Source organism: Streptomyces syringium (assembly GCF_017876625.1).
Taxonomy (GTDB): Bacteria; Actinomycetota; Actinomycetes; order Streptomycetales; family Streptomycetaceae; genus Streptomyces; species Streptomyces syringius.
This window is the reverse complement of sequence record NZ_JAGIOH010000001.1, coordinates 1,714,790-1,830,132: the sequence shown is the minus strand read 5'-3', so window position 1 is coordinate 1,830,132 and position 115,343 is coordinate 1,714,790. Positions and strand designations below refer to the sequence as shown.

Here is a 115,343-nt window from a genome sequence, read left to right as displayed (position 1 = left end):
GCGAAGATCCAGCCCAGCAGCAGTGCCCCCGCCAGGCTCACCCCCAGTGGCGCGATGTCGATCGCGGTGTACGCGCCGGATGCCTGCAGACCAAAGGCCTCCACATCGCCCGAAGGTGTGACGGATCCCCCCACGGCGAGCACGATCGCGGCCGCCGTCATCGGTCCGAGCGCGCCCGCCCCGTCCGCCCCGAGCAGATGCAGGCCCGCCGCCGCCACCCCCGCCATGGCCAGAAAGGACCAGCTCACCGCCGCTATCGCGGTGAGCAGTACATGTGCGCCGCGCAGGCGGCGGCTGCCGCTGCCGATGGTCATCACGGCCCCCCCGATTCCGACCCCTTGCCCGGAAGCGCACGTTCCGTACGCATCCATGGGCGGTTACTACTCTCCGGGCGACTTTCGGCCGAGTCAACGGTGCCTGTTACACGACTGCGTCAGTCCCCGAGTTTCGGATCGGCGACTGGGCCTGAAATAGTTCCACCCGATGTTCGCCATCCCTAGACTCCCTGTGCAGACTTCCTGCGCGAGGGGTGCATCGGGGGACAAGTAGTGGGGCATGGAGTGCCGGAACTCGTACTGGAATTGAATGGACAGACGTGGACGCTCGATCCGTCCAGGTCCTACAGCCTGGGGCGCGACCCCCAGGGTGACATGGTGCTGGAGGACGCCCGGGTCTCGTGGCGGCACGCCACCGTCCGGTGGGGCGGGCACAGTTGGGTCATCGAGGACCACGGCAGCACCAACGGCACCTATGTACAGGGCCAGCGGATCCAGCAGATGGAGATCGGCCCCGGCCAGGCGGTGAACCTGGGCAACGCGACCGACGGTCCGCGGCTGAATCTCACCGTTGCCGGCGCCTCCGCACCGGTCGCGGACATCTACAACGCGCACACCGCGATGGCCGCGCCCGTGCAGGGCCGTCAGGCGCCGCCGCAGCACCAGCAGCAGCCGGGCATGGGCTGGCAGCAGCCCCAGCAGCCGCAGCAGTATCAGGACCCCGCGCAGCAGCAGGGCGGCTGGCAGCAGCCCCAGCACCAGCAGCACCAGCAGGCGTACGTCCCGCAGCAGCAGTCGCCCGCGCACCAGGCGCCCGGCGGCGGTGCCGGAGCCCCGCCCGCCCACGGTGACCGCAGCCCCACCAGCTTCCACCAGATGGCGCTCGGCCGTGTGATGCGCATCGGTCGTGCCCTGGAGAACGAGCTGGTCGTCTCCGACCTCCAGGTCTCCCGGCACCACGCCGAATTCCGGGCCACGCACGACGGCCGCTTCGAGATCGTCGACCTCGGCAGCCACAACGGCACGTATGTCAACGGTCAGCCGGTCCGCCAGCAGATCATCGGCCCGAACGACATCATCGGTGTCGGTCACTCCACGTTCCGGCTCGTCGGCGACCGCCTCGAGGAGTTCGTCGACACCGGCGACGTCTCCTTCTCCGCCCGTCACCTCACGGTCACCGTCGAGGGCGGCAAGCAGATCCTCAAGGACGTCTCCTTCGGCGTCCCCGAGAAGTCGCTGATCGCGGTCATCGGCCCGTCCGGCTCCGGCAAGTCCACCCTGCTCAAGGCGCTCACCGGATACCGCCCGGCCAACGAGGGCGACGTCCTCTACGACAACCGGAACCTGTACAAGCAGTTCGCCGAGCTGCGTCAGCGCATCGGTCTCGTCCCGCAGGACGACATCCTGCACAAGGAGCTCACCGTCCGGAAGGCGCTGAGGTACGCGGCCAAGCTCCGCTTCCCCGGCGACACCGCGGCGTCCGAGCGCGAGGCCCGTATAACCGAGGTCCTGGGCGAGCTGAAGCTCGACATCCACGCCGACAAGAAGGTCACCTCCCTCTCCGGCGGCCAGCGCAAGCGCGTCTCCGTCGCCCTGGAGCTGCTCACCAAGCCGTCGCTGATCTTCCTGGACGAGCCGACCTCCGGTCTCGACCCGGGCATGGACCGCGACGTCATGCAGCTGCTGCGCGGCCTCGCCGACGACGGCCGTACGGTCCTCGTGGTCACCCACTCCGTCGCCGAGCTGGCGCTCTGCGACAAGCTGCTGGTCATGGCGCCCGGCGGCTCGGTCGCCTACTTCGGCCCGCCGGAGGAGGCGCTCAACTTCTTCGGCTACGAGACGTGGGCCGATGTCTTCTCCGCCTTCGAGAACTACCGGGACTACGACTGGTCGGGCCGCTGGCGCGGCTCGCAGCACTACCAGATGTACGCCGCGGACCTCGACGCCGTGGCCCCGCAGGCCGTACACGTACAGCCCCAGATGGTCCGCCCGCCCAAGCCGCAGAGCTGGGGCTCCCAGCTGTGGACGCTGATGCGCCGGTACGTCTCGGTCATCGCCTCCGACCGCGGCTTCATGGGTCTGATGCTCATCCTGCCCGCCGTGCTCGGCGGCGTCAGCTGCGTGATCCCCTCCGACTTCGGCCTGGCGGCGCCCGGGAAGGGGCACTTCAACCAGGACGCCGGCACGATCATGCTGATCCTCGCGGTCGGCGCGTGCTTCTCCGGTGCGGCCAACTCCGTCCGTGAGTTGATCAAGGAACGGGTGATCTACGAACGGGAGCGCGCCGTCGGCCTCTCCCGGTCGGCGTATCTGATGTCCAAGGTGATCATCCTCGGTCTGATCACCGCGGTGCAGGGCGTGATCATCTCCGCGATCGGCTTCTCGGTCCGCGAGCTGCCGGCGGAGGGGCTGATCCTCAAGGCCCTGCCGGCCGCCGAGCTCTGCCTGGTGATCATCGCGCTCGGCTTCACCTCGATGATGATCGGCCTGGTCATCTCCGCCCTGGTGAAGACCGCCGAGAAGACCATGCCGCTGCTGGTCATGTTCGCGATCGTCCAGGTCGTCTTCACCGGCATCATGTTCAAGATCTACGACTCGCCGGGCATCGAGCAGTTCGCCTGGCTGATGCCGTCCCGCTGGGCCATCGGCGCCGCCGGTGCCACGCTGGACCTCTCGCACATCATGGCCCCGATGGACAAGGGCAACCCGAAGAACCTCGATCCGCTCTGGGAGCACACCGCCGCCCAGTGGGGCATCGACATGACCGTGCTGATCATCCTCGGTGTCATCTGCGGCTTCGCGGTCGCACGCCTGCTGCGCCGCCACGAGCCGGAGGTCATGCGCAACTAGTCCCGTTCGTACCCACGCGTACCAACGCCGAAGGGCGGCACCCGGTCCGGGTGCCGCCCTTCGGCGTATGCGCTGTCCGTCGACTCTTAGTAGGCGGAGTTGACGTTGTCCATCGAGCCGTACTTGTCGGCCGCGTAGTTGCAGGCCGCGGTGATGTTGGCGACCGGGTCGTAGATGTCCCAGGAGGTGCCTTCGACGTGGTACGCCTTGAAGGTCGGGTCGATCACCTGGAGCAGGCCCTTGGAGGGGACGCCGTTGATGGCGTTGATGTCCCAGTTGTTGATCGCGCGGGGGTTGCCGGACGACTCACGCAGGATGTTGCGCTTGATGCCCTCGAAGGAGCCGGGGATGCCCTTGGCGCGCATGACGTCCAGCGCCTCGTTGATCCAGCCGTCGAGGTTGTTCGCGTAGGTCTTCTTCGCCGGGGCGGCGGGGGCGACCGGGGCGGGCTTGCGCGCGGCCGAACGGCTCGCGGCTTCCTTGTCGGCGCGCTCCTTGTCGGCCTTGGCCTTGGCGGCCTCGGCGTCGGCCTTCTTCTTGGCCTCGGCCTGCGACTTCGCCACCTTGGCGGCGTTGTCGGACTGCTTGGTCAGCTCGTTCTGCTGGTGCTCCGTACCGAACTCGGAGGCGCTCCAGGCGACCGGCTTCACGGCGACGGACTGCTTGTCCTCGTCGGCGGCGGCACCGGGGACGACGGCGAAGGCCAGGGAGGCGGCGCCGACTGCGGCGATACCGGCCATGGAGAACTTGTGGGCCTTGGTCAGGCGGCTATAACCAGAGATGGGGGAGCGCATGAGTGAGCTGAACCTCTTCCAATCGCGTGAGTCGCAAGGGCCGGACTGGCGCGGTGAGCGCCGTTTTTCGTTCGACGGCGCCGTGCGACTGGGCAATTGTTAGCGGCTGCAAAATCCTGTGGCAAAGGTGTGACGTACTATCCCGCTTCGTTGCGACGGGGGGTGCGGAGGGCACCGAAAACGCCCCGGCTACCCGCTTACAGCGGTCTTATCCGTCCACTAGCCGAGGTCGTAAGTGATGTGGGTCCTATGCGCGGGGTCACACCGGAAACCCCCCACGGTCGCCCGGTGTGACCGTTCGCGTACGCGGATATGCCCGTTCCGGGGCCTGGTGGAGGCGTCTCAGACCTCGACCAGCACCTGATCGAGGCTCTTGCGCACCAGATCCGGCACCCGGCAGTCCGCCGCCGGGTACCCCACCGGGATCACCGCGAAGGCCTTCTCGTTCGCCGGGCGCCCCAGCACCTCGGACAGGAACCGCATGGGGCTCGGCGTGTGCACCAGCGCCGCCAGCCCCGACAGGTGCAGGGCCGAGAGCAGCATTCCGACCGCGATGCCGACCGACTCGTCCACGTAGTAGTGCTTGCGCTTGTCGCCGTCCTCGCCCAGCCAGTAGCGCTGCTGGAAGACCACGATCAGCGCGGGCGCGTCCGTCAGGTGCGGCTTGACCTCGTCCGTGCCCAGTGGGCGCAGCGCCGCCAGCCACTCCTCGCCCAGCCGGCCGTCGTAGGAGATCCGCTCCTCTTCCTCCGCGGCCGCCCGGATCCGCCGTCGCACCTCGGGGTCCTTCACCAGCGCGAACGTCCACGGCTGCTGATGCGCCCCGGACGGCGCGGTGGCCGCGCACGCGATCGCGTCGCGCACCACCTGCTCGGGCACCGGGTCGGCCGAGAACTGCCGGACGGTCCGGCGCCGGTCCATCCGCTCCCGCAGCTCGGCGGCGCGGGCGAGGGACTCCTCGGCGGGCATCCGCTCGGGGCGGTAGGGCACCGGCCGGTAGGGGTCACCGTGGGTGGGGGTCCACTGCGTCGTTGGTATAGACATATTCCGAGTCTGGTCCCCGGCCGGGCGCGATGAGGGGCACATGCCGGAACTCGTGCCCCGGATACCGGTGACCACACACCCGGGGACGGCCGAGCGGCCACACCCTTCCGTCCCCTTATATAGGCGATGAATCCATATGTCGTTTTTGGGGTGCCGGGGAAGCGGCTCGGCAGGCACTTCGGCCTAGGCCCCGAGACGTACCCCCGGCCGTCGCCGGTCCGATACGCCCCTGACCGCCCGTCGGTACGGTGAGGCCATGACCAATGGCCCACGCTCCGGCCTCACCGCCGTGAGCACCGCGCTCCTCGCCATGAGCCGGCACCTCGAGGTACGCGACGTCCTCAAGACGATCGTCGTCTCCGCCCGCGAGCTGCTGGACGCCGAGTACGCCGCGCTCGGCGTCCCCGACGACCACGGCGGTTTCGCCCAGTTCGTCGTCGACGGCATCAGCGAAGAGGAGTGGAAGGCCATCGGCCCGCTGCCGCGCCAGCACGGCATCCTGGCCGCGATGCTCAAGGAGGCCACCACCCAGCGCCTCGCCGACGTCCGCGAGGACCCCCGCTTCGAGGGCTGGCCCGACGCCCACCCCGAGATGAGCGACTTCCTCGGCATGCCCGTCGCCGACGGCGACGAGATCCTCGGCGCGCTGTTCCTGGCCAACAAGAAGACCACCGCGCAGCGGCCCCCGACGGAGCCCGGCGACTGCGCCTTCACCGCCGAGGACGAGGAACTGCTCGGCGTCCTCGCCCAGCACGCCGCCATAGCCCTCACCAACGCCCGCCTCTACGAGCGCAGCCGTGAGCTGACCATCGCGGGGGAGCGGGCCCGCCTCGCCCATGAGCTGCACGACGCCGTCGCCCAGAAGCTCTTCTCCCTGCGGCTGACCGCCCAGGCCGCCACCGCCCTGGTCGACCGCGACCCCGCCCGCGCCAAGGGCGAGCTGCAGCAGGTCGCCCAGCTCGCCGCCGAGGCGGCCGACGAGCTGCGCGCCGCGGTGGTGGAGCTGCGCCCCGCCGGACTCGACGAGGACGGGCTGATCGCCACCCTGCGCACCCAGGTCAAGGTCCTCGACCGGGCCCACGCCGCCCACGTCACCTTCGCCGTGCACGGCGTACGGGCCCTGCCGGCCGCCCAGGAGGAGGCGATGCTGCGCGTCGCCCAGGAGGCCCTGCACAACGCCCTGCGCCACTCCGGCGCCGAGCGCGTCGAGGTCGTCGTCAGCCGCGTCGGCCCGGTCGTGGCGCTGCGCGTGACCGACGACGGGCAGGGCTTCGACCCCTCGGCCGTCCGCCGGGCCGGCCGCCACCTCGGCCTCGTCTCGATGCGGGACCGGGCGAGCGGCGTCGGCGGCAGGCTGACCGTGACATCGGAGCCCGGCAAGGGCACCACGATCGAGATGGAGGTGCCGGGTGTCTGACCACCGCGTGATCCGGGTGCTGCTGGTCGACGACCACCAGGTCGTGCGCAGGGGGCTGCGGACCTTCCTGGAGGTCCAGGACGACATCGAGGTGGTGGGCGAGGCGGCGGACGGCGCCGAGGGCGTCGCCCGCGCCGAGGAGCTGCGCCCCGATGTCGTCCTCATGGACGTGAAGATGCCCGGCACCGACGGCATCGAGGCGCTGCGCAAGCTGCGGGAGCTGGCCAACCCCGCCCGGGTGCTGATCGTCACCAGCTTCACCGAGCAGCGCACCGTCGTCCCGGCGCTCCGGGCCGGGGCGGCCGGCTACGTCTACAAGGACGTGGACCCCGATGCCCTCGCCGGCGCGATCCGGTCCGTGCACGCCGGGCACGTGCTGTTGCAGCCCGAGGTGGCCGGGGCTCTGCTGGCCCAGGAGGAGACGGGCGGCGGCCACGGGCGGGGCAACGGGCTCACCGAACGGGAGCGCGAAGTGCTCGCGCTGATCGCGGACGGCCGGTCCAACCGGGAGATCGCCCGTGCCCTTGTGCTGTCGGAGAAGACTGTCAAGACCCACGTATCGAACATCCTGATGAAGCTCGACCTCTCCGACCGGACCCAGGCGGCGCTTTGGGCGGTACGCCACGGGATCGGGGCTTGAGTCCGTCATAACGGAACGTCGTCTTCTGATCAGAGATTCATACGGTCGTGTGGTCGTAGGCCCGGCCCCGCATCCAGACCGGCGGTGACCCGTTCTCCATACGTACCGCGGCGGCTGGCCGTGGCAACGTTCAGGAAGGTCATTAAGAAGTGAAGAACATGAAGAAGGCCGCTGCCGTCACGATCGCTGTCGGCGGTCTCGCCTTCGCCGGCGCCGGTGCGGCCTCCGCCCAGGCCGACGGCAACGCGCAGAACTCCCCGGGCATCGCTTCCGGCAACGTCGTCCAGGTGCCCGTCAAGGTCCCGGTCAACCTGTGCGGCAACACCGTCAGCGTGGTCGGTCTGTTCAACCCCGCCGCCGGGAACGTCTGCATCAACAAGTAATTCCGGCGCATTCTGCCCGCCCGGCTCCGTTCCGACGGGGCCGGGCTCCGGGGGCGAGCGATCGTCCGAACGAGGGCAACACCGCCGATGGCCGTGCCATCGGCGGTTCGCTGACGTTCATCAGTACGCGATCCCGCGGTCGGGGTCGCCACAGGGACATCAGCAAAAGGAAGACACCTCATGAACAGTGCCAAAAAGGCCGTCGTCGTTCTGGCCGCGGCAGGCGTCGTCGTCGGTAGCTCTGTGGGCGCCGCGTCCGCGAACGACGACAGGGGGCACGACGGCCGTCACGGCGCCGGTGCCCACGGTGTGACCAAGGGTTCGCCGGGCATCGTCTCGGGCAACGTCATCCAGGTGCCCATCGACATCCCGTTGAACGTCTGCGGCAACACCATCGACATCCTCCTCGGCATCCTCAACCCCACGTTCGGCAACACCTGCGTCAACGCCTGACGCACCCTGCCCCACCCCGAGCGTCGGAGAAGGCCCCGCGGACCGACCGGCCCGCAGGGCCTTCTCGCACGTCGGCACGGATCAGTGCCGCTCCCGCTCCTCCACCATCGCGTTGTACGCGGCCACCTGGGCCCGCCGGGCCGTCCGCTCCACCGGCCGCAGCGCCTCGGTCCGCGCGGCGATCTCCGACGCGCTCACCGCTCCGCCGTGCTCACGGCCCTCGCCGTCGCCCGGCTCGTAGGCGATCGCGATCAGCGCGCCCACCCGCTGCGCCAGCTCCAGGACCCGCACCGCGCGCGGCGGATATCCCGGCGCGAGCACCTCGCGCCCCCGCTCGGCCCGCGCCCGGTAGGCGTCCAGGGCGGCCTGCGCGACCGGGCCCGAACCGGCCACGTCGAGCCGGGAGAGGACTGCCGTCGCGTCCCGCAGGGCCTCGGCCAGCTCCCGCTCGGCCTCCCCGAGCGAGGGGACGTCCGCGGGCGGAGCCTCCCGCACGGGCAGGCAGTGCCACAGCACCTCCACATGCACATCGCCCTCGGGCCCGGCCTCGTACACCTCCGGCACGAGCCCGAGTGCGACACCGGAAGCGACGACCGCCTCCTCGGCCTCCAGCGCGCGGGCATTGAACTCCGGCGGGCCGCTCAGCCCCAGCGGGTGGCCCGGCGCGGGCAGCGCGAGCCGCAGCCCCCTGGCCCCGAGCACGCGCAGCCTGCCGAGCGCGAGCGTGAGGCCGACCGGCCCCGATTCCCCGGGCAGACCGGTGACGCGATGCACAACGTCGTCCCCGGTGATGTGGTGTGCGGCGTCATCCGGCGCGGCAAATCCGGCAATCAGGGCATTTCCCCACGCCGTGAGCCGTCCTGAGCGATGTTCATCGAGCATGGCCACCAGCCTAAGGACTGGCACCGACAGCCGGTGGCGTAGGTTTTCCTTGGGGACTGCGCCGACAGGCGCAAGCGACGACGAGACTGTAATGGGAGACAACGCGCTCATGAGCGATGTGCTGGAACTGGTGGACGTATCCGTGGTCCGCGAGGGCCGGGCTCTGGTGGACCAGGTCTCCTGGTCGGTCAAGGAGGGGGAGCGCTGGGTGATCCTCGGCCCCAACGGGGCCGGCAAGACCACTCTCCTCAATGTCGCCTCCAGCTACCTCTTCCCGACCAAGGGCTCGACCACGGTCCTCGGCGAGAAGCTCGGCAAGGTGGACGTCTTCGAGCTGCGCCCCCGCATCGGCATGGCGGGCATCGCCCTCGCCGACAAGCTGCCGCGCACCCAGACCGTCCTGGAGACGGTGCTGACCGCCGCGTACGGCATGACGGCCACCTGGCAGGAGGACTACGAGGAAGTCGACGAGCGGCGTGCCCGTGCCTTCCTCGACGTGCTCGGCATGACGGACTTCCTGGACCGGAAGTTCGGCACCCTCTCCGAGGGCGAGCGCAAGCGCACCCTCATCGCCCGCGCGATGATGACCGACCCCGAGCTGCTGCTGCTCGACGAGCCCGCCGCGGGCCTCGACCTGGGCGGCCGTGAGGACCTCGTCCGCCGCCTCGGCCGGCTCGCCAAGGACCCGCTCGCGCCCTCGATGGTCATGGTCACCCACCACGTCGAGGAGATCCCGCCCGGCTTCACCCACGTCCTGATGATCCGTCAGGGCAAGGTGCTCGCCGCGGGCCCCGTCGAGCTGGAGCTCACCTCCCGCAACCTCTCCCACTGCTTCGGCCTCCCCCTGATCGTCGAGCGCAACGGGGACCGCTGGACCGCCCAGGGCCTGCCGCTCGCGTAAGCAACACCGCGCCGCCAGGGCGCGTTGCCCCCGGCCCACGCCCGAGGACCGGGGGAGACGCCCCCAACGGCACCCCCCGGCACCCTGTCCCGCCGCCGCCCCCGCGCCTACCATGAACGAGTGGACGCATGGGTGTGGTGGCTCGTCGCCGCCGTCGGGCTGGGTATTCCGCTGGTCGTCACCGCGATGCCCGAATTCGGCATGTTCGCGGTCGGAGCCATCGCCGCCGCCGTCACCTCCGCCCTCGGCGGCGGCACCGTGGCGCAGTTCATCGTCTTCGCCGTCGTCTCCGTCGCCCTGATCGCCGTGGTGCGCCCCATCGCCGCCCGGCACAAGGCGCAGCGCCCCGAGCTGAGGTCGGGAATCGACGCCCTCAAGGGCCGTCAGGCCGTCGTGCTCGAGCGGGTCGACGCCGGCGGTGGCCGCATCAAGCTCGCCGGTGAGATCTGGTCGGCCCGCTCGTACGACACCGAGCGGAGCTTCGAGGCGGGGCAGCAGGTGGACGTCATCGAGATCGACGGCGCGACGGCCATCGTGATGTGAGCGATCCACGCGATGTGGGCCCAACGCCTGCACAGCGACGGGGGGTTCTGAAAGACTTCACGGAGTCGATCAACGTCTGCCCGGACCGACAGCCCGATCGACCACACCCGACATCACGACCAAGGCACGGGGAGCCACGATGGAACCGATCATCATCGTCCTGATCATCCTGGTGGTGCTCGTCTTCATCGCCCTCATGAAGACGGTGCAGGTGATCCCACAGGCCAGCGCCGCCATCGTCGAGCGCTTCGGCCGTTACACCCGCACCCTCAACGCGGGCCTGAACATCGTCGTCCCGTTCATCGACTCCATCCGCAACCGCATCGACCTCCGTGAGCAGGTCGTGCCGTTCCCCCCGCAGCCGGTGATCACCCAGGACAACCTGGTCGTCAACATCGACACCGTCATCTACTACCAGGTCACCGATGCCCGGGCCGCCACCTACGAGGTCTCCAGCTTCATCCAGGCCATCGAGCAGCTCACCGTCACCACCCTGCGCAACATCATCGGTGGCATGGACCTGGAGCGGACCCTCACCTCCCGCGAGGAGATCAACGCGGCCCTGCGCGGCGTCCTCGACGAGGCCACCGGCAAATGGGGCATCCGCGTCAACCGCGTCGAGCTCAAGGCCATCGAGCCGCCGACCTCCATCCAGGACTCGATGGAGAAGCAGATGCGCGCCGACCGGGACAAGCGCGCCGCGATCCTCACCGCCGAAGGCATCCGCCAGTCGCAGATCCTGACCGCCGAGGGCGAGAAGCAGTCCGCGATCCTGCGCGCCGAGGGCGAGGCCAAGGCCGCCGCGCTGCGCGCCGAGGGCGAGGCCCAGGCGATCCGCACGGTCTTCGAGTCCATCCACGCGGGCGACGCCGACGAGAAGCTGCTGTCCTACCAGTACCTCCAGATGCTCCCGAAGATCGCCGAAGGCGACGCCAACAAGCTCTGGATCGTGCCCAGCGAAATCGGCGACGCCCTCAAGGGCCTGAGCGGCGCCGTCGGCAACTTCGGCCCCATGAGCCGGGGTTCGAAGGACGCCAAGGAGCCCCCGCGCCGCGAGCAGCCGCCGATCGACTGAAGCCCCGTCGACTGTTGACGAAGATCCGTCCTGGTGCATGATCAGTGTGGCCCCTCGACCCCTGAACCGGCGGGGAGGCGACACACTGACCAAAGGAGATGGCGTTGTCCATCTGGGAAGCACTCGCGGTCTTCGCGGCCGGCATCGGCGCCGGCACCATCAACACCATCGTCGGCTCCGGCACCCTGATCACCTTTCCGGTGCTCCTCGCCACCGGACTACCGCCCATCACGGCCAACGTCTCCAACACGCTCGGCCTCGTCACCGGCAACATCAGCGGCGCCCTGGGCTACCGCCGCGAACTGCGCGGCCAGCGCCGCCGCATCATCCGCTTCGGCGTCACCGCCCTGATCGGCGGCCTCGCCGGAGCGATCCTGCTGCTCGCACTCCCGTCGAAGGCCTTCGACGCGATCGTGCCCGCCCTCATCGCCATCGCCCTGGTGCTCGTCGTCCTCCAGCCCCGGCTCGCCAAGGCCCTCGCCCGCCGCCGCGAGCGCAACGGCACCGAGGCGGCCGGCGACGGCGGCATCGCCCTGCTCGTCGGCCTGCTGCTGTCCAGCATGTACGGCGGCTACTTCGGCGCGGCCCAAGGCGTCCTCTACCTCTCCCTCATGGGCCTGCTCCTCCGTGACGACCTGCAGCGCATCAACGGCATAAAGAACATCCTCGCCGTCGTCGTCAACGGCGTCGCCGCGCTCTTCTTCCTGTTCGTCGCCGACTTCGACTGGACCGCCGTCGTGCTCATCGCGGTGGGATCCGCCATCGGCGGCCAGATCGGCGCGAAGGTCGGCCGCCGGCTCCCGCCGACCGCCCTGCGCGGCGTCATCGTCGCCGTGGGCATCGTCGCGATCGTCCAGCTCCTGCTCGACTGACGCGGCACCCGTGGGGGCCGTCCCGACGGGACGGCCCCCACGGGCCACCACCCCCGGCGCTTACGCCGGCTGGGCCAGCCACGAGGGAAGGGCGGCCCGGCTGTCCGCCCCCAGGGTGAACAGCAGCGACTCGGACGGCGTCGGCTCGAAGGGCCGGGTCAGCAGGCGCATTCCGGCCTGCTCGGGCGTACGGTCCGCCTTGCGGTGGTTGTCCTCCGCGCACGCCGCGACCGTGTTCAGCCAGCTGTCCGCACCCCCGCGCGAGCGCGGCAGCACGTGGTCCACCGTCGTCGCCCGCCGTCCGCAGTACGCGCACCGGTGCCGGTCGCGCACCAGCACCCCCCGCCGGGTCCACGGCGCCTGTCTTCGGAACGGCACCCGCACGTACCGGGAGAGCCTGATCACCCGGGGCACCGGCATCTCGACGGCCGACGCGCGGATCCGCAGACCGGGATGGGCCTGCTCGACGACGGCCTTGTCCTGCATCACGAGCACCACCGCCCGGCGCAGCGACACCGTCGCCAGCGGCTCGAAGCTCGCATTGAGAACCAACGTCTCCCGCATCCCGTCCACCTCCCGGCCCGTCCCCGCCCCAGCGGCAAAGATGGCTCAACTGTGCCGGTCGGAATGGCTGGGAACAACGCAATTTCCGCAGCACAAAAGGGAGTTGACGGCCCAGCGCGAAAGTGGAAAGGGGGAAACGCTCCGGGCCCTTCCCCCGTACGAACACGGGCCCGGAGCGCACGGCAGCGGACGCGGGCACCCGGCGTGAACCGGGCTCCGGCAGACGACGGGCGCTCTCTCGCGCCCCGCCGCCCCCGCCACTGCGGTATCTGCTGCCCGACGACCGGATGAGAGCCGTCAGCCATGCACCACTGTGCGGTGCACGGCAGCCGGGCGCAACGGAATTTCCGGACGCGGCCCAGGGACCGCGCCCGGACCGTACGGCACTCAGGCCGAGGCGGGAGCCTCGTACTCGCCGATCAACTCGGCGCGCGCCAGCGCGTGGAACCGCAGATGGAAGCCCACCACGGCCGGAGTGGCATCCTCGTCCGGCCCCAGCTTCTCCCGGTCCACTGCGTACACCGTGAACACATAACGGTGCGGCCCGTCCCCGGGCGGCGGAGCGGCCCCGCCGAAGTCCCGCGTCCCGTAGTCGTTGCGCACATGCACCGCACCCTCGGGCAGCCCCTTGAACCCGGCACTCCCCGCACCGGCCGGCAGCTCCGTCACGGACGCCGGGATGTCGAACAGCGACCAGTGCCAGAACCCGCTGCCCGTCGGCGCGTCCGGGTCGAAGCACGTCACGGCGAAGCTCTTCGTGCCCTCGGGAAAGCCCTCCCAGCGCAGCTGCGGCGAGGTGTTGCCCCCGCTCTGCACCTGGGCGTCACTGAGCGTCCCGCCCTGTGCCACGTCATCACTCACCACCGTGAACGAGGGCACCGGCGGGTGGAACTCGTGGGGGAGCGGCCGCCTCTTGTGCTCGGACACCTCAACACCTCCTGTACGCGCGGATCAGTGAAAGTGCCCAGCCTAACGAGGCCACGACGGGCACCGGCTGCGACCATACGGAGTGTGCTTCGACAAAACGGACGACGACACGGACGGCCGCCGGGCAGGCCCTGGCGCGCACTGACCGTGCTGCTGGCCTCGCTCCCCCTGCTCATGCTGCCGGCATGCACCTCCGGTGCCTCCAAGGCCGACAAGACCTCGCCCGCTTCCTCCTCCAGGACCTCCGCCGCGCCCACCGCGATCCCCGCCTGGGCGAAGGGCATGAAGACCGTCACCCCGGACCTGCTGCCGGCCGAGGCCCGCCGTACCCTCGAACTCATCGACAGGGGCGGCCCCTTCCCGTACGACAAGGACGGCACCGTCTTCGGCAACTACGAGAACCGGCTGCCCAAGCAGACCCGCGGGTACTACCACGAGTACACCGTCCCCACCCCGGGCGCCCGCACCCGCGGCGCCCGACGCATCATCACCGGCGACCACGCCGAGCGCTACTACACCGGCGACCACTACCAGACCTTCGAAGCGGTGGTACAACCATGACCGGCCCGCTGCCCGCACCAGGCCTCTCCGCGCTCCTCTACGGCTCCACCCCGCCGGGCGTCTACGACCTGCCCCCCACCGAGGCTCCCGCCCGCGTCCTGGCGCTCGCCGCCGACGCCGACTGGCGGGCCGCGCCGCTGCGCCTGGACGGCGTGACCGACAAGGCGGCCTTCCTCGACCGGTGCGCGGCCGACCTCGACTTCCCCGACTGGTTCGGCCGCAACTGGGACGCCCTCGCCGACTGCCTGATGGATCTCTCCTGGTGGCGCGAGGTCAGCAAGGTCCGTGGCTGTCTGCTGATCGCGGTGGACTGGGACGCCTTCCGCAAGGCGGCCCCCGAAGCCGCCGCCACCGCACAGGCGATCTTCGGCGAAGCCGTCGACCACTGGGCCGACAGCGAGTCCCCCCTGACGGTGCTGCTCGCCTGACGACGCCGGCCGGCAGACACCGCCGGGCGAGGGGCGCGCCGAGCGCGCGCCCCTCGGCCGATCACAGCCAGTTGCGCTGCCCGCCGACCTCCGCGAGCCACTGATTGAGGTAGGCCGCCCAGTCGGTCTGCGCGAACGACTGCAGATCGACGGTGAACGAGCGGTACGAGTCGCTGCCCTCGGTGAAGAGCCCCGGCTTCTTGTCCATCTCCAGCACGACGTCCATCTCGCGGTCGTCCGCGACGAACGACAGCTCGACCTGGTTCAGCCCCCGGTACTGCGGCGGGGCGAAGAACTCGATCTCCTGGTAGAAGGGCAGCCGCTGCCGTGTCCCACGGATCTGGCCACGCTCGAGGTCCGCGCTCTTGAAGGAGAAGCCGAGCTGACCGAAGGCGTCGAGGATGGCCTGCTGGGCCGGCATCGGGTGGACGTTCACCGGATCGAGGTCGCCGGAGTCCACCGCGCGGGCGATCGCCAGCTCCGTCGTCACGCCCACGTCCATCCCGGTCAGGTGCCGGCCCATGAACGTGGTGACCGGCGTCTCCCACGGGATCTCCAGCGCGAACGGCACCGAGTGCACCGCCCCGGCCTGCACCTCGAAGGCACCACCCAGCTGAAGACGCGCGAACTCGACGTCCTGCTTGTACTCGCTGTCCCCGCCCTCCACCTCCACGCGCGCCTGGAGGCCCACGCTCAGCCCCTCGATCCGCTGCGCGACGGAGCCGCCCTGGATCCGCACCTCACCCTGCACGACCCCGCCAGGGACGACGTTCTCCTCGAACAACACCGTCTCGACGGAAGCGCCTCCGGCACCCAGGCTCGCCAGCAGCTTCTTGAAACCCATGCTCTTCCTCCCCGGGCCCCGTTTTCCGGGCCCTTCCGTTACGCTCGATCGGCATGATCGACGCGCCTGACCGTATGCCACTCGCCCGGGAGTTCTTCGACCGTCCCGTCCTGGAGGTCGCACCGGACCTCCTCGGACGGACCCTCGTCCGCAGGACACCGGACGGGCCGATCGAGGTCCGCCTGACGGAGGTCGAGGCCTACGCGGGCGAGGCGGACCCCGGCTCGCACGCCTACCGCGGCCGTACCCAGCGGAACGCCTCGATGTTCGGACCGCCCGGGCACGCGTACGTCTACTTCATCTACGGCATGTGGTTCAGCCTCAACCTGGTCTGCGGCCCCGAAGGCACCGCGAGCGGTGTTCTCCTGCGCGGGGCTGAGGTGACCAAGGGCGCCGATCTCGCCCGCGAGCGACGCCCCAAGGCGCGCAAGGACCGCGAGCTGGCCCAGGGCCCGGCCCGGCTCGCCACCGCGCTCGACATCGACCGCACCCTGAACGGCATCGACATCTGCGCCGGCCCGGAGGCCCCTCTCTCGGTCCTCTTCGGCACCCCGGTCCCCGCCTCCCGCATCCGCAGCGGCCCCCGCACGGGCGTCGGCGGCGAGGGCGCGGCCCACCCCTGGCGCTTCTGGGCGGACGGGGATCCGACCGTCAGTCCCTACCGGGCTCATGTGCCGCGTCACCGGGGCAAGCAGGAGTAACGTGGAGGGTGCTTGACTCTGAAGCACCGAGCGCCTAACGTGGCCCGAGCCGCTTGAGATGGACAGCGCCATGTGCGTGGGCCGCTGGGTGGCACAACCACTACTACAAGGACGCACCCCGGATCGGGGTCTGTTTCGCTACCCCGAAATCAGATCGCGATCGGCTCGATTAGGAGCCACCAGGGAAATCCGCTAACGTAGTGGACACGCCGAAAGGCGCGAAACAAACCCCCTTCGACGGGGATCGGAAACGAAATTCGAGCCGGGAACGGCACGGAAAAGGATCTGATAGAGTCGGAACACGAAATACCGAAGGGAAGCGCCCGGAGGAAAGCCCGAGAGGGTGAGTACAAAGGAAGCGTCCGTTCCTTGAGAACTCAACAGCGTGCCAAAAGTCAACGCCAGACTATAAAATACCCCGTCTCCGGTCGCTCTGCGATCGGGACGCGGTTCCTTTGAAAGTCCTGCCGGTCCCTTTGGGGTCTGGTGGGCAACAACACAGCGAGGACGCTGTGCACGACCGGACTTATTCCGTCTGGTTGTGCCGCTCAACGCGAGTGTCACCGGATAACCGGTAAACATTCACGGAGAGTTTGATCCTGGCTCAGGACGAACGCTGGCGGCGTGCTTAACACATGCAAGTCGAACGATGAAGCCTTTCGGGGTGGATTAGTGGCGAACGGGTGAGTAACACGTGGGCAATCTGCCCTTCACTCTGGGACAAGCCCTGGAAACGGGGTCTAATACCGGATACGACCTGCCTCCGCATGGGGGTGGGTGGAAAGCTCCGGCGGTGAAGGATGAGCCCGCGGCCTATCAGCTTGTTGGTGGGGTAATGGCCTACCAAGGCGACGACGGGTAGCCGGCCTGAGAGGGCGACCGGCCACACTGGGACTGAGACACGGCCCAGACTCCTACGGGAGGCAGCAGTGGGGAATATTGCACAATGGGCGAAAGCCTGATGCAGCGACGCCGCGTGAGGGATGACGGCCTTCGGGTTGTAAACCTCTTTCAGCAGGGAAGAAGCGAGAGTGACGGTACCTGCAGAAGAAGCGCCGGCTAACTACGTGCCAGCAGCCGCGGTAATACGTAGGGCGCAAGCGTTGTCCGGAATTATTGGGCGTAAAGAGCTCGTAGGCGGCTTGTTGCGTCGGATGTGAAAGCCCGGGGCTTAACCCCGGGTCTGCATTCGATACGGGCAGGCTAGAGTGTGGTAGGGGAGATCGGAATTCCTGGTGTAGCGGTGAAATGCGCAGATATCAGGAGGAACACCGGTGGCGAAGGCGGATCTCTGGGCCATTACTGACGCTGAGGAGCGAAAGCGTGGGGAGCGAACAGGATTAGATACCCTGGTAGTCCACGCCGTAAACGTTGGGAACTAGGTGTTGGCGACATTCCACGTCGTCGGTGCCGCAGCTAACGCATTAAGTTCCCCGCCTGGGGAGTACGGCCGCAAGGCTAAAACTCAAAGGAATTGACGGGGGCCCGCACAAGCAGCGGAGCATGTGGCTTAATTCGACGCAACGCGAAGAACCTTACCAAGGCTTGACATATACCGGAAACGGCCAGAGATGGTCGCCCCCTTGTGGTCGGTATACAGGTGGTGCATGGCTGTCGTCAGCTCGTGTCGTGAGATGTTGGGTTAAGTCCCGCAACGAGCGCAACCCTTGTTCTGTGTTGCCAGCATGCCTTTCGGGGTGATGGGGACTCACAGGAGACTGCCGGGGTCAACTCGGAGGAAGGTGGGGACGACGTCAAGTCATCATGCCCCTTATGTCTTGGGCTGCACACGTGCTACAATGGCCGGTACAATGAGCTGCGATACCGTGAGGTGGAGCGAATCTCAAAAAGCCGGTCTCAGTTCGGATTGGGGTCTGCAACTCGACCCCATGAAGTTGGAGTTGCTAGTAATCGCAGATCAGCATTGCTGCGGTGAATACGTTCCCGGGCCTTGTACACACCGCCCGTCACGTCACGAAAGTCGGTAACACCCGAAGCCGGTGGCCCAACCCTTGTGGAGGGAGCCGTCGAAGGTGGGACTGGCGATTGGGACGAAGTCGTAACAAGGTAGCCGTACCGGAAGGTGCGGCTGGATCACCTCCTTTCTAAGGAGCACATAGCCGACTGCAGACAAACGTTCTGCACGGTTGCTCATGGGTGGAACGTTGACTATTCGGCACGATCGGTTTGGTTCACTAGTACTGCTTCGGCGTGGAACGTGATACTGGATGGGTCGGGTCGGGCACGCTGTTGGGTATCTGAGGGTACGGAACGTAAGTTTCGAGCCTTCGCGATGCCGGCCCCAGTGAACTCGACACTTTGGTGTTGGGGTGGTGGGTGGCTGGTCGTTGCTTGAGAACTGCACAGTGGACGCGAGCATCTGTGGCCAAGTTTTTAAGGGCGCACGGTGGATGCCTTGGCACCAGGAACCGATGAAGGACGTGGGAGGCCACGATAGGCCCCGGGGAGCTGTCAACCGAGCTTTGATCCGGGGGTGTCCGAATGGGGAAACCCGGCAGTCGTCATGGGCTGTCACCCGCTGCTGAACACATAGGCAGTGTGGAGGGAACGCGGGGAAGTGAAACATCTCAGTACCCGCAGGAAGAGAAAACAACCGTGATTCCGGGAGTAGTGGCGAGCGAAACCGGATGAGGCCAAACCGTATGCGTGTGATACCCGGCAGGGGTTGCGTGTGCGGGGTTGTGGGAGTTCTCTTGATCAGTCTGCCGGCTGGTCGGCGAGTCAGAAACCGTACAGGTAGGCGAAGGACATGCGAAAGGTCCGGCGTAGAGGGTAAGACCCCCGTAGCTGAAATCTGTACGGCTCGCTTGAGAACCACCCAAGTAGCACGGGGCCCGAGAAATCCCGTGTGAATCTGGCGGGACCACCCGTTAAGCCTAAATATTCCCTGGTGACCGATAGCGGATAGTACCGTGAGGGAATGGTGAAAAGTACCGCGGGAGCGGAGTGAAATAGTACCTGAAACCGTGTGCCTACAAGCCGTGGGAGCGTCGCTGTATGTGCTTGCACATGCAGTCGTGACTGCGTGCCTTTTGAAGAATGAGCCTGCGAGTTTGCGGTGTGTTGCGAGGTTAACCCGTGTGGGGAAGCCGTAGCGAAAGCGAGTCCGAATAGGGCGATTGAGTAGCGCGCCCAAGACCCGAAGCGGAGTGATCTAGCCATGGGCAGGTTGAAGCGGAGGTAAGACTTCGTGGAGGACCGAACCCACCAGGGTTGAAAACCTGGGGGATGACCTGTGGTTAGGGGTGAAAGGCCAATCAAACTCCGTGATAGCTGGTTCTCCCCGAAATGCATTTAGGTGCAGCGTCGTGTGTTTCTTGCCGGAGGTAGAGCACTGGATAGGCGATGGGCCCTACCGGGTTACTGACCTTAGCCAAACTCCGAATGCCGGTAAGTGAGAGCGCGGCAGTGAGACTGTGGGGGATAAGCTCCATGGTCGAGAGGGAAACAGCCCAGAGCATCGACTAAGGCCCCTAAGCGTACGCTAAGTGGGAAAGGATGTGGAGTCGCAGAGACAACCAGGAGGTTGGCTTAGAAGCAGCCACCCTTGAAAGAGTGCGTAATAGCTCACTGGTCAAGTGATTCCGCGCCGACAATGTAGCGGGGCTCAAGCGTACCGCCGAAGTCGTGTCATTCACACAATAGGTCCAACGGCCGTGTGGATGGGTAGGGGAGCGTCGTGTGCCGGGTGAAGCAGCCGCGGAAGCGAGTTGTGGACGGTTCACGAGTGAGAATGCAGGCATGAGTAGCGATACACACGTGGGAAACGTGTGCGCCGATTGACTAAGGGTTCCTGGGTCAAGCTGATCTGCCCAGGGTAAGTCGGGACCTAAGGCGAGGCCGACAGGCGTAGTCGATGGACAACCGGTTGATATTCCGGTACCCGCTTTGAAACGCCCAATATCGAATCAGACGATGCTAAGCCCGTGAAGCCGTCCTGGATCCTTCGGGTGAAGGGAAGTGGTGGAGCCGGTGACCCGGATCTGTAGTAGGTAAGCGATGGGGTGACGCAGGAAGGTAGTCCAGCCCGGGCGGTGGTAGTCCCGGGGTAAGGGTGTAGGCCGTGTGATAGGCAAATCCGTCACACATTAAGGCTGAGACCTGATGCCGAGCCGATTGTGGTGAAGTGGATGATCCTATGCTGTCGAGAAAAGCCTCTAGCGAGTTTCATGGCGGCCCGTACCCTAAACCGACTCAGGTGGTCAGGTAGAGAATACCGAGGCGTTCGGGTGAACTATGGTTAAGGAACTCGGCAAAATGCCCCCGTAACTTCGGGAGAAGGGGGGCCATGTCCGGTGATGGAACTTGCTTCCTGAGCTGGGTGTGGCCGCAGAGACCAGCGAGAAGCGACTGTTTACTAAAAACACAGGTCCGTGCGAAGCCGTAAGGCGATGTATACGGACTGACGCCTGCCCGGTGCTGGAACGTTAAGGGGACCGGTTAGCTCTGTTTCGACAGGGCGAAGCTGAGAACTTAAGCGCCAGTAAACGGCGGTGGTAACTATAACCATCCTAAGGTAGCGAAATTCCTTGTCGGGTAAGTTCCGACCTGCACGAATGGCGTAACGACTTCTCGACTGTCTCAACCATAGGCCCGGTGAAATTGCACTACGAGTAAAGATGCTCGTTTCGCGCAGCAGGACGGAAAGACCCCGGGACCTTTACTATAGCTTGATATTGGTGTTCGGTTCGGCTTGTGTAGGATAGGTGGGAGACTGTGAAGCATGCACGCCAGTGTGTGTGGAGTCGTCGTTGAAATACCACTCTGGTCGTGCTGGATGTCTAACCTGGGTCCGTGATCCGGATCAGGGACAGTGTCTGGTGGGTAGTTTAACTGGGGCGGTTGCCTCCTAAAGAGTAACGGAGGCGCCCAAAGGTTCCCTCAGCCTGGTTGGCAATCAGGTGTTGAGTGTAAGTGCACAAGGGAGCTTGACTGTGAGACCGACGGGTCGAGCAGGGACGAAAGTCGGGACTAGTGATCCGGCGGTGGCTTGTGGAAGCGCCGTCGCTCAACGGATAAAAGGTACCCCGGGGATAACAGGCTGATCTTCCCCAAGAGTCCATATCGACGGGATGGTTTGGCACCTCGATGTCGGCTCGTCGCATCCTGGGGCTGGAGTCGGTCCCAAGGGTTGGGCTGTTCGCCCATTAAAGCGGTACGCGAGCTGGGTTTAGAACGTCGTGAGACAGTTCGGTCCCTATCCGCTGTGCGCGTAGGAATATTGAGAAGGGCTGTCCCTAGTACGAGAGGACCGGGACGGACGAACCTCTGGTGTGCCAGTTGTCCTGCCAAGGGCATGGCTGGTTGGCTACGTTCGGGAGGGATAACCGCTGAAAGCATCTAAGCGGGAAGCCTGCTTCGAGATGAGTATTCCCACCCCCTTTGAGGGGTTAAGGCTCCCAGTAGACGACTGGGTTGATAGGCCAGGTGTGGAAGACCGGTAACGGTTGGAGCTGACTGGTACTAATAGGCCGAGGGCTTGTCCTCAGTTGCTCGCGTCCACTGTGTGGTTCCCGGGTTGCGAACAGTCGCACCGGTTGAACCAGTATCACCTTAATTAAAGAGTGTGCTTGTTCGCTTGGAACACCCGAAGGTGTTTCGGTGGTCATTGCGTTAGGGAAACGCCCGGTTACATTCCGAACCCGGAAGCTAAGCCTTTCAGCGCCGATGGTACTGCATGGGGGACCGTGTGGGAGAGTAGGACGCCGCCGAACAATATTTCAAGGACCCTTGGTCCCAGCGTTCAACGCTGGGACCAAGGGTCCTTTTTGTTTTTGCCGAAGCGCGCCGGGCAGCCGGGTGCGCGAGAATGACTGCGGTACCCGAAGACTAGGAGTCACGTCGATGTCCACCAACTCTCCCGACGATCGATCGGGCAGCGAGCCGAGGCGTGGTGCCCCTCGCGGGCCTCGACGCGACGACACGCGCGGCGGCTTCCGTCGCGACGACCGCCGCGATGACCGTCCTGCCTTCCGTCGTGACGACCGTGGGGACGACCGTCCCCGTGGCCCGCGCCGCGAAGACGACCGTGGCGGCCGGCCGTCCGGCGGTGGCTACGGCCAGCGTCGCGATGACGACCGCGGTGGTCGCCCCACCGGTGGCGGCTACGGCGGCCCCCGCCGTGACGACCGTGGCGGCCGTCCCTCCGGCAGCGGCGGCTACGGCGGCCCGCGTCGCGACGACGACCGTGGCGGCTTCCGTCGTGACGACCGTCGTGATGACCGTGGTCCCCGTCGTGATGACGACCGTGGTGGCCGTCCCGGTGGTTTCGACCGCCGCGACGACCGCGGCGGCCGCCCCTCCGGTGGTGGCTACGGTGGCCCGCGTCGCGATGACCGTGGCGGCGACCGCCCGGCCTTCCGCCGTGACGACCGTCGCGACGACCGCGGCCCGCGCCGCGATGACGACCGTGGCGGTCGCCCCACCGGTGGTGGCTACGGCGGCCCCCGTCGCGACGACGACCGCGGTGGCTTCCGTGGTGGCCGCGACGACCGCGGCGGTGACCGCCCCGGTTTCCGTCGTGATGACCGTCGTGATGACCGTGGTCCCCGTCGTGATGACGACCGTGGTGGCCGTCCCGGTGGTTTCGACCGCCGCGACGACCGCGGCGGCCGCCCCTCCGGCGGTGGCTACGGCGGCCCGCGCCGTGATGACGACCGCGGTGGCCGTCCCTCCGGTGGTGGCTACAGTGGCCCGCGTCGTGATGACGACCGTGGCGGCTTCCGTCGCGATGACCGTCGTGACGACCGTGGCGGCGACCGTCCGACCTTCCGTCGCGACGACCGTGCCCCGCGCCGTGAGGACGACCGTGGCGGCTTCCGCCGGGACGACCGTGGCGGCGACCGCCCGACGACCTTCCGCCGTGACGAGCGTGCCCCCCGCCGTGAGGACGACCGTGGTGGCCGTCCCTCCGGCGGCGGCTACGGCGGTCCCCGCCGTGACGACGACCGCGGTGGCTTCCGTGGCGGCCGCGACGACCGTGGTCCGCGCCGTGATGACGACCGCGGTGGTTACCGTGGCGGCCGCGATGACCGTGGCTCGCGTCCGTCGTACCGCGACGACCGGCAGGGTGGCGGCGGCTACCGAGGCCGCGACGACCGTTCCGGTGGGTACGGGCGTCGTGACGACCGCCGTGATGACCGGCGCGACGACCGCGAGCCGGTGAAGCGCCTGCCCATCCCCGATGACGTGACCGGCGACGAGATCGACAAGGACGTCCGGCAGGAGCTCATGAGCCTGCCCAAGGGCCTTGCCGAGGAGGTCGCGCGCAACCTCGTCATGGTGGCCAACCTGCTCGACGAGGACCCGGAGCAGGCCTACGCCTACTCCCGCATCGCGCTGCGCCTCGCCTCCCGTGTCGCCGCCGTGCGTGAGGCCGCCGGCTTCGCCGCGTACGCGACCGGCAAGTACACCGAGGCGCTCGCCGAGTTCCGTGCCGCCCGCCGCATGACGGGTTCCGTCGAGCTGTGGCCCGTCATGGCGGACTGCGAGCGCGGCATGGGCCGTCCGGAGCGCGCGCTGGCCATGGCCGGCGAGCCCGAGGTGGCGAAGCTGGACAAGGCCGGCCAGGTCGAGATGCGCCTGGTCGCCGCCGGTGCCCGTAAGGACATGGGCCAGGCCGACGCGGCCGTCGTGACGCTGCAGGGCCCCGAGCTGGCGTCGAACTCGATCCAGCCGTGGACCGCCCGACTGCGCTACGCCTACGCCGACGCGCTGCTCGCGGTGGACCGCGAGGCCGAGGCGCGCGAGTGGTTCGCCAAGGCCCTCGAAGCCGACCAGGGCGGCATGACCGACGCGTCCGACCGGCTCGCCGAGCTCGACGGTGTGGAGTTCACCGACGCCATGGGCGACGAGGACACCGCCGAGGTCACCGAGCCCCCCGCCGCTGTCGAGGTCGACGCGGACGAGGAGCCGGCCCCGGCTGCCACCGAGGTCGAGAGCGTCTCTGTCGAGGACGTCAAGGACGACAAGGCCGCTGACGACAAGGCCTCCGACGACCAGGGCTCCGACGACAAGAGCTGATCGCTGAACGTGGAGGGCGGTACCCCGGGATCCCGGGGTACCGCCCTCCACGCATATCCGGACGACGCCCGTGGCGGCGGGCGTGTGCCCTCAGTTCAGCGCGAGGCTGCGCAGGACCAGGCCGGTGGCCGGCTTGGGGCCGAAGGACGTCGACTTGCGCGGCATGGTCACGCCCTGCGCGGCGAGTTCCCGTACGACGTCCTCGTGGACCGGGTGCATCAGCACGGCCGTGCCGCCGTGCCGCTCGGCCTGGGTGACGGCCGCCGCCGTCTCGTGGATGTAGCCGATGTGTTCCGGATCGTCCGCCACGCGCCAGACGTGCTCCAGCAGCACGGAGTGCAGGACCGTCGCGTCCAGCGTGCGCCACGCCTCCGGGCGGTCGGCGGGGACCGTACGGGCCAGGAGATCCGGGTCCGGGCGGTCGAGGAGGTGGAAGCGGCCGTCACCGGCGAGCACGAAGGCATTGCCCCCGTCGGCCACCGCCTCGGCCAGGGCCTCCAGCGCGCTCGACAGCGGGCCCTCGATGGTGCGTACCCGGAAGAGGCCCTCCACGGCGGCCAGGGCCTTGGCGACCGGGAGACGGTGCAGGAGGCGGTGGATGGCCCGCACCCGCAGCGGATAGCGGGAGGTGTCCACCAGGAGGACCAGACCGAAGTCCCAGGGACCGGGGGCGGGCTGCTCGGCGCGCAGCCGCAGGTACGTGGCCCAGCGGTGGTGGCCGTCCGCGATCAGGGCCTGCTGCCGGGAGAGATCCTCGTCGATCCTGGCCAGGTCGTCCGCGTCGGTGATCGACCACAGGCGGTGGGCGTAGCCGTCCTCCGTGGTCGTCGACAGCAGCGGCTCGCAGCGGATGACACGCTCGATGACGTCCGCCGTGCCGTTCTCGCCGCCCCGGTAGGAGAAGAGCAGCGGCTCGAGGTTGGCCGCGGTGTCGCGCATCAGGGCGGCGCGGTCCTCGACGATGTGCGGCATGACGTCCTCATGGGGGAGGACGACGCCTTCCTCGCGGGGGCTGAGACGCAGGGCGCCGATCAGACCGCGCTGCAGTATGCCGTCACCGCGCTGCTCGTAGACGTACAGGGCGGGCTCGGGGTCGGCGGCGAGGATCCGCTCCTCCTGCCACTGCCGCAGCGTGTCCGCGGCCTGCCGGTGCCGGTCGGCGGCGGTGGCGGCCTGCGGGAGGATCAGCCGCACGATGTTGTGCGGGTCGGCGGTCTCCAGGTGGCGCAGACCGTCCGGCCGCACGACGACGTCATAAGGGGGCGAAGTGACAGCGGCGAGACTGCCCACTCGCTCGGGGACGTAGCGCAGCCCTCGGAAGGGGGCGAGTTGAAGACCCTGCCCTGCGTGACCTGGAGTGCTCATTGGGAAATGTTATGTCCCATGGGCGGATGAGCAATGATCTGTGAAGAGACGTACAGCACAAGGAGAGATCACACGATGAACCAGACCGTCCGGACCGGCCCCGACGGCAGCGGGAAGCGGCTCAGCGAGGCCTATGACACCGCGCTGCTGGACCTCGACGGCGTGGTCTACGCGGGCGGCGAGGCCATCGCGCACGCCGTCGAGTCGCTCGGCACGGCCCGGGACGGGGGCATGCATCTCGCCTACGTGACGAACAACGCCGCCCGTACCCCGGAGACGGTGGCCGGGCATCTGACCGAGCTGGGGGTGCCGGCCGAGCCGAGCGATGTGATCACCTCGGCGCAGGCGGTGGCGCGGCTGATCGCCGATCAGCTTCCCGCCGGCTCCCGGGTGTTGGTGATCGGCGCGGAGGGTCTGCGGGTCGCGCTGCGCGAGCGCGGGCTGGTGCCGGTGGACTCGGCGGACGACGACCCGGCCGCCGTGGCGCAGGGCTACGGCGGCCCTGACATGCCGTGGTCGCGGCTCGCGGAGGCGTCGTACGCGGTGGCGCGCGGGCTGCCGTGGTTCGCCTCGAACACGGATCTGACGATTCCGAGCGCGCGGGGCATCGCGCCGGGCAATGGCGCGGCGGTGCAGGTCGTCCGGATAGCCACGGGCGCGGAGCCGCAGGTGGCGGGCAAGCCGCTGCCGCCGATGCACCGGGAGACGGTGCTGCGGACGGGCGCTGAGCGGCCGCTGGTGGTCGGGGACCGGCTCGACACGGACATCGAGGGCGCGTACGTGGGCGGGGTGGACTCGCTGCTGGTCCTCACCGGGGTGACGACGGCGGCGCAGCTGCTCGCGGCCCCGCCCGAGCACCGGCCGACGTATGTCGCCGAGGACCTGCGGGGCCTGCTGGAGCCGCAGCCGTCGGTGGAGGCCGTGGGTGACGGTTTCCGGTGCGGTGGCTGGACGGCTTCGGCCGACGGTGAGGCGCTGGTGCTGGACGGGGACGGCGACCGCATCGACGCCCTGCGCGCGCTGAGCGCGGCGGCGTGGACGGCGGCGGGGGAGGGCTCCTGCGGCCTGGACGCGGTGCGGGCGCTGGCGCGGGGCGGCTGGTAGCCGGGGTCTTCGGCTGCGGGGCGCCCTGCCGCCTGCGGCGGCGAGCGCCTCTTGCCTGTCCGGCGGATCGTCGGCTGCGGGCCGTCGTTGCCGCCTGCGGCGGTGGGCGCCCTGCGGGCGCGTCCTCAATCGCCGGACGGGCTTAAATCAGCCCGTCCGGCGATTGAGGACACAGCACAGCAGCCCGTCCGGCGATTGAGGACAGAGCACAGCAGCCCGTCCGGCGATTGAGGCTGTTACGCCAGTTCGGCGAGGAGGTCCTCCTCGGTGGCGCCGCGGCGCCAGTAGCCCGTGAAGGTCACCGCCCGGCGGTCGAAGCCGCGGTCGCCGACGAGGTGGCGGCGGAGGGCGCGGACGGTGCCGGCCTCGCCGGCTATCCAGGCGTAGGGGGTGCCGGTGGGCAGTTCCGCGGCGCGGAGGGCGTTCAGCACCGGCTCCCGGTCGGTGCCGCGGACCAGCCAGGTGATGTCGGCGTCGGCGTCGGTGGGGAGGTCCTGGACGTCGTCGGCGTGCGCGACCTCGATCCAGACCTTGGCCTTGGTGCCCTCCGGGAGCCAGGCGAGGATGCCGGCCGTGGCGGGCAGGGCCGTCTCGTCGGCGGTGACGAGGACCCAGTCGGTGCCGACCGGGGGCTGGAAGTCCGCGCCGCCGTTCTCCGTGGCGACCGGGGCGAGGAGCACGGCGCGGTCGCCGGGGCGGGCGGCGTGGGCCCAGGTCGAGGCCGGGCCCGCGTGGCCGCCCGACGCGTCGTCCCCGACACCGTGCAGCACGAAGTCGACGTCCATCTCGTCCGGCCCGTAGCGCATCTCCCGGACGGTGTAGGTGCGCATGACGGCCCGTTCGGACGCGTCCTGGGCCCGCCACTCGCCGAACCAGCTCTCGTCGCGGGCGGGCAGGACCGGCGCCTCCTGCCCCGGCTGGGGCAGGAACAGCTTGAAGCGCTGGTCGCGGCCGTCGACGACGACGTCACCGAGGTCGTCGCCGCCGAAGGTGACACGGGCCATGGCGGGGCTGATCCGCTCGGTCCGTACGACGTGCGCGTCGAAGAAGCGGTAGGGCGGGGCGTCGGACATGCGGTGGGGTCCTTTCGGGCGGCGTCAGGAGGCGGGGCGGGCGGTGGGCGCCGGTGAGGAGGGGGCCTCAGCAGGGCCTCAGCTGACCTTCTTGGCCTTCTCGAGCGCGGCGGCGAGGCCCTCGACGAGGGGGGCGCAGCCGGCGTAGGAGTAGCGCGGCTCGCTGAGCCAGGGGGTGATCTGGCCGGCCTTGACGGCGGGGAGCTGGGCCCAGGTGGGCTTGGACTCGAGGTCCTTGGGCTGCAGGGCGGAGGTGCGGTTGTCGAGCAGGATCAGGTCGGCGGCGTACTTGCCGGCGTTCTCCCAGCTGAGGCTCTCGAAGAAGCCGCCGGTGACCTTGTCGGGGACGATGAACTCGACGCCGAGCTGCTTGAAGTAGGTGAGGTCGGCGTAGACGCTCGGCTCGGAGACGTAGAGCAGGTCGGCGGAGCCGGACGCGCAGAGGACCTTGAGGCCCTTCTTGGCCTTGGCGGCCTGGCGGAGGGTCTCGGACGCCTTCTCGAAGCGTGCCTTCGCGTCCGTGACCTTCTTGGCCTCGAGGTCGGCGCCGAGCGACCCGGCCAGCTCGGCGTAGCGTCCGATGACCTGGGTCAGCGAGACCTTGGTGACGCCCAGGCCGACGCTGGGGGCGAGGCCGAGGATCTTCTTCTTGCTGTCGTCCGGCACGTACCAGAGTTCCTGCGCCTGGAGCATGTTGGTGACGAGCAGTTCGGGGCTCATGGCGGCGTACTTCTCGACGTTGAACTCGCCCCAGGCGTTGCCGAGGATCGTCACCTTGTCGACGTCGAGGTCGCCGGCCTGCGGGTCGGGCTTGCCGTCCTTGAGCTTCGTCGGGCCGAAGACGCCCGCGCACTCGAAGCCGAAGTCGTACAGGGCGGCGGCGGTACCGGTGAAGGCGACGACCTTCTTCGGGGTCTTGTCGGCCTTGACCGTGGTGCCCCGGTCGTCCTTGAAGGTCCAGGGGCCGGAGTCCGAACCCGAGCCGCTCCCGCCCGAGTCCTTCGAGCCGCCACCCCCGCAAGCGGTGAGGAAGGCGCCGATGCCGAGGGCGCCACCGGCGGCGAGGAGGCCGCGACGGGACGGGGAGTGGGTGCGGGAGGTGCTCATGGAGACGTTCTTCTCTCGGGGTTGCGTTCGAACGAACCACGTTCGATGGGGTGGCGTCAGGGTAGGCTAACCTAACCACGTGTTGGTCGAGAGTCCCCCCCAAACCTCAGCGGAACCGCCGAAATCGGCGGCGTCCCGCGGCCGGAGCACGACACGTGCCGCCGGGCTGCTCGCCGCGGTCGCGCTGCTCGCGCTGGTCGTCGTCGCGAGCATCGCCGTCGGCGCCAAGCCCATCCCCCTCGACCAGGTCTGGCACGGGCTCTTCCACGCCACGGGCAGCGACACCGACGTGGTCGTGCGGGACGTACGCGTGCCCCGCACCCTGCTCGGACTGCTCGTCGGCGCGGGACTCGGACTCGCCGGCGTGGTGATGCAGGCGCTCACCCGCAACCCGCTCGCCGACCCCGGACTGCTCGGCGTCAACGCCGGAGCCTCGGCCGCGGTCGTCTCCTCCGTCACCTTCTTCGGCGTCACCTCGATCCGCGGATACGTGTGGTTCGCCTTCCTCGGCGCCGCCGTCGTCGCGGTCGTGGTCTACGCGCTCGGCGGCACCCGGGGCGCGACCCCCGTACGGCTCGCGCTCGCGGGCACCGCGGTGACGTACGCGCTCTACGGGTACGTCAACTCCGTCCAGCTCCTCGACTCCGCCGCGCTCGACAAGATGCGCTTCTGGACGGCCGGTTCGCTCGCCGTCGCCGACATGGACATCGTGCGGCAGATCGCGCCGTTCATCGCGGCCGGTGTGCTGATCGCCCTCGCGCTCGCCCGCCCCCTGAACGCGGTCGCGCTGGGCGACGACACCGCGCGGGCGCTCGGCGCCCGGCTCACCCGGACCCGCGTCCTCGCGATGGCCGCCGTCACGCTGCTGTGCGGCGCGGCCACCGCCGCCTGCGGCCCCATCGTCTTCATCGGCCTGATGGTCCCGCACATCGTCCGCAGCATCACCGGCCCGGACCTGCGCTGGGTCATGCCGTACGCGGCCGTGCTGTCGCCCGTGCTGCTGCTCGGCGCGGACGTGATCGGCCGCATCGTCGCCCGGCCCGGCGAACTCCAGGCCGGCATCGTCACCGCGCTCATCGGCGGGCCCGTCTTCATCCATCTCGTACGTCGCCGGAGGATGGCCCAGCTGTGACCGCCAAAACGATCCGCACCCGTGGCGGGCTGTCCCTGCGCGTGGCTCCCCGGTCGGCGCTCGTCGTGGCCGGGCTCCTGGCCCTCGCGCTCACCGCCTCGGTCGTCCTCATCGGCACCGGCGACTTCCCCATGACGCCCGCCGAGGTCCTGACGACCCTGACCGGTGGCGGCACCCCTGCCCAGGAGTTCATCGTGCAGGACCTGCGGCTGCCGCGCGTCCTGGTCGGGCTGCTCGTCGGGGCGGCCCTCGGGCTCGCCGGCGCGGTCTTCCAGTCCGTCTCCCGCAACCCGCTGGGCAGCCCCGACGTGATCGGTTTCGGCCAGGGTTCGGCGGCAGGCGCCCTCACCGTCATCGTCCTCTTCCACGGCGACACGTTCGCCGTGGCGGGCGGCGCCGTCGTCGGCGGCGTGCTCACCGGCCTCGCCGTCTATCTGCTCTCGTGGCAGAAGGGCATCCACGGCTACCGCCTCGTCCTCGTCGGCATCGGCGCGACCGCCGTGCTCACCGCCGCCCGGGACTACCTCATGACCAAGGCCGACATCGTCGACGCCACCCGGTCGATGGTGTGGATGGTCGGCTCGCTCAACGGCCGCGACTGGGCCCAGGTGTGGCCGCTGCTCGTCGTGTGCGGAGTGGTCTTCCCCGTAGTTTTCGGCCAGGGACGGTCGCTGCGGATGCTGGAGATGGGCGACGACGCCGCGTACGCGCTCGGTGTACGGGTCGAGCGGTGCCGGCTCGTGCTGGTGGTGGCCGCCGTGCTGCTGACCGCCGTCGCGACCGCCGCCGCCGGGCCCGTCGCCTTCGTCGCGCTGGCCGCGCCGCAGCTCGCCCGGCGCCTCACCCGCGCCCCCGGCCCCAACCTGGCCGCCGCCACCTGCATGGGCGCGGCCCTGCTGGTCGGCGCCGACTGGGCGTCCCAGCGGGTCTTCGGGGCGGACCAACTGCCCGTCGGTGCCGTGACCGGCATGCTCGGCGGCTGCTATCTGCTGTGGCTGCTGATCACCGAGCGCAGGGCGGGCCGGATATGAGCGGGCCGGACATGAGCGGACCGCCCACCGACCGCCGGCCGGCTGCCGATCAGCCGCACAGCGCCCAGGATTCCAGGAGAGACCCCATGAGCCGACTGGCGGCCGAATCCGTCACCCTCGCCTACGACCGGCGGGTCATCGCCGAGGACCTCACGGTCGCGGTGCCCGACCACTCCTTCACGGTCATCGTCGGCCCCAACGCCTGCGGCAAGTCCACGCTGCTGCGCGCCCTGTCGCGGATGCTCAAGCCGACCGCCGGAGCCGTCCTCCTGGACGGCTCCGCCATCGACTCCTACCCCGCCAAGCAGGTGGCCCGCACCCTCGGGCTGCTGCCGCAGTCCTCGGTCGCCCCCGACGGGATCACCGTCGGCGACCTCGTCGCCCGCGGCCGCCACCCCCACCAGGGACTCCTGCGGCAGTGGTCGCGGGAGGACGAGCGGATCGTGGCCGAGTCCATGGCGGCGACCGGCGTCGAAGCGCTCGCCGACCGGTACGTCGACGAACTCTCCGGCGGACAGCGCCAGCGGGTCTGGATCGCGATGGCCCTCGCCCAGCAGACCCCGCTGCTGCTCCTCGACGAGCCGACCACCTACCTCGACATCCAGCACCAGATCGAGGTCCTCGACCTCTGCGCGGAACTGCACGAGGAGCAGGGCCGCACCCTGGTCGCCGTGCTGCACGACCTCAACCACGCCGCGCGCTACGCCACGCACCTGATCGCGATGCGCGACGGGCGGGTCGTCGCCGAGGGGGCACCGGCGGACGTGGTGACGGCCGAGCTGGTGGAACGAGTGTTCGGGCTGCGGTGTCAGGTCATCGAGGACCCGGAGACCGGGACGCCCCTGGTCGTACCGGCCGCCCGGCGGTCCCGGACCGCTACAGCAGCGACCGCAGGCGCAGCACGTCCCGCAGGCTCGCCTGCACCCTGACCCGGCCGGCGGCCCAGGCCTTCGCGAACTTCAGCCTGCCGTCCACCAGCGCCACCAGATCGTCACCGGACATCGTCAGGGCGATCTCCGCCCGTCGCTCGGGGGTGCCCGGCAGGGTCCGCACGTCCTGGATGTGGCCGCCCGCGAGATGACCCACGAAGGTGACGTCGAGGTCGGTGATGTGGCAGCTGAGCGAGCGGTCGGGCGCGGCGGCGTCGCGGAGGTCACCGCTCGCCCCCGCGAGGTTCTCCGCCAGCCGGTCGAGTGCGCTGCGGCACTCCTCGATGGTCGCCATCGGTAGGGACGGTACCCCAGCGGACCGCGTACGCCGCTCAGGCACCGTTTGGAGGTAGCGTCGGAGCCATGACCGATCCGATGACCGGTGCGCGGGAGCTGCCGGTGCCCGCGCCGGAGAGCCCCGCCCCGGACGCCGGTGCCGACGCCGGCCGGCCGCTGCCGCTGGGCGTCGACCGCACCCCCACCGGCGACGCCGCCGTGGACGCCCAGCTGGCCAGGCTGGCCGATGCCGACCACCTCGCGGCGAGCGGTCACCTGGAGGTGTACGAGGATGTACACCGGGGCCTGCGCGACGCGCTCACCGCGCTCGACCGGCGCCCCGGCCCGTCCGCACCGTCCGTGCCCATCGGGTCCCCCGCTTCGTACGACAACAGGAGCTGAACCACTCGTGGCAGTGACCCGCCCGCGCCGCAGCCGACTCGACGCCGAGCTGGTGCGCCGGAAACTCGCCCGCTCCCGCGAGCACGCGAGCCAGCTGATCGCGGCGGGCCGGGTGACCGTCGGCGGCACGACCGCGACCAAGGCCGCCACCCAGGTGGAGATCAGCGCCGCCGTCGTCGTCACCCAGGACGAGAACGACCCGGACTACGTCTCCCGCGGCGGCCACAAGCTCGCGGGCGCCTTCGCCGCGTTCGTTCCGCTCGGGCTGAAGGTCGAGGGCCGCCGCGCCCTCGACGCCGGCGCCTCCACGGGCGGCTTCACGGACGTCCTGCTGCGCGCGGGCGCGGCCCACGTCGTCGCCGTGGACGTGGGCTACGGACAGCTCGCCTGGTCGCTCCAGAGCGACGAGCGGGTCACCGTGAAGGACCGTACGAACGTCCGCGAGCTGACGCTGGAGCAGATCGACGACGAACCCGTCGACCTGATCGTGGGCGATCTGTCCTTCATCCCGCTCGGCCTGGTGCTGCCCGCCCTCGTGCGCTGTGCCGCGCCCGACGCCGACCTGGTGCTGATGGTGAAGCCGCAGTTCGAGGTGGGCAAGGAGCGGCTCGGTACCGGTGGCGTGGTGCGCAGCACCCAGCTGCGGGCCGAGGCGGTCCGCGCGGTCGCCGCCCGGGCGGCGGGGCTCGGGCTCGGTGTGCTGGGTGTGACGGCGAGCCCGCTGCCCGGACCCTCCGGCAACGTCGAGTACTTTCTGTGGCTGCGCGCCGGAGCGCCCGAACTGGACCCGGCGGACGTTGACCGTGCAGTGGCGGAGGGGCCCCGTTGACCACTTCAGAAGCAGCATCAGCAGCATCGCAGGAGCAGAACCCGGCAGGGGAGGAGGCCGGCGGACGCACGGTCTTCCTCCTTGCCCACACCGGCCGCCCGGCGGCCATCCGCAGCGCCGAGCTGGTCGTCCAAGGGCTGCTGCGCTGCGGAATCGGCGTGCGGGTGCTCGCCGAGGAGGCCGCCGACCTGCCGCTGCCGCCCTCGGCCGAGCTGGTGGAGGCCGGCCCGGGCAAGCCGGACGTCCTGGAGGGGTGCGAGCTCCTGGTGGTGCTCGGCGGGGACGGCACGCTGCTGCGGGGCGCCGAGTTCGCCCGGCGCTCCGGGGTGCCGATGCTGGGCGTGAACCTCGGCCGGGTCGGCTTCCTCGCCGAGGCCGAGCGGGACGACCTCGACAAGGTCGTGGACCGGGTCGTGACGCGGGCCTACGAGGTCGAGGAGCGGATGACCCTCGACGTCCTGGTGCGCAACGACGGGCATGTGGTGCACACCGACTGGGCGCTGAACGAGGCGTCGGTGGAGAAGGCCGCGCGGGAGCGGCTGCTGGAGGTCGTCACCGAGGTCGACGGCAGGCCGGTCTCGCGGTTCGGCGGCGACGGCGTCGTCTGCGCCACCCCGACCGGCTCCACCGCCTACGCCTTCTCGGCGGGCGGCCCGGTGGTCTGGCCGGAGGTCGAGGCGCTGCTGATGGTGCCCATCAGCGCGCACGCGCTCTTCGCCAAGCCCCTGGTCACCGCGCCGGACTCGGTGCTCGCGGTGGAGGTGCAGCCGCAGACGCCCAACGGTGTTCTGTGGTGCGACGGCAGACGGACCGTCGAACTTCCGGCGGGCGCGCGGGTGGAGGTACGGCGGGGCGCGGTGCCGGTGCGTCTCGCGCGCCTGCACCACGCGTCGTTCACGGACCGGCTGGTCGCGAAGTTCGCCCTGCCCGTCGCCGGGTGGCGGGGCGCGCCGCATTAGCCGTCCGGCGGGGGTCGTGTGCACCACCGCTGCGCGGCGGTGTCCGCAGGGCGCCCGCCGCCGCGGGCGGCAAGGATGACGGCTAGGACAGTCGCCTGCGGGCCTCGGCGAGAGCCGAGTCGCGGCCTTCCGTCAGCTCCTTCTCCGTGAAGACGTCCGTGCGGACGTGCGGCGGTATGCCCGCGCCGTCGTACGTCGTCCGGCCGTCCTTCGCGCTCAGGAACTCCTCGTTCGGGAGCCAGAACTTCCAGCCGTTGGGCAGCGTGCGCTCCAGCTTGTCGGAGAACAGCCCCTGGGTGTTCTCACCGATCAGCGTGGGCTTCGGCCCACGGCCCAGCAGGGCCTGGGTGAGGGTCTCGCCCGCGCTCATCGTCAGCCGCCCGGTGAGGACGGCCAGGGGCCCGGTGTAGACCGGTCCCCGGTGCGGGCGGAGGAGGACCGGCTCGGCGGGCGTGAACTCACGGGGGTCGCGGGCGTCGTTCCGCGCGTGCTTGAGATAGGCCGGGTAGGGCCGGTCGGTCAGCCGCTCGGCCACGTCCAGGGCGAGACGGTCGGAGCCGCCGCCGTTGAGCCGCAGATCGAGGATCAGGCCGCGCAGGGCCTTCGGGCCGCGCGTCCGGGCGGCGGTGAAGACCTCGTCGAGGGCCTTGCCCAGCACGGCCTTGTCGGCCTCGTAGCCGTCGCCCTGCCCGTAGTTCTGGAAACCGGTGATGCGCAGGAAGCCGATCCGGTCGGCGCCCTCGGAGTAGGTGATCTGCCCGTTGGCCCGGGAGACCCGGAGGTCCCCGACGGGGCCCGCGAGGACCGCCTGGTCGATGCGCTTGCGCGCCTTCTCGTCGGGCAGGACGGTGTCCTCGCGGATCCCGGAGAAGTACTCCTCGGGCCGGGTGAGGTCGACCAGTCCGGTGTGCCCGTCGTGCAGCGGCCGGATCATCTCCACCAGGACCGCGTACAGCTCGGCCGGCTTCGTCGTGCGGGTGATCCGGGGCCGGAAGCGGTCCCGCACGGCGTTCCAGTCGACGTTCCGGGCGGCGAAGAAGGGGTAGTTCTCGGCGTAGGTCTGCCAGTAGACGTCGAAGACGTCCCGCGGGTCCGCCGCGGTCCCCGGGGCGGGAGGGGTCTTTCCCTGGCAGTTCGCGGGCAGCGCCGCCGTGCGGCGCAGCGTGCGGTGGCCCACATTGTCGGCGAAGGCGAACTCCGCCCGGTCCGGACCCGTGGCGTTCACCGTGAGCACGTCGCCGTCCTGCCGGAAGGGTCCCGTGGCGGTCGGCCGGGTGGCGGTCAGCTCGCCGGGAACGCAGCTGACGGCCGTGGTCTCGTACGTTCGCAGCAGCCGCCCGCCGTTCTCGACGGAGACGACCGTGCCGTAGCCGTCCATGCGCCACGTGCCCTCCAGCCCCGCCGGGCGGGGGCTGTGGGCCACCGCGTCCCCGGTGCCGACGGCGGTGGTCAGGGCGACCGCGGCGGCGAGCAGGAGCGCGGTGGTGCGGGGAGTACGGGATCGAACGGTCATGCGGACCTCATGAGGTGTGGTGTCGGACCGGCGGGAACTGCTACGACAAGCCTTGCCGAAAGGGGGGATCCGGGGCCATGGAGTGATCACCCGGACCGGTGGTGGGGGTAGCCACAGGGCGGTCCGTGGGGGTGGCCGTCGCGAGGCGCCCTCAGAACCTCGTATGGTCGTATCCGTGTTGGAGGAGATGCGGATCCGGTCCTTGGGCGTCATTGATGACGCGGTGGTCGAGCTGTCACCCGGTTTCACCGCGGTGACCGGCGAGACCGGCGCGGGCAAGACCATGGTCGTCACCAGCCTCGGTCTGCTGCTCGGCGGGCGCGCCGACCCCGCCCTGGTGCGGGTGGGGGCCAAGGCCGCCGTGGTCGAGGGGAGGATCACCGTCGACCACACCTCGCCCGCGGCCCTGCGGGCCGAGGAGGCCGGCGCCGAACTCGACGACGGCACGCTGCTCATCAGCCGCACCCTCTCCGCCGAGGGACGCTCGCGCGCCCACCTCGGCGGCCGGAGCGTGCCCGTGGGGCTGCTGGCCGAGCTGGCGGACGACCTCGTCGCCGTGCACGGCCAGACCGACCAGCAGGGGCTGCTGCGCCCGGCCCGGCAGCGGCAGGCACTCGACCGGTACGCGGGCGACGCGGTGTCCGTGCCGCTCGCCAAGTACGGCGGCGCCTACCGCAGGCTGCGGGCCGTCGTCGCCGAGCTGGAGGAGCTGACCACGCGCGCCCGCGAGCGCGCCCAGGAGGCCGATCTGCTGCGCTTCGGCCTGGACGAGATCGCCGCCACCGCGCCCCTGCCGGGGGAGGACGCCGAACTCGCCGCCGAGGCCGAGCGGCTCGGCCACGCCGAGGCCCTCGCCTCCGCGGCCACCGCCGCGCACGCCGCCCTCGCCGGGAACCCCGAGGACCCCGAGGCGTTCGACGCCACCAGCCTCGTCGCGGGCGCGCACCGCACCCTGGAGTCCGTGCGCTCCCACGACCCCGCCCTCGCCTCGCTCGCCGAGCGGCTCGGGGAGCTCGGCATCCTGCTCGCGGACGTCGCCGGGGAGCTCGCCGGCTACGCCTCCGACCTCGACGCCGACCCCCGCCGGCTCGCGGCGGTGGAGGAGCGGCGCGCCGCCCTGACCCATCTGACCCGCAAGTACGGGGCGGACATCGCCGCCGTGCTGGCCTGGGCCGAGGAGAGCGCGGCCCGGCTCGGCGAACTGGAGGGCGACGACGACCGCATCGGTGAACTCACCACCGAGCGGGACGCGCTCCGCGCCGAGCTGGGCGAGCTGGCACAGGCACTGACCGACGCCCGGACGGAGGCGGCGAAGCGATTCGCCGACGCGGTCACCGCCGAACTCGCCTCGCTCGCCATGCCGCACGCACGCGTCACCTTCTCCGTCCGGCAGACCGAGGTGGACCGGCCGGAGACCGGCATCGAGGTCGCCGGCCGGGCCGTCGCGTACGGCCCGCACGGCGCCGACGACGTCGAGCTGCTGCTGGCCCCGCACCCCGGCGCCCAGCCCCGGCCCATCGCGAAGGGGGCGTCCGGGGGTGAGCTGTCCCGCGTCATGCTCGCCGTCGAGGTGGTCTTCGCGGGCTCCGACCCCGTGCCGACGTACCTCTTCGACGAGGTCGACGCCGGTGTCGGCGGAAAGGCCGCCGTCGAGGTCGGGCGCCGGCTGGCCAAGCTGGCCCGGACCGCGCAGGTCGTGGTCGTCACCCACCTCCCGCAGGTCGCGGCCTTCGCCGACCGCCATTTGGTGGTGGAGAAGACCCATGAGGGCTCGGTGACCCGAAGCGGCGTGCAGGCCATGGAGGGCGAGGACCGGGTGCGCGAACTCTCCCGCATGCTGGCGGGCCAGGAGGACTCCCAGCTGGCCCGCGCCCACGCCGAGGAACTCCTGGCGGCGGCGCGCGACACGGGGCGCTGAGCGGGCCTCTGACTGGCACTGACCGGGCTGTGACCGGGCCGGCGGCGGGCGGGTGGCGTCCGCTCGTGGGCGATGGTCCGGCCTGGTCTTGGTTACGGACGCCCTGGTCACTCATGTGAGTGAATCCGTGGATGCGTGGGCGAGGTAAGGCCGACAAATCACGCAATGCTGGTGCAGGGAGGGCGTAGGGGGCTGGCATCCTGGGCTCAGCACCGTGTCGTACGACTCTGCCCGACTCCGCCGACGTCGAATCAGGAGCTCCGCCCGCGTGAGCAGTACACCCGGCCCGTCGCACACGCGGCCGTCCCTGCACGCCGTACAGGTCCTGGGCAGCGGGAGCGCGGGCAGCGGCGCGCACGTGCGGTCGCTCGCGGCCGGGCTCGTGGCGCGCGGACTGCGGGTGACGGTGTGCGCCCCGCGCGGGACGGGGGAGGGGTACGCCTTCGCGGGCTCGGGCGCCTCGTTCGCCCCGCTGCCGACGTGCGCGGACGCGTCGGCGGTCGCCGGCATCCGGGCCGCCAGCCTCAGTGCCGACGTCGTGCACGCGCACGGACTGCGCTCGGGGGTGCTGGCGGCGCTGGCGCTGCGCGGCCGGCCCACCCCACTGGTCGTCACCTGGCACACGAAGGTGCGCGCGCAGGGCGCGCGGGCCCACGTCGTGCGGCTGATGGAGCGGCGCGCGGCCCGGGCGGCGGCCGTCCTGCTCGGCGCCTCCTCGGACCTCGTGGACCGGGCCCGGCGGCGCGGCGCGCGCGACGCCCGGCTGGCGCCGGTGGCGGTGCCCGCGCCGCGCCCCGCACCGCCGGAGGACGACCACCTGCGGCACAAGGCGCGCGCCGAACTCGGCGCGGTGGCCCGGCCCTTGCTGGTCGCCGTCGGCCGTCTGGAGCCGGGCCGGGGCTACGGCCCGCTCCTCGACGCCGCCCGGGCCTGGCGCGAGCTGGACCCCGAGCCGCTGCTGATCGTGGCGGGCGAGGGCCCCGAGCGGCCGTGGCTGCAGCACCGGATCGAGACCGAGGCCCTCCCGATCCGCCTGGTCGGCCGCCGCGACGACGTCCCCGAGCTGCTGGCGGCGGCCGACGTGGCGATCCTGCCGAGCCGTTGGGAGGCCCGCTCGCTCCTCGCCCAGGAGGCGCTCCACGCGGGCGTCCCGCTGGTCGCGACCTCGGTCGGCGGCGTCCCCGACCTGGTCGGCGACGCCGCCGAGCTCGTCCCCTACGGCGACCCGGACGCCCTGGCCACCGCCGTCACCCGCCTCCTCGACGACCCCGACCGCCGCACCGAACTCATCGCCGCGGGCCATGCCCAGGCGGCGAGCTGGCCCTCGGAGGACGACACGGTGGCCCACGTCCTGAGCATCTACGACGAGCTGAGCCAGCGGGGTGTCCGACGGCGGGCTTGAAAGAACAAGCCCGTCCGGCGATCGAGGACCGGGGCCCGGGGCGGAGCCCCGGTTACGGGTCACGTCACATGCCGCCGCGCCTGCAGGGCCAGGCTCAGGGCCAGGGACGTCTGCGGGTCCTCCAGGTCCGTGCCCAGCAGGCGGGCGATGCGGGCCAGCCGGTCGTAGAGGGTCTGGCGGTTGAGGTGGAGTTCGCGTGCGGTCTCCGCCTTGCGGCCCGCGTGGGCGAGGTAGGTCTCCAGCGTCGGCAGCAGCGGCGGGCGGGCGGCGCGGTCGTGCGCGAGGAGCGGGCCGATGACCCGCTCGACGAACGCCGACAGATCGCCGTGCGAGCGCAGCCGCCACAGCAGCAGGTCGACGTCCAGCCGCCGCACATCGTGCCAGGGCCGGTCCGGCAGTCCCTGCGCCGCCGTCGCCGCGTCCGCCGCGTGCCGCAGGGCCGCACCCGCCGTGGCCCAGCCGACCGCCGCGCCGACCACCACGACCGGCGGCCGGGAACCCGCCCGCTCCGGCCACGCCCGCTCCACCCCCGCCCGCAGCGCCGCCGCCACCCGCTCGGCGACCGCCACCCGGTCCGTCTCCTCGCGCAGCCCGACCAGCAGCGGCATCCGGCCCTCCGGCAGCCGCACGCCCAGCAGCACCGGCGCGCCCACCGCCGTCAGCTCCTCGCGCACCGCACGGGCCAGTGCCGCCCAGCTGTCCGCCGGCGCCGGACCCGCGTGCCGGGGCTGCGGCCGCAGCACCACCGGCAGCAGCGGCCCCGGGCCGGGCCTGAAGCCCAGCACCCGGGCCTGTGCGGGCGCGTCCGCCGGGTCCAGCCGCTCCTCGGCGAGGTCGGTCAGGAAGTCGCCGCGGCCCCGCGCCGCCAGCTCCTCCTCCTGGCGCTCCTGGAGCAGGACGACCGCCAGCAGCCCCGCCGTGCGGTCCGCGGCGATGCGGTGCACCGGCGCGAGCGGCGCGTTCACCGGCAGGACCGCCAGCCGCGCCCGAACCGCGTCGGGCCCCGGGCCGCTGCTGCCCGGGATGTCGGCGACCACGCTGCCCGCGAGGCCCCCGCCCGGGGCGGCCCCCGCCCGCAGCCCCTCCCAGACCTGGAGCGGATCGGCGGCGCCCGGCTGGGGCTCGGGCCCCGTCGCGTACAGCAGCCGGCCGTCCGGCGTCTCCAGGAAGACCGGGTTGCCCGCGAAGCCCGCGAACAGCCGGAGGATCTCGGGCACCCCGCCCCCGTCCAGCAGCACCCGCGTGCACTGCCGGTGCACCTCCTCGGCGCGGCGCAGCAGGGCGTAGTGCTCATTGACCAGCTCGGTGTGGATCTCCTCGGTCACCGCCACGAACGGCACCTCCCGGTGCAGCTGGACGAGCGGCAGACCGTAGGAGCGGGCCGTGTCGACCACCGCGGCGGGCAGCGTCGCGAAGCGCGCGCCCAGCTCCACCACCAGGGCCGCGATGTCCCGCTCCACCAGGCCGCGGACGAAGGCGCGCTGCTCGGCGGGGCGGGTGCCCACGCCCAGGCCGGTGGTCAGCAGCAGCTCGCCGCCCTTGAGCAGTGCGGCGATGTTCGGCGCCTCCCCGGCGTGCACCCAGCGCACCGGCCGGTCCAGCCGGTCGGCGGCGGCCACGACCTCGGGCAGCCCCCGGCGCAGCGCGGGCAGTTCGAGAGCCCGCGCCACGGTGATCGTCCCTTGCGGGCCTCGCGGTTCCATTCCCCGATCCTCGCAGGGAACCGCCCGTGGCCAGGACGGAAGGCGGCCGCGTCACCCCTCCCGGGGCGCCCCGGCCACGGCGGGCCGGAGCGCCGCCGCGACCGTACGCGTCCCGCCCGGCTCAGCCCCCGAACGCGCTCGACGCCGTCAGCCGCAGCGCCGTGTCGATCAGCGGCACGTGGCTGAAGGCCTGCGGGAAGTTGCCCACCTGCCGCTGCAGGCGCGGGTCCCATTCCTCCGCGAGCAGCCCCAGGTCGTTGCGGAGCGCCAGCAGCCGCTCGAAGAGCTGCCGGGCCTCGTCCACCCGGCCGATCATCGCGAGGTCGTCCGCGAGCCAGAAGGAGCAGGCCAGGAAGGCGCCCTCGTCACCCTCCAGACCGTCCACGCCCGCGTCCTCGCCGGCGGTGGGGTAGCGCAGGACGAAACCGTCCGGCGTCGACAGCTCGCGCTGGATGGCCTCGATGGTGCCGATGACGCGCTTGTCGTCGGGCGGCAGGAAACCCATCTGCGGGATCAGCAGCAGCGAGGCGTCCAGCTCCTTGGAGCCGTACGACTGGGTGAAGGTGTTGCGCTCCTTGTCGTACCCCTTCTCGCAGACGTCCCGGTGGATGTCGTCGCGCAGCTCGCGCCAGCGCTCCAGCGGGCCGTCCACGTCCCCGGACTCCAGGAGCTTGATGGTGCGGTCCACCGCGACCCAGGCCATCACCTTGGAGTGCACGAAGTGGCGGCGGGGGCCGCGCACCTCCCAGATGCCCTCGTCCGGCTCGTTCCAGTGATCCTCGAGATAGCCGATGAGGCGCAGCTGGAGGAGCGAGGCGTAGTCGTTGCGGGCGAGCCCGGTCATGTGCGCGAGGTGCAGCGCCTCGGTGACCTCGCCGTAGACGTCCAGCTGGAGCTGGCCCGCCGCGCCGTTGCCGATCCGGACCGGGCTGGAGTTCTCGTAGCCCGGCAGCCATGGCAGCTCGGCCTCGCCCAGCTCGCGCTCGCCCGCGATGCCGTACATGATCTGGAGGTTCTCCGGGTCGCCGGCGACCGCGCGCAGCAGCCACTCGCGCCAGGCCCGCGCCTCTTCGCGGTAGCCGGTGCGCAGCAGCGAGGAGAGGGTGATCGCGGCGTCCCGCAGCCAGGTGAAGCGGTAGTCCCAGTTCCGGCAGCCGCCGATGTCCTCGGGCAGCGAGGTGGTGGGCGCGGCGACGATGCCGCCCGTCGGGGCGTAGGTGAGCGCCTTGAGGGTGATCAGCGAGCGGACGACGGCGTCCCGGTAGGGGCCGTGGTACGTACAGTGCTCGACCCACTCCCGCCAGAACTCCTCCGTCGCCTCCAGCGACCCCTCCGGGTCGGGCAGCGCCGGTGCCTCGCGGTGCGAGGGCTGCCAGCTGATGGTGAAGGCGACCCGCTCGCCGGGGGAGACGGTGAAGTCGGAGTAGGTGGTGAGGTCCTTGCCGAAGGTCTCGGCCGAGGTGTCCAGCCACACCGAGTCGGGGCCCGCGACGGCCACCGTGCGGTCGCCGACCTTGTGGACCCACGGCACGACCCGGCCGTAGGAGAACCGCATCCGCAGCGAGGAGCGCATCGGCACCCGGCCGCTGACGCCTTCCACGATCCGGATCAGCTGGGGCGCGCCGTCACGCGGCGGCATGAAGTCGATCACCCGCACGGTGCCGCGCGGGGTGTCCCATTCGGATTCGAGCACGAGGGAGTCCCCCCGGTACCGGCGCCGGTCCGCGTGCGGTGGCGCCGCCCCCGAGGGGTGTGCGGGACCGATGCGCCAGAAGCCGTGCTCCTCGGTGCCCAGCAGCCCGGCGAACGTCGCGTGGGAATCAAAGCGGGGGAGGCACAGCCAGTCGGCCGTACCGTCCCGGCAGACAAGGGCGGCGGTCTGCATATCGCCGATGAGTGCGTAATCCTCGATACGCCCGGCCACGTCATCTCCAGTCGAACGGCCACGTGACCCCGAAGGGTCCTCTTGCGGTCAAGCGATCTTTGACGAGCTCTTGTTCCGGGGAGGGGCAGGGATGGTGCCGTGCCGGCCGGCTCGCTGCATGTGTCCGTGCAGGATACGACGCCCAGTTGGTGTGACGCGCGACAGTTGGTGGAGGAAACTGTGCCGAATGGGTGGCCCGTGAGGCCGCGTCGGACAGGCCGGCGGAGGTGTCCGGGAGGGCCCGGGAAGACGGCGGCCAGGTGCCGGTGAGGGGCCGGCGAGGTGCCGCCCGGGGGACACGAAGGAGGCACCCGCGAAGCCCGCGAGGGACCGTCGGGGGGCCGCCACGGCGCCGCCGGACGCGCCCGGGCCCGGGCGCTGATACCCTGGTACCCCGTGGACCGGTGGGCGCAAGACCCCCCAACCGCAGCGACGGCACCCCCGAAGAAATCCGGGTGATCGCCGATACGCACCTCACCTCGCGACCACGGGAGCCCCCCTTTGGCCATTGCCGCAAAGCCCACGACGACCAAGCACCTCTTCGTCACCGGGGGTGTCGCTTCCTCGCTCGGCAAGGGGCTGACCGCCTCCAGCCTGGGTGCGCTGCTCAAGGCGCGGGGTCTGCGGGTCACGATGCAGAAGCTCGACCCGTACCTGAACGTCGACCCCGGCACGATGAACCCGTTCCAGCACGGTGAGGTGTTCGTCACCAACGACGGCGCCGAGACCGACCTCGACATCGGCCACTACGAGCGCTTCCTCGACGTCGACCTCGACGGCTCCGCCAACGTCACCACCGGCCAGGTCTACTCCACCGTGATCGCCAAGGAGCGGCGCGGCGAGTACCTGGGCGACACCGTGCAGGTCATCCCGCACATCACCAACGAGATCAAGCACCGCATCCGCCGCATGGCGACCGACGACGTCGACGTCGTGATCACCGAGGTCGGCGGCACCGTCGGCGACATCGAGTCGCTGCCGTTCCTGGAGACGGTCCGCCAGGTCCGCCACGAGGTCGGCCGCGACAACGTCTTCGTCGTGCACATCTCGCTCCTGCCCTACATCGGCCCCTCGGGCGAGCTCAAGACCAAGCCGACCCAGCACTCGGTCGCCGCCCTGCGCAACATCGGCATCCAGCCCGACGCGATCGTGCTGCGCGCCGACCGCGAGGTGCCGACCGCGATCAAGCGCAAGATCTCGCTGATGTGCGACGTCGACGAGGACGCGGTGGTGGCCGCGATCGACGCCCCGTCGATCTACGACATCCCCAAGGTGCTGCACACCGAGGGCCTGGACGCCTACGTCGTGCGCAAGCTCGACCTGCCGTTCCGCGACGTGAACTGGACCCAGTGGGAGGACCTGCTGGACCGCGTCCACAACCCCGACCACGAGGTCACCGTCGCGCTCGTCGGCAAGTACATCGACCTGCCCGACGCCTACCTCTCGGTCACCGAGGCCATCCGCGCCGGCGGCTTCGCCAACCGCGCCAAGGTCAAGGTCAAGTGGGTCGCCTCGGACGACTGCAAGACGCCCGCGGGCGCCAAGAAGCAGCTCGCCGACGTCGACGCGATCTGCATCCCGGGCGGCTTCGGCGACCGCGGTGTGAACGGCAAGGTCGGCGCGATCACCTACGCCCGCGAGAACAAGGTCCCGCTGCTGGGCCTGTGCCTGGGTCTGCAGTGCGTCGTCATCGAGGCCGCGCGCAACCTCGCCGGCATCGAGGGCGCGAACTCCACCGAGTTCGACCCCGCCACCGCCAACCCGGTCATCTCCACCATGGCCGAGCAGATGGACATCGTCGCCGGTGAGGGCGACATGGGCGGCACCATGCGACTCGGCATGTACCCGGCGAAGCTCGCCGAGGGCTCCATCGTCCGTGAGGTCTACGACAACGAGCCGTACATCGAGGAGCGCCACCGTCACCGCTACGAGGTGAACAACTCCTACCGCGCCGAGCTGGAGAAGAAGGCCGGTCTGGTCTTCTCGGGCACCTCCCCGGACAACAAGCTCGTCGAGTACGTCGAGTACCCGCGTGAGACGCACCCCTACCTGGTCGCCACCCAGGCGCACCCGGAGCTGCGCTCCCGCCCGACCCGCCCGCACCCGCTCTTCGCGGGCCTGGTCAAGGCGGCCGTCGCCCGCCGGCAGTCCGCCCAGCAGGGCTGACCGCGGGCCGACCGGCAGTCGGCCTATACGGTTACCGGGGTGAGGATCTTCCAGGAGACCCTCACCCCGGTTTCTGTTTTTCGGAAGGACGCACATGGGCATCAAGGACAACGCCGAGGAGTGGCGGGTCACCGAGACGAAGACGCCGTTCGTCGGCAACAAGACCAGCGTGGTCACGGACGCGGTGGTGATGCCGGACGGCTCCACCGTCACGCGCGACTACCAGGTGCACCCCGGATCGGTCGCCGTCCTCGCCCTCGACGAGCAGGACCGGGTGCTGGTCCTCAAGCAGTACCGCCACCCGGTGCGCCAGCGGCTGTGGGAGATCCCGGCCGGACTGCTCGACATCCCCGGCGAGAACCCGCTGCGCGCGGCCCAGCGCGAGCTGTACGAGGAGGCGCACGTCAAGGCCGAGGACTGGCGGGTCCTCACCGACGTCTACACCACGCCGGGCGGCTGCGACGAGGCCGTACGGGTCTTCCTGGCCCGCGATCTGTCCGACGTGGAGGGCGAGCGGTTCGAGGTCTCCGAGGAGGAGGCCGACATGGAGCTGGCCCGGGTCCCGCTGGACGAGCTGGTGCGCGGCGTCCTCGCGGGTGACCTGCACAACAACTGCCTGGTCGTGGGCGTCCTCTCGCTCGCCGCGGCGCGGGCCGCGGGTGCCCTCGACGACCTCCGCCCGGCACAGGCGCCGTGGCCTGCCCGCCCGTTCGAGGTGTGACGACCGCGGGGGTCGCCCGCCCGCCACTCGAAGAGGATTCGGTCGGACGATCAGGCCAACCGAATAGGTGATCTTCGGTGAGGCGAATCGGGCTTCCCCCGAGGTGTGCTGGGCGGTGAACTAGGCTCGACGCGTTCCCGCCGCGGCCGCGACGGGCTCGTGCGTGCAGGTGGACGGGAGTGGGCCCCGTGGCGGAGCAGGCGGTGGAGACCGGAGGACTGGCGGCGGCTCCGCCCGAGCGGCGGCTGTCCGCCATGGGTACCGGGGTGAGAGACCGTCAGGTCCGCGGTACGGCGGGCCGGTTCGTCGGCCGGGGCCGTGAGCTCAAGGCGCTGCGCGCCGACATCGTCCGTGCCGGGCTCGACACGCTCTCCGGCCGCAAGACCCCGCGCAGCCGGGTGCTGCTCATCGCCGGACGGCCCGGCTCCGGACGCACGGCGCTGGCCGAGGAGCTGGTGAGACGGCTGGCCGGGGAGTACCCGGACGGGGTGGTGCGCGCCCGTCTCACGGGGGTCGACGGCGAGCCCGTCCCCACCGAGCGGACCGCCCGCGCCCTGCTCACCGCGCTCGGCGCGCCCGTACCGGCCGGCGCCGGGGAGGACGAGCTGACCGAGGCGCTGCGCGGCGCGCTCGACGGCCGCCGGGTGGTGCTGCTCTACGACGACGCGGCGGGCGCCGAGCAGGTGGACCCGCTGCTGCCGGACGAATCGGCGTGCCTGGTCGTCGCTGTCTCCCGGGGCCCGCTGACGGGCGTCCCCGATGTGCGGCCCTGCACCCTCGGCGGCCTCGACGTGGCCGCCGCCGTCGATCTCCTGGAGGGGTACGCGGGCCCCACCCGGATCACCTGCGACCCGGTGGCCGCGGCCTGTGTCGTGGAGGAGTGCGGCGGTCAGCCCGCGGCGCTGGTCCTCGTCGGCGGCTGGCTCGCGGCCCGGCCCAAGATGTCGGTCGTCGACGTGGCCAAGCGGCTGCGGGAACTGGCGCCCGCCGAGGGCCACGAAGGGGTCGGCGGCCGGCCCCTGGGGCGGGCCTTCCGGCTGGCCTACGAATCGCTGCCGCAAACCCCCGCCCGGCTCCTGCGGCTGCTCGCCCTGGCCCCCGCCGGGCTCGTCGACGCCCACACCACCTCCGCACTGGCGGGCTGTTCGGTCTCCGCCGCGCAGGCCGCGCTGGAGGAATTCACCGCCCAGGGCTTCCTGCGCGCCGAACCCGCCGAGGCACCGGCCGGCTCCGCCGGGGCACCGGCCGGGGCCGGCGCCCGGTCCTGCGAGCCCCCGGCACCGCAGTACCGGGTGCCCGGCTGCCTCGCCCCGATGCTGCGTGCCGCGCTGTACGAGCGGGAGCGCCCCGCCGAGGTGGAGCTGGCGCGGGCGCGGATGCTGGAGCGGACCGTACGCCAGCTGCACTCCTGCCGGGCCATCACCGAAACGGGGGACCTCGCCACCCGGAAGAGGATCGCCGAACTGCCGCGCCCGCTGCGCTTTCCCACTCGGCAGGCCGCCGAGGAGTGGCTGCTGGCGCGGCTGCCGGCGCTGCTGGCCGCGGCCCGGCTCGCGGTCGAGGACGGCCGGCTCGACACGCTCGCCCGGCGGCTGGTCTCCGCGCTGACCCGGGCGCTGACGGCCCATCTGGGAGCCGAGCGGGCGGCGCCGGAGCTGTACGGACTGCACCAACTGGTCCTCGACGTCGCGCAGCGCTGCGAGATGCCCCTGGAGAAGGGCGCGGCGCTGCTGAACCTCGGTGACCTCGACGCCCGGGCCGGCCGTACGACGGAGGCGCTGGACCGCTACCGGGAGGCGCTGCGGGCGGCGCGCGAGTCGGGCGACCCGTACGCCACCAGCCGGTCGCTGGAATCCATCGCCGCCGCGCACCAGGAGCTCGGCGACTGGCAGCGCGCCGCCGACTGGTACCGGCGCGGACTGGAGCTGCGGCTGACGCGGGGTGAACTCGCCGACGAGGCACGGCTCTACGGGCGGCTCGGCGCGGTGTACACCTACGCGGGCGAGTGGGGCGACGCGCTGCGCAGCTGGCGCGCGGCGGCGGCGGCGTGCCGCAGGCTGCGGGACCTGCCCGGCCACGCGCGGGCCCTGAGCGAGGCCGCCCGGGTGCAGGAGTACGCGGGCCGGCCGCAGGAGGCGCTGCGCACCTGTCTGGAGGCGGTGGAGTGCGCGCGGCAGGCGGGTGACATACGGCTGCAGGCGGCGGTCCGGCTGCGCCTGGCGGACACCCTGGAGCGCCTGGGCGACCGCCCGGCCGCCGATCTGCACCGTGCCGAGGCCGAGCGGCTGCTGGAGGCGGCTCCCGCCGGCTCCGGCGCCGCCGGGCCGGAAGCGGCCGGTGACCCGCCGCCCGGCGCGGCCGGGGCCCCGATAGCCGGGGGCGGTGGGATCGCCGGCCTCGCCGGGACCACGGATTCGAAGGCGGCCCGGAACCGGAGCCAGGACCGGACCCAGAACCGGAGCCAGGACCGGGCCCAGCACGGCAAGGGCCAGCAGGCCCCGAAGGGCAGCCTACGAAATCAGTAGTGGTTCGCGAAAAGATTGACCCTTTACAAGGCTAGACAGCGCGAGATCCTTCATTAGACTGGTCGGGCCGCGATCGACGCGGTCTGCTCTGGTATGCCCCGGCATATCCGGATTAGCCTGTCATTATCTGATTCAAGGACCGTGATCGACGTGAAGGTCGGCATCCCCCGCGAGGTCAAGAACAACGAGTTCCGCGTGGCCATCACGCCCGCCGGCGTGCATGAGCTGGTGCGTAACGGCCACCAGGTCTACGTGGAGAAGAACGCCGGTGTCGGCTCCTCCATCACCGACGCCGAGTACGTCGCCGCCGGGGCGAACATCCTGGAGACGGCCGACGAGGTGTGGGAGACCGCCGACCTGCTGCTGAAGGTCAAGGAGCCCATCGCCGAGGAGTACCACCGCCTCCGCAAGGAGCAGACGCTCTTCACCTACCTGCACCTCGCCGCCTCCCGCGAGTGCACGGACGCGCTGCTGGAGTCCGGCACCACCGCCATCGCGTACGAGACCGTGGAGACCGCGACCCGCGCGCTGCCGCTGCTCGCCCCCATGTCCGAGGTCGCGGGCCGGCTGGCCCCGCAGGTCGGCGCCTACCACCTGATGCGCTCGGCCGGCGGCCGCGGCGTGCTGCCGGGCGGCGTCCCGGGCACCTCGGCGGGCAAGGCCGTCGTCATCGGCGGTGGCGTCTCCGGCTGGAACGCCGCTCAGATCGCCATCGGCATGGGCTTCCACGTCACGCTGCTCGACCGTGACATCAACAAGCTCCGCGAGGCCGACAAGATCTTCGGCACGAAGATCCAGACGATCGTCTCCAACGCCTTCGAGCTGGAGAAGGCCGTCGTCGAGGCCGACCTCGTCATCGGCGCCGTCCTCATCCCGGGCGCCAAGGCCCCGAAGCTGGTCACCAACGAGCTCGTCGCCAAGATGAAGCCCGGAAGTGTCCTTGTCGACATTGCGATCGACCAGGGCGGCTGCTTCGAGGACTCCCGTCCCACCACCCACGCGGAGCCGACCTTCGAGGTCCACAACTCCGTCTTCTACTGCGTCGCCAACATGCCGGGCGCGGTGCCGCACACCTCCACCTACGCGCTGACCAACGCCACGCTGCCCTACATCGTGGAGCTGGCGAACCGCGGCTGGCAGGAGGCGCTGCGCCGGGACGCCGCTCTCGCCAAGGGTCTCAACACCCACGAGGGACAGGTCGTTTACGGCCCCGTCGCCGAGGCGCACGGTCTGCCGCAGGTCGAACTGAGCGCGCTTCTCGGCTGACTTCTCCGCTGAATCCCGGTGCGTCGTCAACGCGACACACCAAGAGCGCACACCCGGCCGGGCCTTGCTGAGCAAGGCCCGGCCGGGCTGTTTTCGCATCGGCGCGCCCGCCCGTGAAAGTTCCGGGTTATGGGCCGTACACCCTTGACAGAAGGCTGTTCGATTGCCGACACATCGCGCTGTCTCCGGCGGATTGTGTTGCTGCGAACCGCCGACACGCCATAGAGTCGCAGACCGTCGGCATGGTGCCACGCTGACCTATCTAGATGTTTCCTGGTCACCAAGGAGGTAGGACGACTTGTGAATGAGTCGACATTTGCTCCCGGGGGTGGTCACCCAGGAATGTCTGCGCAGGGCCAGAGTCCCGTGGGGCTCGAAGCTGTCGGCTCCGTCGCTGTCCACACCTTCGCAGCCCGCCACCACATCCAGAGCACGACGACGACAGCCCACCAGAGCATGGACGGCCATCACGTGAACGCCATGGCCGGCGACCGCGGCGGCAGAGACTCCGCCCCTCTCGCCGACTACGAGGACGTGCCCGAGGGGCACTTTTACGACCCCGACGCGGAGTACGAGCCCGATCCCGAATACGCGGCCACGCTCGCGCCCGACGCCGCCCGTCAACGTCGCGAGCGGATCGGCCCCACCGGACGGCCGCTGCCCTACTTCCCGATCCCGGGACCGCTGACCGACCACGGCCCCGCGAAGATCATCGCGATGTGCAACCAGAAGGGCGGGGTCGGCAAGACCACCTCGACCATCAACCTGGGCGCCGCGCTCGCGGAGTACGGACGCCGGGTGCTGCTCGTCGACTTCGACCCGCAGGGCGCCCTCTCCGTCGGCCTCGGCGTCAATCCGATGGAGCTGGACCTGACGGTCTACAACCTGCTCATGGAGCGGGGCATGCAGGCCGACGAGGTGCTGCTGAAGACGGCCGTGCCCAACATGGACCTGCTGCCCAGCAACATCGACCTGTCCGCGGCCGAGGTCCAGCTCGTCAGCGAGGTGGCCCGCGAGTCCACCCTGCAGCGGGCGCTCAAGCCGCTGATGGCCGACTACGACTACATCGTCATCGACTGCCAGCCCTCGCTCGGCCTGCTGACCGTCAACGCCCTGACGGCCGCTCACAAGGTGATCGTGCCCCTGGAGTGCGAATTCTTCGCGCTGCGCGGTGTGGCACTGCTCACCGAGACGATCGAGAAGGTCCAGGAGCGGCTCAACCCCGAGCTGGAGCTGGACGGCATCCTCGCCACGATGTACGACTCGCGGACCGTGCACAGCCGCGAGGTCCTCGCGCGCGTCGTCGAGGCGTTCGACGATCACGTCTACCACACCGTCATCGGCCGTACGGTGCGCTTCCCCGAGACCACGGTCGCGGGCGAGCCCATCACCACGTACGCGTCGAACTCCGTCGGTGCCGCCGCCTACCGTCAGCTCGCCAGGGAGGTGCTCGCCCGGTGTCACGCCGAGTGAGTCTGCCCGGCGCCGACGAACTGTTCCGCACCACCGGAGGGATGGGACTCCAGTCCTCCTCCCCCCGTCGGAAGGAGAGCGGCGAGGCGCCCCCGCGGGTCCCCGGCCAGGCCGCCGAATCCGACGCCGCGCCCGAGCAGGGCGCCCAGGCCCAGGGGGACGGACACGAGCGCGGCGGCCGCGGCGGAGCCGGTACCGACCGGGAGCAGCCCGACGGGCGGCGCTCCGCCGCCGCGGACCGGGACCGCCCCACGGGCGCCCGGCCGGCGGCCGCACAGAGCGAGCCCGCCGCCTCCGCCCAGGGCCGACGCCGGGGCCGGGGAGCGGGCCGCCGGCCCAGTGGCCGCGAGCGGCACGACGAGAAGATCACGGTCTATGTCTCCGCCGAGGAGCTGATGGACCTCGAACACGCCCGGCTGGTGCTGCGCGGCGAGCACGGACTCGCCGTCGACCGCGGCCGGATCGTGCGGGAGGCCGTCGCCGTCGTCCTCGCCGACCTGGAGTCGCGCGGCGACGCGAGCATTCTCGTACGGCGGCTGCGCGGGCGCTGAGCGGGCGTGCCCCGATAGCCTGGCCTGCCGCCCCGCACGGGACGGCCCGTACCGGCTCCGGGGGTTCCCGTACCCACGCGTCGTGCCGGGCTCCCGTACCCGGTCCGTCAGGGCCGCCCTCCCCAGCACCATGGACCCCGATCGATGCCGACACACCCGCCCGCCCGCCGAGCCCTCGGCCACGGCGCGGCCCGGCCGCCGCAGGAACCCGGCCAGGCGCCACCACCGGCCGCCGCGGGCGAGGACGGCACAGCCCCCGCCGACGCCCGGTTCACCGTCCGGCTCGACAACTTCGAGGGCCCGTTCGACCTGCTGCTCCAGCTGATCGCCAAACACAAGCTGGACGTCACCGAGGTCGCCCTGTCGAAGGTCACCGACGAGTTCATGGCACACCTGCGGGCCATGGGCCCGGACTGGGACCTGGACCAGACCACCGAGTTCCTCGTCGTCGCGGCGACGCTCCTGGACCTCAAGGCCGCACGGCTGCTGCCCGTCGCCCAGGTCGAGGACGAGGCGGACCTCGCGCTGCTGGAGGCCCGGGACCTGCTGTTCGCCCGGCTCCTGCAGTACCGGGCGTACAAGCGCATCGCGGAGATCTTCAGCGGCCGGCTGGCGGCGGAGTCCCGCCGCCACCCCCGCACCGTCGGCCTGGAGAAACACCACGCCGAGCTGCTCCCCGAGGTCGTCCTCGGCATCGGCGCGCACGGCCTCGCCGAGCTCGCCGCGAACGCGATGCGGCCCAGACCGCGGCCCGAGGTGTACGTCGACCACATCCACGCGCCGCTGGTCAGCGTCCGCGAGCAGGCGGAGGTCGTCGTGGCCCGGCTGCGGGACGCGGGCGAGGCGAGCTTCGGACAGCTCACCGCGGACGCCCCGGACACCCTGACGGTCGTGGCGCGCTTCCTGGCGCTGCTGGAGCTCTACCGCGAGCGGGTGGTCGTCCTGGACCAGGAACAGGCGCTGGGCGCGCTGACGGTCCGCTGGACGGGCGCGGCGGACGCCCGGCCGGTGGTGACGGACGAGTTCGACCGCGAGCCGGGCGAGGACCACGGACACGGCCCGCAGGAGGAGACGGCATGAGCGACGAGGCACACGGACACGAGAACCCGCCCGCGGGACTGCGGACGGTCGCGGACCTGCCCCTGGGCCCCGCCCTGGAGGCGGTCCTCATGGTCGTCGACGAGCCGGCCACCGAGGAGCACCTCGCCAGGATCCTGGAGCGGCCCCGCCGCGAGGTCGCGCAGGCGCTGCGGGAGCTGTCCGAGGAGTACACCGCGCAGGGACGCGGCTTCGATCTGCGGATGGTGGCCGGAGGCTGGCGCTTCTTCACCCGTCCCGCGTACGCCGACGCCGTCGAGTGCTTCGTCCTCGACGGCCAGCAGGCCCGGCTGACGCAGGCCGCGCTGGAGACCCTGGCCGTGGTCGCGTACCGTCAACCGGTCAGCCGATCGAGGGTCTCCGCCGTTCGTGGAGTGAACTGCGACGGCGTGATGCGCACCCTCCTCCAGCGGGGTCTGGTGGAGGAGACGGGGACGGAACCCGAAACAGGTGCGATCCTGTACAGGACGACGAATTACTTTCTGGAGCGAATGGGCCTGCGTGGCCTGGACGAGCTCCCGGAGCTAGCGCCCTTCCTCCCCGAGGCGGAAGCGATCGAGGGCGACACTCAGGAAGGTGTGCCGTCGTTCGATCCGGACGCACCGGACACCGACGCAGACGACAAGACGGAACTTTGATGCGAAGCAGCGGCAGGAACAGCGGAAGCGGCAACCGGGACGACCGGGGCGCACGAGGCGGGTCCCCCCGGCCGGCGTCCGGGGGCGGACGCTCCGGTGGCGGGCGTCCCGAGGGCGGTCGCTCCGGCGGCGGTCGCCCCGAGGGTGGTCGCTCCGGCGGCGGCTACGGCGGTGGCGGTCGTTCCGGCGGCGGTCGCCCCGAGGGTGGCCGCTCGGGCGGCGGCTACGGCGGCGGTCGCCCCGACGGCGGGCGTTCCGAGGGCGGGCGTTTCGACGGCGGCCGCTCCGGGGGCCAGCGGGACGACAGGCCGCAGGAGCGTCCGCGCCGTCCCCGCCCGGAGGAGCGCCGCTACGACGTGGGCCCCGACGCCGAGCGCACCCGCGGCGGCGCCACCAGCGGCCGCACCAGCGGTCCCACCAGCAGCGGCCGGGGCGCGGCGGCCCGCGGCGGCGCCAAGGGCGGCCCCCGCCGGAGCTCCACCGCCGGTGCCGGCGGCCGGACCAGCGGGCCCGCCCGCGGTCACTCCGTCCCGGCCCGCCCGCGCGAGCTCGACGCCAAGATCGAGGAGCGCAACCGGGAGCGGCACAACAAGCCGCAGGTCAAGACCCCCAAGACGTTCCCCGGTGCCGAGCAGGAGGGTGAGCGTCTGCAGAAGGTGCTCGCCCGTGCCGGCATGGGCTCGCGGCGCGCCTGCGAGGAGCTCATCGAGCAGTCCCGCGTCGAGGTCAACGGCGAGATCGTGATCGAGCAGGGCCTGCGCGTGGACCCGGAGAAGGACGAGATCAAGGTCGACGGCCTGACGGTCGCCACCCAGTCCTACCTCTTCTTCGCGCTCAACAAGCCGGCCGGTGTCGTCTCCACCATGGAGGACCCCGACGGCCGCCAGTGCCTCGGCGACTACGTCACCAACCGCGAGACCCGGCTCTTCCACGTCGGCCGTCTCGACACGGAGACCGAGGGCATCATCCTGCTCACCAACCACGGTGAGCTGGCCCACCGCCTCACCCACCCGAAGTACGGCGTCCAGAAGACCTACCTCGCCGCCATCACCGGCCCGCTGCCGCGTGACATCGGCAAGCAGCTCAAGAGCGGCATCCAGCTGGAGGACGGCTGGGCCCGCGCCGACAACTTCCGGGTGATCCAGCAGACCGGCAAGAACTACCTGGTCGAGGTCACCCTCCACGAGGGCCGCAAGCACATCGTGCGCCGCATGCTCGCCGAGGCGGGCTTCCCGGTCGAGAAGCTGGTCCGCACCAGCTTCGGCCCGATCCCGCTCGGCGACCAGAAGTCGGGCTGGCTGCGCCGGCTGACCAACACCGAGGTCGGCATGCTCATGCGCGAGGTCGACCTCTAGGTCGGGCCCTGTGCGGTGTCCTCAATCGCCGGACGGGCTGCACATGCAGCCCGTCCGGCGATTGAGGACGAAACGGCGGGTCAGCCGCCAGCAGGATCAGTCGGCCGGACCACAGGCCCCGGCCGAGGCACGGCGCACGCGAAAGAGGAAGTCCTCGACGCGGGCGCGGTCCGGCTCGGGCGGCAGCGGGGTCCGCTCCGCCGCCGCGTCGGTCTCGGCGCGCAGCCGGTCCATCCACGCCGCGACCTCCGGCCACCCCACCTCCCCCCGTTTGACGGCCAGCAGCCGCTCGCGATCCTCGCCCACATCGAGGGTCAGCACGCCCGTACGCAGCACATCGCGCCCGCTCGTCAACAGCCTGAGCAGATGCATGGCGTGCTTCCAGCGGGGTGTGCCATGGGTGCGCAGATCGGCTTCGAGCTTGCGGCGCTGGGCGGTGGCGTAGCCGGTGAAGGACTGGTGGGCCCGGCGGGAGAGGAACGCCTCCCGCAGCGACAGCAGCTCGCGGCCGGTGTCGTCGATGTGCTCGACGAGCGGCGAGTGCAGGCACTCCAGAACGTTGGGGTTGGCGCGCAGCGCCAGCTCGCAGAACCGCTCCAGCTCCCAGGAGAACTGCTCCTCGGCCGGGCCGTCGACGTGCGTCGGCGGCTTGTCGAAGCGCCAGAAGAGCGGCGCCGGCGCGGCGTACACCCCCCGCCGGTCGGTGTCACTGGCCGCCGTCGCCAGCCCGAAGGCGCGCGAACCCATCACACAGGCGTAGATCGTGTGCCGGGCGACGAGCCCGTGCCCTTCGGAGACGGAGGGGTCGACGGTGGCCGTGGCTTCGGGGGAGTGGCGCATGGCCGCGATTGTTCCCCGGCCCCGCCCGACGTGTCACCGCGATTTCGGCACCGCGAGGCCGCCGGTCCACGACCACACCCCACGGACTACGACCACACCTCCAGGCCCAGCGCCGTGCCCTCCTCGTCGCGCCGGACCTCCATCATCCCCTCGACCGCGTCGCGGCTGATCCGGCCGTAGACATGCGGGAAGAGCGTCTGCGCCGGCACGCCGGGCGGCGGCGCCGGGTCCGCCGCCTCCCAGCGGACCATGACGTCCAGCTTGTGCTCGTCGATCAGCAGCACCATCAGCGGGCCGGTGGTCTCGCGGTAGAAGGCGGACGCCACGGCGAGCGTGGTCTCCTCGTCCGGGGAACAGTGCACGAAACCGTCGGTCGCCAGTGACGCGGGGGAGTACGGACGGTCGGGCACGGCCAGCCAGTCGTCCAGGGGCACCAAGTGGAAGATCATGGACACGTTCTACCCGACGCGGGCGCGGCCGTCCCGGAGGGCGGTCGCCGGGAACGGGCCGCCGTACGGCTGGCTAGGGTGGACGGACACGCATGATCCACGTACGACCCACGCGAACGCACACCACCGCGGCCGCCCTCCGCAAGGACATCGCCCAGTGAGAACCGCCCTCGTCATCGGCACCGGACTGATCGGCACCTCCGCAGCGCTCGCTCTCGCGGGCCGCGGGGTCCAGGTGCACCTCATGGACCACGACCCCGCCCAGGCCCGGACGGCCGCCGCCCTCGGCGCCGGCACGGACGAGGCGCCCGAGGGGGCCGTCGACCTCGTCATCGTGGCCGTACCGCCCGCGTACGTCGCGAACACCCTCGCCGAGGCGATCCGGGGCGGCCTCGCCCGCGGCTACCTCGACGTCGCCAGCGTCAAGGGCGGCCCGCGCCGCGAGCTCGAGGCGCTCGGCTGCGACCTCACCGGCTACCTCGGCACGCACCCGATGGCCGGCCGGGAGCGCTCCGGCCCGCTGGCGGCCACCGCCGATCTCTTCGAGGGCCGCCCCTGGGTGCTCACCCCCACCCGGGACACCGACACCGAGGTCCTCAACCTGGCCCTCGAACTCGTCGCGCTGTGCCGCGCGGTCCCCGTCGTCATGGACGCCGACGCCCACGACCGGGCCGTCGCGCTCGTCTCGCACACCCCGCAGCTGCTCTCCAGCATGGTCGCGGCCCGGCTTCGGGACGCGGACGAGACGGCCGTGCGGCTGTGCGGGCAGGGCATCCGCGATGTGACCCGGATCGCGGCCTCCGACCCCCGGATGTGGATCGACATCCTCTCCGCCAACCCCGGCCCGGTCGCGGACGTCCTCGCGGCCGTCGCCGGTGACCTCGACGAGACGGTGCGGGCCCTGCGCGCCCTGCAGTCCGCCGAGGAGGACAAGCGCGACGAGGGCGCTGCCGGCATCGAGGACGTCCTGCGGCGCGGCAACGCCGGCCGCTCCCGGGTCCCCGGCAAGCACGGCGCGGCCCCGGCCGCGTACGAGACGGTGACGGTGCTCATCGGCGACCAGCCCGGCGAGCTGGCCCGGATCTTCGCGGACGCGGGCCGGGAGGGCGTCAACATCGAGGACGTCCGGATCGAGCACGCCACCGGCCAGCAGGCGGGTCTGATCCAGCTGATGGTCGAGCCGAGCATGGCTCCGGGCCTCACGGCGGCGCTGCGCGAGCGGGGCTGGTCGATCCGGCAGTAGGGCGGGCAGTCCCCTGTCGGCAGGACGTCGGCGGGGGCCCCTGTCGCGGGCCGGGGACCATCGGCTGCGCCGGGCGGTCCGGGGAGCCAGTAACCTTGAGCGGAGGCTCTCTCGGGCCCGTACCGCAAAAATTTTCCCGCCCTGTGCTTGAGGAAGGTGTCTGACACCGTGGAAACCGCCGCCCGGACCGCACCGGCAGCAGTGATTGTCGGCATCGACGGCCCCTCCGGCACGGGCAAGTCCAGCACCTCCAAGGCCGTGGCCGCCAAGCTCGGGCTGCGCTACCTGGACACCGGCGCCCAGTACCGGGCGATCACCTGGTGGATGCTGAACAACGGCATCGACGTGAACGACGCCGAGGCCGTCGCGGACGCCGCCGGCAAGCCCGAGATCGTCTCGGGCACCGACCCCTCGGCGCCGACCATCACGGTCGACGGGGCCGACGCGGCCGCGCCCATCCGCACCCAGGCGGTCACCGCCGCGGTCAGCGCCGTCAGCGCGGTGCCCGAGGTGCGGACCCGGCTGACCGAGCTGCAGCGCGCGATCGCCGCCGAGGCGCCGCACGGCATCGTGGTCGAGGGCCGTGACGTCGGCACGACCGTCCTGCCGGACGCCGACCTCAAGATCTTCCTCACCGCCTCCGCCGAGGCCCGTGCCGCCCGTCGCAGCGGCGAGCTGAAGGGCAAGGAGGCCACCGACCTGGCCGCCACCCAGGCCGCCCTGATCAAGCGGGACGCCGCCGACTCGGGTCGCAAGACCTCGCCGCTGGCGAAGGCGGCCGACGCCGTCGAGGTGGACACCACCGAGCTGACGCTCGACCAGGTCATCGAGTGCGTCGTCACGCTTGTCGAGGAGAAGCGGGCGGTCGCGTGACAGGTTCGGTGACGGGCTCCGAGCCCGGTGCCGCCGTCGGCCGGCGGATCGGTATCGGGCTCATGTACGGGCTGTGGAAGCCGCGTGTGCTGGGTGCCTGGCGGGTGCCCGCCGCGGGGCCCGTCGTGCTGGCCGTCAACCACTCCCACAACATCGACGGCCCGATGGTGATGGGCACCGCGCCCCGGCCGGTGCACTTCCTGATCAAGCGGGAGGCGTTCGTCGGCCCGCTGGACCCGTTCCTGCGGGGGATCGGCCAGCTGAAGGTCGACCGGACGACGGCCGACCGGGCCGCCGTCATCGACGCGCTGGGCGTGCTGGAGCGCGGCGGTGTGCTGGGGATCTTCCCCGAGGGCACCCGGGGCGAGGGCGACTTCGCGTCGCTGCGCGCCGGGCTCGCCTATTTCGCGGTGCGCTCCGGCGCACCGATCGTGCCGGTCGCGGTGCTGGGCAGCGCCGAGCGGCGCGGCCGGGCGATACCGGGGCTGCCGCCGCTGCGCAGCCGCGTCGACGTGGTCTTCGGTGACCCCTTCGAGGCGGGCGACGGCAGCGGCAGGCGCACCCGGGCGGCGCTGGACGCGGCGACGGTCCGCATCCAGGGGCGGCTCGCCGCACACCTGGCGGACGCCAAGCGGCTGACCGGCCGCAGCAACGACGAGACTTGAGTAGCGGGACCGCACACGGTACTGCCGATGACGAAGAACGAGGAACGGACTTCATGAACGACCAGATCCACTCCGGCGACGAGCACGGTGAGCTTGGCGACGCCGAGTACGCGGAGTTCATGGAGCTCGCGGCGCAGGAAGGCTTCGACCCGGAGGACATCGAGGGCGAGCTCGCCGCCGCCGGGCACGGGCCGCTGCCCCGGCTCGCCGTGGTCGGCCGCCCCAACGTCGGCAAGTCGACGCTGGTGAACCGCATCATCGGCCGCCGCGAGGCCGTCGTCCAGGACAAGCCCGGTGTCACCCGTGACCGGGTGACGTACGAGGCCGAGTGGGCCGGCCGCCGCTTCAAGGTCGTCGACACCGGCGGCTGGGAGCAGGACGTGCTGGGCCTCGACGCCTCCGTCGCCGCCCAGGCCGAGTTCGCCATCGAGGCCGCCGACGCGGTCGTCTTCGTGGTGGACGCCACGGTCGGCGCGACCGACACCGACGAGGCCGTCGTGAAGCTGCTGCGCCGGGCCGGCAAGCCCGTCGTGCTCTGCGCCAACAAGGTCGACGGCCCGTCCGCCGAGGCCGACGCCGCGATGCTGTGGTCGCTGGGCCTCGGCGAGCCGCACCCGGTCTCCGCCCTGCACGGCCGCGGTACCGGTGACATGCTGGACGCCGTCCTCGAGGCGCTGCCCGAGGCCCCGGCCCAGACCTTCGGTGCCACGGTCGGCGGCCCGCGCCGGATCGCCCTGATCGGCCGCCCGAACGTCGGCAAGTCCTCGCTGCTGAACAAGGTGGCGGGCGAGGAGCGCGTCGTCGTCAACGAGCTGGCCGGCACCACCCGCGACCCGGTCGACGAGCTGATCGAGCTGGGCGGCGTGACCTGGAAGTTCGTGGACACCGCCGGCATCCGCCGCCGCGTCCACCTCCAGGAGGGCGCGGACTACTACGCCTCGCTGCGTACCGCGGCCGCCGTGGAGAAGGCCGAGGTCGCGGTCATCCTGATCGACGCGAGCGAGTCCATCAGCGTCCAGGACCAGCGGATCATCACGATGGCCGTCGACGCCGGCCGGGCGATGGTCGTGGCGTTCAACAAGTGGGACACGCTGGACGAGGAGCGCCGCTACTACCTCGAGCGCGAGATCGAGACCGAGCTCGCTCAGATCCAGTGGGCCCCGCGGGTCAATGTCTCGGCGATGACCGGCCGCCACATGGAGAAGCTCGTCCCGGCGATCGAGACCGCCCTGGCCGGGTGGGAGACGCGCATCCCGACCGGGCGGCTCAACGCCTTCCTCGGTGAGATCGTCGCCTCGCACCCGCACCCGATCCGTGGCGGCAAGCAGCCCCGCATCCTGTTCGGCACCCAGGCGGGCACCCGCCCGCCGCGGTTCGTGCTCTTCGCCTCCGGCTTCCTGGAGGCCGGCTACCGCCGCTTCATCGAGCGCCGTCTGCGCGAGGAGTTCGGCTTCGAGGGCACCCCGATCCACATCTCGGTGCGGGTGCGGGAGAAGCGCGGTCGTAACAAGTAACACGGCCGGTCGGACCCGGCCGGGACCGACGGTGAAGCGGTTCCGGACGGGCGGGCGAGCGGCCGTGCGAAGCGACCGGGACGCGCGGCTTCGGCTAGAAGCCGCGCATCCGGTTGTCACGTGGAGCGGGCGGCAGCGCGGCGGGCACCGGCCCGCCGCGCTGCCGCCCGTAGTACGAGTCCCAGGAGCCGGGGTAGCCGGACTGCCCCGAGTACGACGACTGCCCGGACTGGCCCGGGGAGTTCTGCCCGCCGTACGCCCGGTGCTGGGCGCCGAAGCCCTTGAACCCCAGGTCCTCCTCGCCCGAGCGGTCGCCCGGGAGGGCCCGGAACGACCTGCGGTACTCGGAGTAGAGCGCGTCGTAGATCGGCGTGACCGAGACGGCGAGGGCGTCGGGGGTGGCGTCGCGGGGTGGCCGCATACCGGGGATGTGGTTGTACGAGGTCCTGGATGCGGGATCGTATGTGTACACATCAGTGCCAACGACCCCGTGGCCCGTCGGATGCGGGCCTGACTGCGAATGGCCCGCCGGTACATGGCGGGCGGGGTGCATTCCGCTGATCATGTGCCCGCGAGGGGCATCGCGGCCGCGACCAGCTGACCGCGCGCCGCGGCCCGGTCGAGCGCCTCGCGCAGCAGGTCCTCGCGCGGCTGCTGGCCGATCGTCCCGACCGGGGCCGCGAAGACCAGCACCCGCTGCGTCTTGTTCACGGCGGACCGCCACTCGGCGGCGACCTGCATCGCCTGGTGCGCCTGCCACCAGGCGGTGGGGGTGCCGCCGCCGGTGCCCGGCTGGAGGATCGCGTGCAGCTGGCCCATGGCCAGCAGCACCGACCAGCCCGGGGTGGGCGCCGGGACCTGGTCGACGGCGGCGACCGGTGCGAAGCCCTGCTCGATGAGCAGCGGCAGGAAGACGTCGACCGGTCCGTCGGTGCCGGGGCGGGCGATGGGGCCGAGCGGCTCGACGACGAGCGCCGGCTGCAGCTCGCCGCCGATCAGGAGCAGTCCGCTGGTCACCCCCAGCTCGGCCTGGAGGGGGCTGTCGGGGGCGATCGGGGCCGGGGCACTCTGCTCGCTCGCGGCCGTGATGGACCGCACCGCTCCCTGGAGCTGCTCCTCGGAGACGGGAACGACCTGCGAGGGGATGCAGGCGGCGTGGGCGAAGGCCAGCACGGCCGTCTCCTCGCCGACGAAGAGCACGGTGCTGGTGCGCTCCCGCTCGGTGTGGCCGGGGGTGCGGCAGGACGTGCAGTCGTAGCTGCCCGGGGCACTGTCACCGCCGAGCAGTCGGGCGGCTTCTTCGTCACCGATCTCGGCACGTACGTCGTCGCTGACGTCGAGCATGCGCGGCACGGGGGGCTCCTCGAACTGTGGGTCGTCACGCGCCGGGCGGTTCCCGGCTCGTAACGAGACAACGGGCGATGCCGGGCGGGGGTCACGCCCGGGCCGGGCCCCGTGACGGCTTTCGGGGAAGATCACCAAAAGTTCCCCGGTTCCGCTACCGATTCCTCATCGGTTCGAGAACGAGTTGGTGATCAGGGCCAACCGTGAAGCCCTCACCACGGTCTAACCTCTCAGTAGGCGGGCTGCTTGGTAACGTCCGCGGCAAACGGCTGCATACGGGGACGAATGCACATCTCATTCCTGATTCACAACGCGTACGGAATCGGTGGCACGATCCGCACCACGTACAACCTCGCGAGCACGCTCGCCGAGCAGCACGACGTGGAGATCGTCTCCGTCTTCCGCCATCGCGAGGAGCCCGTCTTCGCCCCCGGCGCGAAGGTGCGGCTGCGCCACCTGGTGGATCTGCGCAAGGGCAGTCCGGGCTACGAGGGCGACGACCCCGAGCAGGAGCGCCCCGCTTCCGTCTTCCCCGCCACCGAGGGCCGCTACAAGCAGTACAGCGCGCTCACCGACCGGCGGATCGCGGAGCACCTGGGGAGCCTGGACTGCGACGTCATAGTGGGCACCCGCCCCGGGCTCAACGTGCACATCGCGCAGCAGGCGCGGCGCGGTCCGGTCCGCGTCGGCCAGGAGCACCTGACGCTGAGCACCCACACCCCCCAGCTCAAGCTGACCCTGCGCACGCACTACCCGAGGCTCGACGCGGTCACCACCGTCACCGAGGCCGACGCCGCGACCTACCGCAAGCTGATGCGGCTGCCCGGTGTGCGCGTCGAGGCGGTGCCCAACAGCATCCCCGCCCCGGCCCTCGCCCCCGCGGACGGCAGCGCCAAGTGGGTGGTCGCCGCGGGCCGGCTCGCCCCCGCCAAGCGCTACGACGTGCTGATCCGCGCCTTCGAGAAGGTCGTCGCCGAGCGTCCCGACTGGCGGCTGCGGATCTACGGCGCCGGAGCGGAGCGCGCGAAGCTGCGCGCGCAGATCGACAAGCGCGGCCTGTACAACCACGTCTTCCTCATGGGCCCCGCCAACCCCCTGGACCCCGAGTGGGTCAAGGGCTCCATCGGCGCGGTGACCTCCAGCCTCGAATCGTTCGGCATGACCATCGTCGAGGCGATGCGCTGCGGTCTGCCCGTCGTCTCCACCGACTGCCCGCACGGGCCCGGCGAGATCATCAATGACGGGGTGGACGGTCTGCTGGTGCCCACGGGCAAGGTCGACAAGATCGCCGCCGGGCTGCTGAAGCTGATCAACGACGACGAGCTGCGGCAGCGGATGGGCCGAGAGGCGCTCTCGAGCTCGGCCCGCTTCGACCCGGCCCATGTCGCCGGGCGCTACGAAGAGCTCTTCTCCGACCTGGCCGGGCGCGGCGGCCTGCGCGGCTCGCTGCACCGCACCCGGGGCGCCCTGCTCAGCAGCGCGTTCCAGGCCAAGGACGCCAGTAGGTCCGCCCTGCGAAAGGTGCGTGCCTGATGATGCCTTCCGACCGGCCCGCCGACTCGTCCGACGCGGCCCGTTCCGGGCAGCCCCACCCGACCGACACTCCCGAGGAGCCCACCACCGTGTCTGCCCCTCCCCTGGCCTTCGGCATGGGCAACCCCACCGCCGACTGCATCGCGGACTCCGCGGGCGGACTGACCTTCGACCTCGACGCCCCCGAGCACTCCGGCACCGCGGACCACTGGTCCGCCGCGCTCGTCCTGCGCCGCCGGGCCGGCGCGGCCGACGAGGGCGAAGAGGCCGAAGAGATCCGCCTGCCGCTGACGCCCAACGGCGACGGCCGGCTGCGCGCGGTGCTGCCCAGCACCGTCGCGCTGCCCGAGGGCCGCTGGGACGTCCACGTCGCCCAGGGCGACGAGGAGCCGGTGCGGCTCGTGCCCGGTCTGCTCGATCTGCGTTCGCTGGTCGACCGCAGACCCGGTCCCAGCACCTCGCCGCTCGCCGTCCGCATCCCGTACGCGACGAAGCACGGCAACCTCTCGCTGCGCAGCTGGCTGCGCGGCCCCCACGCCGAGGCCGGGGACCTCCTCCTCGACGACGACGCCCTGACCGTCCACGGGGTCCTCTACCGGGTCGAGGACCCCGAGGCATGGCTCGCCGACGCGGTCGTGGAGGCACGCTGCCGCCGCGACGCCGACCTGGTGGCCACCGTCCCGCTCACCGCCGACGGCGCGGACTTCACCTTCACCCTGCCCTACGCGGAGCTGTCCGACGAGTGGCGGGGCGGCCTGGACGTCTGGGATCTGACGCTGCGACGCCCGGAGGCCGCGGACGACAAGGACCCGGTCCGGATCGCCCGCATCCTGGACGATGTCGTCGACAAGCAGCAGATTTTCGCTTATCCGCCGCGTGCGATCGACACCCCCTACGCGGCTGCCCAGGCCGGCCCGTATTACACCGCCGACAACGACCTTTCGGTCCGGATCGACGAGAGGCCCCCGGCCGCCCGGTAGCCGTGCGGGCAGACCACCCGGAAGACCCCGCGGTCTTCGGCCGTGCGGTCAGCCGTCGAGGACAGTGGTTGTCCTCGACGGCTGGCAGACTCGGTCGCATGTTGGAGACCTCGGCACGACTGCTGCGCCTGCTGTCCCTCTTGCAGGCTCACCGCGAATGGTCCGGCCCGGACCTCGCCGAGCGGCTCGGGGTGACGCCCCGCACGGTGCGGCGGGACGTCGACCGGCTGCGCGGGCTGGGCTACCCGGTGTACTCCGCGCCCGGCACGGCCGGCGGCTACCAGCTGGGCCCCGGCGCCCAGCTGCCGCCGCTGCTGCTGGACGACGAGGAGGCCGTGGCCGTCGCGGTCGGGCTGCGGACGGCGGCGAGCGGTGGCGTCCAGGGCATCGAGGAGACGTCCGTACGGGCGCTCGCCAAGCTGGAGCAGGTCCTCCCCGAGCGGCTGCGGCGCCGGGTGAGCGCCCTGAACGCCTTCACCGTGCCGATGACCGCCGCCCCCGGCCGGCCCACCGTCGACGCCGAGGTCCTCACCGAACTCGCCCACGCCTGCCGGGACAGCCGCCGGCTGCGCTTCGACTACCGCGACCACGAGGGCGGCGCCACCCGGCGGACCGTGGAGCCGCACCGGCTGGTGTGGGCCCAGCGCCGCTGGTACCTCGTCGCGTGGGACACCGGCCGCGCGGACTGGCGGACCTTCCGCGCCGACCGCATCACCCCTACCCCGCCGCACGGACCGCGCTGTGCTCCCCGGCAGCCGCCCGCCGAGGACCTGGCCGCGTACGTCTCCCGGGGCGTCTCCACCGATGTCTACGCCGAGCAGGCCACCGTGCTGCTGCGGGTGCCCCTGGAGGAGGCGGCGCAGCGCGTCTCGCCCGTGGCCGGGGTGCTGGAGGCGGTCGACGAGCACAGCTGTCTGCTGCGCACGGGGGCGCACACCCTCGATGTGATGGTCATTCACATCGTGCTCATGGGGTTCGACTTCGAGGTGCGCGAACCGGCGGCGCTCAACGACCGGATACGGGAGGTCAGGGACCGGCTCGGTCGGGCTCTACCGGAGGTGAGGGCTCCTCGAGCTGAGCCACCTCCGGATGGTGCAGATCGAAGGCCGGCGACTCGGAGCGGATCCGGGGCAGCGTGAGGAAGTTGTGCCGGGGCGGCGGGCAGGACGTCGCCCACTCCAGCGAACGCCCGAAGCCCCAGGGGTCCTCGACCTCGACCTGCGGGGCGTACTTGGCCGTTTTCCAGATGTTGTAGAAGAACGGCAGCGTCGACAGCCCCAGCAGGAACGCGCCGATCGAGGAGACCGTGTTGAGCGCGGTGAAGCCGTCGGCCGCGAGATAGTCGGCGTACCGCCGGGGCATGCCCTCGGCGCCCAGCCAGTGCTGGACCAGGAACGTGAGGTGGAAGCCGACGAACAGGGTCCAGAAGTGGATCTTCGCCAGCCGCTCCTCCAGCATCTTCCCCGTGAACTTGGGCCACCAGAAGTAGAAGCCCGCGAACATCGCGAAGACGACCGTCCCGAACACCACGTAGTGGAAGTGGGCGACCACGAAGTACGAGTCGGTGACGTGGAAGTCCAGCGGTGGCGAGGCCAGGATCACCCCGGTGAGACCGCCGAAGAGGAAGCTCACCAGGAAGCCGGTCGCCCACAGCATCGGCGCCTCGAAGGACAGCGATCCCTGCCACATCGTGCCGATCCAGTTGAAGAACTTCACCCCGGTGGGCACGGCGATGAGGAAGGACATGAAGGAGAAGAAGGGCAGCAGCACCGCGCCCGTCGCGAACATGTGGTGGGCCCAGACCACCATCGACAGGGCGGTGATCGCCATGGTCGCGCCGATCAGCATCACGTAGCCGAAGATCGGCTTGCGGGAGAAGACCGGGATGATCTCCGTGATGATGCCGAAGAACGGCAGCGCGATGATGTAGACCTCCGGGTGGCCGAAGAACCAGAAGAGGTGCTGCCACAGCAGCGATCCGCCGTTCTCCGCGTCGAAGATCATGGACCCGAACCGCCGGTCCGCCTCCAGGCAGAGCAGTGCCGCGGCGAGCACCGGGAAGGCCATGATGATGAGGATCGAGGTGAACAGCACGTTCCAGGTGAAGACCGGCATCCGGAACATCGTCATCCCCGGGGCGCGCATCCCGATGATGGTGGTGATGAAGTTCACCGCGCCGAGGATCGTGCCGAAGCCGGAGAGCGCCAGCCCCATGATCCACATGTCCGTGCCGATGCCCGGCGAGCGGACCATGCTGTTCAGCGGCGCGTAGGCGGTCCAGCCGAAGGTCGCGCCGCCCTGCGGCATCACCAGGGCGGCCACCACGATCAGCCCGCCGAAGAGATACAGCCAGTACGCGAACATATTGAGCCGCGGGAACGCCACGTCCGGGGAGCCGATCTGCAGCGGCATGATCGCGTTGGCGAAGCCGGCGAAGGCCGGAGTGGCGAACAGCAGCAGCATGATCGTGCCGTGCGCCGTGAACGCCTCGTTGAACTGCTCGTTGTTGATCAGCTGCATGCCGGGGCGGGCCAGTTCGGCGCGCATCAGCATGGCGAGCAGCCCGCCCACGATGAAGAAGGCGAACGAGGTGATCAGATAGAGGGACCCGATCTTCTTGTGGTCCGTGGTCGTCAGCCAGTCGACCACGATCCGCCCGCGGCGTCGCTCCCGGATCTGCCCGGCGGACGCCTGTGCGGTGTCGGTCCCCATCCGCGTACCCCTTCGCTTCAGCTCACACGGGCTTTCGGGCACCCGTCATGATGCTCGTCGCGGGGGCGGGGCGCGAGGGTGCCTCACGCGTCCGGCGTGTCGGTCGGCCACCGTTCGGCTGTGGTCGCCGGTCGTGGGCCGCGCGCCCGGCCGGGCCGTCAAACACCTGCCCGGGACTCGTGCGCCCGACAGGCGGAATTGTTCCTTCCGTAATCGTGGACCCGCACTTCCGAAGGCCGGGAATTACCCCGGGGTAATGACGCCCGCATGCCTTTCCGGTGAAAGTTCCACCACTTCCGGAGGAGTTTTCGGAGGTGTTCGGAAAAGGCCTGGTGAATTCGGACCGGGAGTCATCGGAAGGCTTGATGCGGGAGATGAGAAGGCCCGTACGAGTGACCCGCGTTACGGCAAACCGGCGCAAGTCTTCTGTAACACAAGTGTGACCAGTGGCGGACGTGGGGCGGATGAGGTCATGGCACGACCCGCCTTCCACCGCCCCCGCCGGGCCGCCTACGGTGGCGGGCATGGCACCTCTACCGAACTTTCCGACGGACCCCGACGACGCCCCCGAGGCCTATGTGGGACTCGATGCCGGGGCGGCCGCCGACCGGGCGCGGGCCCGCGGCTGGGCGACGGTCCGGGCGCTGCCGCCCGGCGCGATCATCACCATGGAGTACCAGGTGGGCCGGCTCAACTTCGAGGTCGCGGACGACACCGTACGACGCTGCTGGAAGGGCTGACCGGGCCGCGGCGCGCCCAGAGGGCGATCGCGTACGGACCGGCCCCGGAAGCTCGGTGGGAGCTTCCGGGGCCGGTCCGTCAGTCCTGCTCGTCCAAGTCCTGCTTGTCCGGGCGCGGGGGAGTGGTGCGTACCGCCCCGCGTCGCCGTGCCTTCGGTCAGCCGCCGACGGTGCGGCCGCGACCGGTGGCCGGGAGCACCGGCGAGGTGCGCGGCGCCCGGTCGGAGTGCGGCGGGCGGCGGCTGCCGGTCGGGGTGACCGGCGTCCGCTCGGAGCGCGCCGTGTGCGGCCGGGGCGACAGATGGGGTCTGCCGTCGGGAACGCGCCCACCGGCGCGGCTGCCGGCGCCCACGGGCTCGCGGGCGGGCAGTTCGTCGTCGACCGGGGTGCGGGGACCGCCCAGGGCGATCGGTGCGACCGGGGCCGGTACGAGCGCGGTGCGCTCGCGCAGCCGGTGCCAGATGCCCAGCAGCCACGCCTCGGCGACCGCCATCGGCGCCTCGAACCACGGCAGGGAGAGCAGTACCAGCAGCCCGGCGCTCCAGCCGAGCGTCACATCGCTGATCCAGTGGGTGCCGAGGTACACGGTCGTCATGCCGACCCCGAGCGCGAGGAGCGCGGCACTGACGGAGGCGACCCGGCGGCTCCGCGGCGTGGTGGCCAGATAGGCGAGGACACCCCAGGTCACCACCGCGTTCGCGGTGTGGCCGGAGGGGAATATGTCGCCGCCGGCGAACATCTCGTTGGAGCCGATGGAGGTGGCGTAGTGCGGGCCGAGCCGGCCCATGCCGATCTTCGCGGCGCCCACGGTGGCGTTGAGCAGCAGCAGTGAGGTGCCCAGCACCAGCAGCGGGCGCAGGGTCTTCTGCTTGTAGGTGCACCAGCCCAGCCAGGCGGCCACCGCGACCGCGGTCGGGCCGCGCTGGCCGAGGACCACGAAGTAGTCGAGGAAGGTGTGGATCTCCGGCCACTGCTTGTACGGCCGGAAGAGCATGACCTGCCAGTCGAAACGCACGGGCCAGGACGTGGTGAGCACGCCGACCACGATCGCCACGTAGACCGTGAGGGTCGCCACGAAGATCCCCAGACGGGTCCGGGTCATCCGTGGTCGCACGGGTTCGGTGGGGCGCTCCTCCACGTGGGCGAGCTCGTCGTTGGTACGCACTCAATGGACGTTACATTGCGTGACGGGAAGCTTCGGCCGATCAGGCCTCTTTGTGATGACGATGTGATGTGGAATGCGTCTCAAGCCGGGCCGTCACCACTTCGAGCAGGCGGAATAAGAAACGCTTAAAGAATCCGGTACCGGGTGTCGGGCGAGGTCCGCGATGCGTTAATTCTCTTTTGTGTGACACCGTTTATCGGTACGTGGCCGAGGCGTTCCGCGCCGTTTCCCGCCCGGCCGGTCCGGCCCCCGAATTGACGATCATGGCGGGCCGGAGCCGTGCAGCCAGAACGCTCCGTAGAGCGCGGAGACCAGCGCCACCGCCGCGAGGGTCCCCGCCGCCCGCGCCGTCCGCAGTCGGGCGAGTGCCGCCGCCAGGGGCAGCAGCAGCGGGAAGGCGGGCAGCATCAGGCGCGGCTTGGAGCCGAAGTACCCCTTGGCGGTCAGGGCGAGCAGCAGGACCACCCCGGCGTAGACGAGGAGCGGCAGCGGCTGGCGCTGCCGCACCCCCACCGCGTACAGCCGGATCACCAGGGCGACGCCGATCAGCAGGCCGACCCCGGCGGGCCAGGCGGAGCCCGTCAGGTGCCCGGCGACGAAGGCACCGAAGGCCAGCCCCCCGTCGAAGCCGTTGCCCCAGCCGCCCTGCACGTCCAGATAGCCGGTCACGCTCCCGGTCCGCACACCGACCCAGACGAAGTACGCGAGCCAGCCGAGCGGAGCGAGCACCACTCCGAGCGCCATCCGGGCGAGCGGCTCCTGTCCGCCCGTGCGGCGCGCGCGCAGCAGCGTCACCGCCGCCGTGATCCACACGGCCGCGACGACCGCCGCCCCCACCGGCCGGGTCAGCCCGGCCAGCGCCGCGAGCGAACCCGCCCACACCCACCGGCCGGTCAGCACGCAGTACACACTCCACGCGGCCAGCGCCGTGAAGAGCGACTCGGAGTAGGCCATCGACTGCACGATGCCGACCGGCAGCGCCGCCCACAGCGCGGCGAGCGCGACGCCGGTGCGCCGGCCGCCGACCCGGTCGCCGACCGCGAAGACCGCCCAGGCGGCAAAGAGCGAGGCGACGGCGCTGATCACGAGCCCCGCGTCGGCGGCCGAGAGCGGGAGGACGGCGGACAGCGCCCGCTCCAGCCACGGCAGCAGCGGGAAGAACGCCAGATCGGAGTGGACCTTGCCGCCACTGAGATGCAGCGTGTAGCCGTAGCCCTCCTCGGCGATCCGGGAGTACCAGAGCGAGTCCCAGCGGGCCGAGAGCAGCTGATGCGGATCCTTGCCCGCGGCCCGCCCCCACACCGTGAGCACCACGATTCCCAGGACCCGGATCCCCGCGTACACCAGCAGCGCGGGAGCGGCGTGCCGCAGCGCCGCGCGGGCGCCGGGCAGACGGCCGGCGTCGGCGGCCGCGGGGGCGCCCGCGCCGGTGGGGGAGAGGAGATCGGTCACCGATCGATTGTCCAGCATGCACACCCGTGCCCCGGGCGGTCCGTCGTTCGACGTGAGCGAGGCCACGTATGACGGTCCGGGACTCGCGTACGCTGTCGACTCACTCGCCCAGGTCACCTGCGGGTCCACAGTCCCCCAAGGCCCGCGGTCGGCGGCGAGCGCGCATGACACGGAGGTGTAGAGATGTCCGGGACGACCACGGCCGGCCCCTCACGGGCGGCGGGCGTTCCCCGGCAGCGGTCCCGGTACGGACAGCGGCAGCGGCCGCGCCGCGGGCACGGACCGGGAGCCGGGGCGAACCGCTGGACCGTCCTCGTCGTCCTGTGCGTCAGCCTGCTGCTGGTCGCCGTCGACGCGACCGTGCTGCACGTCGCCGTACCGGCTGTCACCGAGGACCTGCGGCCCGGCGCGATCCAGCTGCTGTGGATCGTCGACGTCTACCCCCTCGTCTGCGCCTCGCTCCTCATCCTCTTCGGCACCCTCGGCGACCGGGTGGGCCGCCGCCGGGTGCTCCTCCTCGGCTACGGGCTCTTCGGCGTCGCCTCCGCGCTCGCCGCGCTCGCCACCACGCCCGAGGTGCTCATCGGGGCCCGGGCGCTGCTCGGCGTCGGCGGCGCGATGATCATGCCCGCCACGCTCTCGATCCTCCGGCAGGTCTTCCCCGACCGGCGGGAGCGGGCGCTGGCCATCGGCATCTGGAGCGCCGTGGCCGCCGTGGGCGCGGCCGCCGGCCCGCTGCTCGGCGGATTCCTCCTCGAACACTTCTGGTGGGGTTCGGTCTTCCTCATCAACATCCCGCTGATGGTGGTCAGCCTCCCGATCGGTCGATGGCTGCTGCCCGAGTCGACCGGCGACCGGGACGGGCCGTGGGACGTCCTCGGCGCGCTGATGGCCGCCTTCGGACTGTTCGGCATGGTCCTCGGCGTGAAGCGGGCGGGCGGCGGTGAGCTGCTGAGCCTCGCCACCGTCGTGCCGACGGCCCTGGGCATCGCCCTGCTGATCCTCTTCGCCCGCCGGCAGCGCCGCCGCAAGCACCCCCTCGTCGACCTCACCCTCTTCGCCCGGCCCGCCTTCGGCACCTCGGTGGGCTGCATCGTGCTGGCCATGCTGGCGCTGGTCGGCCTCGAGCTGATAGCCGCCCAGTACCTCCAGCTCGTCCTCGGCCTCACCCCGCTCGAAACCGGTCTGCGGCTGCTGCCGCTCACCCTCGCCGCGATGGCCTCGGGCCTCGCGGGCTCCCGCATGCTGCACCGCTTCGGCCCGCGCGCGATGGTGAGCCTCGGCTTCGTGCTGACCGCCGCGGCGGTCCTCTCCCTGACGCTGATGGGCCAGCACGACCGGCCCGCCGTCCTCGTCGCGGGCTTCGTCCTCCTCGGCTTCGGCCTGGAGACCACGCTCTTCGGGGCGTACGAGTCCATGCTCAGCGAGGCCGCCGCCGAGTCCGCGGGCGGCGCCGCCGCGATCGGCGAGACCTCCTACCAGCTCGGCGCGGGCATCGGCATCGCCCTCCTGGGCACCGTCATGAACGCCGCCTACGCCCCCGGCGTCACCTCGGCCCCCGGTGTGCCGAGCGCGGCCGCCGCGGACGCGAGCCACTCCCTCGGCGAGGCGTACGAGGTCGCGCACCGCCTCGGCGGCCCGGCCGGCGAGGCCCTGCGCACCGCCGCGCGCGACTCCTTCGTCCACGGCCTGCACGTCACTCTCGCCGTCAGCGCCGGGCTGCTGCTCCTCGGCGCGCTCGCGGCGCTGCGCCTGCCGCGCGTCATGGAGTGCGGCGCGCCGTCCGCCGAGGGCGCGCCGTGCGGCGCGGACGACGGCGAGACGGCGCCTCGCGACCGCGCCCCGGTGGGCGGGGCCACGGCGGGCTGACCCCCTGCCGGGCCTCGGCGGGCTCGGGGCCGGGGCCCGGCACGCAGCGGCCCGGCTCACGAGGGTCTGGACGGCGGGGGTTACCCGGTCGTAGCGTCGGGGCGACTGGGATGATCACACGCGGGCGGAGAGCGCGTCCGTGCCGAGCCGGAGGCCGAGCATGTCCGTACGCACGCTGCCGTCGTTCGACCCGCGCGACCCGCTGGGCCTCGACGATCTGCTGACCGACGAGGACCTCGCCGTACGCGACACCGTCCGCCGGTGGGCCACCGACCGGGTCCTGCCCCACATCGCCGAGTGGTACGAGCGCGGCGAACTGCCCGGCATCCGTGAACTCGCCCGCGAGCTGGGGTCCGTCGGCGCCCTCGGCATGCAGCTCACCGGCTACGGCTGCGCGGGCGCCAGCGCCGTCCAGTACGGCCTCGCCTGCCTGGAGCTGGAGGCCGCGGACTCCGGCATCCGCTCGCTCGTCTCCGTCCAGGGCTCCCTCGCGATGTACGCCATCCACCGCTTCGGCTCCGAGGAGCAGAAGCAGCAGTGGCTGTCCGGCATGGCCGCCGGAGAGATCATCGGCTGCTTCGGGCTCACCGAACCCGACCACGGCTCGGACCCCGCGGGCATGCGCACCCACGCCAAGCGCGACGGCGACGACTGGGTGCTGACCGGCCGCAAGATGTGGATCACCAATGGCTCGGTGGCCGGGGTCGCGGTCGTCTGGGCACGGACCGACGACGGCATCCGCGGCTTCGTCGTCCCCACCGACCGTCCCGGCTTCTCCGCCCCCGAGATCCGGCACAAGTGGTCGCTGCGCGCCTCGGTCACCAGCGAGCTCGTCCTCGACGAGGTACGGCTGCCCGCCGACGCGGTGCTCCCGGAGGTCACCGGTCTGCGCGGGCCGCTCAGCTGCCTCAGCCACGCCCGCTACGGCATCGTCTGGGGCTCGATGGGCGCCGCACGCGCGAGCTTCGAGTCGGCGCTCGACTACGCGAGGACGCGCGAGCAGTTCGGCAGACCGATCGGCGGCTTCCAGCTCACCCAGGCCAAACTCGCCGACATGGCCGTGGAGCTGCACAAGGGCATCCTGCTCGCCCACCATCTGGGGCGGCGGATGGACGCGGGGAAACTGCGGCCGGAGCAGGTCAGCTTCGGCAAGCTCAACAATGTGCGGGAGGCGATCGAGATCTGCCGTACGGCCCGTACGATCCTCGGCGCCAACGGGATCTCGCTGGAGTACCCCGTGATGCGGCACGCCACGAACCTGGAATCGGTGCTCACCTACGAAGGCACCGTCGAGATGCACCAGCTCGTGCTGGGCAAGGCGCTCACCGGCCTCGACGCGTTCCGGTGAGCCACCCCCCTGCCGGTTTCGACCCCCATGCTCACTCGGCCCCGAAACCCCCGGACCCCCAGCCGGAAACCCCTGGTTCTGATTGCTGTGTCTCCCGGGGAGCGACCCCCGGACCCCCAGCCGGAAACCCCTAGTTCTGATTGAAGAAGCCGCCGTTCGCGCGGCCGGAGTGCTCGCCGCTGACCACCTTGTAGTCGGCGGGGGTGAGCAGGAAGACGCGGTTGGCCACGCGCTCGATCGTGCCGCGCAGGCCGAAGGTCAGGCCGGCCGCGAAGTCCACGACGCGCTTGGCGTCGTTCGGTTCCATGCTGGTGAGGTTCACGATCACCGGGACACCCTCCCGGAACAGCTCTCCGATGCCACGGGCGTCCCGGAAGCCGTCCGGGGTGACCGTGGCGATGCGGGTGCCCTGCTCCTGTGCGGCCTCGTCGGTCACCAGCACCTTCGGGTTGGTCACCCAGGAGTCGCCGGGCACCGGTCCCTCGGCGTCGGCGTAGTCGTCGTCGTAGTAGCGCTCGTCATCGCTGTCGTCGACGAGGCCAAGCCAGGCACTCGCCTTGCGCACCGATCCCATGGACGCCTCCTCTCACACGCGGTGTGTTCCGCCCGCTCCTCTATGGTCGTCCATGATGCGGATGATGTGCCAAGTGGATAGCCGCCACACGTGGATTTCGTGACGCATCTGGTGCAAACCGGTTGGCGATGCGTCAGAAACCCCGAGATGTCCGCCACAGGCGCTGGACCTGGGCATATGCGACGGCGATCGGGGTGTGGGCCCCGGCTCGGCGCGTTCCTCCGGTCAATAGGATGCCCGGGTTGATCGGCACCACACACGGGGGCGTGATTTGTTCGGGATTATCAGGCCGTGCAGGCACCGGCTGTCCGAAGGGATGCGGGCGGAGTGGATGGCTCATCTCTGCGGACTATGTCTCACCCTGAGGGGGGACCACGGTCAGTTCGCGCGAATAGCCACGAATTATGACGGGCTGATCATATCCGTCCTGGTCGAGGCGCAGTCGCCCCGTTCCGAGGGGGCGAACTCCTGGCGGCGTACGGCCGGACCGTGTCCGCTGCGGGGCATGCGCACCGCGTCCGTGGCGAAGGGCGAGGGGGCGCGGCTGGCGGCCTCCGTCTCGCTCGTGCTGGCCTCGGCGAAGATGCGCGACCATGTCGCCGACGGCGACGGAATGTTGGCGCGGCGGCCGGTGGCGGCCGCGGCCCGCAAGGTCGCCGCCAAGTGGGACCGGGCGGGCGCACGCACCGGCTCGGACCTGGGGTTCGACACCTCCGTGCTGGTCGAGGCGGTCGAGCGGCAGTCGGGGATCGAGGCGCTGGCCGGCATCGGTACACCGCTGCTGGAGGTCACCGAGCCGACCGAGACGGCCACCGCCGCCGCCTTCGGGTACACGGCGGTGCTGGCCGGACGGCCGGAGAACCGGGCGCCGTTGGAGGAGGCGGGCCGGCTCTTCGGGCGGCTCGCGCATCTGCTGGACGCCGTCGAGGACTTGGCCGAGGACGCCGAGGCCGGTGCGTGGAACCCGATCGCCGCGACGGGGACGGACCTCGCCGAGGCGCGGCGGCTGTGCGACGACGCGGCACACGGGGTGCGCCTCGCGCTGCGTGAGGTCGAGTTCGGCAGCAAGGGACAGGGCAAGCTCGCGCACCTGCTGCTGGTGCACGAGCTGGAGCGCGCGGTCGACCGGGCGTTCGGCACCTCCGGCTGCGGACATCGGACCCATCAAGGGGCCGACGGGCACCGGGCGCGCCAGGATCACCAAGGCGCCTTCGGGCCGCCGCCGGTGATGCCGCCCGGTGCGCCGCCGGAGCCGCCGAGGCAGGGGAGGCGGCGCGGCCTGCTGGCCGGCTGCGCGGTGTGGTCCGCGCTCTTCTGTTCGTGCCAGATCTGCTGCAGCGGTGAGTACAACGATCCCTGGGACGGCGAGAAGCGCGAGGGCTGGTGCCACAAGTGCGACTGCTGTGACAACTGCGGCGACTGCGGTAACTGCTGTGATTGCTGTGACTGTTGCGGTAAGTGCTGCGAGGGATGTGACTGTGGCTGTGACTGCTGACGTCACGTAGACAGGTGTGCCGGGCCGGAGGCGCGACGCCTCCGGCCCGGCGAACCGGGCAAGGGAGAGCCGAGGTTGTGCGAGGGGAGGGTGCGGCCGACGGCCGCGAACGTGAAGACGCGCTGAGAGGGCGTGACGACGGGCGGGTGCCTCGGCCACCCTGTCAACGCCGGTGGGCGCGCGATGACATGGCGGGCGGCGTCGGGCGCCGACGGGCGGAGTCAGCCCGTACAGGACGCCGACCACACCCGACCGAAGTCGATGTGGTCCCGCGTGACCAGCCGTTGCCCTGAGTCCATGGGGTAAGTGGAACAGCCATCTGTTTCCGCGTCAATCCCGTACCGGTCGTCCCATGAGACGCGGTGCTCAGAGTTCGGACATGCTTGACAGCGGGCCGTGGCCTCGCCATAGCCTCAAGCCTTGGCCTGTGCTGAGGGGCGCGGCCATGGTGAAGGCGCGACCGTCCCGTGTTCGCTCTCTGCATCCACGGAGCCTGCGCATGCCCGCGTGCTTCTCGTCCCCGGCCCCTCACCCCGCCGACTCCCCGGCCGCCCCCGCGATCCGCTGCCGCGCGGCTCGTACGGCGGGAGCGCCGTCAGGCCCGCCGGGCTGCCCGCCGCACCCGAACGCCCGCGCCAGCGGCGCTGTCGCCCGGCCCGGAAGCAACGCACCGGCCTTCCGGCAGAACGCCGCCCCCGCCGCCTCGATCTTCCCGCGTCGGTTCTGCTGTCGGGGCGCGCTCGGCGCCGGTGCCGGTCCCTGAACTCCCCGCGGCCGTCCTCACCCACCCCACCTACCCAGGGAACCCCCATGCCCGTACCCACCCGGCCCCTGCACCTGGCCGTCGCCATCGACCGGCCCGGCGTCTTCGACGCCGAGCCGTACGTCCGCGCGGCCGCTCTCGCCGAGCGCGGCCGGCTCGACTTCGTCACCCTCGGCGACGGCTTCACCCCGCCCCGGCGGGGGCGGGGCCGCCCCGACGCGCTCGCCACGCTGGCCCGGGTCGCGCCCGCCACCCGGCGGATCGGGCTGGTGCCCACCGTCACCACCACCTACACCGAGCCCTTCCACGTCTCCTCCGCCCTCGCCACCCTGGACTGGGTGAGCCGCGGCCGGGCGGGCTGGTCCGTCGGGGTCTCGGCGGACGGGGCCGAGGCACGGCACTTCGGTCCCCGGCCCGCCCTGCCCGCCGTGGAGCTGTGGCGCGAGGCGGAGGCGGTCACCGACGTCGTCACCCGGCTCTGGGACAGCCGGGAGGACGGCGCGGAGACCGGCGACGTGACGACCGGGCGGTGCACCGACCGCGACAGGCTGCACCGCGTCGACTTCGCAAGCCCCCGCTTCAGCGTCCGCGGCCCCGCCGTCGTGCCCCGGCCCCCGCAGGGCCGCCCGGTCGTCGCCGTCGACGCCACCGATCCGCTGCCCCGCGCGGCCGCCGCCCGCCACGCCGACGTCGCGTTCATCCGGACCCGCAACGCCTGCGGCCTCAGGGCGGTCCGCGCCGCCGCCGACGACTTACGCCGCCGGGTCCGCGCCGAGGGCCGCGACCCCGCCCGCACCGTGGTCCTCGCCTCCCTGTCCGTCGCGCTCCACACCAGCGCCGACGCCGTCGCCCTCGCGGACCTCGTCGGCACCTGGTACGCGGACGGGGTGGTGGACGGCTTCCACTTCCGGCCGGCGGACCTCGACCGCGACCTCCCGCTGCTCGTCGACGGCACCGTCTCCGTCCTCCAGCACCGCGGCCTGCCGCGCTCCTTCTACCCGGGCGCGACGCTGCGCGAGCACCTGTGTCTGCCCCGCCCCGCCAACCGCTACGCGCGTGCCAGGGAGACCGCATGACTACCCGCACCGGGCAGCGGCAGCTCCGCCTCGCCGCGCTCTTCCCCGGCGTCGGGACCACCACCGCCCGGTCGGCAGCCCGTTCCGGCAGCCGGCTCGACTTCGCCTCCGTCGAACACCTCGCGCGCACCGCCGAACGCGGCCTGTTCGACTTCCTCTTCCTCGACGGGAGCTTCCTTGCCGAGCGCTTCCTCGCCGAGGGGCCGCGGCCGCGTGAGCACCAGGGGCAGGCGCACGACCTCGACGTGGCCGGCCGGCCCGAGCCGCTCACCGTGCTCAGCGCCCTCGCGGCCGTCACCGGGCGGCTCGGCCTGGCCGCGACGGTCGACGCCACCTTCGGCGAGCCCTATGAACTCGCCCGCAGGCTCGCCTCCCTCGACCACCTCAGCGGCGGGCGCGCGGCCTGGCACCCGGTCGCCTGCTCCGACGCCCGCACCGGGGAGAACTTCCGGCACGGCGGCCGTCTCGACCGGGCCGGACGCCACACCCGCGCCGCGGAGTCCGTCACCACCGCCCGCGAGCTGTGGGACTCCTGGGCGCCCGACGGGACGCCCCGCCCCTTCGCCCACCACGGGCGGCACTTCGACATCGCCGGGGAGTTCGACGTGGCGCGCTCCCCCCAGGGCCACCCCGTCGTCATCCAGGCGGACGACTCCGAGGAGGGCCGCGCCCTCGCCGCCGCCACCGCCGACGTCGTCCTCACCCGGCACGGCAGCCCGGAGGCGGGCCGCGCCTTCTCCGCCGACGTCAAGGGCCGTCTCGCCACGCACGGCCGACGGCCCGAGGACCTGAAGATCATGCCGGTCGTGACCTTCGTCCTCGGTGACACCACCGCCGAGAACGGGGAGGGGGCCAAGGGGCTCTCGATACGGCAGAGCGTGACCGGGACGACCGGACGGCCGTCCTTCGCCGGCACCCCCTCGGAGGTCGCCGACGGGCTGACGCGGTACGCCGAGCAGTCCGCCGCCGACGGCTTCGTCCTCGTCCTGCACCTCGCCCCGGGCGGGCTCGACGACTTCGTCGACCGGGTGGTGCCCCTGCTCCAGGAGCGTGGCGCGTTCCGTACGGAGTACACGGGCTCGACTCTTCGCGAGCACCTCGGCCTGCCGCTGCCCGCGGTGAAAATAGCGCGAAAGGTTGACGGTCATGAGCTCTGACGCACAACAGCAGTGGAAGACGTGGCGCGAGCAGCGCACCGAGGCGGTCTCGGCACCGTACGGGCCGCTCGCGCTCATCGGCACCTACTGGCTCGCCGATATCGCCCATAACCTGGAGGGGCGAATTCCGGCCGTCCCGGGACAGTGGACGGACGAGGGTGACGACGTGCTGCTCACCGCCACGGCGGCGGACGGTCTGACCGTCGACGGGCGGCCGTTCACGGGAACGGTCCGGCTCACCCTCGACGGCGGGCCCGAGACCGCCCGCGTCGCGCACGGCGACCGGCGGCTGCCGGTGCTGCGCCGCGAGGGGCTGTGGGCGGTCCGGGTCTTCGACCCGGACGCGGCGAGGCGCCGGGAGTTCACCGGCATCGACGTCTTCGACCACGACGAACGCTGGGTGCTGTCCGGGCAGTTCCGTCCGTACGAGCAGCCCCGCACGGTCGCGGTGGAGAACGCCGACGGGCGGGAGCGGGGGCTCGGCCTCACCGGTGAGCTGGCGTTCACCGTCGACGGCGAGCCGCACACGCTGCGGGTCGCGACCGAGGCCGACGGTTCGCTGTGGACGGTGTTCGCCGACGGCACGAGCGGCGGGTCCAGCTACCGCTTCCGCTTCCTGCGGCCGCCGGCGCCCGACGCCGACGGCAAGGTGACCGTCGACTTCAACCGCGCGCTGCTGCCGCCGTGCGCCTTCGCCGACCACTTCGTCTGTCCCTTCCCGCCGCCCGGCAACACCCTGCCGGTCGACGTCCCGGCGGGGGAGCGGAACCTCATCGGGGGATGACCCGTCGAAGCGGTGCGACCCGGTGGGTCGAACCGCGTCCAGCCCCGGCGGCACAGGCCGTCGGGGCCCTCGGTCGTGCCCGGACGGGCGTCCGAAAGGTGCTCTTGCGCCGCAAGGTCCACGGACCGAATACTCCCGAACAGCGCTTGTCAGGGGCACGGCGAAAGCGGAATCCGGTGTGCCTCTTGGCTGCGCCTCACGGGCCCGCGCGCTCGGCGGACCCCCGACCCCACTCGGGAGGAACAACGTGAGGATCAAGCGCACCACCCCCCGCAGCGGTACCGCGAGACGTGCCCGGCTGATCGCCGTGGCGTCCTCGCTCGCGGCCGCGTCCGCACTCGTCGTCACCAACGCCCACGCCGAGGCCGGTTCGGCCGCCACGCCCGCTACCGCCTCCCAGCTGTCCGCCGCGAGTGCGGCCGTGCGGACCGCCGACGTCCCGGGCACCGCCTGGATGGTCGACAAGAAGACCGGCACGCTCCTGCTCTCCGCCGACTCCACCGTCTCCGCGGCGGAGATAGCGAAGATCAAACGGGAGGCGGGTGCCAACGCCGACGCGATACGCGTCGAGCGGGTCTCCGGCACCTTCTCGAAGTTCCTGCGCGGCGGCGACGCCATCTACGCCCCGAGCTGGCGCTGCTCGCTCGGGTTCAACGTCCGCAGCGGCAGCACGTACTACCTGCTGACCGCCGGTCACTGCACCGAGGGCAACCCCGCCTACTACAGCAACTCCGGTCACACCACCAGCATCGGCCCGACCACCGGATCGAGCTTCCCCGGCAACGACTACGGGATCGTGAAGTACACCAACACCTCGCTCGCGCACCCGAGCGAGGTCAACCTCTACAACGGCAGCTCCCAGAAGATCACCTCCGCCGCCAACCCGACCGTGGGGCAGAGCGTCCAGCGCAGCGGCTCCACGACCGGCCTCAAGAGCGGCAAGGTCACCGGCCTCAACGCCACGGTCAACTACGGCAACGGCGACGTGGTCTCCGGCCTCATCCGCACCACCGTCTGCGCCGAACCCGGCGACAGCGGCGGCGCCCTGTTCGCCGGCTCCACCGCCCTCGGCCTCACCTCCGGCGGCAGTGGTAACTGCCGCACCGGTGGCACGACCTTCTTCCAGCCGGTCGTCGAGGCACTGAACGCCTACAAGGTGACCATCCCCTGACACCGGTCGTCGCCCGATCGCACCGCGCACCACACCTGAACCCGTCCGACCTCCCGCCGGCCGCGAGCACGCACCTTCTTCCCCCTCGCCTGCGGCCGGCGGGTGCCAGAGCCCCCGATCCGTGCCCGGATCGGGGGCTCGACCCCTGCCCGCCGGGGGCATACGGTGGAAGACGACACCCGATGCGGATGGCTGGGGGTCGTGATGCTCGAAGAGCTGGTGGTGGCGGCGGTGGCCGCGGGCTCGGCCGGTGCGCTGTACGTGGCGTCGGCGGCCCGGGTGGTCAAGCAGTACGAGCGTGGCGTGGTGCTGCGGCTCGGCCGGCTGCGGGACGAGATCCGTCCACCGGGTTTCACGATGATCGTGCCGGGCGTCGACCGGCTCCGCAAGGTGAACATGCAGATCGTCACCATGCCCGTCCCCGCGCAGGAGGGCATCACCCGGGACAATGTGACCGTGCGGGTCGACGCGGTCGTCTATTTCAAGGTCGTGGACCCGGCGGAGGCCGTCATCCAGGTCGAGGACTACCGCTTCGCGGTCTCGCAGATGGCCCAGACCTCGTTGCGTTCGATCATCGGCAAGAGCGACCTCGACGATCTGCTCTCCAACCGGGAGAAGCTCAACCAGGGCCTGGAGCTGATGCTCGACAGCCCCGCCATCGGCTGGGGCGTGCACATCGACCGCGTCGAGATCAAGGACGTCTCGCTGCCGGAGACGATGAAGCGCTCGATGTCCCGGCAGGCGGAGGCCGAGCGCGAGCGCCGGGCCCGTGTGATCAACGCCGACGCCGAGCTGCTGGCGTCGAAGAAGCTCGCCGAGGCGGCCGCGACCATGTCCGAGCAGCCGTCGGCCCTCCAGTTGCGGCTCCTGCAGACCATCGTGGCGGTCGCCGCCGAGAAGAACTCCACGCTGGTGCTGCCCTTCCCCGTGGAGCTGCTGCGCTTCCTGGAGCGGTCGGCCCAGCAGGGCCCGCCCGCGGCCGCCGCGCCCCCGGCTCCGCAGCCGGCCCCGCCCCCTCCGGATCCGGTGGCGCCCGCCCCCGAGTCGGTGCCGCTGGATCCGTCGCCGACCCCCTCGGACGCCATGCTGCCGCCCGGGTTCCCCCAGTCCGTCCGGGCTGACGACGAGGCGCCGGGCGCCGGTGAACCACCGGAGCGCGGCACCGGCGAAATGCCGCCCGGACCGGTCTGAACGGGCTTGTACGGCCCGGGAGTTATGCCTCCACCGCCCTTTCCGTAACGCCTGCCTCGCCCAGCGGCTGACGCGCGCGCCGAAGAGCATGACGCGCGCCCTCGGCGCGCGCATAGCCATGCGCGCAACCGGAATTCATACTTGTGCACTCCCTCCGCCGGTCGGGATACTCGACGGGCAACTTGGCATGGACGCGCCTTTCGTACAGGGGAGGCGGGCCTGTGTCGCCTGTCCTCCGGGCCCAGGCCGCCCCTGCCGCCGGGCCCAACCCCACCGGAGGTGCCGAGTTGAAGCTCAGCCTGATGCGCGCGCGCACCGCCCTGGCCGCCGCGGCGGCGGCCGCGCTCGCGGCAGTGACCCTCGGTCCGCAGCCCGCCGGCGCGTCGATCGCCCCGGAGCCGCGCGCGCTGTCCGCGGCCGCGGCCGGGCAGCTCGCGAGAACGCTTCCCGCTCGGCTGAAGCACGTGGGGGCCGGTGCGTACTACGACGCGGCCGCCAGGAAGCTCGTCGTCAACATCACCGACCGGAAGGCCGCGGGCGAGGTCCGCGAGGCCGGCGCCGAGCCCAGGGTGGTCCGCTTCTCGCAGGCCCGGCTCGCCTCCGCGCAGTCGGCGCTGGCCTCCCGGGCCGCGATCCCCGGCACCGCCTGGGTGGCGGACCCGAGAGTCAACCGCGTCGTCGTCACCGCCGATCCCACGGTCACGGGCGAGAAGCTGGCGCGCCTGAACGAGGTCGTCGGTTCCCTCGGCGAGACGGTGGTGGTGCGGAAGTCGTCCGCCAGGCTCATGCGCTACGTCCGGGGCGGTGACGCGATCCACGGGCCGTCCGCGCGCTGCTCGCTCGGGTTCAACGTCTACAAGGGCGGCAAGCCCGGCTTCCTGACCGCAGGTCACTGCGGCAAAGCCGTCACCGACTGGTCCGCGAGCCGGGGCGGGGCGGTGATCGCCCGCACCGTCGGGGCCGGCTTCCCGGGCAACGACCACGCCCTCGCAGAGTACACCGACCCGACAGTGGCGCACCGCGGCTCCGTCAGCCTCGGCGGCGGCCGGTCGCAGACCGTCACCGGCTTCCGCGACGCGGTCCTGCGGGAACGCGTCGCCCGCAGCGGTTCCACGACCGGGCTGCACCGCGGCAAGGTCACCGGCCTCGACGCCACGGTGAACTACCAGGAGGGCACGGTCACCGGGCTGATCCAGACCGACATCTGCGCCGAGCCGGGCGACAGCGGCGGCGCTCTCTTCGCCGGTGACCGGGCGCTGGGGCTCACCTCGGGCGGCACCGGCAACTGCGCCCTGGGCGGTACGACTTACTATCAGCCGGTGGGGAAGGCCCTGGCGGCCTACGGCGCGACCCTCGCGTAGCGCCCCCGGCGGACCCGTGGCCGGACCTCGGGCGAACACGGTCCGCACCCACGGACAGCGGCCCCCGGACACACCTCCACGGTGTCCGGGGGCCGCCCCCTTGTGCGGGTCGTTCGGGTCGTGCACGTGCGGGTCATGCCGGGCTGTCGTTCGGGGGCTGTCGTACGAGGGAGCCTCAGAAGTCGAAGACGACGCCCTTGTCCGACGCCATGCACGGGTTGGCGAACTTGTGCTCGTACGAGACGCGGTGACCCTCCCAGACGCCGTCCGCGGTGATGACGATCGGGCGGTACTCCTTGGTGCAGATCCGGTCGGACTTCGTGGTGACGAGGGCCTTGAAGTCCCCGTTGACGGCACGCAGCTGGTCACAGGCGGCGCGCGCGGCCGGGTGGGTACCCGAGGCCTTCGGCGTGCAGGTGAGCGTCACGGCGCGCTGTACGCCCGAGTCCGCCGCGCTTTCGCCCTCACCGACGGTCAGCACCAGTGCAGAGGGCGCGAACAGACTCTGCGTCTGCGCCGAGGGTGCGGCGGTCGCCGCCGTTCCGGCGCTCAGCAGGCCGCCCAGCGCCACGGCGGCGCCCAGCGCGATCCCCCCAGTGATGTACCGCATTACGAACACTCCTTTGGTGGTTGCTTCAGATAACGGACGGAGTCTTGCGTAACGCGAGCATGAACGCACACCGATCGAACACTTTCAGTCGCTGGTTGAAAACCCTGTGTAGTGGCGTGATTTCGTGTGAGGCGGGTCTCGTGAGTGCCCTCGGGGGAGTGACGGGCGTCGACGGGGGCCAGGATTGGGTGGGAATGGTGGGAATTAATGTTTCGGGAGTGTTGACCAGCGAGGATCCCTTGAAATCATTGCCAAAATCGCAGGGATGTCTTCGAGGGATTGATTTTTGGCCCGGCCGACCATGGGATCAGAGGTCGCCTGGCGCGGCTCAAGAGTCCTGGGCGGTCCGGCCGAAAAGAGGCCCGCCCGGTGACAGTGCGGCGTCCGCAGCGATTCAGGAGTGCCACAGCAATGGCCGAAGAGCACTCAGGCGGACCCTCTGGCCCCGTCTCACGCGGCCCTTGCGTCACTGCCGTTCGCGCCGTCCGACGGGACCGGACCGGCACGGCCGCGCTCACCGTCGTTCTGCCGGATGTCACCCCTCACGCCCGCCCGGCTCCGCCTCCACGTTCGTATGCGATGTGCCGCTCGATTTTCCGACACCGCCGCTGCCCCTCGCGCTCACCCCGTCATCGTGACCCGCGGTCAGAAGGCCGTCTGTACGCGGGAGCTGCTCGCCGCGACGATGTGACCTCCGGGGTGAAAACTCCGCGCCGCCGCTCGTGGAGGGGACGGGCGGTGGCGCGGGACGGTGCTCCGCGCCGCCGCCCGTGGCCTCACTCGCCGGGCAGCGGCCCGGACAGCGGCCCCGACAGGGGACCCGCCAGGGGGCCGAGCACCGGCCCGGGCAGCGGCCGCAGCGTGTCCCTGCGCGGGGCGGCACGGAGCAGACGCAGCAGCACCGCCGGGTGGACCAGGCCCGCCGGGCTGCCGAGCATGTGCTGGACGCGGGCGAACCTGCGGTAGACCGCGGGGTCGTCGGGGAGGACGGCGAGGAGGTTGAGCACGTACCAGCGGGCGATCCGGTGGACCATCGACGGCCGGCAGGCACGGCCGGCCGGGTCGACTCCGGTGGCCAGCGTCCACGGCACGCGGACGATCCGGGCGCAGCGCCGCTGGAACCGCTGGGCGAGCCCGGCCGGATCCCCGGCCGTGGCGCACTGCCGGACCATGCTGCGCAGCAGCGTGGCCTCGGCGGCGGCGACGGTCATCCCCTGGCCGTAGACGGGGTTGAAGGTGCACACCGAGTCGCCGAGCGCGATCAGCCCGTCCGGCCAGGGGGTCACCTTGTGGAAGAGCGTCCAGCGGTTGCCGGGGTGGCTGTAGCGGTGGGCACGGGAGAGCGGTGTGCCCTCCGCCACGCACGCGGCGACATCGGGATTGCGCAGCGTCGCCGCGAACTCCTTGAACCCCGCCTCGTCCGTGGGGGGCAGGTCGCCGGCCGCCGCGATGAGGCAGACGATCCAGCGCCCGCCGTCGACGGTGAGGATGCCGCCGCCGCGCGGCACGCCGGGGGCGTACGGGGCTTCGACGGAGGCGAGCCAGTCGTGCCGCTGCCCGGTCTCGGGAATCCGGTACAGCCGTGAGGTGTAGGTGAGCCGGGCGTCGACGACGAGCTGCTCGGGACGGGGGAAGTCGGCCTTCTCCAGCCAGCGGGGCAGCCGGGAGGCGTGCCCGGTGGCGTCCACGATCAGATCGGCCTCGATGGTGAGGCTGTCGGCGCTGGGCCGCTGGGAGAGCCGGCGGCCGGTGACCGCGCGCGCCTGGTTGGTGCCGCGGTCGATGACCAGGCCGTCGGCGTGGAAGCCGTCGAGGGTGTGCACCCCGGGCAGCGCGCTCACGCGCCTGCGCAGCCGGTCCTCCAGCGTGGGCCGGCTGAACGACTGCAGCGGTATGCCCAGGGGGGTGCGCGGCGCCCAGCCGGTGGGCAGCAGGGTGCGGTAGGACGTGCCGAAGTCGAAGACGGGGGCCTTGAGGGCGGCGAGCTCGCCGCGCAGACCGGGGAAGAGGGCCTCCAGCAGCTGGCCGCCGTGGGCGAGCATGCCGTGCGGATGATGGGCCTGCGGCACCCCGTCGCGCGGGCCGCCGCCGGGGCGCAGCCGGTCGCGCTCGAGGATGGTGACACGGGCGAAGGTCTCCGAGAGCACCCGGGCGGCGAGCAGTCCCGCGTAGCCGCCGCCGATCACCACGGCGCGGTCCCAGCGGCGTGGCCGCCGGACTCCGCCCCGGTCATCGCCCGTTCCGAACGCCACAGCCGCCTCCCCCTTCCGCCGGAGGCGTCGGCGCGCCTCCGCAGTCCGAGCCCACCTCACCAGGGTGGCCTCGCGGCCCGGCCGGCACCACCGCTCACCAGAGCATCTGTCGGCGCGCGCGTGCTTCCAAGCGCCGGGCCCGGAGCCTCAAGAGGGCGTCATGCCGTGCGTCTTCCGCCGGAACACGGCGCAGACGAAAGTAATCACGGTGCCCGCCGCCGCCCACGCGGACAGCACCAGCAGCGGGCCGGTCAGCGCGTTGCCCCCGAAGTAGGCGATGGAGCGGGCGGACCAGGTGCCGGCGCCCGGCGGGAGGGCGGGGCCGACGGCCCGCCAGAAGCCCGGCAGCAGCGGATAGGGGTAGGCGCCGCCCGCGCTCGGATTGCCCATCACCACGACCACCGCGATGGCGAGGCCGATGCCGAGGACGCCCGCCAGCCCCTGGAGCGCCAGCGTGGTGGCGCCGACCGCGAAGACCACCAGCGCGCCCACCCCCCACAGGCCGGGGATGCTGCCGGGCAGCGCGTCGAGGACCGGGCCCGCGATGAGGGCGCCGCCCAGGCCCGAGGCGATCGAGTAGAGGGCGAGCGCGGCCAGCCGGATGAAGGCCCGCCGGGGGTTGGCGGGGCGCGCGCCGGCGCTGATGGCGAGGATCGCGGCGCACAGGTACCCGCCCACGCACCAGCCCACCACCAGGTAGAACGAGGACAGCCCCCGGGCGTCGCCCCGGGCGGCGGGGGCGATGTCGACGACCTTCACCTTGCGCTGCTCGGCCCGCTCGGCGCGGGTGACGACCGTCTCGACGGCCTGGGAGAGCGAGGCGCCCGCGCCACTGGCGACGAGCAGGGTGTCGGTGCTGCCGCGCGGGTCGACGATCAGCGCCGCGTCGGTCTCCCGGTCGCGGATCTGCCGCTCGGCCTGCGCCCGGTCGCCGACGGCGCGCGGGTCGAGGGGGTCGCCCGGCAGTGCGCCGAACTTCTCCGTCAGCTGCCCGCTGATCTGCTGGGGGGCGACGACGCCGAGCGGGATGTCGGTGGGCTTGGGGCTGTGGAAGGCACCGATATAGGAGGTGATGAACGCGAGCTGAAGCACCAGGACCCCGGTCACCAGCAGCGCGGCACGGCCGGTCACCGCGTTCCGCACCTCCTGGAGGAAGGAGGGGTGGGTGCCGCCGGTCGTATAGCTGGCCATGCGTCGCTCCTCGCCGCGCCGGTTCGTACTCCGGTGTGATCCTTTGTCCTCATGGTGCGGGCCACGAGGGATCGCCGCAGGTGGCGTGGGCCGTTCGGGCGGGCCGGGGTGCGGGTGCGCAGCGCCCCGCCGGAGCGGGCGGCAGGTGCTGGAGCGTCAGACGCCGTTGTCAGTGCCTCCCCATACAGTGAAATCACTCGGCGAACTTCGGAGAAGGAGCACCAACATGTCCGCCAACAGGATTCAGCACAAGGTGAATCACGTCGCGCTGGTCGTGGACTGTTCTGGTTCCATGCGTCCGCACCAGAATCAACTGGTGCGTGTGGTGGATGAGTTCGTGGCGGGGCTGAAAGCCGAATCGGACAGCCTCGGCCATGAGACCCGGATCAGCCTCTACTCCTTCGACCACAAGGTGGAGAATCTGGTGTGGGACATGGACGTGAAGCATCTGCCGTCCATGCGCGGGCTGTACCGGGTCAACAATGGCGCTACCGCCCTCATCGAGGCTTCTCTGAAGTCCCTGGACGACCTGGGGCATATCTGGGAGGAATACGGTGAGCACAGCTTCCTCCAGATCGTGGTGACGGATGGTGAGGAAAACGCCTCCGGTGGCGACCGGCGGCACGACGGCGACATGGCCATCCTCGGCCCGTGGCTCGACAGGATCGCGGCGAAGATGGGCGGGCTCCCGGGCCATTGGACTTCCGCGATTCTCGTGCCGAACTCCCTGGCCAAGCGGACCGCCCAGAACTACGGTTTCCCGGCCGGAAACATCGCCATCTGGGATGCGGATTCCCAGGAGGGCGTCGAGGAGGCCATCGGCACCGTGCGCGCCGCCGCCACCAGTTTCCTGCGCGCCCGCGAGCAGGGGGTGCGCGGCACAAAGAATCTGTTCGCCGTCGGCCAGGACATATCGATCGACGAGGTGCGGGCGAATCTCGAACCGATTCCCGCGAATATGTACCGGCTCCTGAAGGTCGACAAGGAGGCCGAGATCCGCCCCTTCGTCGAATCGCATCCCGGCGTGACGTACGAGCGCGGTGCCTGTTACTACCAGCTGGGCGCCCGGGCCCAGGTCCAGCCGAACAAAGAAGTCATCGTGGTGGAGAAGGACACCGACCGCGCCTACACGGGCGACGCGGCGCGCAGCCTTCTGTTCGGTGCGGGCATCCAGGGGACCGTCTCGGTGAAGGCGGGGAACAACCCGAAGCTGGAGGTCTATGTGCAGAGCCGTTCGGTGAACAGGAAGCTCAAGCCGAAGACGCGTCTGCTCATCATGCTCTGAGATCGCTCTGAGATCGCTCTGAGACCGGCTGCCGGAACCGACGGCCCCGGCCATCCCTCGGTCGCCGTCGCGACCGAGGGATGGCCGGCAGGCCTGGGCGGCCGAATTCATTCGTACGAACGTTCGAGAGTTGGTTTATGGTGGATACCGGAGGGGCTCCGGATCGGTCAGGGGGTGCACAAGCGCAGGAGGTGCGATGGCAGGGTTCACGCACCTGCACACCGCGTCGGGGTTCTCGATGCGGTACGGGGCCTCGCACCCGGAACGGCTGGCCGAGCGGGCCGCCGAGCGCGGCATGGACGCGATCGCCCTCACCGACCGCGACAGCCTCGCCGGTACGGTCCGGTTCGCCAAGGCGAGCGCGAAGGCCGGGGTCCGGCCGCTGTTCGGCGTGGACCTGGCCGTCCGGGAACCCGAGCCCGAGGCCAGCCCGACCGTCCGGCGGCGCACCCCCGTGCGCGGCGGGGCGTTCGTCGACGAGTCCGCGCCCCGCGCGGTCTTCCTCGCCCGGGACGGCGCGGCCGGCTGGGCGGCGCTGTGCGGGCTGGTCTCCGCCGCCCACGCGGGCGGCACCGACCGGCCCGAACTGACCTGGGAAGACCTCTCGGCTCTCTCCGGCCTCTCGGATCTTTCGGGTCTCTCCGGTCTTTCCGGTCTCTCCGGCGCGGCGGCCGCCACGACCGGGGACTCCCCGGTCACCGTGCTGCTCGGCGCGGACTCCGAGGTCGGTCGCGCGCTCGCCGCCGGCCGCCCCGACCGGGCCGCGCGGCTGCTCGCCCCCTGGCGTGAAGTGTTCGGTGCCGCCCTGCGGCTGGAGGTCGTCTGCCACGGCCGCACCGGCACCGGTCCCGGTTCCCTGCGGCTCGCCGCCCGTACCACCGGCTTCGCCGTCGAACAGGGCGTACGGGCCGTCCTGACCAACGCCGTGCGCTACGCCGACCCCGGGCAGGGCCCCGTCGCCGACGTCCTCGACGCGGCCCGGCGGCTGGTGCCGATCGACCTCCGCAGGCCCGAAGGGCTCGACAGCGGTGAGCGCTGGCTCAAGGGGCCCGGCGACATGGCCGCCCTCGCCGGCCGGATCGCGGAGGCCGCCGGCTTCCGGCGCGACACCGCGCACCGGCTGCTCACCATGACCGAGGAGACCGCCGCCGCGTGTCTCGTCGACCCCGAGGACCACCTGGGTCTGGGGTCCGTCCACTTCCCCGAGCCCCACCTGGTCGGAGCCGGGCCGCGCACCGCCGACCGGGTGCTGCGCTCCCGCTGCGCGGCGGGCCTGGTGCTGCGCCGCCACGACCGCGACCGCCGCTACTGGGACCGGCTGGATCTCGAACTGCGCACCATCGAGCAGCGCGGCTTCGCCTCGTACTTCCTCACCGTCGCCCAGGTCGTCGACGACACCCGGGCGCTCGGCATCCGGGTCGCCGCCCGGGGCTCCGGCGCGGGCTCCCTCGTCAACCATCTGCTGGGCATCACCCACGCCGACCCCGTCGAGCACGGCCTGCTGATGGAGCGCTTCCTGTCGAGGCACCGGGCCGCGCTGCCCGACATCGACATCGACGTCGAGTCCGCGCGCCGCCTGGACGTCTACCGCGCGATCTTCGACCGGTTCGGCGCCGAGCGGGTCGCGACCGTCGCCATGCCCGAGACCTACCGGGTGCGGCACGCCGTGCGGGACGTGGGCGCGGCCCTCGGCATGGAACCCGCCGAGGTGGACCGGCTCGCCAAGGCCTTCCCGCACATCCGGGCGCGCGACGCCCGGGCCGCCCTGGCGGAGCTGCCCGAGCTGCGCGGTGTCGCCGCCGGACGGTACGGGCCCGCCGACACCAGGCTGTGGGGCCTCGTCGAGGCGCTGGACGCGCTGCCGCGCGGGATCGCCATGCACCCGTGCGGGGTGCTGCTGTCGGACGCGACCCTGCGCGGCCGTACCCCCGTCGTGCCGACCAGCGGCGAGGGGTTCGCGATGTCCCAGTTCGACAAGGACGACGTGGAGGACCTCGGGCTGCTCAAGCTCGATGTCCTGGGGGTGCGGATGCAGTCCGCGATGGCGCACGCGGTGGGGGAGATCGAACGGGCCACCGGGCACCGGCTGGACCTGGACGACCCCGCCCAGGTGAAGCCGGGCGACCGGGCGACCTACGAGCTGATCCGGTCCACCGAGACGCTCGGCTGCTTCCAGATCGAATCACCCGGCCAGCGGGACCTGATCGGGCGGCTCCAGCCCTCGACCTTCCACGACCTCGTGGTCGACATCTCGCTCTTCCGGCCGGGCCCGGTCTCGGCCGACATGGTGCGGCCCTTCATCGACGCCCGGCACGGACGGGCACCCGTCCGCCTCCCGCACCCGGACCTGGCGGAGGCGCTGGGCGAGACCTACGGCGTGGTCGTCTTCCACGAGCAGATCATCGAGATCCTGCGGATCATGACCGGCTGCGACCGGGACTTCGCGGACGAGACGCGCCGCGCGCTGTCCGACCCCGAGCTGCTGGGCCGGGTGCGGGCCTGGTTCGCGGCCGAGGCGGCGGGGCGCGGCTACCCGCCCGACGTCGCCCGCCGCACCTGGGAGATCGTCGAGGCCTTCGGTTCGTACGGCTTCTGCAAGGCGCACGCCGTCGCCTTCGCCGTGCCCACCTACCAGTCGGCCTGGCTGAAGGCGCACCACCCGGCGGCCTTCTACGCCGGGCTGCTCACCCACGACCCGGGGATGTACCCGAAACGACTGCTGCTGGCGGACGCGCGGCGACGCGGGGTACCGATCCTGCCGCTGGACGTGAACCGGTCGGCGGCGGCCTATCGGATCGAACTGGTGTCCGAGAAGGAGGGGTACGGCATCCGGCTCGCGCTCTCCGAGGTGCACGGCATCACCGAGGCCGAGACGGGCCGGATCACGGCCGGCCGCCCGTACACCTCCCTCCAGGACCTGTGGCTGCGCGCCCACCCCTCCCGGCCCGTCGCCGAACGGCTCGCGCGGGTCGGGGCGCTGGACGCCTTCGGCACCAACCGCCGGGACCTGCTCCTGCACATCGCCGAACTCCACCGGCGGCAGCGCGGCGCCACGGCCCAGCTGCCGCTGGTCGACAGCGCGCGGGCCGAACCGGCCGGGCTGCCCGACCTCGACGACGCCGAGCGCCTCGGTGCGGAGCTGAGCGTGCTCGGCATGGACACCTCCCGCCATCTGATGTCCGACCACCGGGAGTTCCTGGCGGAGCTGGGCGCACTGCCGGCGAAGCGGCTGCGCGACGCGCGGCACGGCGAGACCGTCCTGGTCGCGGGCGCCAAGGCCGCCGTCCAGACCCCGCCGATCCGCTCGGGCAAGCGGGTCGTCTTCGCCACCCTCGACGACGGCACCGGCCTGGTCGACTGCGCCTTCTTCGACGACTCCCACGCCGCGTGCGCGCACACGGTCTTCCACTCCTGGCTGCTGCTGGTCCGCGGGGTGGTGCAGCGCCGCGGACCGCGCAGCCTCAGCGTGGTGGGCGCGGCGGCGTGGGACCTGGCGGAGCTCACCGCGCTGCGCGCGGAGGGCGGCCTGGGCGCGGTGGCCGCGGTGCTGGCCGGATCCGCGGCCGAGCCGGCCCCCGCCGGACCGGACCGCCGGATCCACCTGCCCACCGGCTACGCCATGCACCCGTGGGCGGATCTGCGGCCCGCGGGTGAAGGGGCGGCCACGGGGCGCAAGCTGTGGCACGCGAGCCAGGGGAGTGCGGGATGAACACGCGAAGGCTTTCCCCGGTCCCGCCCCTTCCCGAAACCGGGGGCGGAGCCACCGTCCTGTACGTGCACTTCCATGCCGCCGGCGGCACGGGCACTGCCCTGGACGAGGAGACCTACGACGGCCTGCTCGCCCTCCTCGCCGAGGTGACGCCCGTCGTTCAGGCGCTGCCCCCCGACGCCGCGCTGATGGACGTCCGCGGCGCCGTGCGCTACTTCGGGCACGACGCGGCCGAGCTCGCCGAGCTGTTGCGCGTACGCACGCTCGCCCACTACAGCGTGGACTGCACGGTCGGGATCGCGGACAACCCGATGCTCGCGCGGATGGCCGCGCAGGACGGGGCGCCCGGAGCGGTCCGCGAACTCCCCGGTGACCCGGAGGCGGTGGCGGCGTTCCTCGCGCGCAAGCCCGCCGCCGCGCTCTACGGTGTGGGGCCCGCCACCGCCCGCACCCTCTGCTCGTACGGCCTCGACAGCATCGGCCGGATCGCCGCGGCACCGCTGTCCGCGCTGCAGCGCATCCTCGGCGCGACCGCCGGGCGCCGGATCCACGAACGGGCGCACGGCCTCGACCCGACCCCCGTCACCCCCGACGAACGGGCCCGCTCGATGGGTGCCGAACACCGCTTCACCCACGACGAACTGGACGCGGAGTACCGGCGCCGCGCGCTGCTCACGCTCGCCGACGGCCTGGGGGCCCGGCTGCGGGAGGGCCGGCAGGTGGCCCGCGGACTGACGCTCACCGTCCGCTACGCCGACGGCTCCTCGACCACCCGCTCCAGGACCTTCGCCGAGCCCACCGCGCACACCCCGGCGCTGACCGCCACGGCATACGCGCTGCACGGCGCACTCGGACTGCAGCGTGCCCGGGTGCGGTCCGTGGCGCTGCGCGCGGAGGGGCTCGGCGACGCCGCGCTCGCCTCGCGCCAGCTGACGTTCGACCTCGCGGACGACAAGGCGTACCGCGTCGAGGCGGCCGTCGACCGGGCGCGGGCGCGCTTCGGGGTGGCCGCGGTGGGGCCCGCGGCGACGCTGGACGTGGCGTGAGTGAGCGCAGGGGCCGATGAGTCGTTCGGGTCGCATGTATTGACGGGTGCCTGACAAGCCCGCATCCTACTCGGAAGTAACGTGACGGGCTCTCAGCCCGCTTTCCGGCCTGCCGCCACCCGGATCACCGGGTGGACATCAGTGTGCTCATCACTCCCTCACGAGGTGTTCGGATGACGCTGACCTGGAGACCCCTCCGCACCCTGCTGCCCGCTCTCGCCCTGGCGTTCGCCGCCGTGGCGGCCCCGAGCGCCGCGGCCGCCGCCCCCACCCGCGCCCCGGCCGTGACCAGCGGGTGGAACGACTACTCCTGCAAGCCCACCGCCGCCCACCCCCGGCCCGTCGTCCTCGTCCACGGCACGCTCGCCAACTCCGTCGACAACTGGGTCACCCTCGCCCCCCACTTGGTGGACCGCGGCTACTGCGTCTTCTCCCTCGACTACGGACAACTGCCGGGCGTGCCCTTCTTCCACGGCCTCGGCCCGGTCGCGAAGTCGGCCGAACAGCTCTCCGCGTTCGTCGACAAGGTCCTGGCGGCCACCGGCGCGCGCAAGGCCGACCTGGTCGGCCACTCCCAGGGCGCCCTGATGCCCCGCCACTACCTCAAATTCCTCGGCGGCGCGGCCAAGGTGAACGCCCTCGTCGGCATCGCCCCCGACAACCACGGCACGACCCTGCTCGGCCTGACCAAGCTCCTCGACATCGTCCCCGGCGCCCGGGACGCGATACACGGCCTCACCCCCGGACTGACCGACCAGGCGACGGGCTCCGACTTCCTGCGGCGCCTGAACGAGGGCGGCGACACCGTGCCCGGCGTCCGCTACACGGTGATCGCGACGAAGTACGACGAGATCGTCACGCCCTACCGGTCCGGATATCTCTCCGGCCCCGACGTCACCAACATCCTCATCCAGGACCGCTGCTCGCTCGACCTCTCCGGGCACGTGGCGATCGGCGTCGTCGACCGCCTGGCCTTCCACGAGATCACCAACGCCCTCGACCCCGCCCACGCCACCCCGACCACCTGCGCCGGCTGACCTTCCGCGCACGGCGCGGGTCCCACCTGGCCGCAAAAACCAAAAAACCCCAGCTGAGCTGGGGTTTTTCACTGGTGTCCGAGGGGGGACTTGAACCCCCACGCCCGATAAAGGGCACTAGCACCTCAAGCTAGCGCGTCTGCCATTCCGCCACCCGGACAAGGTGTCTGTCTTCGGGGCCGCTGCCCTTCCGACAAGGAAAACAATAGCAAACATCCAGGGGTGCTCGATCACCCGGCCGGGCGCTCCCGGGGGACTCGTGACGGGCGTGTGTCGGCAGCATTGCGGCCTTGGGCTGTGCGGGTGGGAGAGAGAGGATGGCCGTGGACCCACGCCGGGGCCGCCGGGCTGTGGCGGCTCCCGGCGGCGAACCACGAGGAGGCAGCGTGAGCGAGTCGAAGCCCGGCCGTAGCGGAACGGGCCCGAGCGCCGAGGACGAGGTCGTCGACCTCTGTCGTGATCTGATCCGGATCGACACCAGCAACTACGGCGACCACTCCGGCCCCGGCGAGCGCGCCGCCGCCGAGTACGTCGCCGAGAAGCTCGCCGAGGTGGGGCTCGAACCCCAGATCTTCGAGTCCCACAAGGGGCGGGCCTCGACGGTGGCGCGGATCGAGGGCGAGGACCCCTCCCGGCCCGCGCTGCTGATCCACGGCCACACCGACGTCGTGCCCGCCGACGCCGACGACTGGACCCACCACCCCTTCGCGGGCGAGATCGCGGACGGCTGCCTGTGGGGGCGCGGCGCGGTCGACATGAAGGACATGGATGCGATGACGCTCGCCGTCGTCCGCGACCGGATGCGCTCCGGCCGTAAGCCGCCGCGCGACGTCGTCCTCGCCTTCCTCGCCGACGAGGAGGCCGGTGGCACCTACGGCGCCCGCTTCCTGGTGGACAAGCACCCCGGGCTCTTCGACGGGGTGACCGAGGCGATCAGCGAGGTCGGCGGCTTCTCCTTCACCGTCAACGAGAATCTGCGGCTGTATCTGGTGGAGACCGCCCAGAAGGGCATGCACTGGATGCGGCTCACGGTGGAGGGCACCGCCGGGCACGGTTCCATGACCAACACCGACAACGCGATCACGGAGCTGTGCGAGGCGGTCGGCCGGCTCGGCCGGCACCGGTTCCCGGTCCGGGTGACCAAGACCGTGCGGTCCTTCCTCGACGAGCTGTCCGACGCGCTCGGCACCCCGCTCGACCCCGAGGACATGGAAGCCACCCTCGCCAAGCTCGGCGGCATCGCGAAGCTCATCGGGGCGACCCTGCGCAACACCGCCGCCCCGACGATGCTCGGCGCGGGGTACAAGGTCAATGTGATCCCGGGGCAGGCGACGGCCCACGTCGACGGCCGCTTCCTGCCGGGGTACGAGGAGGAGTTCCTTGCCGACCTCGACCGGATCCTCGGGCCAAAGGTCAAGCGCGAGGACGTTCATGCCGACAAGGCACTGGAGACCTCCTTCGACGGCGACCTGGTCGACGCCATGCAGACGGCGCTCAGGGCCGAGGACCCGATCGCGCGTGCCGTGCCGTACATGCTCTCGGGCGGCACCGACGCCAAGTCCTTCGACGACCTGGGCATCCGCGGCTTCGGGTTCGCGCCGCTCAAGCTGCCGCCGGAGCTGGACTTCGCCGGGATGTTCCACGGTGTGGACGAGCGAGTGCCGCTCGACGGACTGAAGTTCGGCGCGCGGGTGCTCGACCGGTTCCTGGACGAGGCCTGAGTATTTCGCCAACGTGTGCGCTTCTGCCGCGCACTTAACCGGAAAGGGTGAATGGCCAAAGCATCACGTAGCTCGCCCACCTCCTCGTCGTTACATCTATGCGGTCCGCGGCTGGGACCGCATTGCCAACAAGGAGGAACCCATGCTCAAGAAGGTCGTCGCTGCTGCGGCTGCCACCAGTGGTCTCGTGCTCGCCGGCGCGGGCGTGGCCGCTGCGCACTCGGGCGCCCAGGGAGCTGCAGTCAACTCGCCCGGCATCGCGTCCGGCAATGTCGTCCAGGTGCCGGTCTCGGTGCCGGTCAACGCCTGTGGCAACACGCTCAACATCGTCGGGCTGCTGAACCCCACCTTCGGTAACACCTGCGTCAACCACTGACGTTGTTCCTCAGCCCGTAAGGGTGTGAATCAAGGCGGCCCCGGAGTGCGCGCCATGCGCTCCGGGGCTGCTGGGTATTCGGCGCACGGCCGACTCGGCCGTGCGCATTCCGCTTGGTAGAAGGCAGAAGGAATAGCTATGCGACAGGTCGCCAAGAAGGGCTTGCTCACAGCAGCGGCGGCAAGCGGCGTATTCGCCGTGACCAGCGGCTACGCCGCACACGCGGACTCGGGTGCCATGGGTACCGCCGCGCACTCCCCGGGCGTCGCGTCCGGCAACACCGTCCAGGTCCCGGTGCACGTGCCGGTCAACGCCTGTGGCAACACGGTGAACGTGGTCGGGCTGCTCAACCCCGCCTCGGGCAACAAGTGCGCCAACGTGTCCGGCGGCCACGGCAAGCACGGTGACAAGGGCCACGGCAACCACGGCAACGGCCAGGGTCACCACGGTCACGGCCAGGGCGGCCACCACGGCGGCGGTCACGGCGCCGACGGCAAGAGCGTCGGCTCGCCGGGCGTCGCGTCCGGCAACACCGTCCAGGCGCCGGTGCAGGTGCCGGTCAACGCGTGCGGGAACAGCGTCGACGTCGTCGGCATCGGCAACCCCGCCACCGGCAACGAGTGCGTCAACAACGGCCACTCCCACGGTCACGGCCCGCAGGGTCCCGGTCACAAGCCGCCGCACGAGCGGCCCGGCCACCCGACCCCGCACGAGCCCCCGGCGAAGCACAACCCGCCCGCCGAGAAGCCCGGTCACAAGCCCCCGGCGAAGCACACCCCGACGGCCGAGAAGCCCGGCCACAAGCCGGCCGGTCACGCCAAGCCGCCCACCGAGGTGAAGGCCGCCCACCAGGAGGAGGCCTCCTCCTTCCCGGTGGCCAAGGCCAGTGAGCTCGCGCACACCGGTGCGGGCCAGCTCGGCATCGCGGTCCCGGCCGTGGGCCTCCTGCTCGGCGGCGCGGTGCTCTACCGCCGCGCGCGTGCCGCGCAGGGCTGAATCACACCGCTTGATCCCGGACGGCACTAGTCCGGGACCGGCAGCCAGGCCGACAGCACGGAGCGGGCCCCGCAGTGGCGGGGCCCGCTCCGTACGCTTTCACCACGTGGCACGCACCTGGCGGATGATCCGACGCCGCAGCCGCACCCGGCGGCTGCCGTCGGGATAAAGACGCAGTCGGTCCAACTCCCAGTGTCCGTACTCGGCATGGTCGGTCAGCAAGCGAGTGGCTGCTCCTCGAGAGACCCCTCGAGGCACATACACATCACAGAATTCGTATTCCGGCATCGCATCTATTGTGCGGGAACGGGCTCGGTGCGGATAGCGTCTGCACTATGTCTGATGCTGCGCAGCCAACCGCTGCCGAGGTACGCGCCGCCGCCGAGGCGGTCAAAGCCGCGCTGGACCGCCACCTCGATGCCGTCGAACACCGATCGGGGGCGACCGATCCGGCTGTCTACGCCGCGTTCAACGAGCTGGCCGCGACAGCCGAGGCGTACGACGAGCTGTTGTACGACGCCTATGACGAGGTCACACCCTTCGAGATCCCCGGTGACGACACGCTGCCCGCCTACGCCGGGCCCGAGGAGCCCAGCGCGCTCAGTGTGCTGATCCGCAGGGACTACGCGGTGGTCGAACCACACCGGCTCCTCGCCCAGGCCCAGCGCGTCGCCGACCTCGATCCCGACATCGACGCGCCCCCGGGCTCGCCGGGGAACGCGGCGGACCTCGTCGGCAGCAGTGTCCACGCCGCCCTCGGGGTGCTCTTCGGAGAGTACGAACCGGACGAGATCGCATCCCGGCACAAGGAATTCGGCCTGGAGGAAGGCGATTCCACCCTGTGGGTGGCGGCGGCCGACGACCCCGCCGAGCCCGGTGAATGGCTGTCCGCCCCCTTCGACCAGGCCGATCCGCAGCGGGTCATCTGCCGCTTCGACGTCAGCGCGGTCTTCGACGAGGAACTCGACCTCGACGAGGACGGTGACGACGAGGACGGCGACGAGGCTGCCCCGGACGGTGCCGAGCAGCAGGACGGGGCCGCGAGGTCCCCGGGCCCCGGGCACTGAGGGACGTCTCTCACCGAGGGCGGTGACCCCGGGGCGCGGGCGGCGGCCCGCCCCGGGGTCATCCGTCAGCTCACGCCTCGGACTGTGGGGCCCGCAGCAAGGACCGCAGCCGGGTGGTCCGCTCCTTCGCCGGGATCTCGGCCACCGCGCGGGGCAGCGCCTGGTCCACGCCGTGCACGACCGACAGATGCCGCTCGCCCCGGCTGAACGCGGTGTAGATCCACGCCCTCGTCAGCTCCTGGGCGGCGTCGCCGGGCAGCACCACCACGGCCGCCGGCCAGCGCGTACCGGCCGCCTGGTGCGCGGTGACGGCCCAGCCGTGCCGTACCGTGCCGCCCACCCGCTCGGGCGGCACGACGACGGGCGAGCCCGCGCAGTCCAGCCGGAGCCCCGCCGCGTCCGCCGAGACGACCGTGCCGGGGACCATACGGCCCGGCGCCGGTACGTAGGCGATGCGGTCGCCCGGGTCGAAGCCGCCGAACCGGCCCGGCCCGGGGTTGAGCCGCTCCTTCAGCGCCGCGTTGAGCGCCCGGGTGCCGACGGCACCGCCGTGGCCCGGCGTGATCACCTGGGTGTGATCGGCGGGCACGCCGATGGCGCGCGGCACCGAGTCCGCGACGAGCTGCACGGTGCGGTGGACGGCTTCGCCCGCGTCCCGGACCGGGACGATCACGACCTCCTTGCCGGGGGCGTCCACCGTGGTCAGCTCACCGACCCCGATCCCCGACACCAGCTCGCCGATCGGGCCCTCGTCCGGGGTGCGCGAGACGACCGCTGGGCAGGCCCGCGCGGCCACCACATCCGCGAAGACCCGGCCCGGCCCGGCCGACCACAGCACGCCGGGGTCACCGCTCAGCACCAGCCGGGTGCCGTCCGTCAGCGACTCCACCAGCATCGCCGCCGTCTCCACGTCCAGCTGCGGTGCGTCCAGTACGGCGAGCACATCGAGCGCGAGGGCGCCCTCGGCGTCCCGCCCGGGGCCCTCCTGGCCGGACAGCAGCCCGGTGACGGTGACCGCGTCGGGGTCGCCGAGCGCGACGAGACGCCGCTTGCCGTCCTCGGTGTGCGCGGCGGCACAGGCCCGCAGGCCCAGGGCGCGGGCCGCGAGGACGAGGGCGAGGGGCTCCGCGCGGGCCGCCTCGCCACCGCTGTGCGTCACGAGCCCGGAGGACGCGACGGCCCGGATCAGCTCACCGGCGGAGGGGGAGGGCGCGGCGGCAGCGGCGGCCTCCCAGTCGGGGGCGGCCGCACCGGAGCCCGTGCCGGGGTCCGCCGCGGGTGACGCCGGGCCGCTGTCGGTGGGGGAGCCGGCACCGGAGCCGGCACCGTCCGCTCCGGCCTCCTGCCCGTCCTCACCGCTGTCCGCGACCGCCTCGGCCTCCGCGGCGGCGGGCGCCGGCTCCGCGCCCAGGGTGCTGATCAGCCGGGCGAGGCCGTCGGCCAGGCTTTCCTCCGCCATCGCGTAGCGGTCCAGTCCCAGCAGCAGCCGGACCGGGACCTCCGTCTCCGAGCCGTCCGGCTCGGGACGGGCGGCACCCGGGGTCTCCAGGGCCTCCTGGAACACCAGCACCGAGCCCTCCGCGAGCGCGCTCTGCAGCGCCTCGTCCGGCTCCGGCACGGACTGCTTGCCGAGCGCGGTGCGCAGCACCGACGCCTCCAGGACGGTGTGCCCGGCCAGCGCGGCGCGCTCCAGCAGCCAGCCGACCAGGGCCTGGCCCCGGCGCTCGTCACCCGGACCGCACTCCGCGCCCAGCAGCGCCCGCGCGAAGCCGTCCGCCTGCTCCGGGCGCACGCCCGGGACGGCCAGCAACTGCCAGGGGTCGTCGCGCAGGGTCTCGGCGGCCTGCTCCCCGAGCACGCCGACCACCTGCCCGGCCAGCGTCTCGGGAGCGCCGCCCGCGGTCAGTACCTGCCGTACGCCGTCGAGCCCTTCGGCGCTGATGTGCAGGGCCGGGCGCGGGGGAGCGGGGGCCGCGGCCGCCGTCGGCGCGGGTGCGGCGGCCCGCTCGGGCCGGGGGGAGGCGCCGCTGCCCGGCGCCGGCGCACCGGCGGCACGCCTGCCGCCGGACGGCCCGGTGAAGAACGACGCCGCCGGGCGCTCCCCGCTCTCCACGGCCCGCACCGCGGCCGCCAGCGCCTCCGCGGCGGCGGACCGGCTGCCGCCGCCCGGTGCGGGGGTCCCGGCCCCTGCCCCGGCTCCGGCCTCGGCCGCCGGAGCAGGCTGCTCCTGCGGGGACCGTTCCTCCCGCGGGCCGTCCTCGGCCTCACGACCGTCGCCGTCCGTCCCGGCCCCGGTGTCGTCGGCGGGGGTGGCCGGTGACGCGGCGTCGCCCGGCTCGCCCGTCCCGGCCGGGGCGGCCTCCTCGGGGGAGGGCGCGGACGCGTCCTCGACGGCGAGGGGGTCGCGGTCGGTACTCACAGCGTGCTCCAGTCCTGATCGGGATAGCGGTGCACGGGCGCCGACACATCGTCGAGCGCCTGGCAGATCTCGTCTGGAAGAGTAAGGCTCTCCACTGACAACGCGGCTTCGAGCTGCGTCGCGTTCCGCGCGCCTACGATCGGGGCGACCACGCCGGGGCGGTCGCGCACCCACGCGAGAGCCACTTGCAAAGGGGTCGTGGCGAGCCCGTGGGCGGCCGTGGTGACGGCGTCGACGACGCGGGTGGCGTCGGCGTCCAGATAGGGCTCGACGAAGGGGGCGAGGTGGTCGGAGGCCCCCCGCGAGTCGACGGGCGTCCCGTGGCGGTACTTGCCCGTCAGCACGCCCCGGCCGAGCGGCGAGGACGGCAGCACCCCGATGCCCAGGTCGAGCGCCGCGGGCAGCACCTCGCGCTCGATGCCGCGCTGCAGCAGCGAGTACTCCATCTGTGTGCTGGCCAGCCGGGTACGGGTGCCCGGCCCGGCGAGCTGCCAGGTGGCGGCCTTGGCGAGCTGCCAGCCGCAGAAGTTGGACACCCCGGCATAGCGGGCCCGGCCGCTGCCCACCGCCATGTCGAGCGCCTGCAGCGTCTCCTCGGTCGGGGTGAAGGGATCGTAGGCGTGGATCTGCCACAGGTCGACGTAGTCCGTGCCCAGCCGGGTCAGCGAGGCGTCGAGCGCCGAGAGCAGATGCCCCCGCGAGCCGTCGAAGCGCCGGCCCGGGTCCGGGACGCTGCCCGCCTTGGTCGCGACGACCAGATCGCGGCGCGGCACGAGGTCCTCCATCAGCCGGCCGAGGAGGTACTCCGCGCCGCCGTCCGCGTAGACGTCGGCGGTGTCGACGAGGGTGCCGCCCGCCTCCCAGAACACCTTGAGCTGCTCGGCGGCGTCGAATTCGCCGGTGTCCCGGGCCCAGGTGAGGGTGCCGAGCCCGATCCTCGAAACCCGCAGTCCCGTGCGGCCGAGATGCCTTGACTCCATGAGCGCTGAGGTTACTGGCCGGGGCCGGGCCCGTGGCCGCCTGTGGACAGCCGCCTGTGCACAGCGCCGGTGACGTACCCCAGGTCGGCGCGCTACAGTCCCCGGAACAACGACGTTACTGATCGGTAAGGGGCGCCCGCATGGCTCGGATGAGGCTCGGAATCAACCTCGGCTACTGGGGAGCCGGGACGGACGCGGACAACCTCGCGGTCGCCCGCGAGGCCGACCGGCTGGGCTACGCGGTCTGCTGGGCGGCCGAGGCGTACGGCTCCGACGCGCCCACGGTGCTCTCCTGGGTCGCGGCGCAGACCGAACGGATCGACGTCGGTTCGGCGATCTTCCAGATCCCGGCCCGTACGCCCACGATGACGGCCATGACGGCCGCGACCCTCGACTCGCTCTCCGGCGGCCGCTTCCGCCTCGGCCTCGGCGTCTCCGGCCCGCAGGTCTCCGAGGGCTGGTACGGCGTGAAGTTCGACAAGCCGCTCGCCCGCACCCGTGAGTACGTCGAGATCATCCGCAAGGCCATGTCCCGTGAGCGCGTCGCCCACGACGGCGACCACTGGACGCTGCCGCTGCCGGGCGGCCCGGGTAAGCCCATCAAGCTCACCGTCCACCCGGTGCGCGAGCACATCCCGCTCTACATCGCGGCCATCGGCCCGAAGAACCTGGAGCAGACCGGCGAGATCGCCGACGGCGCCCTCGTCGTCTTCTTCGCCCCCGAGCACGCCGAGGAGACCACCCTGGGCGCCCTGCGGGCCGGACGCGCGAAGGCGGGCAAGGACCTCGACGGCTTCGACCTCGTGCCGACCGTGCCCATGGCCGTCGGCGACGACGTGAACGCCCTCGCGGACCTCTTCCGCCCGTACACCGCCCTCTACGTCGGCGGCATGGGCAGCGCCAAGCAGAACTTCTACAACAAGCTCGCCCAGCGCATGGGGTACGAGAAGGCGGCCGCCGAGATCCAGGAGAAGTACCTCTCCGGCGACAAGGCGGGCGCCGCGGCCGCGGTGCCGCGCGAGCTGATCGACTCCACCACCCTGCTCGGCCCGGTGGAGCGCGTCGCCGACCGGATGCAGGCCTACGCGGAGGCCGGGGTCACCACACTGTCGCTGGCCCCCGCCGGGTTCACCCTCGACGAGCGGATCGCGAGCCTGCGGGCCGGCGTCGACGCCCTGGAGCGGGCGGGGCTCGCCTAGGCCTGGTGCTGCACCTCCGCTGCGCGGCGGTGTCCTCAATCGCCGGACGGGCTTATTCAAGCCCGTCCGGCGATTGAGGACAGAGCACAGCAGCCTGTCCGGCGATTGAGGACGCGCCCGCAGGGCGCCCGCCGCCGCAGGCGGCACAAAGTCGGCCCGCAGTCGGCACGACAAACCGCGGCCGTGGTGGGGGCTCGGGGTGCCTTCCCCGCCACGGCCGTCACCGAGGACAACGCCCCCTACGGCCCCGTGGTTACGCACCGCGGGGCCCTTCGTCCTTCCCTCGCCGTTTCCCCACCGTCCGGCATTCGGCCGAGCGCGCGGCCCGAGCGTTTGCCGCGCCCCGACCGCGGCAGTTGACTTGCCTTCGGGACGTCGTGCACGGAGGTGGCAGTCATGCTCTCGGCCAGAAGCGTGTTCCAGGAGATCCTCGACAACGACGAGTCGTACCGGCTCTTCTGCTCCATCGCCGCCGGCGGCGAAGCGCAGGGGGGCTGGGAGAACGGCCGGATCGCCGCGCTGGTGCCACCCGAGCTGCAGGCCCTCGCACCCAAGATCGCACGACACGGCGCGGACGAGGACAAGCACGGCCGGATCTTCCTCGCCCTGCTCCGCAAACGGGGGCTGGAGCCCGTGCCGGTCCCGCCGGAGACCGATTACACGGCCATCCTCGAACGCCGGGGCATCGGGCTTCCCCACACCAAGCTGCGCGCCGACACCCCGCTCACCGAGCGGGACATCGTCGCCTACCTCGCGCACAGCCGGGTCACCGAGCAACGCGCCTCCGATCAGATGGACATGCTCACCAAGCACTTCGGCGAGCACCCCGAGGTCGGCAGGGCGATCAAGATGATCTGTCACGACGAGGCCAACCACCTCGCCTACTGCCACGAGGAGCTGCTGCGGCTCGCCGCCGCCGGATACGGCCGGACCATCCTGTCGGCCCTCCAGCAGAGCGCGCTCGCCGAGATCGTGGTCTACCGGGACGTCAGCCTCGCGGTGATGGGCCACATGGGCCGCATCCTGAGGTGGCCGAAGGCCAAGTCCGCGGCGCTCACGGCGGGCATCCGTGCCCTGTACGGGTACGAGCGGCTCGGCGGCTGGCGGCGGACGGTCGGTCTGCGGCTGCCCGACCGCCTCGACGCGCTGCGCGGTCCCGCCGAGCCCGCCCCCGAGTTCGCCTGACCGCGCCCCGCGACCCGGCCGCCGGGCACCGCGCCCTCAGAGCCAGCCGCGCCGCTTGAAGAGCCGGTGCAGTCCGAACTCCAGCACGGCCAACAGCCCCAGCACCGCGGGATACCCCCAGGGCTGGCGCAACTCCGGCATGTGGTCGAAGTTCATCCCGTACACCCCGGCGATCATCGTCGGAAGGGCCGCCATAGCCGCCCACGCCGAGATCTTGCGCATGTCGTCGTTCTGCTGGACGCCGGTCTGCGCGAGATGGGCCGACAGGATGTCCGAAAGCAGCCGGTCCAGGCCCTCCGCGGACTCGTTCGCCCGGGTCAGATGATCACTCACATCACGGAAGAACGGCTGGGAACCGCTGTCCACGAACGGCAGCCGCGCCTCCGCGAGCCGGGTCATCGGCTCGGCCAGCGGGACCGTCGCCCGCCGGAACTCCACGACCTGCCGCTTGAAGGCGTAGATCCGCGAGGCGGTGTTCCTGTTGTCCCCGCCGACCGGCGCGAACACCTCGGCCTCCAGCTCCTCCAGGTCCACCTGGAGCGCCGCCGCCACATCGATGTAGTGGTCCACCACCGCGTCGCTCACCGCGTACATCACCGACGTCGGACCGTGCTTGAGCACCTCCGGCTCGTGCTCCAGCCGCTGCCGCACCCGCGCGAGCGGGCTGCCCTCGCCGTGCCGGACCGAGACGACGAAGCAGTCGCCGACGAACAGCATCAGCTCACCGGTGGTGACCGTGCCCGCCGCGTCGTCGTAGGTGGTGGGCTTGAGCACCATGAACAGCGAGTCGTCGTACACCTCCAGCTTCGGCCGCTGGTGCGCGTTGAGCGCGTCCTCGACGGCCAGCGGGTGCAGCTCGAACTCGTTCGTCACCAGGTCGAACTCGTCCTCCGTGGGCTCGTACAGCCCGACCCACACGAAGGAGTGCCCCTTGGCGCGCGCCTCCCGCAGCGCGTCCGAGAGGTCGGCGGGGCCCTCCGCGCGGCGCCCGTCCCGGTAAATGCCGACGTCGACGATCACGACAGGCATTCTTCCGCCAATCCGCCCCCGGCGCACCGGAGGGGCGCCTGGGACGCCCGGTTACGGACGTAGGCTGGTCGTCATGCCCACGCTGATCCTGCTCCGGCACGGCCGGTCCACCGCCAACACCGGGGGAGTGCTCGCGGGGTGGACCCCCGGGGTCGCCCTCGACGAGCGCGGCGCCGCCCAGGCGGCCGCCCTCCCCGCCCGGCTCCGCGACGTGCCGCTCGCCGCCGCCGTCGCCAGCCCGCTCCAGCGCTGTCAGGAGACCCTGGCACCGCTGCTCGCCGCGCGGCCGGAGCTGCCGTCGCACACCGACGAGCGGATCGGGGAGTGCCACTACGGCGACTGGTCGGGCCGCAAGCTCGCCGAACTGCACGACGAGCCGCTGATGGCCGTCGTGCAGCAGCACCCCTCCGCCGCCGCCTTCCCCGGCGGGGAGTCCGTCCGCGCCATGCAGGCGAGGGCACTGGACGCGGTCCGCGACTGGAACGAGCGGATCGAGCGGGACCACGGACCGGACGCCGTCTATCTCATGTGCACGCACGGCGACATCATCAAGGCGCTCGCCGCCGACGCCCTCGGCCTCCACCTCGATCTCTTCCAGCGGATCGCCGTCGACCCCTGCTCGGTCACGGCCATCCGCTACACCCGGCTGCGGCCCTATCTGGCGCGGCTCGGCGACACCGGTGACCTGGCCGATCTCGCCCCGAGCGGGCAGCCGCCGACGGAGCGCGAGGGGGACGCGGCCGTCGGGGGTGGTGCGGGAGCACCGTGATCGTCGTGCGCAGTAGGGTGGTGAGGCGGGGGTGCCCGCCTCGCTGCCGGTGATCGCCTCGCCGGAACGGGCCGTACCGCACCGCACATGACCCGCCCCGAGCCGCACAGCCACTCCGACCACCCGAACCAAATGGAGCAGGACGTTGTCCCGTCAGGTGTTCCTCTATGACCCGCCGGACCGATTCGTCGCCGGTACGGTCGGGCTGCCGGGCCGCCGCATTTTCTTCCTCCAGGCCTCGGCGGCCGGCCGGACCACCAGCGTCATGCTGGAGAAGACCCAGGTGGAGGCGCTCGCCGAGCGCATCGACGAGCTGCTGGACGAGGTGGTCCGGCGCACCGGGGGCAATGCCCCGGTGCCGGCCGTGGCCCCCGCCGAACTCGCCGACACCGCCCCCCTGGACACCCCCGTCGAGGAGGAGTTCCGGGTCGGCACCATGGCACTGGCCTGGGACGGCGAGCACGAGCGGATGGTGGTGGAGGCGCAGGCCCTCGTCGAGCTGGCGGCGGACACCGAGGAAGACCTCGCCGAGGCCGAGGAGCGGTTGCTCAAGGACGAGGCGAACGGTCCGCCGATGCTGCGCGTGCGGCTGACCGGCACCATGGCCCGCGCGTTCGCCAAGCGTGCCCTCGAAGTCGTCAACGCCGGCCGCCCGCCGTGCCCGCTGTGCAGCCTGCCGCTCGACCCGGAGGGACACGTATGTCCGCGCCAGAACGGATACCGCCGCGGAGCGTGACCCCGCACGAGCTGCTGGCACTGGGCGAGCTGACGGTGCGCGGCCGGGTCCGTGAGGCGTCCAACGCGGTCCTGTACTGCACGGTCACCTACGAGGGCGTCACCGCCTCCTGTGTCTACAAGCCGGTCGCCGGGGAGCGCCCGCTGTGGGACTTCCCCGACGGGACGCTGGCGCAGCGCGAGGTGGCGGCGTACGAACTCTCCGAGGCCATGGGCTGGGGACTGATCCCGCCGACGGTGCTGCGCGACGGCCCGTACGGCGAGGGCATGTGCCAGCTGTGGATCGAGGGCCCGGACGAGGAGGCGGCCGCCGGCGCGGAGCTGCTGGCGCTGGTCGAGGGCGAGGAGCCGGGCCCGGGCTGGAAGGCCGTCGGCTTCGCGGAGGTCGGGGAGGACCGCACCGCGCTGCTGGTGCACGCCGACGACGTGCGGCTGCGGCGGCTGGCCGTGCTCGACGCGGTGATCAACAACGGTGACCGCAAGGGCGGCCATCTGCTGCCCGCGGCCGACGGGCGGCTGTACGCGATCGACCACGGCGTGACCTTCAACGCCGACGACAAGCTGCGCACCCTGCTGTGGGGCTGGGCCGGCGAGCCGCTGCCCGAGGAGGCCCTGGAGGCCCTACGGCGACTTTCGGCCGATCTGGCCGAGGGGCGGCCCCTGGCCGCACGTCTGGCCGAGTTGATCACCCCCGCCGAGATCGAGGCGCTGCGCGCCCGCGTCGCGGACCTCCTGCGGACCGGGCGGCACCGCGAGCCCAGTGGCCAGTGGCCCGCCATCCCCTGGCCGCCGGTCTGAGACGGTCCGCCGGTACGGATTGGCCGAGATCGCGCAAGAGCTTGACTTCGGCCAAGAGCCGAGTCCGGTTCGTATCCGGAACATGCGTCCGGTTAGGCTTCAGGACATGCATGCCTGGCCCGCTTCTGAGGTACCCGCCCTGCCTGGCAGTGGCCGCGACCTCCGGATCCACGACACCGCGACCGGCGAGCGAGTGACCCTCGCCCCCGGTCCCGTCGCCCGTATCTATGTCTGCGGCATCACGCCGTACGACGCCACCCACATGGGGCACGCGGCGACCTACAACGCGTTCGACCTCGTGCAGCGCGTGTGGCTCGACACCAAGCGGCAGGTCCACTACGTCCAGAACGTCACCGACGTCGACGACCCGCTGCTCGAGCGGGCCCTCGCCAACGGCGACGACTGGACCGCGCTCGCCGAGCGCGAGACCGCCCTCTTCCGCGAGGACATGACCGCGCTGCGGATGCTGCCGCCGCGGCACTACGTGGGCGCCGTGGAGTCGATACCCAAGATCGTTCCGCTGGTGGAGCGGCTGCGTGACGCCGGTGCCGCCTACGAGCTCGAGGGCGACGTCTACTTCTCCGTCGCGTCCGACAGCCACTTCGGCGCGGTCTCCGGCCTCGACGCGGAGGCGATGCGACTGCTGTCCGCCGAGCGCGGCGGCGACCCGGACCGCCCCGGCAAGAAGAACCCCCTCGACCCCATGCTGTGGATGGCCGCCCGCCCGGGCGAGCCCAGCTGGGACGGCGCCTCCCTCGGCCCCGGCCGCCCGGGCTGGCACATCGAGTGCGTCGCGATCGCCCTCGAGCACCTCGGCATGGGCTTCGACGTGCAGGGCGGCGGCAGCGACCTCGTCTTCCCGCACCACGAGATGGGCGCCTCGCACGCCCAGGCGCTCACCGGCGAGCACCCGTTCGCCAAGACGTACGTGCACGCGGGCATGGTCGCCCTGGACGGCCAGAAGATGTCCAAGTCCAAGGGCAACCTGGTCTTCGTCTCCCGGCTGCGCCGTGACGGCGTCGACCCCGCCGCCATCCGCCTCGCCCTGCTCGCCCACCACTACCGGGCCGACTGGGAGTGGACCGACGCCGTCCTGACCGAGGCCGTCGACCGCCTCGGCCGCTGGCGCGCGGCCGTCTCGCGCCCGGACGGACCGTCCGCCGACGCCCTGGTCGAGGAGATCCGCGACGCCCTCGCGGACGACCTCGACGCCCCGGCCGCGCTCGCCGCGGTCGACCGCTGGGCCGCCGCCCAGGCCGCCGACGGCGGCAGCGACGAGGGCGCGCCCGGCGTCGTCTCGCGGGCCGTCGACGCACTGCTCGGCGTGGCCCTGTGACGGGCTGACCCCGCGCATTTCCCAAGGAGGGTGCTCCCCGGCTCGAACGGCCGGGGAGCACCCTCCTTCGCGTGCACGGCGGTTGCCGGACCGCGCCACGAAGACGACGGTGCCCGGGACGCCCGCGTCGGTCGCGGTCGTCCCGGGCACCGTCGCGTCACCGGTCTCCAGGAGCCTCCAGGAGGCGCCTTGGGGAGGTGCCTTCAGGGGGTGGTCAGTCCTTGCCGTCCGGCCCCTTGTCGTTCGGCCCCTCGGGGGCCGGTCCGGTGCCGGGGTCATCCTCGGACGCCGACGACTGCGACTCGTCCTTGGGCTGTGGCTTCGGCGGCCGTGTGCGGCCGCTGGAGGTGTCACGGAGGTACGAGGAATCCCGGCCGTCGGCGACGCCGGGGTCGGTCCCGAGGCCGGGCTGCCCCGGTCCGGGCTGGCCGTCGCGGCGCCGCAGATAGCGCTCGAACTCCCGGGCGATGGCCTCACCGGAGGCCTCCGGCAGCTCGGCGGTGTCCCGCGCCTCCTCCAGCGACTGGACGTACTCCGCGACCTCGCTGTCCTCCGCCGCCAGCTGGTCCACGCCGAGCTGCCAGGCCCGCGCGTCCTCCGGCAGGTCGCCGAGCGGAATCCGCAGATTGACCAGGTCCTCCAGGCGGTTGAGGAGCGCCAGGGTCGCCTTCGGGTTCGGCGGCTGCGAGACGTAGTGCGGCACCGCCGCCCACAGGCTCACCGTCGGGATGCCCGCGTGCGTGCACGCCTCCTGGAGAATGCCGACGATGCCGGTCGGGCCCTCGTAGCGGGACTCCTCCAGATCCATGGTGCGCGCCAGGTCCGGGTCGGAGGTGACGCCGCTGACCGGTACCGGCCGGGTGTGCGGGGTGTCACCGAGCAGCGAGCCCAGGATCACGACCATCTCCACCCCCAACTCGTGGGCGAAGCCGAGGATCTCGTTGCAGAACGAGCGCCAGCGCATGCTCGGCTCGATGCCCCGGACCAGGACCAGATCGCGCGGTGTCGCCCCGCCCGTGCGCACCACGGAGAGCCGGGTGGTCGGCCAGGTGACCTTGCGGACCCCGCCGTCCAGCCACACCGTGGGCCGGTTGACCTGGAAGTCGTAGTAGTCCTCGGCGTCGAGCGCCCCGAAGACCTCGCCCTTCCACTCGCGGTCGAGGTGCGCGACCGCGCTGGAGGCGGCGTCCCCGGCGTCGTTCCACCCCTCGAAGGCACAGATCATGACCGGGTCGATCAGCTCGGGAACCCCCTCAAGCTCGATCACCCAGCGCCTCCTTCCGACCGGGGCGGAACGGGTGTCCGTGCCACCGCCGGTTGCAGTTCCGTGCAGTTCTGTCGCGTGTTCCGCGGGCCCGTCGGTCGCCCGTCGGCGGCCCGCTTCCCGCGTGCGACCTCAAGCCTACGGCTTCCGCGTCCCGCGGTCGCGGCCCCCGTACGACGGGAGTCGCCCCCGCGGCCGGTCCCCGGGCCGGCGGGGGCGCCGGCGGGACACGCGTCGAGGGGAGAGACGCTGCGTCTCTCCCCTCGACGGGTGATGCGGTGCCGCGGTGCGGCCGGGCGTCAGCCCTTGTCGCCCAGCATGTCCTTGACCTTGGCGCGGACGTCCTCGGAGTCCAGGCCGCGGATCGTCAGGGTCGTGCGGCGGCGCAGCACGTCGTCGACCGTCTCGGCCCACTCGTGGTCACGGGCGTAGACGACCTGGGCCCAGATCTCGGGGCCGTCGGGGTGGATGCGCTCGGCCAGCTCCGGGTTCTCGTTCGCCAGGCGCGCGATGTCGAAGGACAGCGAGCCGTAGTGCGAGGCGAGGTGACGGGCGGTCAGCGGGTCCATGCGGCTGCCGGGCTCACGGTCCACCAGCAGTCGGTGGGCGACCGCGTTGGGGTTGGAGATGCCGGGCAGCGGGGTGCGGCGGACCAGGTTGGAGATGGGCTCCATGTCCTCGGTCAGCGGGCTGCCGGGGAGCTTGGCGAGCTTGCTCATGACCGTACGGCCGATGTGGCGGTAGGTCGTCCACTTGCCGCCGGCGACGGACAGCATGCCACCCTTGCCCTCGGAGACGACCGTCTCGCGCTTGGCCTGGGCCACGTCGCCGGGGCCGCCCGGCAGCACGCGCAGGCCCGCGAAGGCGTACGTCATCAGGTCGCGGTCGAGGTCCGCGTCCTGGATGGAGAACGCCGCCTCGTCGAGGATCTGCTGGATGTCCTCCTCGGTGGCGCGGACATCGGCCGGGTCGCCCTCGTACGCGGTGTCGGTGGTGCCGAGGAGGAGCTGGTCCTCCCACGGGAGGGCGAAGGTGATGCGGTACTTGTCGATCGGGGTGGCCATGGCGGCCTTCCACGGCGACTTGCGCTTCATCACGATGTGCGCGCCCTTGGAGAGGCGGATGGAGGGGGCGGCGCCCTTGTCCTCCATGGTGCGCAGGTGGTCGACCCACGGGCCGGTGGCGTTGAGCACGACGCGGGCGTTGACGCCGAACTCGGTGCCGTCGGTGCGGTCCTTGAGCTCCGCGCCGGTCACCTTGCCGTGCGTGAAGCGCAGACCGGTCACCTCGGCGTGGTTGAGGACCACGGCGCCGGACTCGACGGCCGCGCGGACCGTCATGACGGCCACGCGCGAGTCGTTCATCTGGTGGTCGTAGTAGACCGCGACGGCCTTGAGGTTGTCCGTGCGCAGACCCGGGTTGGCGGCCTGGGCCTTCGCCGGGGAGATGACCTTGCCGACGCCGTCGCCGAAGGCGGACAGCGCGGAGTAGGCGAAGACACCGGCGCCCAGCTTGGCGGCGCCGACCGGGCCGCCCTTGTAGACCGGCAGGTAGAAGGTGAGCGGGTTGACCAGGTGCGGGGCCACGTCCTTGGCCAGCACCCGACGCTCGTGGTGGTTCTCCGCCACCAGCTTGACCGCGCCGGTCTGCAGGTAGCGCAGACCGCCGTGGACGAGCTTGGAGGAGGCGGAGGAGGTGGCGCCGGCGAAGTCGCCGGCGTCCACCATCGCGACCCGCAGTCCGGACTGCGCGGCGTGCCAGGCCACCGAGGTGCCCAGGATGCCGCCGCCGATCACCAGGAGGTCGTACGTCGCGTTGGACAGTCGGTCCCGGGTCTCGGCGCGGCTCGGGTTGGAACCGGCAGCCGGGTGCGTCCCGAGGGTCGGGACGCTCTGCAGGGTGCTCATGATTACTCCTCGTCCTCGATCCAGCCCATGGTCCGCTCGACGGCCTTGAGCCAGCTCTTGTACTCGCGGTCACGCGTGTCCGCGTCCATCCGGGGTGTCCACTCGGCGGCCCGGCGCCAGTTGGCGCGCAGGGCGTCGGTGTCCGGCCAGAAGCCGACGGCGAGGCCGGCGGCGTAGGCGGCGCCGAGGCAGGTGGTCTCGGCGACCATCGGGCGCACCACGGGGGCGTCCAGGAAGTCCGAGAGCGTCTGCATCAGCAAGTTGTTGGAGGTCATGCCGCCGTCGACCTTGAGCGCGGTCAGCTCGACGCCGGAGTCCTTCGTCATGGCGTCGGTGATCTCGCGGGTCTGCCAGGCGGTGGCCTCGAGCACGGCGCGGGCGATGTGCGCCTTGGTGACGTAGCGGGTCAGACCCGCGATGACACCGCGCGCGTCGGAGCGCCAGTAGGGGGCGAACAGGCCGGAGAAGGCCGGCACGAAGTACGCGCCGCCGTTGTCCTCGACGGAGCTGGCGAGCGTCTCGATCTCGGCCGCGCTCTTGATCAGGCCCATCTGGTCGCGCATCCACTGCACGAGGGAGCCGGTGACGGCGATGGAGCCCTCGAGGGCGTAGACCGGCTTCTCGTCGCCGATGCGGTAACCGACGGTCGTCAGCAGGCCGTTGTAGGAGTTGACGGGCTCGTCGCCGGTGTTCATCAGCATGAACGTGCCGGTGCCGTACGTCGACTTGGCCTCGCCCTCGGAGAAGCAGGTCTGGCCGAACAGGGCCGCCTGCTGGTCGCCGAGCGCGGAGGCGACGGGCACGCCGTCCAGCGCGCCGCCCTTGGCGGTGCCGTAGACCTCGGCGGAGGAGCGGATCTCCGGCAGCACGGCGACGGGGATCTCCATCGACTCCGCGATGCGCTCGTCCCAGGCGAGGCTGCGCAGGTTCATCAGCATCGTGCGGGAGGCGTTGGTGACGTCGGTGACGTGCACGCCGCCGTCGGTGCCACCGGTGAGGTTCCAGATGACCCAGGAGTCCATGGTGCCGAAGAGGATGTCGCCGGCCTCGGCGCGCTCGCGCAGGCCCTCGACGTTGTCCAGCAGCCAGCGGACCTTCGGGCCGGAGAAGTAGCTCGCCAGCGGCAGGCCGGTCTCGCGGCGGAAGCGGTCCTGGCCGACGTTGCGGCCGAGCTCCTTGCAGAGACCGTCGGTGCGGGTGTCCTGCCAGACGATCGCGTTGTGGACCGGCTCGCCGGTGTTCTTGTCCCACAGCAGCGTGGTCTCACGCTGGTTGGTGATGCCGATCGCCTTGACGTCGGCGGCGGTGATGCCCGCCTTCTCGATCGCGCCGGCGACGACCTGCTGGACGTTGGCCCAGATCTCGGTGGCGTCGTGCTCGACCCAGCCCGGCTTCGGGAAGATCTGCTCGTGTTCCTTCTGGTCGACGGAGACGATGCGGCCGTCCCGGTCGAAGACGATGCAGCGGGACGAGGTGGTGCCCTGGTCGATCGCGGCGATGAACGGGCCCGTGCCGTGGGAGCCGGTCGTGGTGTTCGCGTCGGTCATGGTGTGTGTGCTCCTGGGAAAGTCTGAAGTTCTCGGCGGCGGGTGCTCAGAACGCGATCTTGTGGATGCCTGCGGCGAGCGCGGCACCGACGAGCGGTCCGACCACCGGTACCCAGGCGTAGCCCCAGTCCGAACCGCCCTTGTTGGGCAGCGGCAGCAGCGCGTGCACGATGCGCGGGCCGAGGTCGCGGGCGGGGTTGATGGCGTATCCGGTCGGGCCACCGAGCGAGAGGCCGATGCCGACGACGACGAGGGCGACCATCAGGGTGCCGGTGCCGCTGACGGCCAGACCCTTGGTCAGGCCCATCGTGAGGATGAAGAGCACCAGCGCGGCGGTTCCGATGATCTCCGTGACGAGGTTCTGCACCGCGTGACGGATCTCGGGGCCGGTGGAGAAGATGCCCAGCACCGGGCCGGCCTGGGGGGTCGCGGTCTGGTCGACCATGCCCTCCTTGGGGTTCAGGCTCGCGACCAGCTCCGGGTCGGTCAGGTGAGCCCTGAACTGACCGTAGTAGGCGAGCCAGACCAGCGTCGCGCCTATCATCGCGCCGAGCAGCTGGGAGCCGATGTAGAGCGGCACATCGCTCCACTCGACCGCACCGTCGAGGGCGAGGCCGAACGTCACGGCGGGGTTGAGGTGCGCACCGGACTTGGCGCCGATGTACGCACCGGCCAGTACGGCGAACCCCCAGCCGAACGTGATGGCGAGCCAGCCCGCGTTGAGCGCCTTCGAGCGCTTCAGAGTGACGGCGGCGCACACGCCGCCGCCGAGCAGAATCAATACTGCTGTACCGATGAGCTCACCGGTGAAGATGTCGGAGCTGGACACCCGCGACTCCTTTGTCCTTCGTCCAGGGGAAGGCGAACCCCGGGTCCCTCCGGTGGTCCGCACCCTCCGAGAGGGCGGTGATCGGTCCCGCGGCAGTGTCCACCATAGCGAATATTGTCGTTAGGTGTTCGACAATGCCGACCGATGAACGGCAGTTTTCTGCACTGTTAAGGGCGCGTCAAGGGTCCTGTGACCGAAAACTCGTGGTTGACATGGCTGAAAACCATCGTTCGGCTACTGGCTGGTACGCACTGCTACTGGCCGGTATCCGACGGTGCCGATCTTGGTGAGATGTCGATCTTGAACCGATTTCCCGGAGCGGTCGCGCCGTGGCCCGCCGGTCGATTCTCGCTCCGCGCCCGCCCCTGGCTCAGACTGTTTCCGGTCGGCGGCCGATCGGTTCTCGGCCAGCGCGGGACCGTGTCGGGGCCCGGCGGCGGCCCCGGCGTTCAGAAACGCCCGGCGCCCAGGTCGCGGGAGACGGCCCGCGCGCAGTCCCGCACCGCCGCCACCAGCTGCGCGCTCAGCTCCCCGCCCTCGCGCACGCGCTCCACCGCGCCGGTGATGCCCACCGCGCCCACCGGCATCCGCCGCCGGTCGTGGATGGGGGCGGCGACCGAGGCCACGCCCTCCCAGGTCTCCTCGACGTCCGCGGCCCAGCCACGGGCCCGGGTCAGATCCAGGATCTCCTCGAAGTCGCCGAGGCCCGTCACCGTGTGCGGCGTGAACGCCTCGCGCTCGGCCTCCGCCACCTCGCTGTGCGCCACCGGATCGTAGGCGCACAGCACCTTGCCCAGGGCGGTGCTGTGCAGCGGCTGCATCGCGCCGACCTCCAGCACCTGACGGCTGTCGTCGGGCCGGAAGACATGGTGGATGATCAGCACGCCCTGCTGGTGGAGCACGCCCAGATAGACGCTCTCACCGCTGGAACGCGCCAGGTCGTCGGCCCAGACGAGGGCCCGCGCGCGCAGTTCGTGCACGTCCAGATAGCTGTTGCCCAGGCGCAGCAGTTCCGCGCCCAGCTGGTAGCGCCCGGAGGCCGGGTCCTGCTCGACGAAGCCCTCCTGCTGCAACGTCCGCAGGATGCCGTGCGCGGTGCC

General features: G+C 71.7%; 97 protein-coding genes, 1 tRNA gene and 3 rRNA genes (2 of these 101 running past the window's edge). 66 read left to right on the top strand and 35 right to left on the bottom strand.

The features are described from left to right. Nucleotides 1–314 carry the 5' end (the start) of a streptophobe family protein gene (locus tag JO379_RS08065; protein ID WP_130877120.1) on the bottom strand. 1,327 nt of this gene lie to the left of the window's left edge, so only the first 314 of its 1,641 coding nucleotides appear in the window; its start codon is at nt 312–314; the stop codon falls past the left edge of the window. A 234-nt stretch (nt 315–548) separates the two neighbouring features. Here JO379_RS08065 and JO379_RS08060 point away from each other — a divergent pair, with 234 nt between their 5' ends. Then, nucleotides 549–3,125: an ABC transporter ATP-binding protein/permease gene (locus tag JO379_RS08060; RefSeq protein ID WP_130877119.1), complete on the top strand. Its 2,577-nt coding sequence runs from the start codon at nt 549–551 to the stop codon at nt 3,123–3,125. 86 nt (nt 3,126–3,211) lie between these two features. Here the strand turns inward: JO379_RS08060 and JO379_RS08055 are convergent, their stop codons facing one another. Together JO379_RS08055 and JO379_RS08050 are read right to left on the bottom strand one after the other, a co-directional pair. Further along, nucleotides 3,212–3,919: a transglycosylase SLT domain-containing protein gene (locus JO379_RS08055; protein ID WP_130877118.1), complete on the bottom strand. Its 708-nt coding sequence runs from the start codon at nt 3,917–3,919 to the stop codon at nt 3,212–3,214. 342 nt (nt 3,920–4,261) lie between these two features. After that, entirely contained in the window at nt 4,262–4,963 is a 702-nt protein-coding gene (locus tag JO379_RS08050) for a nitroreductase family protein (RefSeq protein ID WP_209514441.1), read from the bottom strand. Between the two features lie 256 nt (nt 4,964–5,219). Between JO379_RS08050 and JO379_RS08045 the strand changes: the two genes are divergently transcribed. The 4 genes from JO379_RS08045 (at nt 5,220) to JO379_RS08030 (ending at nt 7,856) form a co-directional block, all read left to right on the top strand. After that, nucleotides 5,220–6,380 carry a GAF domain-containing sensor histidine kinase gene (locus JO379_RS08045; RefSeq protein ID WP_209514440.1) on the top strand — a complete coding sequence of 387 codons (1,161 nt, stop codon included), beginning with the start codon at nt 5,220–5,222 and terminating at the stop codon, nt 6,378–6,380. Next, nucleotides 6,373–7,020 carry a response regulator gene (locus tag JO379_RS08040; RefSeq protein ID WP_130877116.1) on the top strand — a complete coding sequence of 216 codons (648 nt, stop codon included), beginning with the start codon at nt 6,373–6,375 and terminating at the stop codon, nt 7,018–7,020. Before JO379_RS08045 ends, JO379_RS08040 begins: the two co-directional genes overlap by 8 nt. Before the next feature lie 149 nt (nt 7,021–7,169). After that, on the top strand, nt 7,170–7,403 hold the full coding sequence (locus JO379_RS08035) for a chaplin (protein ID WP_130877115.1): 234 nt from the start codon (nt 7,170–7,172) through the stop codon (nt 7,401–7,403). 180 nt (nt 7,404–7,583) lie between these two features. Beyond that, the gene (locus tag JO379_RS08030) at nt 7,584–7,856 is read left to right on the top strand and encodes a chaplin (protein WP_130877114.1); all 273 of its coding nucleotides are present in this window, start codon (nt 7,584–7,586) and stop codon (nt 7,854–7,856) included. 81 nt (nt 7,857–7,937) lie between these two features. Here the strand turns inward: JO379_RS08030 and JO379_RS08025 are convergent, their stop codons facing one another. Next, nucleotides 7,938–8,738, bottom strand: coding sequence for an Rv1486c family protein (locus JO379_RS08025; protein WP_130877113.1), 801 nt, complete (start codon nt 8,736–8,738; stop codon nt 7,938–7,940). Between the two features lie 91 nt (nt 8,739–8,829). On the opposite strand from JO379_RS08025, the gene JO379_RS08020 reads away from it, so the two are divergent. The 4 genes from JO379_RS08020 (at nt 8,830) to JO379_RS08005 (ending at nt 12,129) form a co-directional block, all read left to right on the top strand. Further along, a complete protein-coding gene (locus JO379_RS08020; protein WP_130877112.1) occupies nt 8,830–9,639 on the top strand; it encodes an ABC transporter ATP-binding protein in 810 nt (269 codons plus the stop codon). A 120-nt stretch (nt 9,640–9,759) separates the two neighbouring features. Further along, on the top strand, nt 9,760–10,182 hold the full coding sequence (locus JO379_RS08015; protein WP_130877111.1) for an NfeD family protein: 423 nt from the start codon (nt 9,760–9,762) through the stop codon (nt 10,180–10,182). 139 nt (nt 10,183–10,321) lie between these two features. Further along, nucleotides 10,322–11,257: an SPFH domain-containing protein gene (locus JO379_RS08010; RefSeq protein WP_130877110.1), complete on the top strand. Its 936-nt coding sequence runs from the start codon at nt 10,322–10,324 to the stop codon at nt 11,255–11,257. 104 nt (nt 11,258–11,361) lie between these two features. Next, a complete protein-coding gene (locus JO379_RS08005; protein WP_130877109.1) occupies nt 11,362–12,129 on the top strand; it encodes a sulfite exporter TauE/SafE family protein in 768 nt (255 codons plus the stop codon). Nucleotides 12,130–12,189: 60 nt separating this feature from the next. On the opposite strand, the gene JO379_RS08000 is transcribed toward JO379_RS08005, so the two are convergent. Continuing rightward, nucleotides 12,190–12,693 carry an HNH endonuclease gene (locus JO379_RS08000; protein ID WP_130877108.1) on the bottom strand — a complete coding sequence of 168 codons (504 nt, stop codon included), beginning with the start codon at nt 12,691–12,693 and terminating at the stop codon, nt 12,190–12,192. 387 nt (nt 12,694–13,080) lie between these two features. Continuing rightward, the gene (locus tag JO379_RS07995; RefSeq protein WP_209514439.1) at nt 13,081–13,620 is read right to left on the bottom strand and encodes a YbhB/YbcL family Raf kinase inhibitor-like protein; all 540 of its coding nucleotides are present in this window, start codon (nt 13,618–13,620) and stop codon (nt 13,081–13,083) included. 84 nt (nt 13,621–13,704) lie between these two features. Here JO379_RS07995 and JO379_RS07990 point away from each other — a divergent pair, with 84 nt between their 5' ends. Together JO379_RS07990 and JO379_RS07985 are read left to right on the top strand one after the other, a co-directional pair. Continuing rightward, nucleotides 13,705–14,181 carry a guanyl-specific ribonuclease gene (locus tag JO379_RS07990; protein ID WP_307841920.1) on the top strand — a complete coding sequence of 159 codons (477 nt, stop codon included), beginning with the start codon at nt 13,705–13,707 and terminating at the stop codon, nt 14,179–14,181. Continuing rightward, a complete protein-coding gene (locus JO379_RS07985) occupies nt 14,178–14,609 on the top strand; it encodes a barstar family protein (RefSeq protein ID WP_209514438.1) in 432 nt (143 codons plus the stop codon). The genes JO379_RS07990 and JO379_RS07985 overlap by 4 nt, the downstream gene beginning before the upstream one ends. Nucleotides 14,610–14,670: 61 nt before the next feature. Here JO379_RS07985 and JO379_RS07980 read toward each other — a convergent pair whose 3' ends face one another. Then, a complete protein-coding gene (locus tag JO379_RS07980) occupies nt 14,671–15,453 on the bottom strand; it encodes a sporulation protein (protein ID WP_130877105.1) in 783 nt (260 codons plus the stop codon). A gap of 53 nt (nt 15,454–15,506) precedes the next feature. Between JO379_RS07980 and JO379_RS07975 the strand changes: the two genes are divergently transcribed. From JO379_RS07975 to JO379_RS07950, 6 genes are all read left to right on the top strand, one after another. Beyond that, the gene (locus JO379_RS07975) at nt 15,507–16,154 is read left to right on the top strand and encodes a DNA-3-methyladenine glycosylase (RefSeq protein ID WP_130877104.1); all 648 of its coding nucleotides are present in this window, start codon (nt 15,507–15,509) and stop codon (nt 16,152–16,154) included. A gap of 581 nt (nt 16,155–16,735) precedes the next feature. Next, nucleotides 16,736–18,259: ribosomal RNA gene (locus JO379_RS07970) — 16S ribosomal RNA — on the top strand. 279 nt (nt 18,260–18,538) lie between these two features. Continuing rightward, nucleotides 18,539–21,662: ribosomal RNA gene (locus tag JO379_RS07965) — 23S ribosomal RNA — on the top strand. Between the two features lie 110 nt (nt 21,663–21,772). Further along, nucleotides 21,773–21,889, top strand: a 5S ribosomal RNA gene (gene rrf / locus JO379_RS07960). The 16S, 23S and 5S rRNA genes sit together here, the layout of an rRNA operon. Before the next feature lie 176 nt (nt 21,890–22,065). Then, entirely contained in the window at nt 22,066–23,340 is a 1,275-nt protein-coding gene (locus JO379_RS07955) for a hypothetical protein (RefSeq protein ID WP_209514437.1), read from the top strand. A 5-nt stretch (nt 23,341–23,345) separates the two neighbouring features. Continuing rightward, nucleotides 23,346–24,197, top strand: coding sequence for a tetratricopeptide repeat protein (locus JO379_RS07950; protein WP_245381887.1), 852 nt, complete (start codon nt 23,346–23,348; stop codon nt 24,195–24,197). Between the two features lie 90 nt (nt 24,198–24,287). Here JO379_RS07950 and JO379_RS07945 read toward each other — a convergent pair whose 3' ends face one another. Continuing rightward, nucleotides 24,288–25,562, bottom strand: coding sequence for a DUF1015 family protein (locus tag JO379_RS07945; protein WP_209514435.1), 1,275 nt, complete (start codon nt 25,560–25,562; stop codon nt 24,288–24,290). A gap of 75 nt (nt 25,563–25,637) precedes the next feature. Here JO379_RS07945 and JO379_RS07940 point away from each other — a divergent pair, with 75 nt between their 5' ends. Continuing rightward, the gene (locus JO379_RS07940) at nt 25,638–26,666 is read left to right on the top strand and encodes an HAD hydrolase-like protein (protein WP_130877055.1); all 1,029 of its coding nucleotides are present in this window, start codon (nt 25,638–25,640) and stop codon (nt 26,664–26,666) included. 236 nt (nt 26,667–26,902) lie between these two features. Here the strand turns inward: JO379_RS07940 and JO379_RS07935 are convergent, their stop codons facing one another. Then, nucleotides 26,903–27,739, bottom strand: a complete 837-nt coding sequence (locus JO379_RS07935) for a siderophore-interacting protein (RefSeq protein ID WP_209514434.1) — start codon at nt 27,737–27,739, stop codon at nt 26,903–26,905. A gap of 78 nt (nt 27,740–27,817) precedes the next feature. Further along, a complete protein-coding gene (locus JO379_RS07930; protein WP_130877053.1) occupies nt 27,818–28,846 on the bottom strand; it encodes an ABC transporter substrate-binding protein in 1,029 nt (342 codons plus the stop codon). 79 nt (nt 28,847–28,925) lie between these two features. Between JO379_RS07930 and JO379_RS07925 the strand changes: the two genes are divergently transcribed. The 3 genes from JO379_RS07925 (at nt 28,926) to JO379_RS07915 (ending at nt 31,938) form a co-directional block, all read left to right on the top strand. Then, a complete protein-coding gene (locus tag JO379_RS07925; RefSeq protein WP_209514432.1) occupies nt 28,926–29,978 on the top strand; it encodes a FecCD family ABC transporter permease in 1,053 nt (350 codons plus the stop codon). Next, the gene (locus tag JO379_RS07920) at nt 29,975–31,009 is read left to right on the top strand and encodes a FecCD family ABC transporter permease (protein WP_130877052.1); all 1,035 of its coding nucleotides are present in this window, start codon (nt 29,975–29,977) and stop codon (nt 31,007–31,009) included. Before JO379_RS07925 ends, JO379_RS07920 begins: the two co-directional genes overlap by 4 nt. 86 nt (nt 31,010–31,095) lie before the next feature. Continuing rightward, the gene (locus JO379_RS07915) at nt 31,096–31,938 is read left to right on the top strand and encodes an ABC transporter ATP-binding protein (protein WP_242625965.1); all 843 of its coding nucleotides are present in this window, start codon (nt 31,096–31,098) and stop codon (nt 31,936–31,938) included. Here JO379_RS07915 and JO379_RS07910 read toward each other — a convergent pair. Next, nucleotides 31,886–32,233: a sterol-binding protein gene (locus tag JO379_RS07910; protein ID WP_130877050.1), complete on the bottom strand. Its 348-nt coding sequence runs from the start codon at nt 32,231–32,233 to the stop codon at nt 31,886–31,888. The genes JO379_RS07915 and JO379_RS07910 overlap by 53 nt on opposite strands. Before the next feature lie 68 nt (nt 32,234–32,301). Here JO379_RS07910 and JO379_RS07905 point away from each other — a divergent pair, with 68 nt between their 5' ends. Genes JO379_RS07905 through JO379_RS07895 form a run of 3 tightly spaced genes read left to right on the top strand, consistent with a single transcriptional unit; the run spans nt 32,302 to nt 34,404 of the window. Continuing rightward, complete coding sequence (locus JO379_RS07905; protein ID WP_242625964.1) at nt 32,302–32,616, top strand: hypothetical protein; 315 nt, start codon at nt 32,302–32,304, stop codon at nt 32,614–32,616. Between the two features lie 13 nt (nt 32,617–32,629). Continuing rightward, nucleotides 32,630–33,445, top strand: coding sequence for a TlyA family RNA methyltransferase (locus tag JO379_RS07900; RefSeq protein WP_130877100.1), 816 nt, complete (start codon nt 32,630–32,632; stop codon nt 33,443–33,445). Then, the gene (locus tag JO379_RS07895; RefSeq protein WP_130877049.1) at nt 33,442–34,404 is read left to right on the top strand and encodes an NAD kinase; all 963 of its coding nucleotides are present in this window, start codon (nt 33,442–33,444) and stop codon (nt 34,402–34,404) included. Before JO379_RS07900 ends, JO379_RS07895 begins: the two co-directional genes overlap by 4 nt. An 82-nt stretch (nt 34,405–34,486) precedes the next feature. On the opposite strand, the gene JO379_RS07890 is transcribed toward JO379_RS07895, so the two are convergent. Next, a complete protein-coding gene (locus JO379_RS07890; RefSeq protein ID WP_209514431.1) occupies nt 34,487–35,917 on the bottom strand; it encodes a S41 family peptidase in 1,431 nt (476 codons plus the stop codon). Nucleotides 35,918–36,080: 163 nt separating this feature from the next. On the opposite strand from JO379_RS07890, the gene recN reads away from it, so the two are divergent. Together recN and JO379_RS07880 are read left to right on the top strand one after the other, a co-directional pair. Continuing rightward, nucleotides 36,081–37,835 carry a DNA repair protein RecN gene (gene recN, locus JO379_RS07885; RefSeq protein ID WP_209514430.1) on the top strand — a complete coding sequence of 585 codons (1,755 nt, stop codon included), beginning with the start codon at nt 36,081–36,083 and terminating at the stop codon, nt 37,833–37,835. A 268-nt stretch (nt 37,836–38,103) separates the two neighbouring features. Next, on the top strand, nt 38,104–39,237 hold the full coding sequence (locus tag JO379_RS07880) for a glycosyltransferase family 4 protein (protein ID WP_209514429.1): 1,134 nt from the start codon (nt 38,104–38,106) through the stop codon (nt 39,235–39,237). Nucleotides 39,238–39,296: 59 nt separating this feature from the next. Here JO379_RS07880 and JO379_RS07875 read toward each other — a convergent pair whose 3' ends face one another. Continuing rightward, on the bottom strand, nt 39,297–40,940 hold the full coding sequence (locus tag JO379_RS07875; RefSeq protein ID WP_209514428.1) for a PucR family transcriptional regulator: 1,644 nt from the start codon (nt 40,938–40,940) through the stop codon (nt 39,297–39,299). Nucleotides 40,941–41,061: 121 nt separating this feature from the next. Next, nucleotides 41,062–42,864 (bottom strand): glycoside hydrolase family 15 protein, encoded by a 1,803-nt coding sequence (locus JO379_RS07870; protein ID WP_207303859.1) that lies wholly within the window; start codon nt 42,862–42,864, stop codon nt 41,062–41,064. A gap of 501 nt (nt 42,865–43,365) precedes the next feature. Between JO379_RS07870 and pyrG the strand changes: the two genes are divergently transcribed. The 9 genes from pyrG (at nt 43,366) to JO379_RS07825 (ending at nt 54,657) form a co-directional block, all read left to right on the top strand. Beyond that, nucleotides 43,366–45,030: a CTP synthase gene (gene pyrG / locus JO379_RS07865; protein WP_245381410.1), complete on the top strand. Its 1,665-nt coding sequence runs from the start codon at nt 43,366–43,368 to the stop codon at nt 45,028–45,030. 94 nt (nt 45,031–45,124) lie between these two features. After that, nucleotides 45,125–45,751, top strand: a complete 627-nt coding sequence (locus tag JO379_RS07860) for an NUDIX domain-containing protein (RefSeq protein WP_130877044.1) — start codon at nt 45,125–45,127, stop codon at nt 45,749–45,751. Between the two features lie 188 nt (nt 45,752–45,939). Beyond that, on the top strand, nt 45,940–48,276 hold the full coding sequence (locus JO379_RS07855; protein ID WP_372449057.1) for a tetratricopeptide repeat protein: 2,337 nt from the start codon (nt 45,940–45,942) through the stop codon (nt 48,274–48,276). Between the two features lie 150 nt (nt 48,277–48,426). Beyond that, nucleotides 48,427–49,542, top strand: coding sequence for an alanine dehydrogenase (gene ald / locus JO379_RS07850; protein ID WP_130877097.1), 1,116 nt, complete (start codon nt 48,427–48,429; stop codon nt 49,540–49,542). A 342-nt stretch (nt 49,543–49,884) separates the two neighbouring features. Further along, nucleotides 49,885–51,015, top strand: coding sequence for a ParA family protein (locus JO379_RS07845; protein ID WP_130877043.1), 1,131 nt, complete (start codon nt 49,885–49,887; stop codon nt 51,013–51,015). Further along, nucleotides 51,000–51,566 (top strand): hypothetical protein, encoded by a 567-nt coding sequence (locus JO379_RS07840; protein WP_207303858.1) that lies wholly within the window; start codon nt 51,000–51,002, stop codon nt 51,564–51,566. Before JO379_RS07845 ends, JO379_RS07840 begins: the two co-directional genes overlap by 16 nt. A 144-nt stretch (nt 51,567–51,710) precedes the next feature. Continuing rightward, on the top strand, nt 51,711–52,646 hold the full coding sequence (locus tag JO379_RS07835) for a segregation and condensation protein A (RefSeq protein WP_209514427.1): 936 nt from the start codon (nt 51,711–51,713) through the stop codon (nt 52,644–52,646). Continuing rightward, a complete protein-coding gene (scpB, locus tag JO379_RS07830) occupies nt 52,643–53,302 on the top strand; it encodes an SMC-Scp complex subunit ScpB (RefSeq protein ID WP_130877041.1) in 660 nt (219 codons plus the stop codon). Before JO379_RS07835 ends, scpB begins: the two co-directional genes overlap by 4 nt. Continuing rightward, nucleotides 53,302–54,657, top strand: coding sequence for a pseudouridine synthase (locus JO379_RS07825; protein WP_130877040.1), 1,356 nt, complete (start codon nt 53,302–53,304; stop codon nt 54,655–54,657). The genes scpB and JO379_RS07825 overlap by 1 nt, the downstream gene beginning before the upstream one ends. 96 nt (nt 54,658–54,753) lie before the next feature. Here the strand turns inward: JO379_RS07825 and JO379_RS07820 are convergent, their stop codons facing one another. Both JO379_RS07820 and JO379_RS07815 read right to left on the bottom strand, forming a co-directional pair. Then, a complete protein-coding gene (locus JO379_RS07820) occupies nt 54,754–55,497 on the bottom strand; it encodes a nucleotidyltransferase domain-containing protein (protein WP_130877039.1) in 744 nt (247 codons plus the stop codon). A gap of 86 nt (nt 55,498–55,583) precedes the next feature. Next, nucleotides 55,584–55,946, bottom strand: a complete 363-nt coding sequence (locus tag JO379_RS07815; RefSeq protein WP_130877038.1) for a DUF952 domain-containing protein — start codon at nt 55,944–55,946, stop codon at nt 55,584–55,586. 157 nt (nt 55,947–56,103) lie between these two features. Between JO379_RS07815 and JO379_RS07810 the strand changes: the two genes are divergently transcribed. From JO379_RS07810 to der, 4 genes are all read left to right on the top strand, one after another. After that, nucleotides 56,104–57,189, top strand: a complete 1,086-nt coding sequence (locus JO379_RS07810; RefSeq protein ID WP_130877037.1) for a prephenate dehydrogenase — start codon at nt 56,104–56,106, stop codon at nt 57,187–57,189. Nucleotides 57,190–57,357: 168 nt separating this feature from the next. Then, the gene (gene cmk / locus JO379_RS07805; RefSeq protein WP_130877036.1) at nt 57,358–58,062 is read left to right on the top strand and encodes a (d)CMP kinase; all 705 of its coding nucleotides are present in this window, start codon (nt 57,358–57,360) and stop codon (nt 58,060–58,062) included. Continuing rightward, on the top strand, nt 58,020–58,727 hold the full coding sequence (locus tag JO379_RS07800; protein ID WP_242625963.1) for a lysophospholipid acyltransferase family protein: 708 nt from the start codon (nt 58,020–58,022) through the stop codon (nt 58,725–58,727). The genes cmk and JO379_RS07800 overlap by 43 nt, the downstream gene beginning before the upstream one ends. Nucleotides 58,728–58,780: 53 nt before the next feature. After that, entirely contained in the window at nt 58,781–60,241 is a 1,461-nt protein-coding gene (gene der / locus JO379_RS07795) for a ribosome biogenesis GTPase Der (protein ID WP_130877035.1), read from the top strand. Nucleotides 60,242–60,335: 94 nt separating this feature from the next. Here the strand turns inward: der and JO379_RS07790 are convergent, their stop codons facing one another. Together JO379_RS07790 and JO379_RS07785 are read right to left on the bottom strand one after the other, a co-directional pair. After that, complete coding sequence (locus JO379_RS07790; protein ID WP_130877034.1) at nt 60,336–60,662, bottom strand: hypothetical protein; 327 nt, start codon at nt 60,660–60,662, stop codon at nt 60,336–60,338. A gap of 140 nt (nt 60,663–60,802) precedes the next feature. Beyond that, entirely contained in the window at nt 60,803–61,594 is a 792-nt protein-coding gene (locus JO379_RS07785; protein WP_130877033.1) for a DUF8842 C-terminal domain-containing protein, read from the bottom strand. 276 nt (nt 61,595–61,870) lie between these two features. Between JO379_RS07785 and JO379_RS07780 the strand changes: the two genes are divergently transcribed. The 3 genes from JO379_RS07780 to JO379_RS07770 all read left to right on the top strand — a co-directional run bounded on the left by JO379_RS07780 (nt 61,871) and on the right by JO379_RS07770 (nt 65,237). Next, on the top strand, nt 61,871–63,118 hold the full coding sequence (locus JO379_RS07780; protein WP_130877032.1) for a glycosyltransferase family 4 protein: 1,248 nt from the start codon (nt 61,871–61,873) through the stop codon (nt 63,116–63,118). Beyond that, entirely contained in the window at nt 63,118–64,098 is a 981-nt protein-coding gene (locus tag JO379_RS07775) for a hypothetical protein (protein ID WP_372449056.1), read from the top strand. The genes JO379_RS07780 and JO379_RS07775 overlap by 1 nt, the downstream gene beginning before the upstream one ends. Nucleotides 64,099–64,196: 98 nt before the next feature. Beyond that, nucleotides 64,197–65,237 (top strand): helix-turn-helix transcriptional regulator, encoded by a 1,041-nt coding sequence (locus JO379_RS07770; RefSeq protein ID WP_209514426.1) that lies wholly within the window; start codon nt 64,197–64,199, stop codon nt 65,235–65,237. Here the strand turns inward: JO379_RS07770 and ctaD are convergent. Next, nucleotides 65,125–66,810: an aa3-type cytochrome oxidase subunit I gene (gene ctaD, locus JO379_RS07765; RefSeq protein ID WP_130877030.1), complete on the bottom strand. Its 1,686-nt coding sequence runs from the start codon at nt 66,808–66,810 to the stop codon at nt 65,125–65,127. The two genes, JO379_RS07770 and ctaD, sit on opposite strands and share 113 nt — an antisense overlap. Before the next feature lie 524 nt (nt 66,811–67,334). Between ctaD and JO379_RS07760 the strand changes: the two genes are divergently transcribed. Then, complete coding sequence (locus JO379_RS07760; RefSeq protein ID WP_130877029.1) at nt 67,335–67,550, top strand: I78 family peptidase inhibitor; 216 nt, start codon at nt 67,335–67,337, stop codon at nt 67,548–67,550. Nucleotides 67,551–67,707: 157 nt separating this feature from the next. Here JO379_RS07760 and JO379_RS07755 read toward each other — a convergent pair whose 3' ends face one another. Then, complete coding sequence (locus JO379_RS07755; RefSeq protein WP_207303857.1) at nt 67,708–68,715, bottom strand: phosphatase PAP2 family protein; 1,008 nt, start codon at nt 68,713–68,715, stop codon at nt 67,708–67,710. A 261-nt stretch (nt 68,716–68,976) separates the two neighbouring features. Beyond that, nucleotides 68,977–70,167, bottom strand: a complete 1,191-nt coding sequence (locus JO379_RS07750; RefSeq protein ID WP_242625961.1) for a putative hexosyltransferase — start codon at nt 70,165–70,167, stop codon at nt 68,977–68,979. A 183-nt stretch (nt 70,168–70,350) separates the two neighbouring features. Between JO379_RS07750 and JO379_RS07745 the strand changes: the two genes are divergently transcribed. After that, a complete protein-coding gene (locus tag JO379_RS07745; protein WP_130877028.1) occupies nt 70,351–72,036 on the top strand; it encodes an MFS transporter in 1,686 nt (561 codons plus the stop codon). A gap of 160 nt (nt 72,037–72,196) precedes the next feature. Beyond that, entirely contained in the window at nt 72,197–73,384 is a 1,188-nt protein-coding gene (locus JO379_RS07740) for an acyl-CoA dehydrogenase family protein (protein ID WP_209514425.1), read from the top strand. A gap of 130 nt (nt 73,385–73,514) precedes the next feature. On the opposite strand, the gene JO379_RS07735 is transcribed toward JO379_RS07740, so the two are convergent. Next, nucleotides 73,515–73,958: a cell division protein SepF gene (locus JO379_RS07735; RefSeq protein WP_130877026.1), complete on the bottom strand. Its 444-nt coding sequence runs from the start codon at nt 73,956–73,958 to the stop codon at nt 73,515–73,517. Nucleotides 73,959–74,229: 271 nt separating this feature from the next. Between JO379_RS07735 and JO379_RS07730 the strand changes: the two genes are divergently transcribed. The 7 genes from JO379_RS07730 (at nt 74,230) to JO379_RS07700 (ending at nt 82,956) form a co-directional block, all read left to right on the top strand. Continuing rightward, nucleotides 74,230–75,453 carry a DUF5685 family protein gene (locus JO379_RS07730; protein WP_209514423.1) on the top strand — a complete coding sequence of 408 codons (1,224 nt, stop codon included), beginning with the start codon at nt 74,230–74,232 and terminating at the stop codon, nt 75,451–75,453. 810 nt (nt 75,454–76,263) lie between these two features. After that, nucleotides 76,264–77,292 carry an LLM class flavin-dependent oxidoreductase gene (locus tag JO379_RS07725; RefSeq protein ID WP_130877024.1) on the top strand — a complete coding sequence of 343 codons (1,029 nt, stop codon included), beginning with the start codon at nt 76,264–76,266 and terminating at the stop codon, nt 77,290–77,292. Further along, complete coding sequence (locus JO379_RS07720) at nt 77,289–78,449, top strand: LLM class flavin-dependent oxidoreductase (RefSeq protein WP_209514421.1); 1,161 nt, start codon at nt 77,289–77,291, stop codon at nt 78,447–78,449. The genes JO379_RS07725 and JO379_RS07720 overlap by 4 nt, the downstream gene beginning before the upstream one ends. After that, nucleotides 78,439–79,233, top strand: a complete 795-nt coding sequence (locus tag JO379_RS07715) for a DUF1684 domain-containing protein (RefSeq protein WP_209514419.1) — start codon at nt 78,439–78,441, stop codon at nt 79,231–79,233. Before JO379_RS07720 ends, JO379_RS07715 begins: the two co-directional genes overlap by 11 nt. A 247-nt stretch (nt 79,234–79,480) precedes the next feature. Continuing rightward, the gene (locus JO379_RS07710; protein WP_130877021.1) at nt 79,481–80,404 is read left to right on the top strand and encodes a S1 family peptidase; all 924 of its coding nucleotides are present in this window, start codon (nt 79,481–79,483) and stop codon (nt 80,402–80,404) included. A 204-nt stretch (nt 80,405–80,608) separates the two neighbouring features. After that, entirely contained in the window at nt 80,609–81,595 is a 987-nt protein-coding gene (locus JO379_RS07705; RefSeq protein ID WP_130877091.1) for a slipin family protein, read from the top strand. Nucleotides 81,596–81,897: 302 nt separating this feature from the next. After that, nucleotides 81,898–82,956 (top strand): S1 family peptidase, encoded by a 1,059-nt coding sequence (locus JO379_RS07700; RefSeq protein ID WP_209518576.1) that lies wholly within the window; start codon nt 81,898–81,900, stop codon nt 82,954–82,956. Nucleotides 82,957–83,131: 175 nt separating this feature from the next. On the opposite strand, the gene JO379_RS07695 is transcribed toward JO379_RS07700, so the two are convergent. The 3 genes from JO379_RS07695 to JO379_RS07685 all read right to left on the bottom strand — a co-directional run bounded on the left by JO379_RS07695 (nt 83,132) and on the right by JO379_RS07685 (nt 87,009). Then, nucleotides 83,132–83,566 (bottom strand): subtilase-type protease inhibitor, encoded by a 435-nt coding sequence (locus tag JO379_RS07695; protein WP_130877020.1) that lies wholly within the window; start codon nt 83,564–83,566, stop codon nt 83,132–83,134. A 776-nt stretch (nt 83,567–84,342) separates the two neighbouring features. After that, the gene (locus JO379_RS07690) at nt 84,343–85,818 is read right to left on the bottom strand and encodes an NAD(P)/FAD-dependent oxidoreductase (protein ID WP_209514417.1); all 1,476 of its coding nucleotides are present in this window, start codon (nt 85,816–85,818) and stop codon (nt 84,343–84,345) included. A 147-nt stretch (nt 85,819–85,965) separates the two neighbouring features. Further along, nucleotides 85,966–87,009 (bottom strand): DUF3533 domain-containing protein, encoded by a 1,044-nt coding sequence (locus JO379_RS07685; RefSeq protein ID WP_209514414.1) that lies wholly within the window; start codon nt 87,007–87,009, stop codon nt 85,966–85,968. 226 nt (nt 87,010–87,235) lie between these two features. On the opposite strand from JO379_RS07685, the gene JO379_RS07680 reads away from it, so the two are divergent. From JO379_RS07680 to JO379_RS07665, 4 genes are all read left to right on the top strand, one after another. Next, nucleotides 87,236–88,294: a vWA domain-containing protein gene (locus JO379_RS07680; protein WP_130877017.1), complete on the top strand. Its 1,059-nt coding sequence runs from the start codon at nt 87,236–87,238 to the stop codon at nt 88,292–88,294. A gap of 196 nt (nt 88,295–88,490) precedes the next feature. Beyond that, nucleotides 88,491–92,003 carry a DNA polymerase III subunit alpha gene (locus tag JO379_RS07675; protein ID WP_209514412.1) on the top strand — a complete coding sequence of 1,171 codons (3,513 nt, stop codon included), beginning with the start codon at nt 88,491–88,493 and terminating at the stop codon, nt 92,001–92,003. Next, on the top strand, nt 92,000–93,049 hold the full coding sequence (locus tag JO379_RS07670) for a DNA polymerase Y family protein (protein WP_130877015.1): 1,050 nt from the start codon (nt 92,000–92,002) through the stop codon (nt 93,047–93,049). The genes JO379_RS07675 and JO379_RS07670 overlap by 4 nt, the downstream gene beginning before the upstream one ends. A 173-nt stretch (nt 93,050–93,222) precedes the next feature. Then, nucleotides 93,223–94,086, top strand: coding sequence for an esterase/lipase family protein (locus JO379_RS07665; RefSeq protein WP_209514411.1), 864 nt, complete (start codon nt 93,223–93,225; stop codon nt 94,084–94,086). A 72-nt stretch (nt 94,087–94,158) separates the two neighbouring features. On the opposite strand, the gene JO379_RS07660 is transcribed toward JO379_RS07665, so the two are convergent. Further along, a tRNA-Leu gene (locus JO379_RS07660) sits at nt 94,159–94,246 on the bottom strand. Between the two features lie 226 nt (nt 94,247–94,472). On the opposite strand from JO379_RS07660, the gene JO379_RS07655 reads away from it, so the two are divergent. From JO379_RS07655 to JO379_RS07645, 3 genes are all read left to right on the top strand, one after another. After that, complete coding sequence (locus tag JO379_RS07655) at nt 94,473–95,807, top strand: M20/M25/M40 family metallo-hydrolase (RefSeq protein ID WP_209514409.1); 1,335 nt, start codon at nt 94,473–94,475, stop codon at nt 95,805–95,807. A gap of 142 nt (nt 95,808–95,949) precedes the next feature. After that, nucleotides 95,950–96,183 (top strand): chaplin, encoded by a 234-nt coding sequence (locus tag JO379_RS07650; protein WP_130877011.1) that lies wholly within the window; start codon nt 95,950–95,952, stop codon nt 96,181–96,183. Between the two features lie 138 nt (nt 96,184–96,321). After that, nucleotides 96,322–97,179: a chaplin gene (locus JO379_RS07645; protein ID WP_130877010.1), complete on the top strand. Its 858-nt coding sequence runs from the start codon at nt 96,322–96,324 to the stop codon at nt 97,177–97,179. A 99-nt stretch (nt 97,180–97,278) separates the two neighbouring features. On the opposite strand, the gene JO379_RS07640 is transcribed toward JO379_RS07645, so the two are convergent. Next, nucleotides 97,279–97,467: a DUF5703 family protein gene (locus JO379_RS07640; protein WP_106678739.1), complete on the bottom strand. Its 189-nt coding sequence runs from the start codon at nt 97,465–97,467 to the stop codon at nt 97,279–97,281. Between the two features lie 47 nt (nt 97,468–97,514). On the opposite strand from JO379_RS07640, the gene JO379_RS07635 reads away from it, so the two are divergent. Next, nucleotides 97,515–98,246 (top strand): hypothetical protein, encoded by a 732-nt coding sequence (locus JO379_RS07635; protein ID WP_209514407.1) that lies wholly within the window; start codon nt 97,515–97,517, stop codon nt 98,244–98,246. A 70-nt stretch (nt 98,247–98,316) separates the two neighbouring features. Here JO379_RS07635 and JO379_RS07630 read toward each other — a convergent pair whose 3' ends face one another. Together JO379_RS07630 and JO379_RS07625 are read right to left on the bottom strand one after the other, a co-directional pair. Then, the gene (locus JO379_RS07630) at nt 98,317–100,665 is read right to left on the bottom strand and encodes a helix-hairpin-helix domain-containing protein (RefSeq protein ID WP_209514405.1); all 2,349 of its coding nucleotides are present in this window, start codon (nt 100,663–100,665) and stop codon (nt 98,317–98,319) included. Continuing rightward, nucleotides 100,662–101,645, bottom strand: coding sequence for an aldo/keto reductase (locus JO379_RS07625; RefSeq protein WP_209514402.1), 984 nt, complete (start codon nt 101,643–101,645; stop codon nt 100,662–100,664). Before JO379_RS07625 ends, JO379_RS07630 begins: the two co-directional genes overlap by 4 nt. A 149-nt stretch (nt 101,646–101,794) precedes the next feature. Here JO379_RS07625 and JO379_RS07620 point away from each other — a divergent pair, with 149 nt between their 5' ends. Both JO379_RS07620 and JO379_RS07615 read left to right on the top strand, forming a co-directional pair. After that, nucleotides 101,795–102,844 (top strand): LLM class F420-dependent oxidoreductase, encoded by a 1,050-nt coding sequence (locus tag JO379_RS07620; RefSeq protein WP_209518573.1) that lies wholly within the window; start codon nt 101,795–101,797, stop codon nt 102,842–102,844. A gap of 396 nt (nt 102,845–103,240) precedes the next feature. Continuing rightward, on the top strand, nt 103,241–104,029 hold the full coding sequence (locus tag JO379_RS07615; protein WP_209514401.1) for a ferritin-like domain-containing protein: 789 nt from the start codon (nt 103,241–103,243) through the stop codon (nt 104,027–104,029). A gap of 36 nt (nt 104,030–104,065) precedes the next feature. Here JO379_RS07615 and JO379_RS07610 read toward each other — a convergent pair whose 3' ends face one another. After that, on the bottom strand, nt 104,066–105,058 hold the full coding sequence (locus tag JO379_RS07610) for a magnesium and cobalt transport protein CorA (RefSeq protein ID WP_209514400.1): 993 nt from the start codon (nt 105,056–105,058) through the stop codon (nt 104,066–104,068). A gap of 73 nt (nt 105,059–105,131) precedes the next feature. Between JO379_RS07610 and JO379_RS07605 the strand changes: the two genes are divergently transcribed. From JO379_RS07605 to mshC, 4 genes are all read left to right on the top strand, one after another. Continuing rightward, the gene (locus JO379_RS07605) at nt 105,132–105,827 is read left to right on the top strand and encodes a histidine phosphatase family protein (RefSeq protein ID WP_130877004.1); all 696 of its coding nucleotides are present in this window, start codon (nt 105,132–105,134) and stop codon (nt 105,825–105,827) included. Nucleotides 105,828–105,972: 145 nt separating this feature from the next. Further along, on the top strand, nt 105,973–106,563 hold the full coding sequence (locus tag JO379_RS07600; protein WP_130877003.1) for a DUF3090 domain-containing protein: 591 nt from the start codon (nt 105,973–105,975) through the stop codon (nt 106,561–106,563). Continuing rightward, complete coding sequence (locus JO379_RS07595) at nt 106,527–107,360, top strand: SCO1664 family protein (protein ID WP_130877002.1); 834 nt, start codon at nt 106,527–106,529, stop codon at nt 107,358–107,360. Before JO379_RS07600 ends, JO379_RS07595 begins: the two co-directional genes overlap by 37 nt. 106 nt (nt 107,361–107,466) lie before the next feature. Further along, nucleotides 107,467–108,696 (top strand): cysteine--1-D-myo-inosityl 2-amino-2-deoxy-alpha-D-glucopyranoside ligase, encoded by a 1,230-nt coding sequence (mshC, locus tag JO379_RS07590; protein ID WP_130877001.1) that lies wholly within the window; start codon nt 107,467–107,469, stop codon nt 108,694–108,696. 214 nt (nt 108,697–108,910) lie between these two features. Here the strand turns inward: mshC and JO379_RS07585 are convergent, their stop codons facing one another. From JO379_RS07585 to JO379_RS07565, 5 genes are all read right to left on the bottom strand, one after another. Continuing rightward, complete coding sequence (locus JO379_RS07585) at nt 108,911–109,963, bottom strand: PAC2 family protein (RefSeq protein WP_209514399.1); 1,053 nt, start codon at nt 109,961–109,963, stop codon at nt 108,911–108,913. A gap of 296 nt (nt 109,964–110,259) precedes the next feature. Next, nucleotides 110,260–111,867 carry a glycerol-3-phosphate dehydrogenase/oxidase gene (locus JO379_RS07580; protein ID WP_130876999.1) on the bottom strand — a complete coding sequence of 536 codons (1,608 nt, stop codon included), beginning with the start codon at nt 111,865–111,867 and terminating at the stop codon, nt 110,260–110,262. Between the two features lie 2 nt (nt 111,868–111,869). Beyond that, the gene (gene glpK, locus JO379_RS07575; RefSeq protein WP_209514398.1) at nt 111,870–113,414 is read right to left on the bottom strand and encodes a glycerol kinase GlpK; all 1,545 of its coding nucleotides are present in this window, start codon (nt 113,412–113,414) and stop codon (nt 111,870–111,872) included. A gap of 46 nt (nt 113,415–113,460) precedes the next feature. Further along, on the bottom strand, nt 113,461–114,243 hold the full coding sequence (locus tag JO379_RS07570; protein ID WP_130876997.1) for an MIP/aquaporin family protein: 783 nt from the start codon (nt 114,241–114,243) through the stop codon (nt 113,461–113,463). A 449-nt stretch (nt 114,244–114,692) separates the two neighbouring features. After that, on the bottom strand, nt 114,693–115,343 hold the 3' portion of the coding sequence (locus tag JO379_RS07565; protein ID WP_130876996.1) for an IclR family transcriptional regulator. Its footprint extends 114 nt past the window's final position; the window shows 651 of its 765 coding nt (coding positions 115–765); its start codon lies off the right edge, out of view; the stop codon is at nt 114,693–114,695.

Excerpts from the sequence above, each read along its gene's own strand:
- JO379_RS07820 (WP_130877039.1), bottom strand. The coding sequence starts at position 55,497 with ATGCGCCACTCCCCCGAAGCCACGGCCACCGTCGACCCCTCCGTCTCC.
- JO379_RS07760 (WP_130877029.1), top strand. The coding sequence starts at position 67,335 with ATGGCACCTCTACCGAACTTTCCGACGGACCCCGACGACGCCCCCGAG.
- JO379_RS07645 (WP_130877010.1), top strand. The coding sequence starts at position 96,322 with ATGCGACAGGTCGCCAAGAAGGGCTTGCTCACAGCAGCGGCGGCAAGC.
- JO379_RS07940 (WP_130877055.1), top strand. The coding sequence starts at position 25,638 with ATGAACCAGACCGTCCGGACCGGCCCCGACGGCAGCGGGAAGCGGCTC.
- JO379_RS07815 (WP_130877038.1), bottom strand. The coding sequence starts at position 55,946 with ATGATCTTCCACTTGGTGCCCCTGGACGACTGGCTGGCCGTGCCCGAC.
- JO379_RS07695 (WP_130877020.1), bottom strand. The coding sequence starts at position 83,566 with ATGCGGTACATCACTGGGGGGATCGCGCTGGGCGCCGCCGTGGCGCTG.
- JO379_RS07910 (WP_130877050.1), bottom strand. The coding sequence starts at position 32,233 with ATGGCGACCATCGAGGAGTGCCGCAGCGCACTCGACCGGCTGGCGGAG.
- JO379_RS07845 (WP_130877043.1), top strand. The coding sequence starts at position 49,885 with ATGTCTGCGCAGGGCCAGAGTCCCGTGGGGCTCGAAGCTGTCGGCTCC.
- JO379_RS07605 (WP_130877004.1), top strand. The coding sequence starts at position 105,132 with ATGCCCACGCTGATCCTGCTCCGGCACGGCCGGTCCACCGCCAACACC.
- JO379_RS07685 (WP_209514414.1), bottom strand. The coding sequence starts at position 87,009 with ATGGCCAGCTATACGACCGGCGGCACCCACCCCTCCTTCCTCCAGGAG.
- JO379_RS07930 (WP_130877053.1), bottom strand. The coding sequence starts at position 28,846 with ATGAGCACCTCCCGCACCCACTCCCCGTCCCGTCGCGGCCTCCTCGCC.
- JO379_RS07725 (WP_130877024.1), top strand. The coding sequence starts at position 76,264 with ATGCCCGTACCCACCCGGCCCCTGCACCTGGCCGTCGCCATCGACCGG.
- JO379_RS07675 (WP_209514412.1), top strand. The coding sequence starts at position 88,491 with ATGGCAGGGTTCACGCACCTGCACACCGCGTCGGGGTTCTCGATGCGG.
- JO379_RS07770 (WP_209514426.1), top strand. The coding sequence starts at position 64,197 with ATGTTGGAGACCTCGGCACGACTGCTGCGCCTGCTGTCCCTCTTGCAG.
- JO379_RS07680 (WP_130877017.1), top strand. The coding sequence starts at position 87,236 with ATGTCCGCCAACAGGATTCAGCACAAGGTGAATCACGTCGCGCTGGTC.
- JO379_RS07905 (WP_242625964.1), top strand. The coding sequence starts at position 32,302 with ATGACCGATCCGATGACCGGTGCGCGGGAGCTGCCGGTGCCCGCGCCG.
- JO379_RS07615 (WP_209514401.1), top strand. The coding sequence starts at position 103,241 with ATGCTCTCGGCCAGAAGCGTGTTCCAGGAGATCCTCGACAACGACGAG.
- JO379_RS07745 (WP_130877028.1), top strand. The coding sequence starts at position 70,351 with ATGTCCGGGACGACCACGGCCGGCCCCTCACGGGCGGCGGGCGTTCCC.
- scpB (WP_130877041.1), top strand. The coding sequence starts at position 52,643 with ATGAGCGACGAGGCACACGGACACGAGAACCCGCCCGCGGGACTGCGG.
- JO379_RS07740 (WP_209514425.1), top strand. The coding sequence starts at position 72,197 with ATGTCCGTACGCACGCTGCCGTCGTTCGACCCGCGCGACCCGCTGGGC.
- JO379_RS07650 (WP_130877011.1), top strand. The coding sequence starts at position 95,950 with ATGCTCAAGAAGGTCGTCGCTGCTGCGGCTGCCACCAGTGGTCTCGTG.
- JO379_RS07825 (WP_130877040.1), top strand. The coding sequence starts at position 53,302 with ATGCGAAGCAGCGGCAGGAACAGCGGAAGCGGCAACCGGGACGACCGG.
- JO379_RS08000 (WP_130877108.1), bottom strand. The coding sequence starts at position 12,693 with ATGCGGGAGACGTTGGTTCTCAATGCGAGCTTCGAGCCGCTGGCGACG.
- JO379_RS07980 (WP_130877105.1), bottom strand. The coding sequence starts at position 15,453 with ATGGGTTTCAAGAAGCTGCTGGCGAGCCTGGGTGCCGGAGGCGCTTCC.
- JO379_RS07620 (WP_209518573.1), top strand. The coding sequence starts at position 101,795 with ATGAGGCTCGGAATCAACCTCGGCTACTGGGGAGCCGGGACGGACGCG.
- der (WP_130877035.1), top strand. The coding sequence starts at position 58,781 with ATGAACGACCAGATCCACTCCGGCGACGAGCACGGTGAGCTTGGCGAC.
- mshC (WP_130877001.1), top strand. The coding sequence starts at position 107,467 with ATGCATGCCTGGCCCGCTTCTGAGGTACCCGCCCTGCCTGGCAGTGGC.
- JO379_RS08020 (WP_130877112.1), top strand. The coding sequence starts at position 8,830 with ATGGGAGACAACGCGCTCATGAGCGATGTGCTGGAACTGGTGGACGTA.
- JO379_RS07835 (WP_209514427.1), top strand. The coding sequence starts at position 51,711 with ATGCCGACACACCCGCCCGCCCGCCGAGCCCTCGGCCACGGCGCGGCC.
- JO379_RS07890 (WP_209514431.1), bottom strand. The coding sequence starts at position 35,917 with ATGACCGTTCGATCCCGTACTCCCCGCACCACCGCGCTCCTGCTCGCC.
- JO379_RS08030 (WP_130877114.1), top strand. The coding sequence starts at position 7,584 with ATGAACAGTGCCAAAAAGGCCGTCGTCGTTCTGGCCGCGGCAGGCGTC.
- JO379_RS08055 (WP_130877118.1), bottom strand. The coding sequence starts at position 3,919 with ATGCGCTCCCCCATCTCTGGTTATAGCCGCCTGACCAAGGCCCACAAG.
- ctaD (WP_130877030.1), bottom strand. The coding sequence starts at position 66,810 with ATGGGGACCGACACCGCACAGGCGTCCGCCGGGCAGATCCGGGAGCGA.
- JO379_RS07975 (WP_130877104.1), top strand. The coding sequence starts at position 15,507 with ATGATCGACGCGCCTGACCGTATGCCACTCGCCCGGGAGTTCTTCGAC.
- JO379_RS07635 (WP_209514407.1), top strand. The coding sequence starts at position 97,515 with ATGTCTGATGCTGCGCAGCCAACCGCTGCCGAGGTACGCGCCGCCGCC.
- JO379_RS07670 (WP_130877015.1), top strand. The coding sequence starts at position 92,000 with ATGAACACGCGAAGGCTTTCCCCGGTCCCGCCCCTTCCCGAAACCGGG.
- JO379_RS07580 (WP_130876999.1), bottom strand. The coding sequence starts at position 111,867 with ATGAGCACCCTGCAGAGCGTCCCGACCCTCGGGACGCACCCGGCTGCC.
- JO379_RS07665 (WP_209514411.1), top strand. The coding sequence starts at position 93,223 with ATGACGCTGACCTGGAGACCCCTCCGCACCCTGCTGCCCGCTCTCGCC.
- JO379_RS07625 (WP_209514402.1), bottom strand. The coding sequence starts at position 101,645 with ATGGAGTCAAGGCATCTCGGCCGCACGGGACTGCGGGTTTCGAGGATC.
- glpK (WP_209514398.1), bottom strand. The coding sequence starts at position 113,414 with ATGACCGACGCGAACACCACGACCGGCTCCCACGGCACGGGCCCGTTC.
- JO379_RS07700 (WP_209518576.1), top strand. The coding sequence starts at position 81,898 with ATGCGCGCGCGCACCGCCCTGGCCGCCGCGGCGGCGGCCGCGCTCGCG.
- JO379_RS07735 (WP_130877026.1), bottom strand. The coding sequence starts at position 73,958 with ATGGGATCGGTGCGCAAGGCGAGTGCCTGGCTTGGCCTCGTCGACGAC.
- JO379_RS07640 (WP_106678739.1), bottom strand. The coding sequence starts at position 97,467 with ATGCCGGAATACGAATTCTGTGATGTGTATGTGCCTCGAGGGGTCTCT.
- JO379_RS08010 (WP_130877110.1), top strand. The coding sequence starts at position 10,322 with ATGGAACCGATCATCATCGTCCTGATCATCCTGGTGGTGCTCGTCTTC.
- JO379_RS07915 (WP_242625965.1), top strand. The coding sequence starts at position 31,096 with ATGAGCCGACTGGCGGCCGAATCCGTCACCCTCGCCTACGACCGGCGG.
- JO379_RS07985 (WP_209514438.1), top strand. The coding sequence starts at position 14,178 with ATGACCGGCCCGCTGCCCGCACCAGGCCTCTCCGCGCTCCTCTACGGC.
- JO379_RS07720 (WP_209514421.1), top strand. The coding sequence starts at position 77,289 with ATGACTACCCGCACCGGGCAGCGGCAGCTCCGCCTCGCCGCGCTCTTC.
- JO379_RS07945 (WP_209514435.1), bottom strand. The coding sequence starts at position 25,562 with ATGAGCACTCCAGGTCACGCAGGGCAGGGTCTTCAACTCGCCCCCTTC.
- JO379_RS07705 (WP_130877091.1), top strand. The coding sequence starts at position 80,609 with ATGCTCGAAGAGCTGGTGGTGGCGGCGGTGGCCGCGGGCTCGGCCGGT.
- JO379_RS08045 (WP_209514440.1), top strand. The coding sequence starts at position 5,220 with ATGACCAATGGCCCACGCTCCGGCCTCACCGCCGTGAGCACCGCGCTC.
- JO379_RS07875 (WP_209514428.1), bottom strand. The coding sequence starts at position 40,940 with ATGGAACCGCGAGGCCCGCAAGGGACGATCACCGTGGCGCGGGCTCTC.
- JO379_RS07780 (WP_130877032.1), top strand. The coding sequence starts at position 61,871 with ATGCACATCTCATTCCTGATTCACAACGCGTACGGAATCGGTGGCACG.
- JO379_RS08025 (WP_130877113.1), bottom strand. The coding sequence starts at position 8,738 with ATGCTCGATGAACATCGCTCAGGACGGCTCACGGCGTGGGGAAATGCC.
- JO379_RS07775 (WP_372449056.1), top strand. The coding sequence starts at position 63,118 with ATGATGCCTTCCGACCGGCCCGCCGACTCGTCCGACGCGGCCCGTTCC.
- recN (WP_209514430.1), top strand. The coding sequence starts at position 36,081 with ATGGTCGTATCCGTGTTGGAGGAGATGCGGATCCGGTCCTTGGGCGTC.
- JO379_RS07610 (WP_209514400.1), bottom strand. The coding sequence starts at position 105,058 with ATGCCTGTCGTGATCGTCGACGTCGGCATTTACCGGGACGGGCGCCGC.
- JO379_RS08050 (WP_209514441.1), bottom strand. The coding sequence starts at position 4,963 with ATGTCTATACCAACGACGCAGTGGACCCCCACCCACGGTGACCCCTAC.
- JO379_RS07935 (WP_209514434.1), bottom strand. The coding sequence starts at position 27,739 with ATGTCCGACGCCCCGCCCTACCGCTTCTTCGACGCGCACGTCGTACGG.
- JO379_RS07860 (WP_130877044.1), top strand. The coding sequence starts at position 45,125 with ATGGGCATCAAGGACAACGCCGAGGAGTGGCGGGTCACCGAGACGAAG.
- JO379_RS07595 (WP_130877002.1), top strand. The coding sequence starts at position 106,527 with ATGTCCGCGCCAGAACGGATACCGCCGCGGAGCGTGACCCCGCACGAG.
- JO379_RS07715 (WP_209514419.1), top strand. The coding sequence starts at position 78,439 with ATGAGCTCTGACGCACAACAGCAGTGGAAGACGTGGCGCGAGCAGCGC.
- JO379_RS07790 (WP_130877034.1), bottom strand. The coding sequence starts at position 60,662 with ATGCGGCCACCCCGCGACGCCACCCCCGACGCCCTCGCCGTCTCGGTC.